The organism is Chryseobacterium sp. PMSZPI, from assembly GCF_002835665.1.
GTDB lineage: Bacteria > Bacteroidota > Bacteroidia > Flavobacteriales > Weeksellaceae > Chryseobacterium.
In genome coordinates, this window is the sequence record NZ_PIZV01000070.1 from 1 (window position 1) to 115,343 (window position 115,343).

85 protein-coding genes and 1 pseudogene (1 of these 86 running past the window's edge) are annotated in these 115,343 nt (G+C 35.2%); 35 read left to right on the forward strand and 51 right to left on the reverse strand.

Annotated elements, in window-relative coordinates:
- Positions 1-440 precede the first annotated feature (440 nt).
- From argH to CW752_RS13780, 8 genes are all read right to left on the reverse strand, one after another.
- Positions 441-1,745, reverse strand: coding sequence for an argininosuccinate lyase (gene argH, locus CW752_RS13745; protein ID WP_101240412.1), 1,305 nt, complete (start codon positions 1,743-1,745; stop codon positions 441-443).
- Positions 1,746-2,009: 264 nt separating this feature from the next.
- Positions 2,010-3,092 (reverse strand): M20 family metallo-hydrolase, encoded by a 1,083-nt coding sequence (locus CW752_RS13750; RefSeq protein WP_101240273.1) that lies wholly within the window; start codon positions 3,090-3,092, stop codon positions 2,010-2,012.
- A complete protein-coding gene (gene argB / locus CW752_RS13755; RefSeq protein ID WP_101240274.1) occupies positions 3,067-3,861 on the reverse strand; it encodes an acetylglutamate kinase in 795 nt (264 codons plus the stop codon). The genes CW752_RS13750 and argB overlap by 26 nt, the downstream gene beginning before the upstream one ends.
- Before the next feature lie 90 nt (positions 3,862-3,951).
- Positions 3,952-4,911 (reverse strand): N-acetylornithine carbamoyltransferase, encoded by a 960-nt coding sequence (locus CW752_RS13760; RefSeq protein WP_101240275.1) that lies wholly within the window; start codon positions 4,909-4,911, stop codon positions 3,952-3,954.
- A 345-nt stretch (positions 4,912-5,256) separates the two neighbouring features.
- A complete protein-coding gene (locus CW752_RS13765) occupies positions 5,257-6,402 on the reverse strand; it encodes an aspartate aminotransferase family protein (RefSeq protein ID WP_101240276.1) in 1,146 nt (381 codons plus the stop codon).
- A gap of 257 nt (positions 6,403-6,659) precedes the next feature.
- The gene (gene argC, locus CW752_RS13770; protein ID WP_101240277.1) at positions 6,660-7,625 is read right to left on the reverse strand and encodes an N-acetyl-gamma-glutamyl-phosphate reductase; all 966 of its coding nucleotides are present in this window, start codon (positions 7,623-7,625) and stop codon (positions 6,660-6,662) included.
- A gap of 53 nt (positions 7,626-7,678) precedes the next feature.
- On the reverse strand, positions 7,679-8,875 hold the full coding sequence (locus CW752_RS13775) for an argininosuccinate synthase (RefSeq protein WP_101240278.1): 1,197 nt from the start codon (positions 8,873-8,875) through the stop codon (positions 7,679-7,681).
- Positions 8,847-9,446 carry a GNAT family N-acetyltransferase gene (locus CW752_RS13780; RefSeq protein WP_228401781.1) on the reverse strand — a complete coding sequence of 200 codons (600 nt, stop codon included), beginning with the start codon at positions 9,444-9,446 and terminating at the stop codon, positions 8,847-8,849. Before CW752_RS13780 ends, CW752_RS13775 begins: the two co-directional genes overlap by 29 nt.
- Before the next feature lie 160 nt (positions 9,447-9,606).
- Between CW752_RS13780 and CW752_RS13785 the strand changes: the two genes are divergently transcribed.
- The 13 genes and pseudogenes from CW752_RS13785 to nhaA all read left to right on the forward strand — a co-directional run bounded on the left by CW752_RS13785 (position 9,607) and on the right by nhaA (position 25,736).
- Positions 9,607-10,023, forward strand: coding sequence for a helix-turn-helix domain-containing protein (locus CW752_RS13785; RefSeq protein ID WP_101240279.1), 417 nt, complete (start codon positions 9,607-9,609; stop codon positions 10,021-10,023).
- A gap of 162 nt (positions 10,024-10,185) precedes the next feature.
- Positions 10,186-11,565, forward strand: a complete 1,380-nt coding sequence (locus tag CW752_RS13790) for a porin (protein WP_101240280.1) — start codon at positions 10,186-10,188, stop codon at positions 11,563-11,565.
- Between the two features lie 378 nt (positions 11,566-11,943).
- Complete coding sequence (locus CW752_RS13795) at positions 11,944-13,524, forward strand: MFS transporter (protein WP_101240281.1); 1,581 nt, start codon at positions 11,944-11,946, stop codon at positions 13,522-13,524.
- A 43-nt stretch (positions 13,525-13,567) separates the two neighbouring features.
- Positions 13,568-13,795, forward strand: a complete 228-nt coding sequence (locus tag CW752_RS13800; RefSeq protein ID WP_027372730.1) for a DUF6814 family protein — start codon at positions 13,568-13,570, stop codon at positions 13,793-13,795.
- 79 nt (positions 13,796-13,874) lie between these two features.
- A complete protein-coding gene (locus CW752_RS13805) occupies positions 13,875-14,183 on the forward strand; it encodes a GIY-YIG nuclease family protein (protein WP_101240282.1) in 309 nt (102 codons plus the stop codon).
- Positions 14,184-14,426: 243 nt separating this feature from the next.
- Positions 14,427-14,621 carry a hypothetical protein gene (locus CW752_RS13810; RefSeq protein WP_101240283.1) on the forward strand — a complete coding sequence of 65 codons (195 nt, stop codon included), beginning with the start codon at positions 14,427-14,429 and terminating at the stop codon, positions 14,619-14,621.
- Positions 14,614-17,316 carry an ATP-binding protein gene (locus CW752_RS13815; RefSeq protein WP_185117641.1) on the forward strand — a complete coding sequence of 901 codons (2,703 nt, stop codon included), beginning with the start codon at positions 14,614-14,616 and terminating at the stop codon, positions 17,314-17,316. Before CW752_RS13810 ends, CW752_RS13815 begins: the two co-directional genes overlap by 8 nt.
- A gap of 9 nt (positions 17,317-17,325) precedes the next feature.
- On the forward strand, positions 17,326-17,685 hold the full coding sequence (locus CW752_RS13820; RefSeq protein WP_101240285.1) for a response regulator transcription factor: 360 nt from the start codon (positions 17,326-17,328) through the stop codon (positions 17,683-17,685).
- Positions 17,686-17,757: 72 nt separating this feature from the next.
- The gene (locus CW752_RS13825) at positions 17,758-19,656 is read left to right on the forward strand and encodes an AMP-binding protein (protein WP_101240286.1); all 1,899 of its coding nucleotides are present in this window, start codon (positions 17,758-17,760) and stop codon (positions 19,654-19,656) included.
- 40 nt (positions 19,657-19,696) lie between these two features.
- Positions 19,697-21,613, forward strand: a pseudogene (gene acs, locus CW752_RS13830) (acetate--CoA ligase); the annotation flags it as partial.
- A gap of 255 nt (positions 21,614-21,868) precedes the next feature.
- The gene (locus CW752_RS13835; protein WP_101240288.1) at positions 21,869-22,234 is read left to right on the forward strand and encodes a hypothetical protein; all 366 of its coding nucleotides are present in this window, start codon (positions 21,869-21,871) and stop codon (positions 22,232-22,234) included.
- 110 nt (positions 22,235-22,344) lie between these two features.
- On the forward strand, positions 22,345-24,555 hold the full coding sequence (locus CW752_RS13840) for a RelA/SpoT family protein (protein WP_101240289.1): 2,211 nt from the start codon (positions 22,345-22,347) through the stop codon (positions 24,553-24,555).
- 2 nt (positions 24,556-24,557) lie between these two features.
- Entirely contained in the window at positions 24,558-25,736 is a 1,179-nt protein-coding gene (nhaA, locus tag CW752_RS13845; protein WP_185117632.1) for a Na+/H+ antiporter NhaA, read from the forward strand.
- Here nhaA and CW752_RS13850 read toward each other — a convergent pair.
- Positions 25,733-26,746 (reverse strand): YihY/virulence factor BrkB family protein, encoded by a 1,014-nt coding sequence (locus tag CW752_RS13850; protein ID WP_101240291.1) that lies wholly within the window; start codon positions 26,744-26,746, stop codon positions 25,733-25,735. The two genes, nhaA and CW752_RS13850, sit on opposite strands and share 4 nt — an antisense overlap.
- Positions 26,747-27,066: 320 nt before the next feature.
- Between CW752_RS13850 and CW752_RS13855 the strand changes: the two genes are divergently transcribed.
- Positions 27,067-27,540 (forward strand): 23S rRNA (pseudouridine(1915)-N(3))-methyltransferase RlmH, encoded by a 474-nt coding sequence (locus CW752_RS13855; RefSeq protein WP_101240292.1) that lies wholly within the window; start codon positions 27,067-27,069, stop codon positions 27,538-27,540.
- Positions 27,541-27,564: 24 nt separating this feature from the next.
- Here CW752_RS13855 and CW752_RS13860 read toward each other — a convergent pair whose 3' ends face one another.
- From CW752_RS13860 to CW752_RS13875, 4 genes are all read right to left on the reverse strand, one after another.
- Positions 27,565-28,026, reverse strand: a complete 462-nt coding sequence (locus CW752_RS13860) for a tRNA (cytidine(34)-2'-O)-methyltransferase (RefSeq protein WP_101240293.1) — start codon at positions 28,024-28,026, stop codon at positions 27,565-27,567.
- A gap of 147 nt (positions 28,027-28,173) precedes the next feature.
- The gene (locus tag CW752_RS13865) at positions 28,174-28,986 is read right to left on the reverse strand and encodes a tetratricopeptide repeat protein (protein ID WP_101240294.1); all 813 of its coding nucleotides are present in this window, start codon (positions 28,984-28,986) and stop codon (positions 28,174-28,176) included.
- On the reverse strand, positions 28,983-29,549 hold the full coding sequence (locus CW752_RS13870) for a phosphatase PAP2 family protein (RefSeq protein ID WP_101240295.1): 567 nt from the start codon (positions 29,547-29,549) through the stop codon (positions 28,983-28,985). The genes CW752_RS13865 and CW752_RS13870 overlap by 4 nt, the downstream gene beginning before the upstream one ends.
- A 1-nt stretch (position 29,550) precedes the next feature.
- Positions 29,551-29,886 carry a twin-arginine translocase TatA/TatE family subunit gene (locus tag CW752_RS13875; protein WP_101240296.1) on the reverse strand — a complete coding sequence of 112 codons (336 nt, stop codon included), beginning with the start codon at positions 29,884-29,886 and terminating at the stop codon, positions 29,551-29,553.
- A 293-nt stretch (positions 29,887-30,179) separates the two neighbouring features.
- Between CW752_RS13875 and CW752_RS13880 the strand changes: the two genes are divergently transcribed.
- The gene (locus CW752_RS13880; protein WP_101240297.1) at positions 30,180-31,142 is read left to right on the forward strand and encodes a hypothetical protein; all 963 of its coding nucleotides are present in this window, start codon (positions 30,180-30,182) and stop codon (positions 31,140-31,142) included.
- 78 nt (positions 31,143-31,220) lie between these two features.
- On the opposite strand, the gene CW752_RS13885 is transcribed toward CW752_RS13880, so the two are convergent.
- The 6 genes from CW752_RS13885 to CW752_RS13910 all read right to left on the reverse strand — a co-directional run bounded on the left by CW752_RS13885 (position 31,221) and on the right by CW752_RS13910 (position 40,988).
- The gene (locus CW752_RS13885) at positions 31,221-32,021 is read right to left on the reverse strand and encodes an arylamine N-acetyltransferase family protein (protein WP_101240298.1); all 801 of its coding nucleotides are present in this window, start codon (positions 32,019-32,021) and stop codon (positions 31,221-31,223) included.
- Positions 32,022-32,063: 42 nt separating this feature from the next.
- Complete coding sequence (locus CW752_RS13890; protein WP_101240299.1) at positions 32,064-33,284, reverse strand: TCR/Tet family MFS transporter; 1,221 nt, start codon at positions 33,282-33,284, stop codon at positions 32,064-32,066.
- 180 nt (positions 33,285-33,464) lie between these two features.
- Complete coding sequence (secD, locus tag CW752_RS13895) at positions 33,465-36,359, reverse strand: protein translocase subunit SecD (protein WP_101240300.1); 2,895 nt, start codon at positions 36,357-36,359, stop codon at positions 33,465-33,467.
- Between the two features lie 513 nt (positions 36,360-36,872).
- A complete protein-coding gene (gene hemN, locus CW752_RS13900) occupies positions 36,873-38,231 on the reverse strand; it encodes an oxygen-independent coproporphyrinogen III oxidase (RefSeq protein WP_101240301.1) in 1,359 nt (452 codons plus the stop codon).
- 175 nt (positions 38,232-38,406) lie between these two features.
- Positions 38,407-39,420: a WD40/YVTN/BNR-like repeat-containing protein gene (locus CW752_RS13905; RefSeq protein WP_101240302.1), complete on the reverse strand. Its 1,014-nt coding sequence runs from the start codon at positions 39,418-39,420 to the stop codon at positions 38,407-38,409.
- Positions 39,421-39,470: 50 nt separating this feature from the next.
- Positions 39,471-40,988, reverse strand: a complete 1,518-nt coding sequence (locus tag CW752_RS13910; RefSeq protein ID WP_101240303.1) for an amino acid permease — start codon at positions 40,986-40,988, stop codon at positions 39,471-39,473.
- A 165-nt stretch (positions 40,989-41,153) separates the two neighbouring features.
- Between CW752_RS13910 and pnuC the strand changes: the two genes are divergently transcribed.
- The 5 genes from pnuC (at position 41,154) to CW752_RS13935 (ending at position 47,047) form a co-directional block, all read left to right on the forward strand.
- A complete protein-coding gene (gene pnuC / locus CW752_RS13915; RefSeq protein ID WP_101240304.1) occupies positions 41,154-41,816 on the forward strand; it encodes a nicotinamide riboside transporter PnuC in 663 nt (220 codons plus the stop codon).
- 4 nt (positions 41,817-41,820) lie between these two features.
- The gene (locus CW752_RS13920; RefSeq protein WP_101240305.1) at positions 41,821-42,465 is read left to right on the forward strand and encodes a hypothetical protein; all 645 of its coding nucleotides are present in this window, start codon (positions 41,821-41,823) and stop codon (positions 42,463-42,465) included.
- 93 nt (positions 42,466-42,558) lie between these two features.
- Entirely contained in the window at positions 42,559-43,326 is a 768-nt protein-coding gene (gene dapF, locus CW752_RS13925; protein ID WP_101240306.1) for a diaminopimelate epimerase, read from the forward strand.
- A gap of 30 nt (positions 43,327-43,356) precedes the next feature.
- The gene (gene mltG / locus CW752_RS13930) at positions 43,357-44,382 is read left to right on the forward strand and encodes an endolytic transglycosylase MltG (RefSeq protein ID WP_101240307.1); all 1,026 of its coding nucleotides are present in this window, start codon (positions 43,357-43,359) and stop codon (positions 44,380-44,382) included.
- A 130-nt stretch (positions 44,383-44,512) separates the two neighbouring features.
- Positions 44,513-47,047 carry a TonB-dependent receptor domain-containing protein gene (locus CW752_RS13935; protein ID WP_101240308.1) on the forward strand — a complete coding sequence of 845 codons (2,535 nt, stop codon included), beginning with the start codon at positions 44,513-44,515 and terminating at the stop codon, positions 47,045-47,047.
- Between the two features lie 46 nt (positions 47,048-47,093).
- On the opposite strand, the gene CW752_RS13940 is transcribed toward CW752_RS13935, so the two are convergent.
- Genes CW752_RS13940 through CW752_RS13955 form a run of 4 tightly spaced genes read right to left on the reverse strand, consistent with a single transcriptional unit; the run spans position 47,094 to position 50,496 of the window.
- The gene (locus CW752_RS13940; RefSeq protein ID WP_101240309.1) at positions 47,094-47,546 is read right to left on the reverse strand and encodes an adenylyltransferase/cytidyltransferase family protein; all 453 of its coding nucleotides are present in this window, start codon (positions 47,544-47,546) and stop codon (positions 47,094-47,096) included.
- A gap of 12 nt (positions 47,547-47,558) precedes the next feature.
- Complete coding sequence (locus CW752_RS13945) at positions 47,559-48,323, reverse strand: methyltransferase domain-containing protein (RefSeq protein WP_101240310.1); 765 nt, start codon at positions 48,321-48,323, stop codon at positions 47,559-47,561.
- Between the two features lie 12 nt (positions 48,324-48,335).
- Positions 48,336-49,358: a UDP-glucose 4-epimerase GalE gene (gene galE, locus CW752_RS13950; RefSeq protein WP_101240311.1), complete on the reverse strand. Its 1,023-nt coding sequence runs from the start codon at positions 49,356-49,358 to the stop codon at positions 48,336-48,338.
- A gap of 13 nt (positions 49,359-49,371) precedes the next feature.
- Entirely contained in the window at positions 49,372-50,496 is a 1,125-nt protein-coding gene (locus tag CW752_RS13955; RefSeq protein ID WP_101240413.1) for a DegT/DnrJ/EryC1/StrS family aminotransferase, read from the reverse strand.
- Positions 50,497-50,583: 87 nt separating this feature from the next.
- Here CW752_RS13955 and CW752_RS13960 point away from each other — a divergent pair, with 87 nt between their 5' ends.
- On the forward strand, positions 50,584-52,188 hold the full coding sequence (locus tag CW752_RS13960; protein WP_101240312.1) for a S8 family peptidase: 1,605 nt from the start codon (positions 50,584-50,586) through the stop codon (positions 52,186-52,188).
- A gap of 188 nt (positions 52,189-52,376) precedes the next feature.
- On the opposite strand, the gene CW752_RS13965 is transcribed toward CW752_RS13960, so the two are convergent.
- Positions 52,377-54,911 (reverse strand): phosphoenolpyruvate carboxylase, encoded by a 2,535-nt coding sequence (locus tag CW752_RS13965; protein ID WP_101240313.1) that lies wholly within the window; start codon positions 54,909-54,911, stop codon positions 52,377-52,379.
- A 182-nt stretch (positions 54,912-55,093) separates the two neighbouring features.
- Between CW752_RS13965 and CW752_RS13970 the strand changes: the two genes are divergently transcribed.
- The 3 genes from CW752_RS13970 to CW752_RS13980 are packed head-to-tail and all read left to right on the forward strand — an operon-like array spanning position 55,094 to position 56,964.
- Positions 55,094-55,660: a Crp/Fnr family transcriptional regulator gene (locus tag CW752_RS13970; RefSeq protein ID WP_101240314.1), complete on the forward strand. Its 567-nt coding sequence runs from the start codon at positions 55,094-55,096 to the stop codon at positions 55,658-55,660.
- 56 nt (positions 55,661-55,716) lie between these two features.
- The gene (gene def / locus CW752_RS13975; RefSeq protein WP_101240315.1) at positions 55,717-56,298 is read left to right on the forward strand and encodes a peptide deformylase; all 582 of its coding nucleotides are present in this window, start codon (positions 55,717-55,719) and stop codon (positions 56,296-56,298) included.
- 60 nt (positions 56,299-56,358) lie between these two features.
- Complete coding sequence (locus tag CW752_RS13980; RefSeq protein ID WP_101240316.1) at positions 56,359-56,964, forward strand: hypothetical protein; 606 nt, start codon at positions 56,359-56,361, stop codon at positions 56,962-56,964.
- A 219-nt stretch (positions 56,965-57,183) separates the two neighbouring features.
- Here CW752_RS13980 and lpdA read toward each other — a convergent pair whose 3' ends face one another.
- Positions 57,184-58,584, reverse strand: a complete 1,401-nt coding sequence (gene lpdA, locus CW752_RS13985) for a dihydrolipoyl dehydrogenase (RefSeq protein ID WP_101240317.1) — start codon at positions 58,582-58,584, stop codon at positions 57,184-57,186.
- 99 nt (positions 58,585-58,683) lie between these two features.
- Between lpdA and CW752_RS13990 the strand changes: the two genes are divergently transcribed.
- The 4 genes from CW752_RS13990 to CW752_RS14005 all read left to right on the forward strand — a co-directional run bounded on the left by CW752_RS13990 (position 58,684) and on the right by CW752_RS14005 (position 61,918).
- Positions 58,684-59,088 (forward strand): winged helix-turn-helix transcriptional regulator, encoded by a 405-nt coding sequence (locus CW752_RS13990; RefSeq protein WP_101240318.1) that lies wholly within the window; start codon positions 58,684-58,686, stop codon positions 59,086-59,088.
- A gap of 127 nt (positions 59,089-59,215) precedes the next feature.
- Positions 59,216-60,379: an iron-containing alcohol dehydrogenase gene (locus CW752_RS13995; RefSeq protein WP_101240319.1), complete on the forward strand. Its 1,164-nt coding sequence runs from the start codon at positions 59,216-59,218 to the stop codon at positions 60,377-60,379.
- Between the two features lie 358 nt (positions 60,380-60,737).
- Positions 60,738-61,199 carry a lipocalin family protein gene (locus tag CW752_RS14000; RefSeq protein ID WP_101240320.1) on the forward strand — a complete coding sequence of 154 codons (462 nt, stop codon included), beginning with the start codon at positions 60,738-60,740 and terminating at the stop codon, positions 61,197-61,199.
- Between the two features lie 62 nt (positions 61,200-61,261).
- Complete coding sequence (locus CW752_RS14005; protein WP_101240321.1) at positions 61,262-61,918, forward strand: GDSL-type esterase/lipase family protein; 657 nt, start codon at positions 61,262-61,264, stop codon at positions 61,916-61,918.
- Between the two features lie 296 nt (positions 61,919-62,214).
- On the opposite strand, the gene CW752_RS14010 is transcribed toward CW752_RS14005, so the two are convergent.
- Together CW752_RS14010 and CW752_RS14015 are read right to left on the reverse strand one after the other, a co-directional pair.
- Positions 62,215-63,567, reverse strand: a complete 1,353-nt coding sequence (locus CW752_RS14010) for a DEAD/DEAH box helicase (protein ID WP_101240322.1) — start codon at positions 63,565-63,567, stop codon at positions 62,215-62,217.
- A 130-nt stretch (positions 63,568-63,697) separates the two neighbouring features.
- The gene (locus CW752_RS14015; RefSeq protein WP_101240323.1) at positions 63,698-65,347 is read right to left on the reverse strand and encodes an ABC1 kinase family protein; all 1,650 of its coding nucleotides are present in this window, start codon (positions 65,345-65,347) and stop codon (positions 63,698-63,700) included.
- Positions 65,348-65,592: 245 nt separating this feature from the next.
- Between CW752_RS14015 and CW752_RS16945 the strand changes: the two genes are divergently transcribed.
- Positions 65,593-65,760: a hypothetical protein gene (locus CW752_RS16945; RefSeq protein WP_185117633.1), complete on the forward strand. Its 168-nt coding sequence runs from the start codon at positions 65,593-65,595 to the stop codon at positions 65,758-65,760.
- A 180-nt stretch (positions 65,761-65,940) separates the two neighbouring features.
- Positions 65,941-66,588 carry a hypothetical protein gene (locus tag CW752_RS14020; protein ID WP_101240324.1) on the forward strand — a complete coding sequence of 216 codons (648 nt, stop codon included), beginning with the start codon at positions 65,941-65,943 and terminating at the stop codon, positions 66,586-66,588.
- Positions 66,589-66,738: 150 nt separating this feature from the next.
- Here the strand turns inward: CW752_RS14020 and CW752_RS14025 are convergent, their stop codons facing one another.
- Positions 66,739-68,247 carry a carbon-nitrogen hydrolase family protein gene (locus CW752_RS14025; protein ID WP_101240325.1) on the reverse strand — a complete coding sequence of 503 codons (1,509 nt, stop codon included), beginning with the start codon at positions 68,245-68,247 and terminating at the stop codon, positions 66,739-66,741.
- A 394-nt stretch (positions 68,248-68,641) separates the two neighbouring features.
- Between CW752_RS14025 and CW752_RS14030 the strand changes: the two genes are divergently transcribed.
- Entirely contained in the window at positions 68,642-69,103 is a 462-nt protein-coding gene (locus CW752_RS14030) for a hypothetical protein (RefSeq protein ID WP_101240326.1), read from the forward strand.
- Positions 69,104-69,374: 271 nt separating this feature from the next.
- Here CW752_RS14030 and guaA read toward each other — a convergent pair whose 3' ends face one another.
- The 12 genes from guaA to CW752_RS14090 all read right to left on the reverse strand — a co-directional run bounded on the left by guaA (position 69,375) and on the right by CW752_RS14090 (position 84,464).
- Entirely contained in the window at positions 69,375-70,904 is a 1,530-nt protein-coding gene (gene guaA / locus CW752_RS14035) for a glutamine-hydrolyzing GMP synthase (protein WP_101240327.1), read from the reverse strand.
- 160 nt (positions 70,905-71,064) lie between these two features.
- Positions 71,065-72,303, reverse strand: coding sequence for a phosphoribosylamine--glycine ligase (gene purD, locus CW752_RS14040; protein WP_101240328.1), 1,239 nt, complete (start codon positions 72,301-72,303; stop codon positions 71,065-71,067).
- 144 nt (positions 72,304-72,447) lie between these two features.
- Positions 72,448-73,965 carry a bifunctional phosphoribosylaminoimidazolecarboxamide formyltransferase/IMP cyclohydrolase gene (gene purH, locus CW752_RS14045; RefSeq protein ID WP_101240329.1) on the reverse strand — a complete coding sequence of 506 codons (1,518 nt, stop codon included), beginning with the start codon at positions 73,963-73,965 and terminating at the stop codon, positions 72,448-72,450.
- A gap of 174 nt (positions 73,966-74,139) precedes the next feature.
- Positions 74,140-74,706, reverse strand: coding sequence for a phosphoribosylglycinamide formyltransferase (gene purN / locus CW752_RS14050; RefSeq protein ID WP_101240330.1), 567 nt, complete (start codon positions 74,704-74,706; stop codon positions 74,140-74,142).
- 75 nt (positions 74,707-74,781) lie between these two features.
- Positions 74,782-75,774 (reverse strand): phosphoribosylformylglycinamidine cyclo-ligase, encoded by a 993-nt coding sequence (purM, locus tag CW752_RS14055; RefSeq protein WP_101240331.1) that lies wholly within the window; start codon positions 75,772-75,774, stop codon positions 74,782-74,784.
- Between the two features lie 279 nt (positions 75,775-76,053).
- Positions 76,054-76,605, reverse strand: coding sequence for an NADPH-dependent FMN reductase (locus CW752_RS14060; RefSeq protein WP_101240332.1), 552 nt, complete (start codon positions 76,603-76,605; stop codon positions 76,054-76,056).
- Positions 76,606-76,700: 95 nt separating this feature from the next.
- Entirely contained in the window at positions 76,701-77,429 is a 729-nt protein-coding gene (locus tag CW752_RS14065) for a pirin family protein (protein ID WP_101240333.1), read from the reverse strand.
- Between the two features lie 318 nt (positions 77,430-77,747).
- Positions 77,748-78,914: an MFS transporter gene (locus tag CW752_RS14070; RefSeq protein ID WP_101240334.1), complete on the reverse strand. Its 1,167-nt coding sequence runs from the start codon at positions 78,912-78,914 to the stop codon at positions 77,748-77,750.
- Positions 78,915-78,918: 4 nt separating this feature from the next.
- Positions 78,919-80,448, reverse strand: coding sequence for a GMC oxidoreductase (locus CW752_RS14075; RefSeq protein ID WP_101240335.1), 1,530 nt, complete (start codon positions 80,446-80,448; stop codon positions 78,919-78,921).
- A gap of 226 nt (positions 80,449-80,674) precedes the next feature.
- Positions 80,675-82,060: an MFS transporter gene (locus tag CW752_RS14080; protein ID WP_101240336.1), complete on the reverse strand. Its 1,386-nt coding sequence runs from the start codon at positions 82,058-82,060 to the stop codon at positions 80,675-80,677.
- Positions 82,061-82,073: 13 nt separating this feature from the next.
- Complete coding sequence (locus tag CW752_RS14085; protein WP_101240337.1) at positions 82,074-82,592, reverse strand: nuclear transport factor 2 family protein; 519 nt, start codon at positions 82,590-82,592, stop codon at positions 82,074-82,076.
- Positions 82,593-82,604: 12 nt separating this feature from the next.
- A complete protein-coding gene (locus CW752_RS14090) occupies positions 82,605-84,464 on the reverse strand; it encodes a glycoside hydrolase family 13 protein (RefSeq protein WP_101240338.1) in 1,860 nt (619 codons plus the stop codon).
- Positions 84,465-84,863: 399 nt separating this feature from the next.
- Here CW752_RS14090 and CW752_RS14095 point away from each other — a divergent pair, with 399 nt between their 5' ends.
- Complete coding sequence (locus CW752_RS14095) at positions 84,864-85,841, forward strand: sterol desaturase family protein (RefSeq protein ID WP_101240339.1); 978 nt, start codon at positions 84,864-84,866, stop codon at positions 85,839-85,841.
- 126 nt (positions 85,842-85,967) lie between these two features.
- Here CW752_RS14095 and CW752_RS14100 read toward each other — a convergent pair whose 3' ends face one another.
- From CW752_RS14100 to CW752_RS14130, 7 genes are all read right to left on the reverse strand, one after another.
- Positions 85,968-86,450 (reverse strand): hypothetical protein, encoded by a 483-nt coding sequence (locus tag CW752_RS14100; protein ID WP_133121693.1) that lies wholly within the window; start codon positions 86,448-86,450, stop codon positions 85,968-85,970.
- 31 nt (positions 86,451-86,481) lie between these two features.
- Positions 86,482-87,288, reverse strand: coding sequence for a tetratricopeptide repeat protein (locus CW752_RS14105; RefSeq protein WP_101240341.1), 807 nt, complete (start codon positions 87,286-87,288; stop codon positions 86,482-86,484).
- A 95-nt stretch (positions 87,289-87,383) separates the two neighbouring features.
- Positions 87,384-97,742, reverse strand: coding sequence for an RHS repeat-associated core domain-containing protein (locus CW752_RS14110; protein ID WP_101240342.1), 10,359 nt, complete (start codon positions 97,740-97,742; stop codon positions 87,384-87,386).
- Between the two features lie 14 nt (positions 97,743-97,756).
- Positions 97,757-99,133, reverse strand: coding sequence for a T9SS type A sorting domain-containing protein (locus CW752_RS14115; protein WP_101240343.1), 1,377 nt, complete (start codon positions 99,131-99,133; stop codon positions 97,757-97,759).
- A 227-nt stretch (positions 99,134-99,360) separates the two neighbouring features.
- On the reverse strand, positions 99,361-101,517 hold the full coding sequence (locus CW752_RS14120) for a glycoside hydrolase family 97 protein (RefSeq protein WP_101240344.1): 2,157 nt from the start codon (positions 101,515-101,517) through the stop codon (positions 99,361-99,363).
- Positions 101,518-101,594: 77 nt separating this feature from the next.
- Positions 101,595-103,199, reverse strand: coding sequence for a RagB/SusD family nutrient uptake outer membrane protein (locus CW752_RS14125; protein WP_101240345.1), 1,605 nt, complete (start codon positions 103,197-103,199; stop codon positions 101,595-101,597).
- 12 nt (positions 103,200-103,211) lie between these two features.
- On the reverse strand, positions 103,212-105,971 hold the full coding sequence (locus tag CW752_RS14130) for a SusC/RagA family TonB-linked outer membrane protein (RefSeq protein ID WP_101240346.1): 2,760 nt from the start codon (positions 105,969-105,971) through the stop codon (positions 103,212-103,214).
- A gap of 335 nt (positions 105,972-106,306) precedes the next feature.
- On the opposite strand from CW752_RS14130, the gene metG reads away from it, so the two are divergent.
- Entirely contained in the window at positions 106,307-108,343 is a 2,037-nt protein-coding gene (gene metG, locus CW752_RS14135) for a methionine--tRNA ligase (protein ID WP_101240347.1), read from the forward strand.
- A gap of 422 nt (positions 108,344-108,765) precedes the next feature.
- Positions 108,766-109,443, forward strand: coding sequence for a hypothetical protein (locus CW752_RS14140; protein ID WP_101240348.1), 678 nt, complete (start codon positions 108,766-108,768; stop codon positions 109,441-109,443).
- A 282-nt stretch (positions 109,444-109,725) separates the two neighbouring features.
- On the opposite strand, the gene CW752_RS14145 is transcribed toward CW752_RS14140, so the two are convergent.
- Genes CW752_RS14145 through CW752_RS16950 form a run of 4 tightly spaced genes read right to left on the reverse strand, consistent with a single transcriptional unit; the run spans position 109,726 to position 115,141 of the window.
- Positions 109,726-110,577 carry a thiopeptide-type bacteriocin biosynthesis protein gene (locus tag CW752_RS14145; RefSeq protein ID WP_228401783.1) on the reverse strand — a complete coding sequence of 284 codons (852 nt, stop codon included), beginning with the start codon at positions 110,575-110,577 and terminating at the stop codon, positions 109,726-109,728.
- A 2-nt stretch (positions 110,578-110,579) separates the two neighbouring features.
- Positions 110,580-112,793, reverse strand: coding sequence for a lantibiotic dehydratase family protein (locus CW752_RS14150; protein ID WP_101240350.1), 2,214 nt, complete (start codon positions 112,791-112,793; stop codon positions 110,580-110,582).
- Positions 112,793-114,967 carry a prolyl oligopeptidase family serine peptidase gene (locus CW752_RS14155; protein ID WP_101240351.1) on the reverse strand — a complete coding sequence of 725 codons (2,175 nt, stop codon included), beginning with the start codon at positions 114,965-114,967 and terminating at the stop codon, positions 112,793-112,795. Before CW752_RS14155 ends, CW752_RS14150 begins: the two co-directional genes overlap by 1 nt.
- Positions 114,968-114,970: 3 nt before the next feature.
- Entirely contained in the window at positions 114,971-115,141 is a 171-nt protein-coding gene (locus CW752_RS16950) for a hypothetical protein (protein WP_185117634.1), read from the reverse strand.
- 164 nt (positions 115,142-115,305) lie between these two features.
- Here CW752_RS16950 and CW752_RS14160 point away from each other — a divergent pair, with 164 nt between their 5' ends.
- On the forward strand, positions 115,306-115,343 hold the 5' end (the start) of the coding sequence (locus CW752_RS14160) for a helix-turn-helix domain-containing protein (protein ID WP_133121694.1). 1,723 nt of this gene lie beyond the right edge of the window; only the first 38 of its 1,761 coding nucleotides appear in the window; it begins with the start codon at positions 115,306-115,308; its stop codon lies beyond the right edge, outside the window.

A 115,343-nucleotide genomic window follows, 5' to 3' on the forward strand; every position in this document is an offset into this window, starting at 1 on the left:
AATCTTCGCAGTGGTAAAAAGAGAGGAACCTTTTGTAAATTTAACAAGATATAATTTGCACATGTCTTAGAATACACGAATAAAAAAGGTTTTGTTATTTTATGTGTCTATGTTGTTTAAAAATTATAGACTTACAAATGTTGGGGGACACAAAGGACGCAAAAGATTTTATATGCTTTATGTTTTAAGGCGCAAAGATTTTATCTCCGATAAAATTGTAGCAGTATATTAATCTCAATTTCCAACTTGAGTCAGTATTAAAAATCAACCATTGAAGTCAAAGAGCGGAATAAAATCCAACCATTAAGATACCTTAAGCCGTTAAGATTTATTAAGATTAAGGATTTATTTCACAACGAAAAAGACAGCGGGCTAAAAAAAACTTTTTAAGCTTCTACTGATCCGGCTCAAGTATTTCTATAATCTTAATGGTTTAGATTCTAACCCAATAATTTATTTTTCAGTTTATTAAACTGATATTCTATTTTATCCAGGCAAAGATTCCCTAAACTTCCCTGATGGGTATAATCAAGATCTCCGGGTTCAAACTCAAATTCATTGTTTTCGATCTCCTGCCCTACTTTTACATAAGCGTCACGGAACGAACTTCCATTTTTCACTTCTTGATTAATCTTCTCTACACTGAAAAGATATTTATATTTTTCATCCTCAAGAATTCCATCTTTAACCTGGATATTCGGTAAAGTATAGCTTACAATTTCCAGACATTCTTTTAACGAGTCGATGGCAGGGAAAAGAATTTCTTTGGTTAACTGTACGTCTCTGTGATATCCTGAAGGAAGATTATTTGTCAACAAAATAAGCTCATTCGGTAATGCCTGGATTCTGTTGCATCGTGCACGAACCAGCTCAAAAATATCAGGATTTTTCTTATGAGGCATTATGCTGCTGCCCGTGGTAAATTCTTTCGGGAAACTGATGAAGTCAAAATTCTGATTTAAATACAGACAGACATCATACGCAAATTTAGCCAGCGTTCCTGCCAAAGTCGCCATTGCCATCGAAAGTAATTTCTCAGATTTTCCACGCGTCATCTGAGCATATACCGAATTATAATTCATCGACTGGAAACCTAAGTTGTATGTCGTGCTTTCACGATTAATTGGGAAAGAGGAACCGTAACCTGCCGCCGAACCTAATGGGTTTTTGTTGATGATATTCTTCGTTGAAAACAACATTTCAACATCGTCTAACAAAGCTTCTGCATAGGCTCCAAACCACAATCCGAAAGACGAAGGCATGGCAATCTGCAGATGGGTATACCCAGGAAGCAGAACATTTTTATGCTGATCTGCCAATTTGATTAAAATCTGGAAAAACTCATCTGTCAATGCTGTTATTTCACGGATCTCATCCAGAAGATACAATTTAATATCCAATAAAACCTGATCGTTTCTTGATCTTGCGGTATGAATTTTCTTTCCTGTATCTCCCAATTCTTCAATGAGAATCGCTTCTATCTGAGAATGGATATCCTCAGCTTCTTTATCAATTTCAAAACTACCATCTTCAATTTTATCAAGGATTGTATTTAAGACATATAACATTTGCCCGGATTCTTCCTGAGAAATAATCCCTGTTTCTGCCAACATTTTACAATGGGCCATTGAACCTTTAACATCATATTTCGCTAAACGTTCGTCGAAGTCAAGATCTTTTCCTACGGTAAAGTTGTTGACTAATATATTGGTGGCAAGGTCATCCTTCTGCCATATTTTTTTCATAACATATGATTTATTAATTGGTTTTGACATGCCCAGCAAAGCATCCTTATTATTAACTATAAAAAACATTTCCTTATTTAAAGTCTTCATTTCTAATGGTAATTTTTGCATAAATCTTTATTAAAAACATCAACTTTGCTGCCTGCTGAGCGTAGTCAAAACATATTTTATATTGTCGGAAGCCTGAAGCTGGATGCTGGATGCTGGAAGTTAATAATAAACCGCAATAACTTCCCTTCTTCCTTCTTCCAGCCTTCTTCCTTTTTATAACACTTTTTCTAAAATCCGGATATAGATTTCTATCCCTTCCTCTATTTCATTGATATAGATGAATTCATCCGCCGTGTGAGAGCGCCTACTGTCTCCGGGCCCCATTTTCACCGATGTACATGGAATAATGGCCTGATCTGAGGATGTTGGCGAACCATAGGTTGTCCTTCCGATTTCAAGACCTGCTTTTACAAACGGGTGATCCATTTCAATTTTTGAGGAATTCAGCCTGAAAGACCTCGCCGTAAGGGTAGATTTCATTTGAGACTGAATGATTTCAAAAGCTTCCTGATTGGAATACTCATCCGTTACCCTTACATCCAATGTGAAGTTACACGATTCCGGAACAACGTTATGTTGTACTCCTGCATGAATTCCTGACAGCGTAATTTTAACTTCGCCCAGATATTCCGAAACTTTTGGAAATTTAAAGTTTAAAATATTCTGCAAATCCTGCATACATTTCACAATCGAATTGTCATCATTAGGATGAGCGGCATGAGAAGGAGTACCTTTCATTTCTCCATCAATCACCAAAAGACCTTTTTCAGCAATCGCTAGATTCATCTGCGTGGGTTCTCCTACAATAGCGAGTTCTACGTTGGGTAGCTGCGGAAATAAAGCTTCGATTCCATCAAATCCTGAGATCTCCTCCTCTGCCGTCAAAGCAATAACTAAATTATATTGTAAATCTTCTTTATGATAAAAATGTAAAAAAACCTGCGCCATAGAAACGAGAGAAGCTCCTGCATCATTACTTCCCAGTCCGTACAATTTCCCATCCTTTTCTACAGGTACAAACGGATCAAGTGTGTAGGCTTTATTAGGCTTTACCGTATCATGATGGGTGTTTAATAAAACAGACGGTTTGAATACGTCAAAGTTTTTATTCACTGCCCATATATTATTTTTAAAGCGCTTAGTCGGAATCTGATGTTTTTTAAAAAAGTTCTCAATTTCTACCGACGTATTGAATTCATCTTTACTGAATGAAGGAATCTCAATCAAATTTTTAAGCAATCCGACCGCATTATTCAATAATTCTTCTTTATTATAAACAGATTTCAGTTCCTGCATGATGATTCTCTATATGGTTTTTTAATTCTGTTTCTTTAATCAGAAACACTTTATCTACATTATTTTTTATCGCTCCGAGAGCGTTTTCAAGTTTAGGCAAAATCCCTTTGTGAAGTTTTCCTTCTTCCTTTAATACGGTAAATTCTTCTTCAGAAACCGTTTTGATTAACGATTCAGGGTCATTCACGTCTTCCAGCACTCCTTCCTTATCAAAGCAGTACAATAATTCCACTTCATATTTTTCAGACAATGCCTGCGCCATTACAGAGGCAATTGTATCGGCATTGGTATTGAAAAGATTTCCTTTTTTATCATGTGTAATCGCTGAGAATACAGGAATAAGATCCAGTTTAATCAATTTTGAAAGCAGCTTTCTATTCACACTTTTTTTATTGATATCTCCTACAAATCCGAAATCAATTTCAGGATGTTCTCTTTTTTTTGCCTTGATCAGATTTCCGTCTGCACCTGAAAACCCAATGGCATTGCATTTTTTCTGTTGAAGCTTTTCTACAATCTTTTTATTGATTCCCCCGGCATAAACCATTGTTACAATATCCAATGTTTCCTTATCTGTAATCCTCCTTCCATTGATCATCTTCTGCTCGATTCCCAGCTTATCAGCCAAAGTCGTCGCTAACTTTCCTCCGCCGTGCACAAGAATCTTTTTTTCTTTGATATCGGAAAACTGATCTAAAAACTGATCCAGTAATCGTTCATCATCAATGAGCGCTCCGCCTATTTTTATGATGTATATTTTCTGTTTCATTTTTATTTTATATTAGAACTGATAGGAATAGATTCCTATCTTGGGTTAAATCGTCCCTTTGGGACTCATTTTTGCTATCCTTGTCAAGGTTTAGAACCTTGACAAGGATAGCAAAATTTCACTGAAGACGGCTTGCGCTGAGAAAATACGATTCTTTGCCTGTTGATAAATAATTGAATTTTCTCCATCCATTACTTCATCGCTTAATTCAACATTACGACGAACCGGCAGGCAATGCATTACTTTTGCACTATTCGTGTTCGCCAGTTTTTCGTTGGTCAGCATCCAGTCTCCTTTTACTTCAGGCATCGCGGCATAGTCGTCAAAAGATGACCAGTTTTTAACATAAACAAAATCCGCATCTTTTAAGGCTTCATCCTGATCATGAATCACTTTTGTATCTTTTGTAAAAGCAGGATCCAGGTCATACCCTTCCGGATTGGCAATCACCAGCTCAACATCCATCTCCTGCATCCATTCTGCAAAAGAATTTCCTACGGCATGGGCAATCGGTTTGATGTGCGGCGCCCAGGTAAGAACTACTTTTGGCTTGTGATCTTTTTTCCAGTTTTCCGTAATGGTAATACAGTCTGCTAAACTCTGAAGCGGGTGACGTGTTGCTGATTCCAGGGAAATAACAGGTACTTTCGCATGTTTTTCAAACTGGCTCAGAATACTTTCATTCACATCATCTTCTTTACCCTTCATTCCTGCGAAACAACGTACAGCAATAATATCGCAATATTGATTCAAAACTTCAATGGCATCTTTGATATGTTCTACCGTATCCCCGTTCATTACTGCTCCGTCAGCAAATTCAAGATTCCAGGCTTCCTGGGCTGCATTTAACGTTAAAACATTTAACCCTAGGTTTTGAGCTGCAATCTGACTGCTTAAACGGGTTCTTAAACTTGAATTTAAAAATACAAGTCCGATGGTTTTTCCCTTTCCTTTTTCTGTTTCAGAAAGTGGGTTTGCTTTAATTTCTAAAGCTTTTTTTATGATTTCCTGTAAGTTTTCAACATCACTTACAGTTGTGAATTTTTTCATTTTAAAATTGATTTTAAAGATTTTGTTTACCCATTAATTGCTAATTCAACCACAAAAGGCACAAAAGTTTTTATTCAAACGCTTTAGAACACTTAAGTAAGTTTACAATGAAACTGTATATAAAGTTCATATAAGAAGAAAATCAAAAATTTTCAAAAACTTAAGTGTATTCCTTAACCATTTAGTAGTTTCTTAAAATCACTTAAATGTTTAAACTCTTTTGTGGCTTTTGTGGTTAAAAAATTTTGAAAGCTAGTTACCCTGTTTAGATTCCTACGGAATGACAAGTATTGCGTTAGAGATTTATGCTTCCTTTCTCATTTTGTACTTAACCTTCTTAGTCTTTTAATCTTTAATGCTCTCCAACACCATTTTTAAAGCATTGATGAAAAGATCCGTTTCCTCTTTTTTGATATTCAATGCCGGAAGAATCCTTAAAACACTCTTATCATTGGAGTTCCCGGTGAAGATATGATGATCAAACAGCAAGCTTTTCCTTACTTCTGAACAATCTCTATCGAGTTCTATCCCAATCATCAATCCTTTCCTTCGGATTGATTTAATATGTGGTAAATCTTTAATTTCGTTTTCAATGTACTCGCCCATTCGTTGAGCATTTTCGATAAGATTTTCATCCTTCATTACATCCAACACAGCAATTGAAGCGGCACATGCCAGGTGATTCCCTCCGAATGTAGTCCCCAGTAAGCCATTGCTAGCCTCAAATTTCGGATGAATCAAAACACCACCAACAGGGAAACCATTCCCCATACCTTTTGCTGTTGTAATAATATCCGGTTCAATTCCGAATTCCTGATGTGCAAAGAAATATCCGCTTCTTCCGTACCCTGATTGTACCTCATCCAGAATCAAAACCGTGTTATATTTTTCACACAGATCTTTGATTTTTGATAAAAATTCCGGTGTTGGAATCATAATTCCACCTACACCCTGAATTCCTTCGATGATTACGGAAGAAATTTTATTTCCGTGGAGTTCGAAAGTCTTTTCAAGCTGCTCAATATCATTCCATTCCGATTTGATAAATCTTTCTGAGAAATTGACAGGGGCAACAATTTTTGGATTATCCGTTACTGAAACCGCCGCAGAAGTTCTTCCGTGAAATGAACCTGAGAAATACAATACTTTGTTCTTTCCATTATGAAAAGAAGCCAGTTTCAATGCATTTTCATTAGCTTCGGCTCCTGAATTACACAAGAAAAGATTGTAATCTTCATATCCTGACAGTTTTCCAAGCTTTTCTGCGAGTTCCGTCTGCAATTCATTCTGAACGGAGTTGGAGTAGAAAGAAATTTTTTCCAACTGCTCTTTCAGCTTAGTCTGATAATGCGGGTGGTTATGCCCGATAGAGATTACCGCATGACCTCCGTAAAAGTCAAGGTACTGTTCTCCTTTATCGTCCCAAAGGAAAGATCCCTGAGCTTTAACCGGGTTTATATTGAATAATGGATATACGTTGAATAAATTCATTTTTTTGTTTTTTTATTATTCTTTTGTCTTAAAACAAAAGAAACAAAAGTTCAAGACCTGGAAACTTCCGCTAAAAATTAGTTCTATTCACTAAAAATTCTAAAACTTGTGCGAATTCGAAATTAGTTCTTCGATTCTGTATTTATCTCGCACTTCGAACAGTAGAATTTTCTTAACGTTCATAGAATTAATTTTCTTAACGCTCCATTTTCCTAAGTCAGATTTGATTTAAAATTCAAAATTGGTTGATTAACCTTTTAAAATGCTATCGGTTTTAAGTGTAATCCGGCATTTTCTTCCCAGCCCATTGCGATATTCATATTCTGTACCGCCTGTCCTGAAGCACCTTTTAACAAATTGTCAATCGCTGAATGAATAACGGCAACATTTCCACTCTTTTCGATCTGAATCACACAGCGATTCGTATTGACAACCTGCTTTAAATCAACCGCCCTCGGACTTACCGTCACGAAAGGCTTCCCTGCATAAAAATCCTGATACAATTGTTCTATTTCCTCCAATTTCATTTCCGTCTTCATGGTGGAACTTGTAAAAATCCCTCTTGCAAAATCTCCTCTCCATGGAACAAAGTTCAGGCTTACTTCTTTATTATTATATGAAATCAACTGTTGTAAAATCTCATCCACATGCTGGTGGGTCAAGGTTTTATAGGCTGATATATTATCATTTCTCCAGGTAAAATGCGTCGTGGCCTGTAAAGACTGTCCGGCACCTGTGGAACCTGTAATTCCTGTGGTAAAAACCTCGTTCAACAGTCCTTTTTCCGCTAACGGCAGTAATGCCAACTGAATTGCCGTCGCAAAACATCCAGGATTGGCAATACTCTTCGAGCCTACCAATTGTTTTTTATGTATTTCCGGCAATCCGTAGATAAAATTTCTGTTTTCAAAATTTCCATCGAGACGGAAATCATTTCCAAGGTCAATGACCAAAGTTTCATCCTTAACTGGATTTTGTGTTAACCAATTTTGACTTTCCTTATGGGGAAGACAAAGGAAAAGAATATCAACCTCTTCTGTCTGATTGGTTAATACCTGATCACAAACCGTCGTTAAATCCGGGTACAAATCCGATATTCTTGTTCCCGAATTCGAACGACTATATAAAAAACTCAATGTCACATAAGGATGGAAAGCCAGTATACGAATCAACTCGCTTCCTGTATAACCATTGGCACCAACTATTCCTATTGTTTTCTTCATGCTTTAATCTGATAGGACAGCATCCTATCTTGTATTAAATCGTTCCTTCGGAACTAATTGATATTTTGGTTAATCTGGTGATATATATTCAAAGAATTGCTTACAATCTTGGTATATCCTTTTACATCTTCTCCCGTCCATGCTCTGTTGGCTTCTCCATAGCTTCCGAATTGATCAGACATCAAATCGTGATCAGATTCAATTCCATTTAAAACAAATCGATATGGATGAAGGGTTACAAATACTTTTCCGCTTACGGTTTTCTGAGAATCCGTTAAGAAAGACTCGATATTTCTCATTACAGGATCCAGGAAAAGTGCTTCATGCAGCCAGTTTCCGTACCAGTCAGACAACTGGGACTTCATCATTTGCTGATATTTTGAAAGCGTATGTTTTTCCAATAAATGGTGTGCTTTGATAATAACCGAAGCAGCCGCAGCTTCAAACCCTACTCTTCCTTTAATTCCCACAATGGTATCTCCAACGTGAATATCGCGACCAATTCCGTAAGCAGAAGCTAACTCTTCAATTTTTTGAATGGCATATACAGAGTGTTCAAAACATTCACCGTTCACAGCAATCACTTCTCCGTTTTTAAATTCAACTTCAAGCTCTGAAGGCTGAGTTTCTTTTATCTGAGAAGGAAAAGCTTCTTCCGGAAGATAATTTCTTGAGGTTAAAGTTTCCTTTCCTCCTACAGAAGTTCCCCAAAGACCTTTATTGACTGAATATTGAGCTTTATGGAATTCCATTTCATAGCCATGGCTTTTCAAAAACTCAATCTCCTCTTCACGGGACAAAGCCATGTCACGGATTGGCGTAATAATCTCTACATCAGGACACATCACCTGAAAAATCAGATCAAAACGAACCTGGTCATTTCCGGCACCTGTACTTCCGTGGGCAATAGCATCTGCATTCACCTCCATCGCATATTTTGCAATTTCCTGAGCCTGAATCGTACGTTCAGCACTTACAGAAAGAGGATAGGTATTATTTTTCAATACATTCCCGAAAATCAAATACTTCACACATGAATTATAATAATCCTCCTGAGCGTCCACGCACCTGTATTCCTTTACCCCAAGATTTAAAGCTTTTCTTTCCAACTCTTTTTCTTCTTCTTTCGAAAAACCTCCGGTATTTACAGTAACTGCGTACACATCATACCCTAGTGTTTCACTAAGATATTTAGCACAATAGGAAGTATCCAAACCTCCGCTAAACGCTAAGATGACTTTCTTGTTCATTGTTATATTTAATTTCTGGTTGCTTATGGGCAACACCGTTTACTTTATTATTATCAGGAACGAAAAGCATTGCTGTACAAAGACAGTTTTTACGCTCCTTCATCATTAAAATTTCATAATTCACACAGTTCTTACAACCGTTCCAAAACTCTTCATCCTGAGTCAGCTCAGAATAAATAACCGGCTTATATCCTAAATCACTGTTGATTTTCATTACCGCAAGACCTGTTGTTAACCCGAACACTTTTGCTTCCGGGTATTTTTCTCTAGATAACTGGAAAACTTTATGCTTGATCTGAGTCGCTACTCCCCCGTTCCTGAATTTCGGAGATACAATCAGTCCCGAATTGGCTACAAACTTCCCATGTGACCAGGTCTCTATATAACAGAAGCCTACCCACTCTCCGTTTTCAGTGGCCACCACAGCATTGCCCTCTGAAATCTTTTTACTCAAATATTCGATAGAACGTTTTGCGATCCCCGTTCCTCTACGCTGTGCAGAATCATACATTTCCTGCTGTATTTCACTCACATACATTAGATGTTCGCATGAGGAAATTTCTATTTCCATTTATTTATCTAAATTTTTTGGCAAATTTAAAATATATTTTCTTTTAAATGCAAATAAAAAAGATATTTTTTTTGTTTTAAAAAATTACACAGGTAAAATTATCTTTGCGCAAAAATGTATATTTGCTAATTTATTATATATTTGCTAAAATACTATAGTTATGGAAAATACATGTCCTAAATGCAACAGTAACAAAGTGGTAAAAAGCGGGATCATTAACGAAAAGCAACGCTTTCACTGCAAAAACTGCAACTATTATTTTACCGTAAAAAAACTGGGAAAACAGATTGATGATTACTATGTCACTAAAGCATTACAGCTTTACCTGGAAGGCTTAAGCTATCGTGAAATCGAGAGAATTATCGGCGTTTCTCATGTCACCATCAGCTCATGGATCAAAAAATATAACATTACGAGACCACCCCATTCTGAATTTCACCCTGTCTATAAAATCCTCAAACAAAATGAACTTATCGAGTATATTGCTCAAGAAGAAAATATTAAAAACTCCGGGATCATCATTACTCAATTTGCAGACAAGTACATGCTGATTAAATGGGAAAGGTTTAAGAAATAGACAAATAGAGAATAGACGGATAGATAATAGACTTCACAAAAAGTTTTTCTATTTTTTTCTATATACCTATAGTATTACCATTAATATATATTAAATTTTCGTAAATAAATTATTAATTACAATTTGGCTTTCACAAAAAAGAACGCCAAAAATTGATAATTTATGAAGAAATTACTTACATTTATTGGAGTGGCTCTAATCAGCGGATCCTTATATTCGCAAGGTTCTCCAGATTATGGCAGCGGATTAAAAATTAACCTTAATCCTGCCGGAGATAAATTTATCAGATTTATTCTCTGGGATCAACTTTGGTTACGAAACACCTCTATGAATCCCGGAAGTATGGTAGGAGGTGAGCCTACAGACAACTCCTGGAGCATCGGGAACAGACGATTACGCGCTCTGACCTATGCACAGATCTCCAAAAGATATATGATTCTACTTCATTTTGGGATCAACAACCAAACTTTTATCAATGGCGGAGCAACAGGAACCACAGGCACCGGAGGATACGGAAACGGAAAGAAAACTCAATTGTTTTTTCATGATGCCTGGAACGAATATGCAGTTATTTTACCTGGAGAAGCCGGAAAATTCAGTTTATCTTTAGGAGCAGGACTTCATTACTACATGGGACTTTCCCGTATGACCATGGCTTCAACACTGAATTTCCTTACCATCGACTCGCCTGTTTTCTCATGGCCCCTTATCGATAATTCCGACCAGTTTGCAAGACAGCTTGGAATGTTTGCCAAAGGAAAATACGGAAAACTTGAATATCGTTTTAGCTTAAACAAGCCATTTGCCACAGATCTCACCCCTGTTAATGTCACCGATCCTTCAAAAGCTGTTGCGGTAGACAACAACGGAAACCCGAGCTTTTCAAAGGCAGGATATGTTGAATATCAATTCCTTGACGAAGAATCCAACACACTTCCTTTCAAGGTAGGATCGTATCTGGGAACTAAAAAAGTGTTTAATGTAGGAGCCGGATTCTATCATCAGGCAGACGGTACTAGAACATCCGTGAATTCAAGTATTGAAAAACATGACATCACCCTTTTCGCTGTAGATGCATTCGCAGACATTCCGCTCGGAGAAGCAAAAAATAAAATGGCAGTTTCCGCTTACGCCGGATATTACAACTATAATTTCGGTCCAAAATATATCAGAAATCTTGGAACTATGAACATCGCAGCTTCTGATCCTAATTTTATCGGTAACAAAGCTATTGCAGGGGCCGGAAATCTACAACCTACTATCGGAACAGGTAATGTTATCTACGCACAGGCCGGTTTGCTATTGCCAAGTCAGGCTGAAAAACCAAAAATCAGAATACAACCTTTTGCAGCGTATACCCATAAAAGCTTCGAGGCTTTTGATAAATCATCTTCTCAATTCGATGTAGGTGCGAACTGGTTTATTGATGGGCACCATGCAAAAATCACAACCCAATATTCAACAAGGCCGGTTTATACAAGCCCTACAGAAAGTCCTTCTTCAAAAGGAGAATTTATTGTACAGTTCCAGATTTATTTATAAAACAATTTAAACCATTAAGAAAGTGAAGATTTTAAGAGAAGTTAAGCTTCATCAAAGATGAAAAATAAGCGTGCAGCTAAAAACAGTGTAAGCTATCATCTTAATTATCCTTAACTACTTAAAGAATCTTAATGGTTTGAAAAAATAAACAAGTATTTATTTATAAAACAATTTGAACCATTAAGAAAGTGAAGATTTTAAGAGAAGTTAAGCTTCATCAAAGATGAAAAATAAACATGCAGCTTAAAAAGCGTAAGCTACCACCTTAATTATCCTTAACAACTTAAAGAGCCTTAATGGTTTAAAAATAAATTTCAAATTCTCAACAATTTCGGATGAATTAAATATCATTTTCCACTAACCTCAAAATCAATCAATATGAGCGAAAATCACCACGAAAGCTACGAAAATATGACCGACCGACAGAAAAACCGCACCATCTGGGGCGTTATTACTGCCTCTTCACTCGGCACCCTAATCGAATGGTACGACTTCTATATTTTTGGAAGCCTGGCTGTTGTTCTGGCCACTAAGTTTTTCCCGGCAGACAATCCCACGGCAGCGTTTTTATCTACATTAGCCACTTTTGCCGCAGGATTTGTGGTAAGACCATTTGGGGCTTTATTTTTTGGAAGACTCGGAGATATTATCGGGAGAAAATACACCTTCCTGGTTACTTTATTAATTATGGGGTTTTCTACATTTCTGATCGGATGCATTCCCAGTTATGAAACCATAGGCTTTATGGCTCCGGTTTTAGTTCTTATTTTAAGACTTTTACAAGGATTAGCACTTGGAGGCGAGTATGGAGGTGCAGCCACTTATGTTGCCGAATATGCCCAACCTCATCGAAGAGGATACTGGACGTCATGGATTCAGACTACCGCAACCGCAGGGCTTTTCATTTCACTGATCGTTATTTTAATTACCAAAACCACTCTCTCCGCTGAAGAATTTGATACCTGGGGATGGAGAGTTCCTTTCTGGATTTCTATTTTAATGGTTGCCGTTTCTTACATCATCAGAAAAAACATGAAGGAATCTCCTCTTTTTGCGAAAGCTAAAAGTGAGGGAAAAACTTCAAAAAATCCTTTAAAAGAAAGCTTCGGAAATAAATACAATTTTAAATTCGTTCTTCTGGCACTCTTTGGAGCAGCGATGGGACAAGGAGTCATCTGGTACACAGGACAGTTCTATGCAATGAGCTTCCTTCAAAAAGTAATGAATGTAGAATCTGCTCAGGTAGATTCCCTGATGGCTACGGCCTTATTTTTAGGAACACCGTTCTTCGTATTTTTCGGCTGGCTGTCTGATAAAATTGGTCGAAAAGCAGTAATGATGACAGGTATGCTGATTGCCATCCTCGCCTACAGACCCATTTATGACAGCATGTTCAAAAGCGTTACCCTCGAAAGTAAAACGATAGCCGCTAACGGAATCACCGAAAAAAGAACAGCAAAAATTCATAAAGATATTGCGACTGACAGCCTGATTACCTTCCATAAAGAGACTTTGTATACCGACGGAACATTAATCAAGAAAGACAGCATCACCCATTGGTCTCCTACCGGACCTGTTATGAAAGATGGAAAAGCGGAAGAACCAAAGGTTTCACAAAGCTTAAAATTAAGTGATGACACCAAATGGTATCTTATCTTTTTAGTATTTATTCAGGTGATTTTTGTAACCATGGTTTATGGCCCTATTGCGGCGTTCCTGGTGGAAATGTTCCCGGTAAGAATCCGCTACACCTCAATGTCTTTACCGTATCATATTGGAAACGGGGTATTTGGAGGACTTCTTCCGGCAGTAGCTACTTATCTTGTCACCACAGGAAAAGATGCAGGTCACGCCACTTGGTATCTTGAGGGACTTTGGTATCCAATCGGAGTGGCTACGGTATGTCTGATCATCGGATTGTTTTATCTTAAAAATAAGAACAATAATCTTCATGATTAAACACTGAATCAATCAAATTTTTATTAATTTTAAAACTACTAAAATGAACGGACTAAAAAAAATATTAGGTATTCTCTGGATTGCCATCGCGGTGGTGGTAGGATATTTTGGAATTACAGTACTGGGAATCCCAAAGATTTCTTCAGGAAAACAGGAGGATCTGGTTTTCGGGATTATCATCCTGTTTGTGTTGATGCCAATTATCTCAGGCGGATTAGCTGTTTTTGGTTATTATGCCTTAACGGGAGAGTATTCTGACGACAAAATATAATATTAATAAGATGAACGAAGCTGTCTGAAAAGTGTCACACTGAGTGAAACGCACTGCAACGAAGAATCTAAAAATCAATATGAAAACATTAGGAACTCATAATTATTATGTTTATATACTGACCAATAAGGTAAAAACAGTATTGTACACAGGAGTTACTAATAATTTGAAAAGCAGATTATATTGGCACAAAAACCCTGAGGCTATTGAAAAAAGCTTCACATCAAAATATAAATGCTTTTATTTAATTTATTTTGAATATTTTGATAACATTGAAATAGCAATAGCCAGAGAGAAACAAATAAAAGGTTGGACCAGAGAAAAAAAAGAGAATTTGATTAAAGAATTCAATCCTAATTGGAAATTTCTTAATGAAAATATAGAATGAGATTCTTCACTACACTGCGTTTCGTTCAGAATGACACAGAACCCTAATGGGAAAATAAAACAAAAAGATTAAATATTGTAGTCTGTCATTCTGAACGAAATAAAATGGAGTGAAGAATCTCAAATAACTAATTTTCAATAAGATTATTTCTTCGTCAAAAGCCTAATGAAATGGTTTAAAGAAGGCATGACAAAAATCAAATAAATTGACTTTTCGGGCAATCTCGTTTATCAATTATCACTTATGAAAAAGAGACACGAACAAAAACTGATTATTCTGAGCATTGGATTAATGATTGCTTTCAGTATTCCCATCTCACTTCTTTTCAACAGCGAAAAGGAAGTTTTCGGGTATCCGATGATTTTAATCTATCTGTTTGTGGTCTGGATGATTTCTATTCTGATTTCATTTGCCATTGTAAAAAAGTATGATGAATAGTTTTGCATTGTTTTTTGTGGTCTTGTTTTACCTGGCACTTCTTTTCTTAGTTGCGCACCTGGCGGAAAAGAAAAGAAGCAAGCTTTGGATCAACAACCCTTATATTTACGCTCTATCACTGGCTGTATACTGCACAGCATGGACATACTATGGAAGTATCGGCGTAGCTGCAACGAGCGGACTTAATTACCTACCTATTTACATTGGCCCCATCATGATTATTCCTGCATGGATTTACATTAATACGAGAATCGTAAGAATTTCCAGGGTTAATAAAATAAGCAGTCTGGCAGATTTCATCTCGTTACGGTATGGAAACAGCAGGAGCCTGAGTGCTATCATTACGATCGTTTGTCTTCTGGCTATCGTTCCTTATATCGGACTTCAGATCAAAGCAATTTCCGAAACTTTTCACCTCGTAACAGAAACTGCCATGTCCCAGGATATCCTGACCGACAATGCCACATTCGTAGTTGTGCTGATTGCTTTATTCTCGTCGTATTACGGAACACGATATGTAGATGCTTCGGAAAAACGATTAGGAATCATCTCAGCGATTGCTCTGGAAAGTTTTTTAAAGTTATTCTTTATTATCATCCTTGGCTTTTTTGTAATTTATTACGTATTCGATGGGTTTTCGGATATTTATCAAAAAGCCAGTCAGTTTGAAGATTTTAAAGAAAAAAACACTTTCAACGGAATTGAAGGTGCGATGAACTGGATGGTCTTATGCATGATTTCCGCAACGGCGATCTGCATCCTTCCCAGACAGTTTCATACAGCAATTGTTGAGAACAGACAGGAAAAGCACATCAAAACAGCCATCTGGTTTTTCCCGCTTTACCTATTGATATTTACAGTATTCATTTTTCCGATTGCCTGGGGCGGAAGGTTGATTTTTGATGGCCAGAAGGTCAATCCGGAATTCTACTCTATTTTAATTCCACAACATTTTGACAACACTTTAATTACCGTTTTTGTTTTCCTTGGAGGATTAAGCTCCTGTATTTCAATGATTATTATTTCAGCGATTACTTTATCCATTATGCTTTCCAACAACCTGATTATTCCTTACGGTTTACTTGGCAAGTTTAAATCCGAAAGCGAGGAACAAAATACCAGAAACATTACCAATATCCGGAAATTCAGCATTTTCGCCCTGATCATTATGGCTTTTGTTTTCTATAAATATTTTATTTTAAAAACATCACTGGATTCCGTAGGCCTGATCTCTTTTGTGATCATCGGACAGTTAGCTCCTGCATTTTTTGGTGCCTTATTCTGGAGACGTGGAAGTTATAAAGGAGCTGTTATCGGGTTAGCTACCGGATTGGTCATTTGTTATTTCGGATTAATTATTCCGCAGTATTATTTCTCTTACAACCAGGAAGTCAAGGGAATTTTAAGAGATATGTATGATGGTTTTGAGTTTTTCGCCATTCCTTATCTCGGTAGGATTCCACAGATTTTCTTCTGGTCTCTTTTGGTAAACACAGGTTTATTCACCATTATTTCAGTAAGCACCAAAGGAAATTACAGGGAACGGAATTTTGCCGAACTCTATGTAGACATCGACAAATACATTCAAAATCACGAAAACGCATTTATCTGGAGAGGAACGGCTTATGTTTCGGATATTAAAAATATCCTTGAACGATTTTTGGGTAAAAATAAAACAGAACAAGCGCTTCGAATTTTCAATTTAAAATATAATATTGACTCCCAAACCGAAACGGCAGATTCCCGGTTTATTAAGTTCTCAGAAAACCTTCTGGCAGGACGAATCGGTACTGCTTCAGCCAAGATCTTAATTGAAGGTGTTACGAAAGAAGATAAAATATCTTTAAAGGAAGTATTAAATATCCTTGAAGAATCTCAGGAAAACATCAGTTTAAATAAAAAACTTACCGAACAGTCCGAAGAACTACAGAAGCTTTCGGATGACCTGCGAACCGCCAATGAAAGTCTGATCGTTAAAGACCGTCAGAAAGATGACTTCCTGGATTCAGTCGCTCACGAATTAAGAACTCCTATCACTGCCATCCGCTCTGCGGGGGAAATCTTAGCAGATGATGATGACATTCCTTTTGAAATCAAACAGGAATTTTTAAATAATATTATTACAGAGTCTGACCGGTTAAGCGAAATCATCAACGATATCCTGTATCTGGATAAGCTGCAACACGGAGAGATATCTTTACATATCCAGGAAAACAATATTATTGAAACATATAAAAAAGCAGTAAACCCACTCCTCCATCTGATCCAACAAAAAGATCTTCATTTAAGTGAGGTTAATCTTTTAAATCAGTTTATATTTGAATATGATGAAGCAAGGATGATTCAGCTATTCCAGAATATTTGGGGTAATGCTTTAAAATTTACAGACGAGCAAGGCACCATACAAACCAAATTATTTGAAAAAGACGGGCAAGTCATCATTAGTATTTTCAATACAGGAAAACATATTCCCGAGGAAGATCTGGAAATGATTTTTGATAAATTTTATCAATCCAAAAATCAAAATATTTTAAAACCTACAGGAAGCGGACTGGGGTTGGCTATTTCTAAAAAAATAGTACAAGCTCACGGTGGAAGCATCAAAGCCGAAAACAGCGGACTGGGAGTAACCTTCACCATAAGCATTCCTAAAAAAACTATAAAAGAGATAAAAGATGAAGTTGAACACCATTAAAACCCATATATGAGAAAGATAATCATTGCCGATGATGAACATAAAATATTAATGTCCCTCGAATACAGTTTTAAGAAAAATGGCTATGACGTTTATATTGCACGGGACGGAACAGAAGTCCTTGATTTTTTAAAAACCATGGTTCCGGATGTCATTCTTCTCGATATCATGATGCCTAATCTCGATGGTTACAGCACTTTGGACATCATTAAGCAGGATGAAAAACTAAAAGACACAAAGGTTATTTTCCTGAGCGCTAAAAACAATCCGCGAGATATTGAAAAAGGAATGGAAATGGGAGCCGATGCGTACGTAACGAAGCCCTACTCGATTAAGAAGCTGATGCAGCAGATTGAGGAGATGTTCTAGCCTGACCTTGTCAAGGTTTAAAACCTTGACAAGGTCAGGCAAAAAAAAACCACCAAACACACGACAATTGATATGAATACCGATATTTTATTTAAACAAAGTATAGAAGATAAGGAAGCTTTCTGGAAGGAACAAGCTGAAGCAATACAATGGTTTCAGTTTCCGAAACAGATTCTTTCAACAGATCAGAATAATTACCCTGAGTGGTTCTCCGACGGGCAGCTTAATATGTGTTATTTGTGCATAGATAAACACATTGAAGACGGTTTTGGAGATCAGACGGCAATTGTTTATGACTCTCCCGTAACCCATCAAAAGAAAACGTATACTTTCAAACAAGCTCAGGAAGAAATTTCAAAGCTTGCGGGAGGCCTTTCTTCATTAGGATTACAAAAAGGAGACACTGCTGTTATCTATATGCCAATGATTCCCCAGACGCTTTTTGCCATGCTGGCCTGCGCAAGGATTGGTGTGATTCACAATGTCGTTTTTGGAGGCTTTGCACCGCACGAATTGGTCGTAAGAATTGATGACTGCAAACCAAAAGTTCTGATTACCGCTACTGCCGGTGTAGAGATTGCCAAAAGAATCCCATATCTTCCACTGGTAGAGAAAGCCATAGAACTCGCACAGGATAAAGTTGATCATATCGTGGTATACAACCGAAAACTAACAGACAATCAGGACGAAATGTTCGATGGACTGATTGATTACGAAGAATTGGTTCAAAAATCAGAGCCGGTTGATTGTGTATCGGTTGAATCTACCCATCCGCTTTATTTGCTTTACACTTCAGGAACAACAGGAAAACCTAAGGGAATTGTTCGGGATACCGGAGGCTATGCCACAGCCATGAAATTTTCCATGAAATATGTCTATGGTGTTGAACCCGGAGAAACATACTGGGCGGCATCAGATTTTGGTTGGGCAGTGGGACACAGCTTCTCTGTTTATGGACCATTAATCAATAGAAATACAACGATTATTTTTGAAGGCAAACCGATCATGACTCCTGACGCGGGAACATTCTGGAGAATTATTTCAGAATACAAAGTTTCTGTGATGTTTACTGCACCTACGGCCATCAGAGCCATAAAAAAAGAAGATCCAAACGGAGAACTGGTAAAAAAATATGATCTCACCCATTTCAGAAAGCAATTTCTTGCCGGTGAAAGATGCGATGTAGCGACTTTAGACTGGTTTGCAGAGCACATCGGAGTTCCTGCCATTGACCACTGGTGGCAGACCGAATCAGGTTGGCCTATGCTGGGATTGCTGACTTCCGGTGAAGATTACCATATTAAGAGAGCTTCTGCGGGAAAACCTATTCCCGGATATGATATCAAAATATTTGACGAAAACGGCTTAGAGCTCGATCCACACCATGAAGGATATCTGGTTATAAAACTTCCGCTTCCTCCTGGAGCAATGTTGGGAATCTGGAAAGATGATGAGCGTTTCCAAAGCAGCTATCTTTCTCAGTATAATGGATATTATTTTTCGGGAGACGGCGCCATACAGGATGAAGATGGCTATATTTTCATTACGGGAAGAGTTGATGATGTCATTAATGTGGCCGGACACAGACTTTCTACCTCAGAAATGGAAGAAATTGTTTCGTCGCATCCTGATGTGGCTGAATGTGCAGTAGTGGGAATTGATGATGATTTAAAAGGTCAGATTCCTTTTGCTGCCGTTGTTTTAAAAAACGGATCAACTGTTTCTGAAGAAAAAGTTGAAAAGGATATCATCCGGATGGTTCGTGAAAAGATTGGTGCTGTTGCATTTTTAAAAAATGCCATGATTGTCAAACGTTTACCCAAAACCCGTTCAGGAAAGATTTTAAGAAAGCTTATCCGAACCTTATTGGATGGAAAAGAATTCCAGATTCCATCAACGATTGATGATGAAAAAATCATTGAGGAAATTCAGGAAAAAATCAGGGAATATAGAGGTAAAACCGGAAATTAAACATAAATTTAAAATATAAAACAATTCAAATTTCAAAAACGAAAGGGATATGAGAAATTACTTAATAGAAGACTTACCACATTATTTTGAAGAATATAAGAAGTCTATCAAAAATCCTAAAAAATTCTGGGATAAGGTAGCCGATCAAAACTTTGTGTGGTATCAGAGATGGAGCAAGGTTGTTAAGTACGATATGAATGAAGCCAAAATCACATGGTTTAAAAATGCCAAACTTAACATTACTAAAAACTGTATTGACAGACACCTTTCTGTAAGAGGAGATAAAACTGCTATTATCTGGGAACCGAATGATCCGAAAGAAGAAGCACAACATATTTCCTATAACGAACTCTATACCCGTGTCAATAAAACCGCCAACGTTCTCAGTGACATGGGAATTCAAAAAGGGGACAGGGTATGCATCTACCTTCCTATGATTCCTGAACTGGCTATTACGATGCTGGCCTGTGCTAAATTGGGAGCAGTTCATTCTGTAATTTTTGCAGGATTTTCAGCTGCTGCCGTGGCTTCAAGAGTAAATGACTGCGAAGCTAAAATGGTCATTACCTCGGACGGAAGTTATAGAGGCAATAAAGTCCTGGATTTAAAGACTATCGTGGATGAAGCCTTAGAAAAGACCCCAACGGTTGAAAAGGTGCTTGTAGTGAAAAGAACCCATAATGAAATCAAAATGAAAGAAGGCCGCGATTACTGGATGGCCGACTTATACGATAAAGCTTCCCCGGATTTTGTAACGGTTATCATGGACTCCGAAGATCCTCTTTTCATTCTGTATACTTCAGGTTCTACAGGAAAACCAAAAGGAATGCTTCATACCTCTGCCGGTTATATGGTTTATACCGCATATACTTTTAAAAATGTCTTTAATTATAAGGAAAATGATATTTATTGGTGTACCGCTGACATCGGTTGGATTACGGGCCATTCCTATATTCTTTACGGACCTTTATTGAATGGTGCCACTACGGTTATTTTCGAAGGAGTTCCCACCTACCCGGAACCGGATCGTTTCTGGGAAGTCATTGAAAAACATAAAATCACACAATTTTATACCGCTCCTACCGCCATTCGTTCACTGGCAAAAGAAAGTACAGAATGGGTAGACAAGCATGATTTAAGTTCTTTAAAAGTAATAGGATCCGTGGGTGAACCCATCAATGATGAAGCATGGCATTGGTTTAACGACCATGTAGGTAAGAAAAAATGTCCTATTGTAGATACGTGGTGGCAAACAGAAACAGGAGGAATTATGATTTCACCACTTCCTTTTGTTACTCCTACAAAACCCACCTATGCCACCCTGCCTCTACCGGGAATTCAACCGGTTTTGATGGATGATAAACGTAATGAAATTACAGGAAACCAGGTGACAGGAAATCTTTGTATTCGTTTTCCATGGCCGGGGATCGCAAGAACCATCTGGGGTGACCACCAAAGATATAAAGAAACTTACTTCACTGCTTTTCCGGGAAAATACTTTACCGGTGACGGTGCTTTAAGAGATGAAGTGGGTTATTACAGAATTACAGGACGTGTAGATGATGTGATTATCGTTTCCGGGCACAATTTAGGAACGGCTCCTATCGAAGACAGCATCAATCAGCATCCTGCCGTTGCGGAATCTGCGATTGTAGGTTATCCGCACGACATCAAAGGAAACGGGTTATATGGCTACGTAACCCTTAAAGAAACCGGAGAAAGCCGAGATAAGGAAAATCTTAAGAAAGAAATCAACCAGCTGATTGCTGATCAGATCGGACCGATTGCCAAACTGGATAAGATACAATTTGTTTCAGGACTTCCTAAAACACGTTCTGGAAAGATTATGCGTAGAATCTTGAGAAAAATTGCAGAAGGTGATTTCAGTAACTTTGGAGATATCTCTACTCTTTTAAATCCTGAAATCGTAGAAGAAATTAAGAACGAAAGAATTTAATGTAAACAAATAGGAAGCCCTGGAGTCACTACCAGGGCTTTTATTTTTATCTCACATCGAAAAATCCCGAGCTTTCAATCATCACATTCAATAATTGTAAAAAAAATTACTACAATCATTATAAATCAAACGTTTGTTTAGTATAGCTTCAATCAATTGTCATTTATGTTATGATCAGAATGTTAATTAACAATTTTTATTAAATAAATAGAAAAATAATCATTAACTTTAGTCATAACTTTAAACCAATTAACTATGTCAAATATACTAGCGGGGCTATTTGAGCACCACAGCGATTACAAGAAACTTGAGAGCGATCTGGAGAATTCAGGGTTTGAAAATTCAGATTATATCGTATATCTTAATAGTAATTCCAACAATTCTCAATATCTGGCAAGTGTTACCGTAAAAGACAATAGCCAGGTTGAGAGTGCCCGGAATATTTTCAATCAAAATGCGGCTTTAAAAACGTATTTATTTGAAGGGATGAGTATGGAAGAAACCAATTATGACACTATTAAAAAATACATTGATGCAAGGAACAGGGCTGAAATCCATAATAGTCCTGATATCAAAATTAAAACGTCAAGTGACGGAATGAATTCAGAAGTAAAATTTTAAAAAGGCATAGAATCTAATAACCAAGGGATCCGCAGACATTCTGCGGATTTTTTGTATTTGAAAAAACTAAAAAATTTCGTATTTTCGTCTAAATATAGGCATTTGCACAAATGAGTTACGATTTAGAACAAGAGAATAAAGAAATCCTTTCCAGATATAAGGACCTGATTTCTAACACATACAGAACTTTGGATGAGGAAAATAACAAACTTATCCGGAAGGCATTCGATATAGCGCTGGACGCTCATAAGGACCAAAGGAGAAAATCCGGAGAACCTTACATTTACCATCCTATTGCTGTTGCTAAAATTGTAGCAACCGAAATTGGTTTGGGGGCAACTTCTATTGCCTGTGCGCTTCTGCATGATGTGATCGAAGATTCTGACTATACTTATGAAGATCTGAAAAAAATATTTGGGGAGAAGATCGCCGGTATCGTGAACGGATTGACTAAAATATCCATCATGAACCATCAGAATATTTCTGTACAATCTGAAAATTACAGGAAACTGTTGCTGACGTTGTCAGAAGATTTCAGGGTAATTTTGATCAAAATTGCGGATCGTCTTCATAATATGAGGACTTTAGAAAGTATGGCTCCGGACAAGCAAAAGAAAATTGCTTCGGAAACCGTTTACATCTATGCTCCGATGGCGCACCGTTTGGGATTGTATAATATCAAATCCGAGCTTGAAGATCTTTCATTAAAATACAATAATCCTGAGATTTATAACGAAATCACGGAAAAATTAGAATTGGCTAAAGAAAGCCGTGAAAGGTATATAGAGGAATTTAAAAAAGAAGTTTCCGAAAGGCTTCATGAAGAAGGATTAAATTTTAAAATTAAAGGCCGGGCCAAAGCAATTTCTTCTATCTACAGAAAGATGCTTAAACAAGGGGTTTCTTTTGAAGAGGTCTTTGATAATTATGCCATCAGAATTATTTATAAATCTGATGCTAAAAATGAAAAATTCCTTGCGTGGAAAATCTATTCTATCGTTACGGATGTTTACCACAGTAACCCGTCAAGGATGAGAGACTGGATCACACAGCCTCGTTCAACAGGATATGAGAGTCTCCACTTAACAGTTTTAGGTCCGGATAGAAAATGGATTGAGGTTCAAATCCGTTCAGAACGAATGGATGAGATTGCCGAAAAAGGGGTGGCTGCTCATTATAAATATAAAGAAGGTTACAAGCAAAGTTCCGATGACCGAAATTTTGAAAAATGGGTCACAGAAATTCGTGACGTTCTCGAACAGCAGCAAGATCTTTCTACATCTGAACTTTTAGATAATATTAAGCTTAATTTATATTCAAAAGAAGTCTTTGTATTTACTCCGAAAGGAGAAATTAAAATCTTACCAACTAATGCCACTGCTTTAGATTTTGCTTTTTCCGTTCACTCTGATCTGGGAATGAAATGTTTAGGTGCTAAGATCAATGGTAAACTGGTTCCGATTTCTTATATTCTCCAAAACGGAGATCAGGTAGATATTCTTTCTTCTCAAAACCAGAAGCCTAAATCAGACTGGCTGGAATTTGTCGTGACTTCAAAGGCAAAATCCAAAATCAAAAGTTATCTGAACTCTCAGAAAAATCAACTGGTAGAAGAGGGAAAAGAAATCCTGCAAAGAAAATTGCGTCATGCCAAAATCAATTTTAATGACGAAGAAATTAATAAACTTCAGAAGTTCTTTAATTTAAAATCATCCCAAGAACTCTTCCTTAAGTTCCAAAGCAACGAACTCGATGTCAGCAGCTTAAGAAAATACATCGAAAGTAAAAACGTATTCAACAACCTGCTTTCAAGGTTCAGAAAATCTCCTACGAAAAGTCAACATTTTGAGGAGCCGAAGGAGGAAAACCTTGATATGATCGTTTTTGGAAAAGATGAAGAAAAACTGAATTACAGCTATGCAAAATGCTGTACAGTAATTCCCGGAGATAAAATTTTCGGATTCATCACGATTTCCGATGGGATTAAAGTACATAGCGACAACTGTCCGAATGCAATCAACCTAAGAGCTCAATACGATTATCGTGTTATTCCTGCAAAATGGGTAAATGCAGAAAGTTTCAAAAACAGAGTTAAAATCGAAATTGAAGGACTTGACAGAATGGGAATGATTAACGATATCACGACAGTAATCAGTGGAAGTATGGGAATGGATATGAAAAGCATGTCTATTGAGTCTAATAATGGCGTTTTCACAGGAAATATCACACTTGAAGTGAAAAATAAAGGACAATTGGAAGAAACCTTTAAAAAACTAAAAAGTATCAACGGTGTTTCAAGAGTGAGACGACTACAATCTTAATTATGAATTTATCTCTTTATTTTAAAAAATTTTTCAACAACAGCCAGGCCTCAGGAATCATTCTTATTTTCTGTGTGCTTATTTCATTACTTATTGCCAACTCATCTCTGGCAGAGAACTTTCAGCATTTTCTGGACAAAGAAGTTGGAACTCATCTTTTCGGCCTTGAATACCCTGTAAGCATTTGGATCAACGACGGGTTAATGGCTATATTTTTCCTTTTGGTAGGCCTTGAAATCAAAAGGGAACTTGTTGAGGGCGAGCTTTCATCCTTTAAAAACGCTTCATTGCCAATTTTTGCAGCGGTAGGCGGAATGCTTGTTCCTGCAGTTATTTATACATTTTTCAATTCCGGAACGGAATATAGTAACGGTTGGGGAATTCCAATGGCTACGGATATCGCTTTTTCCCTTGCTATTATTTCAATGCTGGGAAAGAAAATACCTAATTCGATTAAGATATTTCTTGCTGCACTTGCTATTGTAGATGACCTTGGAGCTATTCTCGTGATTGCCATTTTCTATACCGATCAGATTCATTGGACTTATCTCTTATTATCTTTCGGAGTGACTGCACTACTCTTTCTCCTTAATTTTTTAAAGGTTACCAAAATTATCTTTTATATTATTCCCGGAATATTTTTATGGTATTTCCTGCACCATTCGGGAATTCATGCAACTATTGCAGGTGTTCTACTGGCATTCTCAATTCCTACCAATGAGTCTAATGTAGAAATCTCTCCTTTAGAAAAACTGGAGCACAAATTGCATATTCCGGTTAGCTTCCTGATCATGCCCATCTTTGCCTTAACGAATACTAATATTACTTTTTCCAGCCAGATGGTTGAAGGAGTTACCAGTACACTTGGATTGGGAATTATCTGTGGGTTGATTTTAGGAAAATTGGTTGGAATTAATTTATTTTCTTTCATCGCTATTAAATTAAAGCTTAGCTCACTACCTCAAAACAGCAACTGGATTCAAATGATAGGGGTAGGTTTGCTTGCAGGGATTGGATTTACTATGTCTATTTTCATAGCATTGTTATCTTTTAAAAATGAAATTCACATTCAGAATGAAGCCAAGTTTGCGATCTTAATAGCTTCTTTTACGGCTGCTATTTTAGGATTCACAATTCTTAGCTTAAGTTCTAAAGAAAATACGGAACCGGAGGAGGATTAATTTCCTTTTCCGTTTTCCAACTTTCTCCTATGCTCTTCGTCATGATCAAAATCCGGTTCTGTAACCTGACCGTGATATTGTAGCGTTTCTTTCTGTATTTCATCAGACAGCAACTTCTCAATCCTTAACTTTCTGATAGCCATATTCAGTTCATTTCCGAACAGGAGAAGGTATACGTTGATATTCACCCACACCATCAACAGAATCATACTCCCGATGGATCCATAAAGCACGTTATAGCGGGCAATATCTTTTACATAAATCGCAAAAATATAGGTTGTCAGAACAAACAGGATCGTTGTTAAAACAGCCCCTGGAACAGCCTGTCTAAACCTTGTAATTTTAACGGTTCCCAACCAATAAAATAAAGTCAGCAAAATAAAATAGAAAAGCGGAAAAGAGACAAATCCGATAATTCTGGAAAGGTTATTAACCAACCATGAAATATCATAAGACGGGGTGAAAGGCTTGATTACAACCTCTGCATAATATACTCCAAAAAGTGCCAAAAACACGATAGTAATAAAGCCTATCGTAATAAAAAAGGAAAGAATAAATTCTTTAACATCACTAAGCTTTTCATCTGAATTTTCATTAAAACCATTGATCAAAGAAAATGTTCCATTAGTCGCAAAAAGAAGAGCTAATACAATGGTCAGATTGCTGATTCCTTTCATATTGGGAACAATATTAGCCTCAATATAACCGCGTATATCCCCTTCCATATTGGAGGGAAATACATTATGCATCAATACTTCAAAAATATAAAACTGCAACTTAGCATAATGCGGCATATAAGGCAATACAGAAAGCAAAAAGAGAATGAAAGGAAATAAACTCATGGTAAAACTCCAGGAAATTGCAGCTGCTTTTCTGCCTATTTTACCTTTAAAAATCCCGGAGATATAGATTTGAAACATCTGCCAAAGCGATATTCCCAAAACAGGAATATGAATGCTATCAAAAAACTCTTGAATCTTTAAAATAAATTTAGGAACCTTTACACTCATCGATCTGTTTGTCTTTATACAAAGGTAGGGGAATTAAATTAAATAAGGAAAAGATTGAGGGCGATAGGTGGCGGAGATTAGGGAAAATACACTGTAAAATATTGGTGAAGGTTTATTAAAGTCAATAGTGAGTTTTGCTTCGTCAGTAAATGGTGAATGTTGATGGAGAACCAAGAGCCCAAAGTCAAGATAATGACAGTCCAAACAGAACCAGCAACAAAAACCTTAAACCTTAAACTTTAAACAACCTGCAACATTCGCCTCAAAACTTTGAACTTTAGCTTTTGAAGCCCTATCTTTGCCACCTGAAATTTCTTACAATGCGAATCAGTTTACTTTGTATCGGCAAAACAGACGATAAGGAAATAACTTCTTTAATTAATTATTATATTAACCGCCTACCCAAGCATTGGAATTTTGAAATCATTGAGATTCCTGATGTTAAAAACGCTAAAAATCTTTCTCCTGATCTTTTAAAAAAAGAAGAGGCAAAATTATTTTTAAATCATATTGATAAAAATGATCTGGTTGTAATCCTTGACGAAAAAGGGAAACAATTTACCAGTAGGGAGTTTTCTCAAAAAATTGATACCTGGATGAATTCTTCTGTTAAAAAAGCACACCTTTTAATTGGAGGAGCATATGGCTTTTCGGATGAAATCTATAGTAGAGCAAATGAAAAGATGTCTTTATCTAAGATGACATTTACTCACCAGATGATCAGATTATTCATTATTGAACAGCTTTACCGGGCAGATCAAATCCTACAGGGAAAACCATATCATAACGATTAAAATTGGAAAAAATAATTCCCTTTATTACTCTGATAGTTTTAGATCGATCTGTCTTTTGGCCTCTCCTATTACAAAAGCCACGGAATTGGCAATATTAAAGCTTCTTATTAGCTTTGACATTGGAATTGTTAAATGATTATCAAAACGGTCCAGAACTTCTTTGCTTAAACCAACACTTTCCTTTCCGAAAACGAGCCAATCACCATCTTGAAAATCATTTTTCAAATATGACTTTTCAGCATGTGAGCTCATTAAGAAAACACGGGATACATCAGGAATACTTTGTATCCATTCTTCAACGTTCGCATATTCGGCAACATCAAGATGAACCCAATAATCCAAACCGGAACGTTTCAGATTCTTATCATTGATCACAAATCCAAAAGGATGAATCAGGTGTAATTTACTTTCGGTTCCTACGCATAATCGTCCGATATTGCCGGTATTATTAGGTATTTCAGGTTCTACAAGAACAATATTTAACATCTATATTTCTTTTCAGGTTTAAAGTTAATCCCGAACAAGGGTATAACTTTAGAATAAACCTCATTTATATATTATGAAAATTCTTTCCCTATACAATTTTGAATACTGATTGGTATACGGAAGGAAAATCCTATAGGTAATCATTAACTATTTTTTTGTGCATTTAGCATAATACTCTGCTAAAATAGCTTTTTCATATCCTAACGCTACTGCTTTATCAAGATTCTCACAAGCTTCTTTTGGCTTTGCGGTATCAAATAAGACTAAAGCCTTTGTAACATAAGATTGTGAAAACTTGGGATCAATAGCAATTGCTTTATTAACATCTGCAACAGCTTCCTTGTACTTTTTCATTTTCAAAAACACATCTCCGCGGCCATTATACAGTAATGATTCCGGTTTTTCGGCAATCAGTTGATTATAATCTTTTAAAGCACCTTCAAGATCTCCATTATTTTTTTTCAGATTAGCTAAGCCGGTTTTGGCAAAAACATTATCCGGAGCAAAAGTCAGAATCTGGTTAAGATCTTTAATCGCCAAATCTTTTTTGCCCTGACTATCATAAATTTTAGAACGTGTAAGATAGAATTCGGGATTTTTATCGTCTATCTGAAGACCTTTTTCAATATACTCTAATGCTTTTGCTTTATTGCCTTTCTGACTATGCAATGAGGCAAGATTCGCATATACTGATGCTGACATAGGATTGCTTTTTAAAGCAGATTCATATGACTTGAAAGCCAAACCTGTTTTTCCCAGCCTTCGCTGAGCTGTTCCAAGGTTGTTATAATATTCGGATTGAAATTTTTGAATTTGTTCTTTCTCCGCCAACTTTGAGTATTGCTCTTCAGCACATTTATAGTCAGCTTTTTTAAAACAATCTTCTGCCAGTTTTTTATCCTGAGCATACGTAGTGAAAGAAAAACAAATGGAAGCTAAAAGTAATAAAGGTTTTTTCATGGGGTTATGTTTTGTTTATTGATTACTTTTTTGGCAAGTGCTCCAAATATCACTCCCAATAAAGAACCAGCAAACGCCCCCACCAAAACATCTATCGGGAAATGCACTCCTAAATAAATTCGGCTGTAGGAAACCACTATAGCCCATACAAATATAGTGTATGGGAACCACTTAAGTTTATTTTTTAACAAAATACTTAAAAAAGCAGCTAAAAAGAAGGTATTAGAAGCATGAGCAGAATAAAATCCAAACTGTCCACCACACTTCACAATTCTCATAGCATGTTCCAAAGTTGGATCATGACATGGTCTCAACCTGGCTACTCCATATTTAAATACGCTGGCAAGCTGATCAGAAACCGTTGCCCCAATCGCTAAAAATATAAGAATAAAAACTAAAGACTTTAGTTTAAAATTTTTATATAGAAAATAAAGGAATATAATATACAGGGGGACCCATATCCAGGTGCTGGAAATCAACATCCATAGCTGATCGAAAGCAGGATCTCCCAAATTATTAAGATATAAAAATACCTTTTTATCTTCCAGAACAATCTCCTCCATATTATCTGCTTACAGGGCCTTCGTGAGTTTCGTCTTCAGAAGGTTTCAGTTTTGGAGGTTCATTGGATGAAGTAGGTTCTGTTAAAATATCTTTCTTGATATCATTCACCGGATTGAAATCTTTGGCAGCATCTTTTACCTTTTCAATTTCACGTTTGATTTCAGAAACAGGATTATCTGTCTCCTTCATGATTTCTGTTTTGATATCTTCCACTGCCCCACGCATTTTTCTAACACCTGCGCCTAAGTCACGTGCTATCTGAGGAAGTTTATCCGGTCCGAATAATACAACGATTGCAATGGCAATCAACGCCATTTCTCCAATGCTTAATTCCATGCTGTAAAATTACGAAAGATTATACATTTTTCTGCTGTAAACTAAAATTTTAAACAAATTTTAAGATTTAATAATTCAAAGTTTAAGGTCATACTACCATCCCGGTTTCAATATCTCCATTTCTTTTACCTTTAGAATCAGGACAATTATCAATATTAAAGAGAAATATGTTTCTGAGTCTACAGCCTACTTATTACATTTTAATTATTTATTAACAAACAATTAATTCAAAATATTGAGAATAATTTAATAATTTATTATATTTACTATACACAATCTAAATAATTTTATATATGAAAAAATTAGCAACTACTTTCAAAATTTTGGTGGTGCTATCCATCGTAACGCTCAACAGTTGCCGTGACGCCAACAATGAAATTAACCAACAGGAGGCTATTCAAGCTAAAGTCTCAGCTGCTGATCTTAAAAAAGAAATCATCCCTTCTTCACAAACTGTACCCGCAGCAGTACAAAATCAATTGGATGAATCTAAGAAAAACCTTGAAAAGTATTTAAAAAGTGATTTACAGATCGAGGGAATTAATGTACTCGGAAAAATATCAACACAGCGAGGCCTTGAAATTTCCCAAAATTTAGTAGCTGATAAGGATCAGTTTATTGCCACAGGAAATATTATGGATGCATCTTCCATAAAAATCGGAAAAATTAGTGATTTATATTCAGGAGACGATTTAACTACAGCTCAAAAAGGATTGAAAGAAACCATCACTGAAGAGTTAAAAATGAATACCAATGTTATGGAAATAACCTGGAATAATAAAAGTGGAAAGTTCACCACATTATGTTTTTACAACGACTCCGGAATCATCTGGGATAATGTCTTTGGAGGTCTTGTCATGATGGATACAAGAGGAAATGTTGAAACATCCAATGATTCTACAGCAAGAACAAATTCCACAGCAAGAGTTGCTTCCAGCTGGTCAAAACAATGGTGGACACTGAACTGGCTTTGGGGATCTAAAAGAGGAGAAACCGGATACCAGATTACCATTTATTATTCAGGTTCCAGTGTTTCAAATGCTGATGTAAACGATTGGGGGTATATGAATTTAGGAAGTGCAAAAAGCGAAAGTAAAATCTTAAGAAGAACAGGAGCTTACGGGCAATGTCAGTATGCATTGGGCCTTTGTACTCCAACCGGTTCTTTAAGCTTCGATGCCAGCAAATTCTCTGTATCCTTTTCAGGATTGGGAAGCAATATTGTGAGCAATGGAACGAAATCATTATATCCTTAATTTTTCATATCGAATTAAAGAGAAAGGGAAGCTTTATGAGCTTCCCTTTTCTTTTGTATTTTAATCTAAACCGAATGATCAATCTCCGATTTCCTTCTTCAGAATTTCAATAGCATTTTCTTTCAGTCCAAAAATATCCTGAAGTACTTCGAACAACTGCGCATTATTTTCTACAGAAACAGATTCCTTTATACCATCATTCCATCGTATATTCAAAATATGATCGTTATAGGTATAGCGGGCTTTTTCATCTACTTTTGAGAAAACAAGGTTCTTTTTAAAATTCGATTCAGGAAAATTTGATAAATACCAGTTGGCCATTTCCAAATCAGCCATCTCTACTTGTTCTAAAGCAAAACGATATATGGGCAGCCATTTTTCTTTCCAGGTCCAAAGAATATATGTTCCGTTTTTATGAGAAATTTTAAATAATCCATTTGGAGTCTCCTGTGAGTCCTCTATATTTAAAAGCAAAGGTGCAGTAAGGGTTACGATTCCAAAACCACAGTCTATAAGATATTTCTCACCTTGTATATCGACTGTCAACAGTAGATGTGTTCTTGAAGCACTGCTATTTTCGTCTCTCTTCCAGACTACTCTCCCCAACTGCAATTCAACACTGAATCCAATAGAATTCAAAACCTCTCTTAAAAGTAAGTTTTGCTCATAGCAATAGCCTCCTCTGGATTCCAATACCAGTTTAGTAAAGATATCATCTAATTTTAGAGACGGAACCTTTCCTGTATATGAATCAATATTCTCAAAAGGAATATATTTAGGATGTAACTGATGAATCTTTTTCAGCACTTCCATACTTGCTTCAATACCTCCGGAATAATGGATTCTTTCTAAATATTTTTCAACTTCTGATTGTTCCATCACTCATTTTTTTTCGATTATAAAGGATTCTATCTTTTAAAATTATATTGAATCTTTTTTCTTAAAAGCAGAATATGTTATCACCACGCTAATGGACATCAGTACAAATGCTAAGAAAAACGGTGCCCCTGAAAATTTAAACGGCGCTTCATCATGGGTGAAAAAGTAAAACAGATTCGTCATCATAGGAGGTCCAATAATTGAAGTAGCACTCATCAAACTTGTTAAAGCTCCTTGAAGCTCCCCTTGTTCATTGGATGGAACACTTTTCGTAATAACAGATTGCAGAGCCGGACCGCAAATACCCCCTAGGCAATACGGAACCAAAAACACAAACATCATCCATCCCTCTGACGCGAAGGCAAACAATAACATTCCTACAGCATATAAAGCTAATCCATAATAAATACTCTTCTGTTCACCTAATCTTGGAGTTGTCCATCTGATTAAACCGCCTTGCACAAGTCCTACCAACAAACCTACGACTCCTAATGAAATCCCCACCATTCTTTCCGTCCAATTGAATTTATACATGGTAAAGAAACTCCAGTTACTTTGTACAGCATGACCTGCGATATAAATTAAAATCAATGAAACAATCAGTCCTGAAATCTCCGGATGTTTTCCTAAAAATTTAAATGACCCGATAGGATTTGCTCGCTTCCAATCGAACGCTCTTCTTTTATCCTTATCCAAACTTTCAGGAAGGATAAAATAACCGTAAAGAAAATTAAGAATACACAGACCAGCAGCTGCATAAAAAGGTACTCGGGCTCCATAATGTCCCAGAACTCCGCCAAGAACCGGGCCTATGATAAAACCAAGGCCAAATGCAGCTCCAATTAATCCGAAGTTTTTTGCTCTGTCCTCATCGGTAGAAATATCTGCAATATAGGCACTGGCAGTTGTTATACTCGCCCCTGTAATCCCTGCAATGATTCTCCCTAGGAACAGCCACCAAATAGATGGAGCCAACGCTAAGAAAACATAATCTACAGCAAATCCGAAAAGTGAGATCAAAATAATGGGTCTTCGCCCATATTTGTCACTAAGGTTTCCTACCAATGGTGAAAAAATAAATTGTGTAAAGGCATAAGCAAATCCAAGCCAGCCCCCGTACTTTGCAGCCTCGCTGATGTCTGCATGAATCAATTCTTCTATCAATTTAGGGACAACAGGAATAATGATACCCCATCCCGTAATATCAATTAATAAAGTAATGAATATAAAGCCAATGGCTGCTTTCTTTTTTGAGTTTTCCATGATAATGCAAAATTAATCAAATACTAAAAATAATGGTTCTAAATTATGAATAGTTAATATGAACAGTGAAAAGTGACTTATTATTCAAAATTAAACGCTCTTTCCCTGTCGTTATTTGTTTTTTTAATAAAAAAGGCCGTTTCTTTTGAAACGGCCTTTACTAATTTATTGTAGTTTGTATTACTTTGAAGCAAGTACTTCTTTATCAGAAGTGGTCTTTCCATGTACCCCTTCTTCTTTTCCTTTCTTAAGGAAATCGTAAGCAATTGCAGATGCAATAAAAATAGATGAGTAAGTACCGAATCCAATACCGATTAACATCGCAAACATGAATCCTCTCAAGTTATCACCACCGAAGATGAAGATCGCAAGGATCACCAGGATCGTAGTGAATGAAGTATTGAATGTTCTACCCAATGTACTTGAAATAGAGTCATCGAATAATCCAGCCAATGTTAAAGATTTTTTCTCTCTCAGGTATTCTCTAATTCTGTCGAAGATAATTACGGTATCATTGATAGAGTAACCTAATACCGTAAGAATTGCAGCAATGAAATCCTGGTTGATTTCCATATTGAACGGCATATATTTGTGTAGCAATGAATACGTACCCAAAATAATAATCGCATCGTGGAACAACGCTGCTACAGCACCTAAAGAGAACTGCCACTTTCTAAATCTGAATAAGATGTAGATAAAGATACCAGCTAATGCAGCAACTACAGCAAGAATACCGTGCGTCTGAATATCGTCAGCCACAGTAGGACCTACTTTTTCAGATGAGATAATACCTGCATGATCTTTGTCTGCGGATTTAAAATCCTTTAAAGTAAGGTTAGCAGGAAGATTTCCTTTTAATCCTTGGTATAATTTTTCTTCAATAGTCTGGTCAGCCTTTAATGATTCATCTCCGATCAGGTAATCTGTAGAGATTTTAAGCTGATTTGCATTTCCGAAAGTTTTAGCTTCTACAGATGAGTTTTTACCATCTTCAGTTTTGAATAACTTCACCAGGTTTTCTTCAACCTCGTTAGCATTTACAGGTTTTTCAAATCTTACGATATAATTTCTACCTCCTGTAAAATCGATACCATATTTGAATCCGTGAGTAAACATAGATACAAGACAAATCACTGTTAAAACAGCAGAAATGATGTAAGCATATTTTCTCTTACCAATAAAGTCGATCCAAGTATTTCTGAATAAGTTTTTCGTTGGCGGAGTCCACACAGAAAGATGTTTACCTTTGTTCAGTCTGCTGAAAATCATTACTCTTGAAAGCAATACTGAAGTAAACAACGTCATAATAATACCGATCATCAACGTCAAAGCAAAACCTTTGATAGGTCCTGTTCCGAAGAAGAACAATACAACCGCAGTTAATAACGTAGTTGAGTGACCATCGATAATTGCACTTAATGCATGTTTGAAACCGTCTTTATAAGCTTCTAAAATACTCTTACCTGCAAATAATTCTTCTTTCGTTCTTTCATAGATAATTACGTTTGTATCTACCGCCATCGCCATCGTCAATACGATACCTGCGATACCAGGAAGTGTAAGCGTAAAGTCTCCGGAATCCATAATCCCGAAAATATAGAAAAGGTTAATTACCATCGCGATTACAGCGTACACTCCGGCACCACCGTAATAGAAAATGATATAAACAATAATGATTAAGAATGCAATAGCAAATGAAATCATACCGGCGTTGATAGATTCCTGTCCTAAAGACGGACCTACCTGAGTAGCCTGAACTACTTTCGCTCCTGCAGGTAATTTACCGGCACCTAGAACATCTACTAATTCTTTAGCTTCTTCCTGAGAGAAGTTACCAGAGATTTGAGTTCTACCGTTAGGAATAGCATTTACAACATTCGGCGCTGTATATACTCTACCGTCAAGTGTTACTGCAACCGGTTTTCCTACGTTTTTCTCTGTTAAAGTCTTCCATTCTTTAGCTCCTTTAGAATCCATTTGCATATCTACTACTACTCTTCCAAGTTCGTCGTAGCTAATGTTTGCAGATTCTACAGCACCGTCTACCGGAGCTTTTTGATTGATGTTACTTCTGATTGCATACAGTACCAAATCATCAGGACTTGTAGCTTCAGGCTTGTAACCCCACATAAACTGTGTATATTTAATGTTAGCCGGACGTGCCGCGATTCCAACTTTGCTGTTTAAAATTTTATTTACAGCAGCTGTATCGGAAAGCTTTACGTTAGCTACTCCATTACTTCTTAATTTCTCAAGCTGTAAAAGTTTCATGAAGTTCACATTTTTTGCAACTCCCATTGAATCTCCTTTTGCAGCAACCATAGTTGTCAAAGTTTGGAAATAAGGTGCAATTTCAGGAACCTGTTGTACTTCCCAGAATTGAAGTTTTGCAGAAGTTTGAAGCATTTTCTTTACCTTGTCGATATCCTTCATACCAGGCATCTCCACAGAAATTCTTGCTGTACCAGGTACTCTCTGAACGTTTGGCTGGATAGCTCCCAACTTATCAATTCTCGTTCTGATTACCTCGAAAGCTGTTCCTACAGAAAGATCAATTCTTCTTTTTACAATACTTTTAACCTGCTCATCAGTAGTATTATACTTGATTTCTGTCAGGTTAGTATTTCCGAAAAGTTCCGGATCTGCAAGCTTAAGGTTGGTTCCTTTTGCTTTGTTTACCGCATCGAACTGTTCGAAGAAGTTGTCGATGTAAGATTTTGTTGAGTTTTTCTGAGCTTCATCGGTCTTGTTTAAAGCTTCGATAAGAACAGGATTGGTAGAATAATTGGTAAGATCGTTTACCAAATCTCTCTGATTGATCTCCAATAAAACATTGATCCCTCCTTTCAAGTCGAGACCCAATTTCATTTCCTTGTCTTTAGCTTTAGAATAATAAAGCTTTGTATAGCCCAGATTAAGAGTATCTTCCTTGATTCGTTTGATCTCTTTCTCGTTTCCTTTCGCAGCTTCAATCTGCGATTCAATTTTGCTGGCGTACCAGGTTGGTAATAGCTCGTTTAAGCAGATCAACCCCAGGACAATAGCAACAATTGTAATAAGTCCTTTTCCTTGCATTTTGTTATAACTACGTTAAATTTAGTCGGCAAATATAATCATTTTCTTGTATTTTATGAATTTTTAACAACAGAAATGGTTTATTTTCAGATATATTGGCATTCTGATCTCGATTTAAGATTTAACAATTTTTTCATGCTATTGTAATGAAGTTTTCAATATTTAACATATATAAAATTCCCCTGTATTTTTCAACATATTAACTATCAAAACATTATGGAAAAATCATTTTATACAACTCATATTTCTCCTTCCTTAATTCTTAATTTTCAAAGTATTAATTTAAAGGAATTTGTTACCTGACTTACAGCTCAGGTCATGATTACAAATACTAATGACAGCAAGCTTTTCGTAGTGCAACAAAAACAAAATTCTCAAATTATTCAACCTAATGGGAATATTAATACGATAGATTTAAAAAATGAAGAATAAAATTGTCTACGATGACAAAAAGAAAATTTCCAATACTATCATTTCCAAAAATAAAAAGCGGCTCAAATTGAACCGCTTTTGTTATATCGTCATAGAGAAGATTCTCGTTTCTGGTTTATTTCTCATCATCCTGAGATCAAAAACCATAGCTACATTTCTCGTAAAAGCTCTTCCAGCTTCTGTAATTTTAATCTCATGGCCGCTGATTTCAACCAGACCATCATTTTCCATCTCTTTCAGCATGTCTAATGCGTTTTCAAGCTCAGGGAAAGAATTCGTATTATTAAAAGTAGTTTCAAGCTGACACATCAGATTCAGAATATGTCTTCTCACAATCAAATCTTCTTCATTCAAAACATGTCCTTTTACTACAGGAATTTTCCCTTCTTCAACAATCGTCTGATACTCTTCCACCGTTTTTACATTCTGTGCAAAAGCATACCATGAATCTGAAATAGCAGACATTCCAAGGCCTACCATCAATTGAGTATTACTTGAGGTATATCCCATAAAGTTTCGGTGAAGTTTTTTATGGATTAAAGACTGATACAAATCATCATGCTCCAACGCAAAATGATCCATTCCTACCTCGATGTACCCGAGATCCTGAAGTAATTTTTTCCCGTCTTCGTATAAACGGCGTTTTTCTTCTCCGCTCGGAAGGTCATTTTCATCAAATCCTCTTTGTCCAACACCTTTTATCCATGGAACATGCGCGTAAGAATAGAATGCCAATCGATCCGGTTTCAGTTCCATTGTTTTTCGAATGGTATACTCCATCGCTTCCCAACTCTGGTGAGGAAGCCCAAATACCAGGTCATGACTGATTCCTCTATATCCTATTTCTTTAGCCCATTCCGTTACGTTTTTCACATTTTCAAAAGGCTGAATTCTGTTGATTGCCTTCTGTACTTTAGGATCATAATCCTGAACCCCAAAACTTACTCTTCTAAAGCCTAGATCATATAAAGTCTGAAGATGTTCTTTAGTCGTATTGTTTGGGTGTCCTTCAAAAGAAAATTCCGGATGCTCTGCAATATCTACGGTTTCAAATATACCTTCCAACAAAGTTTTTAAATTCTGAGGAGAAAAAAATGTAGGAGTACCTCCACCCAAGTGCAACTCTTTCAACTTTGGTCTTTCATTGAAAAGTTCAAGATAAAGTTTCCACTCTTTTAAAACACTTTCCAAATAAGGAATTTCAACGCTGTGCTGCTTGGTAATTCGCTTATGACACGCACAGAATGTACACAACGCTTCACAGAAAGGTAAGTGAATATAAATGGAAATTCCCTCCTCTGCATTCGTTTCATGAAAAGACCTGATTACACTATCTTTCCATTTCTCAGGAGAAAATGTAGTTTCATCCCAATAAGGAACAGTTGGATAAGAGGTGTAACGTGGTCCGGGAATATTATACTTATCTATTAAAGAGTTCATTTTGAAAATTAAAATTTTGTAGTGCCAAATTTAACATAACTAAAATTCAGCACTACAAAATTAACCATTACTAATGAATTTTAACCTATGAATTATATTAGGTTCTATTTTATAATGAGTCTAAATACGGATCATCAATGTTTTATCGAATAGTGATAAATTCTATTTCTTTTATTTAAAATTTTAATTTCATTACGGCAATTCTATCTTTTCCTGCCAAAGCAATCTTATTTCCGTCTATCCATTCACAAACGAAAAACCCTTTTTCATCGGAAATTTTCTTCCAGGTTTTACCAAAATCTGAAGAATAACTAATATGCTGATCTCCCACAGCAATCATTTCTTTTCCTTTCGAACCCGGTTTAATCTTTACACAGGTCATATACCCTGCATTTTGTCCAGATGCCTGAACTTTCCAGGTTTTTCCTGCATCATCTGTGGTTGCTATATTATTCACATTGGCATCTTGTCTGGTAAAATCGCCACCTACAGCAACGCCAAACCGATCATCATAAAAATCGATGGAATATATCCCTTGAGAAGATTCTCCCTGAACAAACGGTGTATTAAAAACCTCCAGCTTTTCATTTTTTAAGTTTAGCCTTATAATTCTTGAAGCTTTTCCGCCTGTTGCTATCCACATATAATCTTTTGAAGATGAAATATTGGTATTGCTTGCTGCGAAAGCGGCTTCTCCTTCATTCAATTTTAAATTATTTTTGTATTGACTCCAGTTTCCGTTCTTATAGACAGCCAGTTTCAACATCTGATCTTTGTCTGCATCACTGAAAGTGTAAGCAAGTTTATCATTCACGAAATGCAAAGCATCATAAAATGCAGTTTTTACAGTATCAATGAAAACAACCTGAGTACCGAGATCTTTTTTATCAATTTTAAAGAAATAAGCAGGACTTTCAATATTAATAGCATAAAAAGAATTTTTATTCTGTGCTAGAGTTCTGAATTGAAGTTTTTTTTGAGAAAGAGGAATCTGTTTTTGATTTTTATAATCATTAAGATCAACAAATCCAAACATAGAGTCTGTACCCGTATACCAAACTTTATTGTCATATAGCTCCAACGCTCTAATGCTTATTTTATCATTAAAAATCGTTTCAATATTTTCTACTTGCTGAGAAAATACACACATTCCTATGGAAAGGAACAGAATGGAAAAAATCTTTTTCATATTAATAAATTTATATACAAAAAAAACCGCCGAAGCGGTTTATATAATGATTAGTTTATATCTTTATATTTCTCAGGATTGTTAAGTTTACTATTTCTTTTTCCATAAACAAAATAAACAATACCTCCTAATAACAACCAGGCTCCGGAAAGCTCTTTTGCATGGTTACTTAGGTTATAAATTAAGTATAAGTTAATAATCACTCCTAATGCAACTACTACTTTATAAGCAGGAACTTTGAAAGGTCTGATCAAGTTAGGTTCTTTCTTTCTCATTACCCAAACAGCGATACAAACCAAAGTAAACGCAAACAGAGTTCCAAAGCTTGTCATATCTGCAAGTGTGGAAATTGGCGTCAACGCAGCAATAAGTGCAACTACAATTCCTAATAAAATAATTCCTTTGTAAGGTGTTTTTGTTTTTGGGTGAAGTTCTCCAAAGAATTGAGGAATTAATCCATCCTTGGCCATTCCGATAAAGATTCTGGATTGCCCCATCATCATTACCATTACTACAGAAATTAATCCTACTGTTGCTGCAATCGTTACAATATTACTTGCCCAGTGCTTTCCTGCAATTTCAAAAGCATAAGCTACAGGTGCCTTAATTGCATCTGGATATTTTCCTTCAGGATTAAAATCCGAATAATGCATCATTCCTGTTAATACAAGAGACACGCAAATATATAATGCAGTACAAATCAATAAAGAAGCGATAATGGCAAAAGGTACATCTTTCTTAGGATTAATAGCTTCTCCTGCTTGCGTAGAAACAGCATCAAAACCAATATAAGCAAAGAAAATAGCAGCTGCCCCTGAAATAATTCCCTGGATACCATATGCCGAGACCATATCTCCTTCAGAGTTTTTAATCTTTATCTGATCAGGGATAAAAGGTTTCCAATTCTTAACACCATCTACAGCGTTGTACAGATCACTATTAGAGAAAATAATATATACTCCCGCTATAATTACAAAGATAACGGCAGAGGTTTTCATCAGAACAATCAGATTATTTGCTCCTGCAGCTTCTTTAGTTCCTTTTACCAATAATGCTGTAATCAACAAAACCAAGATAAATGCGGGAAGGTTCATCGAAAATCCTTCTCCTGTATAACTCGCAGGATCAGATGTAAGATACGCCGGGAGATGAACTCCAAAAATTTTCAAAAATTTGTTAAAATATCCTGACCAACTCACAGAAACCGCCATACTTGCCATAGCGTACTCCAGAATGAGACACCAGCCCATTGCCCAGGCAAAAATTTCTCCCACTGTTCCATATGCATAGGCATAAGCAGAACCTTCAACAGGTATAATAGATGCAAATTCTGCGTAACATAATGCAGCAAAAACACAGGCAATACCTGCTATAATGAAAGAAATTGCAAGCGCCGGCCCTGCATGATAATAGGCTCCGGTTCCTGTAAGAACAAAGATTCCACCACCAATGATAGCACCTACTCCAATTGCTGTTAAACTCCATTTTCCAAGGACTTTTTTCAGCTCACTTTTCTTCATATCTGCCTCATAGGCACTTAGTGGCTTCTTAACCCAAATTTTAGACATGTTTTTTTATTTATTAAGGATTTACGAAAATATAAAAAATTTAGAAACTCTCCCATTTATCGGCAAACTTTCGTCACATATTTTACATTAAAGTCTTCAAAAGCACAAACAACCCATTATAAAATTCATTTTAAAAAGTCCTATTTTTTATTTATTTTTGATCCCATGAATCTATACAATCTTTTTGTAAAGCCTTATGAAAGCTATGATTATTTGCAAATTATACTTGAAGCATCCGGTGCTATTTTCGGAACTTTAAGCGTATATTTTTCCATTAAGAAAAATATATGGGTCTATCCTAGCGGTATTATTTCAACCCTCATTTATGTATATATTCTTTTCAATTTCGGTCTACTGGGAGATTGCTTAATCAATGTATATTATACAATAATGAGTATTTATGGATGGATTCTGTGGGCAAAGAACTCTGAAGACCATGTACATGTGGACGTTACCTGGGCCTCCAGAAAAGAATGGATCTATGCGAGTATTCTTTTCATCTTAAGTCTGGCGTTTGTAACATTTATTTATTATTGTAAGCCTTATATTGATAATCTGGAAAGTTCTTATCTTGGATTGTATCATCTTGATTGGGCAAATTGGATGGATATTTTTACCACTTCCATATTTTTAGTAGGAATGTGGTTTATGGCCAAACAGCGCATTGAGAACTGGATTTTCTGGATTATCGGAGATTTAATTTGTATCCCTATGATGATTTTTAAGGGACTTGGTATCACTTCGGTTCAATATTTGGTATTTACTATAATGGCTATCTTAGGATACCTTAATTGGAAAAAAAGTTTTAAAGAAAAAAAAGTACAATAAAGTCATGAAAAATTTATTAAAAATAGCACTCAGTATTTTTGCTATTAGTAGTTTAACATCTTGTTTGGCATATTCAGACGGATACGGGTATAATAGCGGTTATGGTGACCCATATTATAATAATGGATATTATTATGCTCCTTCCGGATATTATGGTAGTGGTGGTTATTGGGGTAACGACGGCTATTATTATAGAAACAATGTTAATTATTACTATGATAATGGAGTTCCTTATTACTACTACAACTATAACAATTCAAGAAGAAAAGTATACGTAGAAAGAAGATCCGAATCTTCAAGACCAAACAACGGATTTAGAGGTGAGCCTTATTATGATCGTAATACCAATAACGGGTATAGAAACGATCAAGGAAACAGAAACCAGAACAGTAATAGTGGGTTCAGAAATCAAAGTGGAAGCTATCAGAATAATCAAGGAAACCAGAATCAAAGCAGTGGCGGATTTAGAAACCAAAACAGCGGATACCAGGCTCCTCAGAGAAATACGAACAGCGGCGGATTCAGAAGCTCTGAAAGTATAAGCAGACCGGAACCTTCAAGTGGTGGTGGATTTAGAGGCAGTTCGAGCGGTTCAAGCAGCTCAAGCAGCTCAAGCGGTTCAGAAAGACAGAACGGCGGATTTAGATAAAACGATTATAAATAAGGAAACGAACAGCTAACGCTGTTCGTTTTTCATTTTAAATATATTAATTTTGTTTCTTTATTTTAGACAAAAGACAATATGGAATTTTTTAAATATCAAGGAACTGGAAATGATTTTGTAATGGTTGATAATCGTGATCTCCAGTTTCCGAAAGACAAAAGTATCATTGAAAAATTGTGTGACAGACGTTTTGGAATTGGTGCTGACGGGCTTATTCTCTTAGAAAATGACCCTGATTATGATTTTAAAATGGTTTACTACAATTCTGATGGTGGCGAAAGTACTATGTGTGGAAACGGAGGGAGATGTCTTGTAGCATTTGCTTTCTTTCTTGACATTTTTGAAGATAAATGTAAGTTCATTGCCATAGATGGTGAACATGAGGCTGAAATTCACAATGGAATCATTAAATTGAAAATGATTAATGTAGATACTATTTCCCATGACGGAAACGATTTCGTTCTTAATACCGGATCTCCTCATTATGTAAAATATGTAGAACATTTGGAAGACTTCAACGTATATACTGAAGGACATGGCATCAGAAATTCAGAAAATTATAAAGAAAAAGGGATCAATGTCAACTTTGTGGAAAAAAATGCTGCTGATGAAATTTTTGTAAGAACCTATGAAAGAGGCGTTGAGGATGAAACTTATAGTTGTGGAACCGGAGTTACGGCTTCTGCTTTAACTTTTCTACAAAAAGACAATCTAACCTCTGTAAAAGTTAAAACCTTAGGTGGAAATCTTAAAGTATATGCTGAAAAAAATGGAAATTCTTTCCGGAATATCTGGCTTGAAGGTCCTGCTAAGCAAGTTTTTAGAGGTAAAGTAGATATTTTTTAAAAACAAAAACTTTTAATCAATAGTAAAAGAATGAAAAAAGCTATTCTCATTATCATTTTGCTGGCTGTTGCCATTGCAGGATTTTTTGGATTGAGATTTTATAATAAATATTACGGAAACAATGTAGAAAAAGAAGGTTATGTGCTGATTCCTCATAAAGCAGGGTTTCAACAAATCATGGATTCTATTGCCCCGTATGTTAAAAACAAAGAATCTTTTGAAGCCGTAGCCAAGGACAAAGGTCTTGACATCAATTTTAAAGCAGGACGTTATCATATCCAAAACGGTACAGGGAATACAGATCTGGTTAATATGATCAAAGCAGGAAATCAGACGGCTAATTCTTTCAGAATCGGAGATTTTGGTGATATATACCAAATGATTGGTAAAGTAACCAAAAAAACCGAGCTGGATTCTTTACATTTTGTGAATGACCTGAATGGAGTTGCACAGGAAAAAGGATATAAAGATGCTGAAGATTTAAAAAAATATTTCTTCATTGATACTTATAATTTTTTCTGGACAGTAAGTCCTAGAGAGTTCTTCAAAAAATTTGACGATCAATATAATGATTTCTGGACTAGTGAAAGAAAAAATAAAGAACAACAATCCGGTCTGACGAGAGATCAGATTTATGCTCTGGCTTCTATTGTATATAAAGAGTCCGGAGGAAAAAAAGATGAAATGAGAACGATTGCAGGATTATATTTAAACCGTTACAGAAAAGGAATGAAGCTTCAATCTGATCCTACGGTAATCTATGCCATCAATAAGCAGACTAATTTCAAAGAACCTATTAAAAGGGTATTATATAAGCATCTGTCTACACCATCACCTTACAATACGTATGCTAATGCAGGTATTCCCCCGGGGCCTATCTGTATCGTGGATAAAAATTCGGTAGACGCTGTTTTAAATGCAGAAAACAATAATTATATATTTATGTGTGCTGATCCTGCAAGATTTGGATATCATAAATTCACAGCAAGTGCTGAGGAACACGCTGTGAATGCAAAGGCCTATCAGCAATGGCTTAATTCAAAAAATATAAAATAGGCTTAACAAGCACTTAAGAATTTATACAGTTAAAAAACAAATAAACCATAATATCTTTATAATCAAGATCATCTGAAATTTAAAGATATTAAGGCTATCTCTTTACGATTTTATACAAAAAAAATAACCTATGAGTAAGACAGAAATTGTCAGTATTTTTACCAAAAAAACTTTAGGGCTTACCTTAGTACTTTCGGCAGCGGCAATGGCCTTTGCACAAGAAAAGGCGGGAGTTTCAGGCATGATTGTCAATAAAAAAAATCTACCTGTGCCTTATGCGTCTGTAACTTTCACCAATAAAGCCAACAAATCATTAAGTGACGCTGTATTGACTGATGAAAAAGGTCAATACAAATTACAGCTTGCTCCCGGAGACTATGACATTACAGTAGAAGCCATCGATTACAAGAAAAGTATTATTAATAAAAATATTACCGGTCCAGGAAATATTGGGGCATTATCTATAGAGCCGGAAGCATCAAGTACTCTGGACGGAAAAACTCAGGAGCTACAAGGAGTGGTTATTACAGCTTCAGCAACCAAGCCTTATAAGGTAGAGCTTGATAAAAAAACATATGATCCGTCGCAGGATATTGTCAGCAAAGGAGGAAATCTCCAGGATGTTTTAACGAATGTACCTTCGGTTTCTGTGGATACGGATGGAACCGTTTCTATGAGAGGAAATTCTAATGTAAAGTTTTTAATCAACGGTAAGCCATCTTCTCTTCTTGGAATTGATGATGGGGCTAATGCTTTACAAAGTATTCCTGCGGATCAGATTGAAAGAATTGAGGTAATTACCAATCCTTCTTCGAAATTTGAGGCAAGTGGTACTGCCGGTATTTTGAATATTATTTTAAAGAAGAATAAAAAAACAGGTTTTAATGGAAGTGTAACCGGAACGTTGGGCTATCTTCCACAAACTTCACTTAATACAAATTTAAGTTGGAGAAAAGGCAAATTCACCTGGTTTTTAAATGGTGGCGGAGGCTACAGAGAATCTAAGAATACCAGTAGAACCGATGCCTGGTTCAACAGTGGAATCAATAAAGAAACTCATAATGAATCTATCAGCAAAAGTAAAAATGATAATTACAATACATCTGCTGGTCTGACTTACGATATTTCCGATAAAACATCGGTTAATGCATCAGGTACAGTAAGAACTTTTGATAGCGACAACAAAGGAAATATAAATTATTTTGACTATCCTTTCACCGGAGGAAGTATTTTCAGACTGAGAGCAAGTAATGGAACCGGAAATAACCTTGCATTTCAAGGAGATTTTGGATTAGATCATAAATTTGATGATAATGGTCAGAATCTATCACTATCCTTAAGTTTACAGAGAAACCGCTCAAATAATGATAGTAATATTTATGATACTAGAGAAGATATTTTCCAGCTTCAGGATCTTGTCAATCAAAATACAGTTAATAAATCAATTATTGCTAAAGCAGATTATGAACTTCCAATTGGTGAGAATTCTAAAATTGAAGCAGGTTACAGACTAGACTCTAACATTAATGATTACAGCAACCAGGTAATGCAAAGCACAGTATTGAGTCCTGCTTTGGCTTATCTTGATAAGTATACCTACAATGCAAACTATAAAGAAATGTTTAATGCATTCTATGTTCAGTTTAAAAGTAAAATAGGCAAATTAGGATATCAAATTGGTCTAAGAGATGAATTGTCAAAAGTTGATGTAGATTATCTGAACCGTGAAGGAGCAGCTGTAAATAAATCTAAAAACTATAATAATCTTTTTCCTAGCGTATTCTTGAGTTATGAAATTGCAAAAGACAATCAATTTTTAATTAATTATTCAAGAAGAATTGACCGTCCTCGTTCTTTCTTTTTGATTCCTAATCCTAATTACAGTGATAATCAGAATATTTTTGATGGAAATATCGATTTAAATCCTTCTTATGTAGATTCTTACGAAATTGGATACAGTATCTCTAAAAAGAATTTTACAATCAATCCTACTTTATATTACAGACATTCGACTGATGATGTAAAAATGCTTGTATACGATCAAGATGTTACTTCTAAAGATGCCAGTGGTGTACCACAAACTTTGACGACTTTCCATACGAAGCCTATCAACCTTGGAAATGATGATCGTTATGGTTTAGATCTTAATTTCAATTGGGATGCTACGAAATGGCTTAAATTTTTAGGAAACGTAGATTTATTCGGATATAAGACTACAGGAGTTTATTTTGACCCTACCATTATGAATGAGCCAACTTCTTTTGAGGGAAAAGGTTTCTCTACAAGAGCAAGGCTTACCTCCACATTTAAAATTGACAAAACTTTTAGTTTTCAGTTACAAGGTTTTTACAGAGGAGGACAAAAAACACAGAGCATAGATAGAAAAGATATGTATGCCTTAAGCTTAGGTGCATCCAAAACTATATGGAAAGGAAATGGTACTATAAGCTTTAATATTCAGGACATCTTTAATACAAGATCTATGAGATCTACCGCATATGGTCCTAATTACACAAGAGACAATTATATGCAGTGGCAACCGAGACAGTTTGCCCTATCTCTCACATACAGATTCAAACAGGGTGAAAAAATAGACCAACCTAAAAAGAAAAAAGATATTAATTCTAACGCAGCTGGTGACGACCAACAAGGTGGTCCAATGTAATATAAAAAAAATCCCGAAAATTTCTTTTCGGGATTTTTTTATCCTATTATTTTACGGGTTCTTTCTTTACAATTTTTTCTTTTTCTGCTTCATAAATTCTACGTCTTAGGTCGCTTGTAGAAAATCTGTGATCTCTTTTATTATAAAAGATTTCAATCCCTTTTTCTTCACAATATTTCTTTCCTGTAAAATCTTTATCCAGATAATCATCTCCAATAATTCTTACATCGATTACGAAGGATTTTAAAATATCCAACAGGTCTTCTTCTGTGTAATAAGGAATGATTTCATCAACAGCATTTACAGCTTTCAACTGAATATATCGTTCAACAATCGTTTGGCTTGGTTTATTTTTACCTGGACGATCATGGGAAGGGTCAATCTGTAACCCAACTATTAGATAGTCGCAAACTGTTTTTGCTTCTTCCAGCATTTTAATATGTCCTGCGTGTAATAAGTCAAATGAGGAAAATGTAATACCTATTCTTTGTGTCTTCATATTAATTTAAAATTAAAATTTCGCTGAGATAAATGTTCTTTTAAATGGATAAAAGACAGGTGACTCAGGAAATGTGTTTTGTAATTCTTGTTTATAATCGTTTTTAAATTGTTCTTTCATATCATCCGGAAGTTTTTCAACATATGGTAACATAGCAGTTCCTGAAGCCCAAGTAAATATTGCATCTGCATTTTCCAGAATATGAGGGAATACTTTTTCATAAACGGTAATTTCTCTACCCTTATTATCAAATAGTATTTGGGCATAGTCTTCTATTTTTAAAACGGTATACTCTCTTTCCCAAGAGTTATAAGCTGTCTTATAAGGCTCCGTCCCGGCAATCTTTCTAAGCAATTGGTGTACTACATATTCATGATTGGATGGAATCTGCACCGCTAACTGTCCTCCTTCTTTAATTTTACTGATAATTCTGGGAAAAAGCTCTTTATGATGATTACACCATTGTATAGCAGCATTAGAAATAATAAGATCATATCGATCTCCTAGGTGGAGTTGCTCTTCAATACTTCTTTTTTCAAAAGTTAATCTGCTTGTTTTAAAACGAATTGCTTTTTCAAGCATTTCTTCAGAGGAATCTATCCCCAGAACCTTAGAATCTTCCAGATAGTCCAAAAGCTTGGAAGTGAGCTCTCCTGTTCCACATCCTAAATCAATAACAGACAAACCTGTTTTTGATTCAACAAGCTTCAATAACTCAAAGAAAGGAGCTGAGCGCTCTTCTTTAAACTGATCGTATACTTCAGGATTCCAAGCCATTATTAAATATGTTTATGAATTTCTGGAATTTAAATATTTCTGCCATTCCCAAGTTGTTCTTAGGGATTCTTCCAAAGAAGTTTCAGATTTCCATCCAAGTTCTTTTTCTGCTTTGGCAGGATTTGCGTATGCGATGGTAATATCACCTTCTCTCCTATCACAGATTTGATAAGGAACATGTACACCATTCGCTCTTTCAAAAGCTTTTACAACCTCTAAAACCGATGATCCTTTTCCAGTTCCCAGATTGTAAATATCAATCATAGTTTCTTCAGACTTGTTTTCCATCAGTTTTTTTAAAGCAGCAACATGTGCTTTCGCTAGATCAACAACATAAATGTAGTCACGAACTGCCGTTCCGTCTTCTGTTGGATAGTCATCACCCCAAATACTTAACTTTTCACGAACCCCTGCTGCAGTTTGCGTAACATAAGGCACTAAATTATTAGGAATTCCAATTGGTAGCTCTCCAATTATTGCAGACGGGTGAGCACCAATGGGATTGAAATATCTTAATAATGTTATTTTTCGGTGATAGGCTTTTGCAAAATCAATCAGGATTTCCTCTCCCATTTGTTTTGTCTTACCATAAACACTTTCAGGCATTTTCAGGGGAGTATTTTCATCAATTGGCATAGAATCAGCTTGTCCATATACAGTACAAGATGAGCTAAAAATAAAGTTTGATATTCCTCTTGTTTTAAATTCCTGAAGAATATTAATTAATGAAAATAAATTATTTTCATAATAATCTACCGGAATAACCTGACTCTCTCCTACTGCTTTAGAAGCTGCAAAATTAATACACCCATCAATTTGATGAGCATCAAAAACCTGATTGAGAAGTTCTTTTCTTTTAAGGTCAAAAGGATAAAAAATCGGCTTTTTACCTGTAATCTCCTCGATATTATTTAAAATAAATTTTTCTGAATTAGATAGATCATCTACAATAACAACTTCAAAGCCGTTATTGATAAGTTCTACTACGGTATGAGAACCAATATACCCAAGTCCCCCTGTAACAAGTATTGCCATTTTTATTTTTTAATTAAGCCATAAACTCAAGTACAGCATCCGTAATATATTTCAACTGTTCTTCGTCTAATTCGGTATGCATTGGTAAGGAGATTACCTGATCCAAAAGCTTGTCTGTATTCACAAAATCAGCATCATTGCTTTCCTGAAAATAAGCTTTTTGCTTTCTTAATGCTACTGGATAATAAATCATTGCCGGAATTTCTTTTTCCGTAAGGAATTTCTGAAGTTCATTACGTTTCCCATTAAGAATTCTTAGTGTATACTGGTGGAATACATGGGTTGAATTTCCGGATCTTACCGGAGTCAAAATATTTGGATTTCCTGCAAAAGCTTCATCATAATAATCAGCTGCTTTTCTTCTTGCTTCATTATAAGAATCCAGGTGAGGAAGCTTTTTTCTCAGAACCGCTGCCTGAATGCTATCCAATCGTGAATTCACTCCTACCTCATCATGATAATATCTTTCATACATTCCGTGGTTTACAATTCCTCTTAAACGGTGCGCTAATTCATCGTTATTGGTAAAAATAGCACCACCATCACCGTAACATCCCAAATTTTTTGAAGGGAAGAAAGAAGTTGTTCCTACGGTAGACATTGTTCCTGCATATTTCACAGCTCCATCGGAGAATGTATATTCAGCACCAATTGCCTGGGCATTGTCTTCAATAACATATAAATTATGTTCTTCAGCAATTTTTAGGATTTCTTCCATATTAGCACACTGCCCAAACAAATGTACAGGAATAATTGCTTTTGTTCTTGGCGTAATCGCTTTTTTGACCTGTTCTGTTGAAATCGTGAAAGTATCATAATCAACATCTACCAAAACAGATTTTAATTTAAGTAGATGGATAACCTCTACTGTTGCTGCAAAAGTAAAATCGGCAGTAATAACCTCATCTCCTTCTTTCAGATCTAATGCCATCAGAGCTATCTGTAATGCGTCTGTTCCATTAGCACATGGAATCACATGTTTCACGTCTAAATAAGACTCCAATTCATTCTGGAAAGACTTTACTTCAGGACCGTTGATAAAAGCCGCAGAATCCATTACATTTAAAACCGCATTGTCTACATCATTCTTTATTTTGTAATACTGACTTTGCAAGTCAACCATCTGAATTTTTTTCATAAATAAATATTTCTGTAAAAATAAGGAATTTAAAATCCTATCAAAAATTTTATTGATTTTGTTTTTATCTTTATACAAAATAATACTATGAAAAAACTTTTACTCTTTTGTCTCTTAACAGGTTACTTCAGTTCGTCTGCGCAGACAAAGCTGGTTTTTGTTTATTTCACGGATAAACCTAATAAAGCCGCCTTTTACGCGAATCCACTTTCGGAGCTCACTCAAAAATCACTTAACAGGCGTACGACGTTGGGAATTCCACTTAATGACCAGGATGCTCCTATTGAACCGTCTTATTTACAGAATCTTCAGAATCTTGGGTTTACGGTAACAGATTATTCCAAATGGTTGAATGGTGCAGCAGTAAAGGCTACTCCTGCTCAAATAACACTCTTACAAGCACAACCTTTTGTACAATCGGTCGAAAGTTTTGCAAGGAATAGTTCAACAGGACCTACTATTAAACCTGTTAATAAATGGAAAGATAATACAAGTTTTCAGAAAATACAGACTTCCTTCAATTACGGTTCGGGTACTGCACAGATTGATCAGGTCAACATAAAGCCTCTCCATTTGGCAGGTTATACCGGTACAGGAATCTCTATTGCCGTTATTGATGCCGGATTTCCAACAGTGAATACAGGTTCTGCTTTTTCCAGATTATGGGCTAATAACCAAATAAAAGCCAGCTATGATTTTGTCACCAAGAATAATGATGTTTACAATACAACCTTAAGCACCCATGGAACAGCAATTTTAGGGATCATTGGCGGATATTTGGAAAATATTTTTGTGGGAGCGGCTCCAGATGCAGATTTTTATCTTTACCGAAGTGAAAATGCCACCGTTGAAATTCCGGAAGAAGAAATGTATTGGATTGAAGCTGCGGAAGAAGCCGACAGAAAGGGTGTAGAAATTATTACGTCCTCTCTCGGATATAATGTCTTTGACGATCCTCAATATAATTATACTTACGCTGATATGAACGGAAGTACTTCTTTTATTGCCAGAGGTGCGGGAATAGCTACTGAAAAAGGGATTTTTGTTCTCGCTGCCACAGGAAACTCGGGGCAGCAGCCATGGCATTATCTTTTAACTCCTGCCGACAACGCTAAAGTATTCAGTATTGGAGCAGTTGACGCTGCCGGTAATTCTTCAGATTTTTCATCTTATGGCCCTAATTCTCTTGGTATCATAAAACCTGATGGAAGTACCCAAGGAACTTCCACAACAACAGTTTATGATGGATCCACACTCATTGTAAATGGTACCTCTATCGCAACTCCTATTGCAGCGGGTGGTGTGGCATGTTTCATTCAGGCATTTCCAACAATGAGCAGGGAACAGGTGAGAACAAAATTAAGACAATCTGCTTCTCTTTATCCTAATTATACAGACCAAATGGGGTATGGCATTCTTAATTTCGGAAATATGTACAATTCCGTTTTAAGTACTTCAGAACATGTAAAAAAAGAAAAATTCTCCTTATTCCCGAATCCTGTTAAAAATATATTGAATATTATTTCTGCATATGAAGTAAAATCACTTGAAGTTTATGATAATTTGGGAAGACTCATCAGAAAGAATAATGATCAGAAAATGGTAAACGTTGAAGATTTTTCCAGGGGAATTTATTATCTGAAAATTCAGACGAAGGATAAAATCTATTATGAGAAATTTATTAAAGAATAAGGACTTTCTCGCACAGATTAAACTGACTAAGCAGATTTTTATTTTAACCACAGATAATGATATCACAATTTTTAAGTTTCGGCTAAAGCCGATGGATTGATTCATTATAAAAAAAACGGGCTAAAGCCCGTTTCTATTGATATAATTTATTGTATTATTAGAAATACCATTGATTTACCAGGATAATTTTATGCAGAATTTCTACTTGCATTAATGTTTCCAAACAATGATCTGGTCACCAGTTTTTCATAAGCTTCTTTGTTTCCTTCTCCTTTCTGGATCTTCATCAACGCATACTGCTGAATACTAAGCAATGGTAATACGATCTTCTCACGAATTTTTACGGATTTTCTAGACAACGGATCTTCTTCCTGAAGCATTTTAAATCCGGTTAATTCCAGCATAATATTTTTTGAAAGTTCATATTCGTCAAACAATACATTCCAGAATACACCAAATTTCGGATTGTTTTTGATATAATATGTCAAAGGAAAATAAGATTTATTCATACTCATCATAGAGTTTAATACTAATGTCTTAAAGAAGTCGGATCCTTTATACAATTCTCTTACTTCTTCGAGCCTGCCTTGTTCTTTCATCTGTTGCATAGCATAACCGAAACCAAAGAATCCGGGAACATTTTGTTTTAACTGTGACCATGATCCTACAAATGGAATGGCTCTCAAATCTTCAAATTTCAGCTCACTTCCATTTCCTCTTTTAGATGGACGGCTCCCAATATTGGTTTTACCATAATATTCAAGAGTACTCATCTCTTGAAGGTAAGGAACAAACATTGGATGTGCCTTTAAATCTGAATATTTTTTATAACTGATTTCCGCCAGTTCAACAAGTAATGTTCTTTCTTTTTCTGTAAGCTCTTTTTTAGCATTTTTAAATACGTCATTTTCAACTCCGGCTGTCAGAAGTTGTTCAAAGTTATATTTTGCCTGCTCTTTATTTCCAAAAATACTGGTAATTGTTTGCCCCTGAATGGTTAATTCAATTTTATTATTGGCAATGGTTTTTCCCTGAGAAGCGTAAAAATCATGTGTTTTACCTCCACCTCTGGCAGGCGGTCCTCCTCTACCATCGAAAAATACGACTTTGATATCATTTTGCTCAGAAAGCTTTGTCAAAACTTCTTTGGCTTTATAAATTTCCCAATTGGCTTTAAGATATCCTCCATCTTTTGTTCCATCGGAAAAGCCCAACATGATAGTCTGTTGATTTCCTCTTCTCTCCAGGTGCTTTTTGTAAACAGGATGTTGGTATAATTCATTCATCACATTCTCGGCGTTAGCCAGACCTTCCATAGTTTCAAAAAGCGGAACAATATCCATATTGATATCGTCCTCTTTGTATCCGCAAACCTTAAAAAATGCATAAACATTCATTACATCTTTTACAGCGTCGGAATTGGAAATAATATAACGGTTCATTCCTCTCAATCCGTTCAGGTTTTGAATTTTTGAAACTTGGGAAACCGTCAATAATGTATCTTTTACAATATCTTCAAAATCATTAGGATCAACTTTACCTGATGTTTCGATCAGCTTATTGAATTTCTGCTCAGCATCAGCCTCATCTTCTCCATATACTTTTGCAACAACCTCATCAATTACTTTCTGATGGATTCTGCTGTCCTGGCGAATATCTAAAGTAGCAAAATGAGTTCCGAAGATCTTGACACGATCTCTGAAATTAATCAACAGATCTAAAAACAAGGAATTATGCTCATTAATCAATATTTTTTCCGCTTCATCAGCTTTTTTCAGGATGTTTTCTGCTGTAATAGTTTTGTCATCAAAAATTGCTGCATATAAGTCTTCACTCAATTGCGTTAAAACTTCGGAAACCCCTCTGAAGCTTAATCGTCTTCTGATGAATTTCAAATGACTGTAATAGGACTTCAGAATGGCAGAACGAAGCTCTTCTGCTACTCTTTTCGTAACGTCTGCTGTTACAAAAGGATTGCCATCTCTATCTCCTCCCGGCCAGAAACCTAGCTGGATAATATCTTCATGTAAGTGGAAATGCCCGTTTCCAAAAGTCTTTTTAATCTTCGTAAACAACTCGCCAATGGTATCATAATACACATATCTCAAATATGAAATGATACTCAATGCTTCATCAATAGGAGTTGGTTTTTCTTTATTCACGAAAGGAGTTTTGCCTAACTGCTGTAAAAGCATATCGATTTGCGTCACGGAATCACTGGTAATTGCTCCCCTTAAATCCTGAATAATCCTTTGTACTGAACTTGGATAAAATTGAGTCGGGTGTGCTGTAAAAACTACCTTTACACTAAAATCTTTTAATTTTTCGCGTACTTTTTCAATTTTATGATCCTGATAAGAACGTTCAAAAAGGTTGGTTACTGTTCCATTATCACTTTCTGAGTGAAGATTGGGAAAAGCAGCATCTTCAATACTGTCAAATAAAACCACCTGTCTTTCTATATACTGGATGATTTTAAAAAGTAACTCCAGTTTCTGATCCTCGGTTTGAAGATCGGTATGGTTTTTAAAGAATTCTTCAACAATATCCTCAGGGGTTTTCCCAGCTTCATAGCCTGTTCTGCTTTCTTCATAAAGAAACGGAAGCAGCATTCCGATATTTGTCATTTTATCATAAGGCAGGCTCATAAATAACGAATTGTAGATCTGGAATTTATTCTCCACGATCTGCCTGAATTTTTCTGCGCGTTGGTCGTGTATCATAGTAACAAATGTAGGTGATTTTGGAATTAATTTAATTGACAAATGACAAAAAGAAGCTGTACTAAATATATTATTTTCTCCATAAACATTTCGTAACTTTGGGCTTCCAATTAATTTTTAAATATAGCTAATAATACAGTTAATACTGCTGATGTTGTATTAAAAATTATTCAAAATTTGTTATGGGTTACATCAGAGCATACTACGAACAGATCGTCAAACTACAGGAATCGGAATGGGCATTTATAGCAGGACATTTCCACAGAAAAGTGTATGATAAAAATGAAATCATTACTCAACAAGGAGATACCGAAAACTACTTATCTTTTGTAGAATCCGGATTGGTAAGATTTTATATTCCCGATGATGAGTATGGCTATACTTTCAGTTTTGGTTTTGAAAAAGAATTTACCTGCGCCTACGATTCTTTCCTTACCCAAACTCCTTCTGAATATGAAATGCAGGCATTAACGGAGACTGTAGTATGGCAAATTTCTTATGATGACCTACAAAAAGTTTATGATCAAACTCATGCGGGAAACCATCTGGGACGTTTTGCTTCTGAAAAACTATTTTTAGCCAAAAATAAAAGAGAACTTTCTTTGCTGAAACTTACAGCTAAGGAGCGTTATTTAAAATTATTTACGGAACAACCCGAACTCCTGCAGCGTGTGCCTTTGAAGTATATCGCTTCTTACATTGGAATTACTCCTCAAGCTTTAAGTAGAATCCGTAAACAGATTTATTAACATAGGTTCATTGTATATCTTTTCTGTTCTGCTGAACTTTGCAGGAAAATACCGCAATGAAACTTTCTATCTTAGCATATGGGAGCCCCATTTTAAAACAAAAATGTATCCCAATACATTCAAATACCCAGGAAATACAGAAGCTGACAACAGATATGTGGGAAACCATGAAAAATGCCAGCGGATGCGGTTTGGCTTCTTCTCAAATAGGAAAACCTCTACAGCTTTTTATCGTTGATAGTCAAGTTATTTTTGAAAATATGGATATGGAAGATCAGATCCTTTATTTTGAAAAAAATGATCGAGGAATACAAGAAACTTTTATCAATGCTAAAATCATTGGTTCTTCAGAAGAAACCTGGGAAGATTATGAAGGATGTTTGAGCATTCCGGGCCTTTCACAAAAGGTAAAACGTCCTTGGAAAATCACCATTGAATATATGGATAAAGATTTCACCCAACACATCAAAACATTTTCAGGAATGACGGCAAGAGTCATTCAACATGAATATGATCATACTCAAGGTATTTTATATACTGATCATTTGAAGCCATTAACAAAAAAGCTTATAGAATCAAAATTGAAAAAGATTATTAATGGAAGTGTGACAACCGGATATTCTATGAAATTTCTATAAGCGTTTAGAGTATTGATCAAACATCTTTATTTTTGTAAATTTGCCTTAAAGCACTTTCTTATGAAATCCATCATCGCGTTTTCCTTAATTATCTCCAACCTGTTTATGGCACAGATCAAGGTTCCCGATGATTACAAAAAAATTCCGGATATCCTGGATACTGTTGATTATTTGTACCCGTTTATTGTACCGGATAAAGAATATGAGTATTGGAGGGTGTTAACTAATGACACCGATCCTGACAAAGCAATCGTCTACGAAAGTCAGGCACCGGATTTTATGACAATTAATGATCCAGCTCCTGAACAAGGCTTCTTTCAAAAATGTATTGGCAATAACTGCTTCTCATACATCCTGGCTTGTAAAAAAGACAGATCCATATATTTTTCTAATGAGCAACAGTTAAGGGATTTTATTGGAACCATTGATAATCTTCCTGAAGCTATTCTAATCGCAAAAACCTATGGTTATTCTATAGATACCAATAACCGATTTACCGGTTCTTATAAAATTGAAAATCAACACATTTCCCTATATGCTTTTAAAGCTAAAGGCTGCCCTGTAACTAAAGAGTCTTTTTTAATTAAAATCAATAGAAAAACCGGAAAATTAGAGGCTAAGAGTAATGGAATCTATTCAAAAAGTGAAGATTGCTCTACTCTATAATACATCAAAATGCACTAATGAATTATTTTGTCGGAAAAACATCTCGTTAATTTTGGTTTGAAAACCTATAGGTTTTACTGAATATAGAGATTTTCAACAGGCATTCTTATATTTTTTGCCACGAATGCTCGAATTATTTTATTAGTGCATTCGTGGCAATATAAAACATTAGTTAAAACACCTTACACACTCGTGTTTCACCAGCCAATATCATCTTTATCAAATATTAATAGCACCTTGTCCTGATGCGATCAAATACGCTTCTTTCAATGTTTCAGAATAGGTCGGATGCGCATAGGAAATTCGGAACATATCTTCTGCAGTTACTTCATATTCCTGTGCAATAACTCCTTGTGCAATTAAATCGGCGGCCCTTGCTCCAATGACATGGACTCCTAAAACTTCACCATATCTGGGATCAACCAAGACTTTGGCAAACCCATCCGTATCCATAGATGCTCTGGCTCTCGCACTAGCCGAAAACGGGAATTTACCTACATTAAAAGGAATATTATTCTTTGTCAAATATTCTTCTGTATATCCTACAGAAGCTACTTCGGGCCACGTATATACTACAGAAGGAATACGATTATAATGAATATGGTGCTTTTGGCCATTGATAGTTTCCACTACAAAAACACCTTCCTCTTCGGCTTTATGGGCTAACATTGCTCCACCAATAACGTCCCCAACGGCATATATATTTGAAACGGCAGTCTGGTTATTTTCATTAACTTTAATAAATCCACGATCGTCAAGTTGTACATCTGTATTTTCCAACCCCAACCCTTTTACATAAGGGCTTCTTCCAACTGCTACCAAAACATAATCGGCTTCCACTGTTTCTTCTGCTCCATTTTTGTCTTTAAAAAACACCTGAGCCGAAGAGCCTGTATTTTGTGTTTTATATACTGAATGGTTCAACCGAATATCAACTCCTTCTTTCTTTAGAATTTTCTGAAGATTTTTTCCTAATTCATGATCCATTGTTGCAATGAGATAATCTGCGTATTCAAGGATGGTAACTTTTGTACCGATACGGTTGAATATTGATGCCATTTCTACTCCAATTACTCCGCCTCCTATAATCACCATTGATTCAGGTTTTTGTTCTAAAGATAAAGCTTCAGTAGAAGTAATAATTCTTTGCTTATCGATTGTCACTCCCGGAATCGTTGAAGGTTTTGATCCTGAGGCAATGATATAGTTTTGAGCGGTCACTTCAATGGTTTCAGTATCATTGGTTACTCTTATTGTCATATTGTTGACGAAACTGGCTGTCCCTTTTAAACGAGTAATTTTATTTTTACTCATCAAAAAGTTAAGCCCATCTGTATTTTTTGAAACCACTTCTGCTTTTCTTTTATACATTTGGGAAAAGTCCAGCTCAATATGTTCCAGCTTAATTCCATGCTCCTTAAATTGATGATGAGCATCTGAATAATGATGAGTACTATCCAACAATGCCTTTGTCGGTATACATCCTACGTTGGTACAGGTTCCTCCCAATGTATCATACTTTTCAATAATTAGTGTTTTATATCCAAGTTGAGCACTTCTTATTGCTGCCACATATCCACCGGGTCCGGATCCTATTACGGCTATATCATAATATTCCATTTGATTTATTAATTTTTTATGATTAATTTTACTTGCAAAATAAAAGCAAATCTAAAATAATCACTTTTAATTTGCAAGTATTATTTCAATATTAACATTATGAGTAAAAAAAGGTCAGACTGTCCTATCAGTTGTTCTCTGGAAATATGGGGGGATAAATGGTCACTATTAATCATCCGTGATCTGATGCTTAAAAAAGAATGTACCTATGGAGAACTGCAAAAAGCTGATGAAAAAATAGCGTCCAATATTCTTGCAACCAGACTTCAACATCTTCTTGAAAACGGAATCATTGACAAAAAAAATCATCCTGATAATAAATTGAAAATCATCTATTATCTTACCCCAAAAGGCATTGATCTGGTTCCCATAATTGTTGAAATTAATCTTTGGGGCGATCGATACCTGACCATTCCTGAGGACAGGAAAAAATTGCTTGAAGATATCAAAAAAGATAAGGAAGGTTTTATAAAAAGGGCAAAATCCTATCTTTCTGAGAGTTAAAAATTCATCTACAATCTTTGTTATTATAATAGCTTTTATTAAACTAAGTCATAGCAATTTTAGAATTTCATTAACTCAATTTTTCTTTTTCATTCCGTACATTTGAATTAAAATAAATTTAAGAACAATGCTTAATTTCGAGTTTAAAAATCCAACTAAAATACTTTTCGGAAAGGGAGAAATCGCTAAAATTTCTAACGAGATTCCTAAAGATGCAAAAATATTGATGATTTATGGTGGTGGAAGTATCAAAAACAATGGCGTTTATGATCAGGTAAAAACAGCTTTAAAAGGTCATGATCTCTATGAATTTGGAGGTGTTCCGGCTAATCCGGAATACGAGGTATTGATTGATGCCATCAACTTCATTAAAGAAAAAAATATCACTTATCTTCTTGCTGTAGGTGGCGGTTCAGTTATTGACGGAACAAAATTTATTTCTGCGGCAGTCAATTACAATGGTGAACCTTGGGATATTCTGAGAAAGCAGGTCAGAACGTTTGAAGGGGAAGGAATGCCTTTTGGTAGTATTTTAACGTTGCCTGCTACAGGATCTGAAATGAACTCAGGATATGTAATTTCCAGAAGAGAAACTAACGAAAAATTATCGTCGGGAGGTCCGGGGCTTTTTCCTCAGTTTTCGGTTTTAGATCCTGAAGTAATCAGGTCTATTCCTAAAAACCAAATTGTAAATGGGCTTACAGACGCTTATACCCATGTTTTGGAACAGTATATGACAGCGCCTTCTTCTGCTGATCTTCAGGAAAGAATCGCAGAAAGTATTCTAATCAGTCTTCAGGAAACAGCGCCTAAAGTATTGGCTGATGACTTTAATTATGATGCTGCAGGCAACTTTATGTGGTGTTGTACAATGGCATTGAATGGTCTTATCCAGAAAGGAGTGATTACAGATTGGGCTGTACATGCAATGGGCCACGAATTAACGGCTTATTTTGGTATTGATCATGCAAGAACGCTGGCTATCATTGCTCCTTCTCATTATCGCTATAATTTTAATGATAAAAAAGGTAAACTGGCTCAATATGCTGAAAGAGTTTGGGGAATCAAAGATGGCAGTGTTGAAGAAAAAGCAGAACTGGGAATCCAAAAACTGGAAGAATTCTTCCACAGTTTGCACATCAAAACCAAGCTTTCAGAATATACGGAAGATTATAAAGGAACTGCTGAAAGAGTGGAGAAAGCATTTACAGAGAGAAACTGGATGGGCCTTGGAGAATATAAAAAATTAACACCTCAGGATGCTTCTAAAATTGTAGAAATGAGCTACTAGAAAATACAGGTTTTAGGCTGAGAGATCTTTGATTATAGGTTTTGGCTAAAGCCGAATGAATATGAATTTTATAATGGGGCGGGCTTCCTTCGTCTACGCTCAGGATCATAACCCGCCCCTATTGATATTGATATATCCATATGAATAGTAGTTTAATAACATTATCTTTTATCTTTTATCTTTTATCTTTTATCTTTTATCTTAATAAATCTCCCATTATTTAGAACCACCTCTGTCTAGCATTTCACACAACCTTTCAAGAATTACCTTATTTACAAACATTTGTTTGAAAAATCACGATTTCATTATTAATATTTCAAATTTATTTATATTTTAGCATATTCTTAAATTTGTGAAAATGAAAAAACAACTACTTTTATTTGCCTTTTCTGCATTGGCACTTACTTCTTGTAAAGATGATGATCTTCAAGCTTACGAAATGGATATGATGAAAGGAGACTGGAAAGAAGTTAAGACCGAAATCATTTCCGGAAAAGATAATAAAACAGTAATTAAGTCCTTTCCTACAGTGGGATGTGCTACCAAAAATACACTTTTCTTCAGAACAGATTTTTATGTAAGTTATACAGCTTATACAGGAACAGGAGCAGATTGCCAGATGAATGGGAAAAGTGAAGGAAAATACACTTATGATCAGGAATCTAAAACACTGGGAATCAAGTTTGATAATGAAGAAAATATCGATTACAGAGTAGATATATTAACTAACAGAGATCTAAGATTAGCACAAAAATCCGGTAATCTTGATATGGATGGGGATAAAATTCCGGATATTACCTATATTACTTATAAAAGATAAAGTACAACTCTCGTCAATCGAGAGTTTTTTATTACTTTTATCTCAAATTTAAACCTGAATTCATGAAGAAGATTCTAACAGCTTTTCTATTGCTGTGCTTTACCATTGCCTTTTCGCAGGAGAAAAAACCAATGTTCTGGCAAGACATTCAAAACTTTAAAAAAGAAGATCAACAAAACCCACCTCCTAAAAATGCAATCCTGTTGATAGGAAGTTCTTCTTTTACGAAATGGATGGATGTTTCCGACTATTTCCCCGGAAAAACGATTATCAACAGAGGTTTCGGGGGATCGAGATTAACTGACCTTAATTATTTTGCAGATGATCTTCTGTCTCCTTATCAGCCTAAACAAATCATTATTTATTGCGGAGATAATGATTTTGCCGACAATCATGCATTGAAAGCTCAAAAAGTGGTTAACCGCTACAAAGCATTCTACAAAAAAATACGTGAGAGATTTCCCAATATTGAGGTAGATTATATTTCCATAAAATATTCTCCAAGCAGAGAGCAACTTTGGCCTCAAATGAAAGAAGCTAACGAAAAGATTGCTGCGTTTATGAAAAAACAGCCTCATTCGCAATTTATCGATATCACCAAAGCAATGGAGGACGCCAATGGCAGTGTAAGAAAAGATATTTTTCTGGACGATATGCTTCACTTAACTCCGGAAGGTTATAAAATCTGGGCACAGGTGATGACTCCTTACATGAAATAAAAGAAAACGAAGATAATTAGAGCCTGTTGAAATTTTTAAGAATTTTATTTTATGAATCTATTTGCCAATTTTTATGGACGAATACGTTTTACCATTAAGGTTCTTAAGATTTTTAGAATATTAAGTTTGGGCTTCGCTTTAAGAGGCGTCTTGCTTATAAAAAATCTTTGATTTTTTCTTAATTAAACTCAACAACTTAATTTATCTTAATGGTTCAAATAAATTTTTAATAAAATTTAAAAAGAATCTTCATCTTATTAAAAAAACGATTCCTGATATGGGAATCGTTTTTTATTTTATTTCTTTCTCTTCGATTTAGACTTAGCTTTTTGCTGTGCTCTGTTGGCTCCAAACTTCTTAGGTGCCTTTCTTTTCGATGGTCCACCCCAGTTTTCTTTGGTATTTTTGGCTTTCTTTTCGTGGAAAGCTCCTCCACCTTCGTTTAGTTTAACCTGTACAGGATTTTTCATTACCACTTCATCTTTTTCTGAAGCAATTTTATTAGGATTAATTTTCACTTCTCCAGGAAAATCATTGAACTGCAATTCTTTATCCATCAACAATTCAATATCAAGAAGTAAAGGTTCTTCTTTTTTAGTAACAAAAATAATAGTTTTACCTTCTTTATCCGCTCTACCTGTTCTACCGATTCTGTGAATGTACTGTTCAGGGATATCCGGTGTCTCGAAGTTGATAACATGAGTAATATTAGAAATATCAAGACCTCTGGCCATTACATCTGTAGTAATTAATCCTCGGATTTCTTCATTCTCAAATCTTTTCATAGCCTTAAGCCTGTAGTTTTGAGACTTATTGGAGTGAATTACATCAAACTGTTCCGGGAAAAGTTCATCAATTTTGGTAAAAAGAAGGTCAGCGTGTTTTTTATTATTATTAAAAATCAACACTTTAGACATATCTGCATTGGTTTTCAGTAAATGCTCAAGTAAATTAATCTTAGTATTGAAGTTTTCAACTTTGTAGGCGCTCTGTTCAATTTTTTCAAGAGGTGTTCCTGATTTTGCCAATGAAATTTCCAATGGATTAGCAAAGTATTCGTCCAGCATTTCATCTACAGCTTCCGTCATGGTTGCAGAGAAAAGGATATTTTGTCTCTTCTCTTTCATCATTTCAAAAATATGAGTCAATTGTGGTCTGAAACCTAAATTTAGCATTTCGTCAAATTCATCAATGATCAGTTTCTGAACTTCTTTTAAGGAAATAGCATTATCAATGGCAAGATCCATCACTCTTCCGGGAGTCCCTACCAAAATATCGCAACCATCGTTGAATAATAATTTTTGGGTATTGATATTTTTTCCACCATATATTCCGATCACTCTCGCAGTAATATTCTCTGTCAGTTTTTCAAGAATTTCAGCTACCTGTACCACCAATTCTCTAGTAGGAACAAGTACCAAAACTGTTGGGTTTCCGGTTTTACTGTATTTCCATGTTTTCAGAACTGGTAAAAGGTAAGCTAATGTTTTTCCGGTTCCGGTTTGTGCAATACCCATTACATCTCTTCCGGAAAGAATAGGCTTTAAGCTTTTCTCCTGAATTGGAGTAGGCTCAAATAATTCCAGATCCGCTAAAACATCAAGAATTTTAACCGGCAGGTCAAAATCTGCAAAAGTGAGTTTTTCCATTTTGCAAAGATAGGTATTAATATGTACAATGTAAAATGTTCGTTAAAAGGTAATGCATTAGACAGGAGACTTGGGAATCCGAGTTGCAATATTTAGACTCATTTTTCAATCCTAATCTTTACATTTATCTTTATTTTCTCGTTACCCGTAGTAAAAGTATTAGCACCAAAATAATGGAAAAAGTAAACCCTAAAACAGCGATCAAGGATAATTCTCCAATCTTTGGACCTGATTCTGATGTAAAAACAATAGATGTTGCAATAATATTGGCTCCTAAAACCATCGCTAGAATCAAATTGGTAACACTTGATTTTATCAACTGATTGGTCTTTTCTATGTTTTTAATTTCACTTGAAACGGTAAATTTATTTTCATCTAATTTCTGAAGAACGGAACGAAGCTCTCGGGGAATCTCATCTACATTATCCGTAAAATTCATCATTCTGTCCATACCAGTTTTTAGAAGATTTTTTGGACTGATTTTTTTAGTAAAAATTTTCTTTGTGTAGGGATGAAGACTTTTTACGATATCTAAATCGGGATTAATATTTCTACCAACTCCTTCTATCAGACTGATTCCTTTAAACAACAAATAGAAATAATCGGGCATATAAAGCCTGTTATCTTTTAAGATATCCTTCATTTTATTGATAATTACCTGGACATTAATATCTTGTAAAGATGAGCTGTGAACAAAATTCAGAATATCCTCTACATCGCCCTCAAATCTTCTTTCATCAGGAATTTCATAGCTTACCGCCATTTTCTTTAGATAACGTACTATTTTGTGAGGATTTTTAGCCACAAAACTTACAATAAGATTTTCAAGGATTTCCTTATCGTTAGGTTGTATTTTTCCAACTGCACCAAAATCAATAAAAACGATTCTGCCATCTTTTTTCACCAGGATATTTCCTGCATGTGGATCAGCATGAAAGAATCCGTAATCTAAAATTTGAGATACAAAAAGTCTTAATCCGACTTCTGAAACCTTGACAGGATCAATCTCATTAGCCAAAAGAACAGTTTTATCTGTTACCTTAATTCCATCAATAAATTCCATACAAAGAATATTGTTGTTGGAAAATTCTTCGTATACTTTTGGAACGTAGGTTTCTTTATTATTCTTAAAATTGAGACGGAATTGCTGGATATTATTTTTCTCATTAATTAGAGAAACTTCTTCTAATAAAGATTTTTCGAAAGTGGAAATGGCCTGTTTCAGATTAAGCTTATCTCCTATTTCGGAATAGGCTGACAAAAGTTTTTCTAAATCTTTAATCAATAGCAAATCATCTTCAATAACGGACTGCACGTCAGGTTTTCTAAGTTTCAGAATTACCGGACTTCCATCTTTTAATATGGCTTTATAGACTTGTGCAATAGAAGCTGTAGCCAAAGGTTCTTTTTGAATCTCAAGAAAATGGTCTTTAATAGAAATATCGAATTCATTTTCCAATGCTTCCTGTACATCCATATCTACCGTTTCTACTTTATCTTGTAGCTTCTGCAATTCCCGAATCATTTCCGGTGGGAGTAAATCTTCTCTATTACTAAATGTTTGTCCGAGCTTTACAAAAGTAGGTCCGAGTTCTTCCAAAGCAAGTCGTATTCTTTCATAGACTGTTCCTTTTGAAATAACCTCCTCAGAACCGGCTGAAACAATTTCCTGTTTATTTCCTCCATTCATTCTCGCCAGCAGATCTTTGAAGCCGTATTTACTTAACACAGAAATCAGTCTTGCAGATCTTTTCAATTTTCTTTGTTGCTTGTCAAACATAGTGTACTAATAATAGGTGCAATGTACTCCAAAAAGTATTCCTATTATTATTTTTATACTGAATGTTTTTTAGTAAAAAAAGTATTCTGAAGATAAAAAATTAAAAACATTAACACATAATCAACCTTTTATCTTATTAAAACTAATCATAATAATAAAATTCAAGCAATAGTGACAATACTTAATATAATTTTCTATATTTACAGGGTACAAATTTTAAAACAAACCAATAAAAGTATTTCAACATGAAAAATTTACGCAACAACAAACTTTCAAGAGAACAATTAAAAGGTATTTCAGGAAATGGTATCATCATCGGTGGTACTTGTTCATACGAATGCTGCCCTACTGACGGAAGACCAAGATGTCCAAAAATGATCTGTCCTGCGGTAGTATGTCCTCAATATTTATAAGATTAAATTGAGTATTGCCTGAACAGGCTATATTGAATCCGAAGAGCTATTTCTTCGGATTTTTTTATTTCCAACAATGGAGAATTTAGAACAATAAAAAAAGATTTTCAGATAATAGAGCGCTTTTTAAACTGTTATACATTTGGATGAGAAACATTAATATAAAAAATATCACAAATCATGTTACAAAAAATTATTTCAGCCTGCTGTATTATAGCATTCATGGCCGGTTCATTATTCAAAGCGCAAATAGCTTCTGCAAATACAATTTCAGAAAATATGACTGCTAATCTGGATTATTTAAATCTTACTGATAATCAAAAAAACAAAGTATTGTACATTAACAAGGTTGCTGCAGATTCTCTTAATGCCCTTGATAAAAAAATAGGAAATAACTCTAATATTCTAAATAATAAAGCCATTACAAGTGAATTGGTAAGCATCATGGTGCAACGTGACGCTTCTCTAAGAAAAATCCTTACTCCTGAGCAGGAAGGACAATTTGAGAAGAACAGGATCAAAGAACTTGCCAGCTTCAGAACTTTGGTAATGATTCCTTTATTAGATCTTACGGATCAGCAGGTTCCACAGGTGTATGATATCAATTTTAAAAGTGTTCAGGCCATGCAAAACGATTTAGATAAACGCAATAAAAGTAATAGAGCCACAAACGAACAAGATGCCCGTCGTATTATCACAAATCAGTTTAAAAATGTAGATAAAGATTTTGAAGCTATATTAAGCCCATCACAAATAACTATTTATAAAAATAACGAACAAATGCTGATTGATGCGGTTAGAAATGATAAAAAAGTAGCCACAAAATAATACATTTTTTATTCATCATATTTATTCCCAAACTAAGTCTTTCTTCACGGGGTACCATTCTTTTTTTGGTAGCCCGTTTTTATGGATATTTACTTTGAGAAAAAAATATCTTAACAAAAACGGGATTTCCTTTAATCTATATTGATAGCTCTACTTAAGATAAGTATCATAGAGGTCTTTTCTTCTGTCTTTCATGACCTGTACAGAGCCATTATGATGAAGGTCCTTCAATAGATTCAAATCGACATCTACAATTAATGTCATCTCTGTATTGGGGGTAGCTTCTCCTTTAATAGCATTTGATGGAAAGGCAAAATCGGAAGGAGTAAACACAGCTGCTTGTCCAAACTGAATGTCCATATTATTTACTTTCGGAAGGTTACCTACACAGCCTGCAATAGCTACATAACATTCGTTTTCTATTGCTCTGGCGGCAGCACAGTGGCGTACCCTCATATATGCATTCTGAGTATCTGTAAGATATGGAACAAATAAAATTTTCATTCCTTGATCGGCCAAGATTCTTGGTAATTCCGGAAATTCGACGTCATAACAGATAACAAGTCCGATTTTTCCGCAATCGGTATCGAAAACTTTTATTTCGTTCCCTCCTTTCATTCCATAATACCTCTTTTCGTTCGGGGTAATATGAATTTTTCTGTACTCATCCTTACGCCCGTCACGATGAAGAAGATAGCTCACATTGTACAAATCATTATTATCACTATCAAAAACAGGCATACTTCCGGAAATAATATTCACGTTGTAACTGATCGCCAGTTCTGAGATTTTATTTTTGATCTGTTCGGTAAGCTTAGCCAGTTCTATCATACTGTCTCTTTCGGAAAGATTATTGAAAGGAGCCAGCAAAGGCGTGTTGAATAGCTCCGGAAAAAGCACAAAATCAGATTTATAATCCCCCATTACGTTTACAAAGAACTCTACCTGCTCATAAAAGGATTCTATGTCTTTGAATGGTCTCATCTGCCATTGTACCAGCCCTAAACGGATGATACTGTCCTGCATCGTATTTGGGTTTTTGCTGTAATAAATATTATTCCATTGCAAAAGAACTGCATTTTCTCTGGAAGCTTCATCTTCAGGAAGATATTTTTTCAGGATTTTTATGGGTAGAAAATTATTGGAAAGCTGAAAAGATAATACGGGATCATATATTTCCTTATCTCTGACTTTACGGATATAATTTCTTGCGGAAAGCTCATGGCTGTACTTATGATAGTTCGGAATTCTACCGCCCAGAATAATAGATTTTAAATTTAATAGTTCACATAATTCTTTTCTGGCATCATACAACCTTCTCCCTAAACGAAGTTCACGAAATTCGGGATCTACAAAAACTTCTATTCCGTATAAAACATTTCCTTTTGAAGTATGTGTATTGAAAGTATAATTCCCTGTGATATCACTGTATGTATGATCATCACCGAATTCTTCATAATTGACAATAATGGAAAGTGCCACTGCTGCCAATTTTCCGTCTACTGTAATGCAGATTTGCCCGTCCGGGAATATTCTCGTTAATTTTTCAATACTTTTTTTAGACCAAATGGATTCTGACATTTGCGGATATGCCCTTTTCATGGTTTCTGCCAGCTCATCATAATCCTGAACTGTCAGGGGTCTTGTTTCTATTTGCATTTGATGTAATTTTATTTAAATTTAGGCAAAAATTATACAAATACCATTTAAAACAATAATCACTTTATTATTTTCTATTTATAGATGAAACCGTACGCAGTAACTTTACTCATGAGCATCTCAATTATTTTTTTTTTAAGAATCTTTTATACAGACTCATCAGTCAATGTTTCACATAATTTAAACCTGTTTTCAGCATCTGAAATAAAACCTCAGGACGCAAAAGGTTTTATTTACTTTTATTTAATAGTTGCGATGTTATTAAATTATGTTATTTTCCATAAACACATCATATTTAAGCTGATATATTGCTTGTTAATTATGATCAATATTATACTGATCGTTTTTTCATTAAAGCAATTTTAGAAGTAAAAGTATTTATCACAGATAATGTATGTTTGAAAACCTTTCTGATCAGAAGAAAATAAATTTATTCTTAATATTTTCTGTCTTATTTCTCATTTTTTTTATTTATCAGATTACAAGACCTGATGATGATGGTGATAAATTTACTATTGCTGATATTAAAGCATCCTTTGATGGAAGAATTATTAAAAAAGTTGATCTAAAGAAAAATATTTTTTCTCATGTTAAAATATCAAGGAAAAATAAATTTGACACATTGGTGTATCTAGGTGAATATGTAGATAGTATAAGTATTGGTGAAAGAATTATTAAACAAAAAAATTCACCTTTCTTTTTTGCTATCAATAAGGAAAGTAATTCCAGAAAATATATTTTCACACTCATTCCCGAACGTATTTATAACAATGATAAATTTCCTAAAGCCTGGAAAGACAACTGTAAAGGAAATTGGAAAGAAGTAGTAATTCATGAAAAGAATCTCAATAATTAATTTAGTAGTATCATTAATTTACTTATTACTATCAATATATTTTCAGACAGAATTTTTCCTTGAGTTCATTCCGGTGATTCTGCTTATTTTAATTATTAATTTTTATATCATTCATCAGCACAATGAAAAGACAATCTTGTATCTTATTAATGGTATAATCCTTCTAATATTGATTTATTTTTTAAGCATTGGAATTATTCTAAGACAGGATTGGTAATAAAAAATCCCACCCAAAACGGGCAGGATTTATATTTAAAATTCAAGTCAAAAATTATTCCCACTCAATCGTTGCAGGTGGTTTGCTTGAAATATCGTAAGCTACTCTGTTGATACCTCTTACTTCGTTGATAATTCTGCTTGAAACAGTATCAAGGAACTCGTAAGGAAGTCTGCTCCATGTTGCTGTCATAAAGTCGATGGTATTTGCGGAACGAACTACAGCTGTGTATTCGTAAGTTCTTTCATCACCCATTACTCCTACAGATTTTACCGGAAGTAATACTACGAATGCCTGAGATACTTTTTCGTAAAGATCGTTTTTGTATAGTTCTTCGATGAAGATATCGTCAGCTTCCTGAAGGATTCTTACTTTCTCAGCATCTACAGCTCCCAATACTCTGATTCCTAATCCAGGACCTGGGAAAGGGTGTCTGTATACCAAATGGTGAGGAATTCCTAATTCTTCTCCTACTCTTCTTACTTCGTCCTTGAAAAGCTCTCTTAACGGCTCTAATAATTCGAATTCCATATCTTCAGGAAGTCCTCCAACGTTGTGGTGCGATTTGATCACAGCAGAAGGTCCGTTTACAGACTGGCTTTCGATAACGTCAGGGTAAATGGTTCCCTGAGCCAAGAATTTAGCGCCTTCAATTTTATGAGATTCTTCATCAAAAACATGGATAAATTCGTTTCCGATGATTTTTCTTTTCGCTTCAGGATCATCTACTCCAGCTAATTTTGAAAGGAATCTTTCTTTAGCATCTACCATTTTAATGTTCATATGGAAATGTTCTCCATATTGATCCATTACTTTCTTGCCTTCATCCTTTCTCAATAATCCAGTATCAACGAAGATACAAGTCAACTGATCACCAATTGCTTTATGGATCAAAACAGCTGCTACAGAAGAGTCTACACCTCCGGAAAGTCCAAGGATTACTTTGTTGTCTCCTACTTTCTCGCGAATTTCTTCAACAGTTCTGTCGATATAATTTGTCAGCTTCCAATTTTTCTCTGAATTACAGATTCCAAATACGAAGTTTTCAAGCATTTTTCCACCTTCTTCAGTGTGAGAAACTTCAGGATGGAACTGAACACAGAATATTTTTTTGTCTTCGTTAGCAATAGAAGCAATTACCCCAGATTTTGCATTCAGCTCAAAACCTGCCGGCAATTCTCCTACTTCGTCAAAGTGGCTCATCCAAACCACAGAGTTTTGAGTTACTCCTTTTAATAAAGAACTTTCTTTAACGATTTCAAGATTTGCTTTACCGTATTCTCCTTTTTCTCCTTTATTTACTTTCCCGCCCAAAAGGTGAGCCGTCATCTGCATTCCGTAGCAAATTCCCAATACAGGAACTCCTTGTTCATATAATTCTTTTTCAACCAGGTGAGCGTTTTCTGCATTTACAGAGCTAGGTCCACCGGAAAGAATGATCCCTTTTGGTTGTTTTGCTAAAATATCTTGTAAAGGTGTATTGTAAGGTAAGATTTCAGAGTATACTCCCATCTCACGGATTCTTCTTCCGATAAGTTGGTTGTACTGGGATCCGAAATCTAAAATAATAATACCGTTGTTCATTTTTTGATGATTGATTTGTTTGAAAGATATCAGATTTCAGACATCAGATTTCAGATTTTCTATCTGAAGTCCAGAGCCTTGCATCTGATATCTTATTTAATATTAACTGTTTTACAAAAAAAGACTTGGAATGGCTCCAAATCTTTTTTCGTGATTTTTATTAAAACTTTCCGATGTCTTCTCTGTAGAAGCCGTAATCGAAATGTACGTGTCCGGCATCTTCGTAAACTTTCTTGCGGGCATCTTCATAAGTAGCTCCTGTAGCGACAACGTTCAAAACTCTACCTCCGTTGGAAACTACTTTATCGCCTTTTCTGATAGCACCAGCGTATAATAATTTACTATGCTTTAATTTGTCCTCTCCTACAATTTCGAAACCTGTTTCGAAGTTTCTAGGATATCCTCCTGAGCACATTACAAGACAAACTGCCTTTTCGTCTTTGAACTTAAGCTCAATATCTTTTCCTTCCATACAATCCTGAATAACGTCTAAAAGATTGTTTTCCATAAGAGCCATCAATACCTGGGTTTCAGGATCACCGAATCTCATGTTATATTCAAGAAGATAAGCTCCGTTTTTCGTCACCATTAATCCGAAGAAAATGATTCCTTTAAATCCGAAACCTTCAGCTTTAAGACCTTTAATAGTAGGTTCTAAAATATTTTTCTCAAAATCAGCATAATGCTCCTGAGTGAATTCCGGGCTTGGTGCTACAGAACCCATTCCTCCTGTATTTGGACCAGAGTCGCCGTTTCCTGCTTTTTTATAGTCTTTAGCAGCAATACAAGGGAAAAGCTTTTCACCATTAGAGAAAGCAATAATAGATGCTTCAAAACCTTGCAAATATTCTTCGATAACTAAACGGATACCAGCATCTCCATAAATTCTTCTGATCATGAAATCATGGATGGTAGCTTCAGCTTCTTCAAGGTTATCACAAATAACAACTCCTTTTCCACCAGCTAAACCACTTGCTTTGATCACTAAAGGGTATTGCTGTATTTTTACATATTCTATAGCTTCATTATATGAATCAAATACTACAGCTTTAGCTGTTTTGATATCATAGGTCTGCATAAATTTCTTAGAGAAAGCTTTACTTCCTTCTAAGCTTGCTACTTTTTGAGTAGGACCGAAAACTTTAAGATCATGTTGCTTAAATTCGTCCTTCAAACCAGCTACTAATGGAGCTTCAGGACCAACAATCGTTAAGTCAACTTTTTCTTTAATAGCGAAATCTCTAAGTTCTTTGATTTCTGATAAATGAACATTTTTCCCTATTACATCGGTAGTAGCATTCCCGTTGGCAAAAAACATTTTAGAAATTCTAGGGTCATTCTGAAGCTTTGCCGCTAAAGCAGATTCTCTACCGCCTTCACCTATGATTAATATTCTCATACTTTATTTATTATCTAGTCTAATTTACAAATATATAATTTTCCAATTAAGAAATTAAGTGATTTAGGAATTATGATCATCGCAGATGCTAATTTTTCAAGTCTTCGAATCGCCTAATTTCTTATTTTTTTTAATTGCATTCAATTAGTGGAAAAAGTGTCTGACACCTGTAAACATCATCGGAATACCATGTTCATTAGCAGCTTCCACACTATCCTGATCTTTTACACTTCCACCTGGCTGAATAATTGCCTTGATACCTTCCTGAGCGCAGAAGTCTACGACATCACGGAAAGGGAAAAATGCATCAGAAGCTAATACTAAGTCTCCTGAGAATTTTTCTTTTGCTCTTTCAATAGCCTGTTGTGTTGCCCAAATTCTGTTGACTTGTCCACCTCCAATTCCGAAAGCCTGGATTCCATTGGAAACTACAATAGCATTTGATTTCACATATTTCACTACTCTCTGAGAGAACAGCAATGCTTTTTTCTGTGCTTCTGTAGGCTGAACTTCAGTCACTACTTTAATATCATCAGAGAAATGCAAATCATTATCCTGAACCAAGATACCACCATCAACTTTCACCCATGTTTTCTTGTCTGAAACCGGGTTTACAATTTTAATGATTCTAAGGTTTTTCTTTTTTCTTAAAACTTCAAGAGCTTCTTCATCAAAGTCCGGAGCCATTACGATCTCCAGGAATGTTTTGTTTAATTCTTCAGCTGTTGCTGCATCGATCTTATAGTTCATAGCAACAATTCCGCCAAAGATAGAAACCGGATCACATTCGAAAGTTTTTTGATACGTTTCCAATGCTGAAGTTCCGATGGCAACGCCACAAGGTGTAGAGTGTTTTACCGCACAACAAGCCATTTCTTCTTTGAATTCCGTTACCACTTTCCAGCAAAGGTCCATATCACGAAGGTTGTTGAAAGAAAGTTCTTTACCTCCCAATTGTTCGAAGTCTTTCATCGCTCCGTTCTCGAAAGTAGAAACGTAGTAAGCAGCTGTCTGGTGAGGGTTTTCTCCGTATCTCAGGTCAGAAACTTTTTTGTAAGAAGCGTTTAAATACGTAGGATATTCTTCATCTAAAAGCATTCTTGAGATAGCCGCATCGTAAGCAGAAGTAAGATTGAATACTTTTCCTGCAAGTTTCTTACGTGTTTCGATATACGTGTCACCATTTTGCTCCATTTCCAGTTTTACTGTTGTATAATCTTCTACATCAGTAATTACCGTTACAGAATCAAAGTTTTTCGCTGCAGAACGAAGCATAGAAGGACCACCAATATCAATAAACTCTACTTTCTCGTGTAAAGAAATGTCTTTGTTTACATTTTCAAAGAAAGGATAAAGGTTTACGATAACCATGTCGATCAAACCAATTCCGTGTTCCTGAACAGTTTTCATGTGTTCTTCGTTGTTTCGAACAGCTAAAAGACCTCCGTGAACTTTCGGGTGTAAAGTTTTCACTCTTCCGTCCAACATTTCTGGGAAATTGGTTACCTCATCAATCTGAATGGGATTTAAACCAGCGTCTTTCAAATGTTTGAACGTTCCTCCTGTGGAGATCAACTCATAATTCTGAGCTTCCAAAAACTGTGCGAATTCAATTAACCCACTTTTGTCAGAAACACTGATTAAAACTCTCTTTTTACTCATTACTTTCAATTTTTACTTTTCACAGTTATTTCAAACTGTATCCGGTTCTTTCACCTCCGGATTACTTTTTATTTTACTTAGATTTTTTTATTTAATGTAACAATGAGATTCTTCGCTATGCTCAGAATGACAATTACAATTATTAGTAAACTGTTACATTGTTATATTGGTACATTATTTATTTCCCAGGACCTTATCGATTGCTAAAGGAAATATTTCATATTCAATCTGGTGAACTTTCTGTGCCAATGTTTCGGGGGTATCATCAGCCGTTACTTCAAAAGATTTTTGAAGAATAGCTTCTCCTTCATCAATACCCGGTGTTACAAAATGTACCGTTGCCCCACTCTCTACTTCTTTGGCTTCAATAACGGCATTGTGAACGTTCATTCCCCACATTCCTTTTCCTCCGAATTTCGGAAGCAATGCAGGATGAATATTGATAATTTTACCATTCCAGTTTTCACAGAACTCAGGTTTTAAAATGGATAGGAATCCTGCCAACACAATAAGATCTGTATCTTGTGGGATTACTTTAGCCAATTCGCTGCTAAAATTCTTTCCTCTTGGAATGAGTATGTTTTTTATATTATGATTTTTTGCTCTTTCCAATCCGAAACACTCTCTATCAGCAACCACCAGACTTACTTTTGCATTCCGGATTTCTCCAGCTTCGATGGTATCAATGATTCTCTGCAAATTGGTTCCTGAACCGGATACGAGTACAACGATGTTCTTCATTATTCAGATGTTAGATATCAGATATCAGATTACAGACTTGAAGTCTGATGTCTGGTGTCTGAAATCTGATGTCATTTAAAATTTCAAATCAATTTTCTCTGCTCCTTCCGTGATTTCCCCGATTTCGTAAGCATCATCCAAAAGGTGTAATACTTTTTCAGCGTGCTCAGCATCTACTACGATTACCATTCCTACACCCATATTGAATGTTCCGTGCATTTCTTCACGTTTCACCCCACCTCTTTTTTCAAGCTCAAGCATCACACTAGGAATTCTGATTTTTGATTCATCAATAGAAGCACAAAGTCCTTCAGGAATAATTCTCGGAACATTCTCATAAAGCCCTCCTCCTGTAATGTGAGCAATACCGCTTACATTTACTTCTTCCAATACTTTATGAATGTCTTTATAATATAATCTTGTAGGCACTAAAAGGGTTTCATATAAAGGTTTTCCTTCAAACTCTTCTTCGAAGTTCGGAAATACTTTTCTTACTAAAGAGAATCCGTTGGAGTGGAATCCTGAGCTTGGCAATGCAATAATTTTATTACCTGTTTTAATTTTAGATCCGTCAATAATCTGGTCTTTTTCTACGATTCCTACACAGAATCCGGCAACATCATAATCTCCGGGCTGGTACATCCCCGGCATTTCAGCTGTTTCTCCACCAATCAATGCGCAGTTGTTGTCCTTACAAGCATTCACCATTCCCAGAACGATCTCTGCTGCGATTTCGGAATCCAGCTTTCCACAAGCCAAATAATCTAAGAAAAACAAAGGTTTTGCACCATGACAAAGGATATCGTTGGCACACATTGCGAAACAGTCGATACCAATAGAATCATATTTTTTGGTATCTAAAGCTACTTTCAGCTTTGTTCCTACTCCATCTGTTCCTGAAACAAGAACGGGATTTTTGTATCCTCCGATTTCATAGAAAGCACCAAAACTTCCCAAATGGTTCAAAACATTGGAATTATGGGTTTCACCGACCGCTTTTTTGATCTTGTCAACCGTTTTGTATCCTTCTTCTTTGTCTACTCCTGCTGATTTGTAAGTGTTGCTCATGTCTGCTTAGATTTTTAGATATTGGATTTCAGATGTCAGATTATTTGTGTCTATTATCTGATGTCTGTTGTCTTCTTATCTTTTATATTTTTACTTTTTATATTCAAATTTAGAAAACAAAAAAGCCGACAATCTTTGCAGATTATCGGCCGTTATTTTATCTCAGAATTTCAGAGCCCACAACTTTCCCTTTATGAGAAAAACATTGTTTATAGGAGGTCTGAATTTTCATCTCTTTTCTTTTTGCAAAAATAGTAATTTTAAATGAATATTCAAATTCTATTTTTCAAGGATAGTTTCGATGGCTGCAATCTTCTTGATTTTCTCTTTTAATTCGCTGTTTTTCTCTTCGTTAGAAATTTTTTGTTCAGCTTTATCAAAGTTATCATTAAAGAAAGGAAGTGAAAAAGTTTCTACCACATTTCCTCCATGGAAAGGGAAACGTTTTGATGCTGCCTCTAAAACTCCGGCTCCTCCTCTACCTCCCGGCGATGTAGACATCAATAACATTGGTACTTCATTCCATACTGTTCTGTCTTTAATTCTCGATACCCAGTCGAACACATTTTTGAATGCTGTAGAGTACGTTCCATTATGCTCTCCTAAAGAAACCAATAGAACGTCTGCGCTATCGATTTTAGCTGCAAAGTCATGTGCTTCCTGAGGAACACCTCCCTCTAATTCTCTTTCATGCTTATAAATTGGCATTTCGAAAGGATTTAAATCGATTACTTCTGCTTCCGCATTTTCAAATAGTGTTGATGCATAAGCCACCAATTGCTTGTTCATTGAAACTTCTGAGTTACTTCCTGCTATTGCTAAGATTTTCATATGTAGTATTTATTTTTTTGTTATATGAAATAGTCAACATTCTTTGATGGCTATTGCATACTATTTTAATTTTTTAAGGATACAAATTTAGTTTTTTATTTAAGATAAGCAGGCAATTCCATCGGTACTTCCATTAATAATATTTCTGTGTCTTCCACTGCTTCAATATTAAAGCTTTGTGTATCCCAGATTCCCAACCCGTCTCTTTCATTCAGAACACGATCACCCACTTTGGCACTTCCTTTTAAAACAAATGCATATACACCGTTTCCTTTTTTATTAAGCATATAGTTTTTGCCATTGCCTTTTTTGAAGTTAGCAATATTAAACCAAGCATCCTGATGAATCCAAACTCCATCATCGTTTTTATTAGGGGATAAAATCTGTTGGAATCCATTGATCTTTTCACCTTCTTTAATGCTTTTCTGATCATATCTTGGTTCAACATCCAATGTTCTAGGAAAAACCCAGATCTGTAGAAATTTTACCTCTTCGTCTTTATTTTTGTTGTATTCGCTGTGCATTACACCGGTTCCGGCACTCATTACCTGAATTTCTCCTTTTCTGATCACCGCAGTAGTTCCCATTGAATCTTTATGTTCCAAGTCACCCTCCAGAGGAATAGAGATAATTTCCATATCTCTGTGTGGGTGTGTTCCGAATCCCATTCCCTGAGAAACGGTATCATCATTCAATACTCTTAAAACTCCAAAGTTCGTTCTATCTCTGTTTTGATAGTTTGCAAAACTAAAAGTATGGTAAGAGTTTAACCAACCATGATTGGCATGGCCTCTTGAATCTGCTTTATGATATACTGTTTTCATTTTCTGTGATTATTTATGGTACAAATGTACGGGATCTAGAGGCAGGAAAATGTTGATGTAGGTTAAGAAAGGAGAATGAGTTAAAATAACCTGAACTCCTCGGGTTAAGGAAATTATAATTTAGGGTATTGGAAGCTGGAAGAGGGAGGCTGGGAGTTACTGTCCCTTCCTATTATCTATACATGGTTACCATAAATGAGTAGCATCACTGTTTAATAAGGATGAAAATACGGAAAAACTGTTCTTTATAACCTGAATAACTTCCTTCTTCAAGCTCCCAGCGTCCATCCTGATTAAAATAGAAAGTTAAAAGTTGAGTCAAAAGGCATCTTTAATGCTGGAGCCTCTTTTAAGATAGAAAAACAAACCACAGATTACTAAGGTAAAAGCGATCAAAACCCACAGAATAGTGGATATGTAACCAGAGAAATGTCCTAAAATATTTGTTACAATACCTATCCCCATTTGGTTGGCAGCCATTAAAAATCCGGAAACAACAACTGAATACGTTGGAAATTCTACAGTTCCCCAGCCGATAGAGCCCGGAAATATACTTCCCATAAAAAAGCCTATCAAAAACATCATCAATAAAAGAATATGAATATTGGGAGCAACCAATAGCAATAGAAGCAAAATACCTACACATAGCGGAGAAACAAGAAAAAAAGAGGATAAGTCCAATTTTTTTGTTAATATTCCAAATAAAAGGCGGTTCAAAGCAATACCTCCCCAAAATAGGGATAATCCTAAACTTGCTTTATTATTATCCAGCCCCTTATTTTTAAGAATAATTCCGCCAAAGCTTCCAAAGGTTCCTTCTATACAACCGTATAAAATAATTGCAGCAAAAAATATCCATAGTTTTCCGGGAATCCGAAAATGCTGAGGAAGCTCGAAAAATGTTCCTTTTTCAATTTTTAAAAATAAAAAGATCATAAACGCAATGCTTACGACTACAAATATAATCCCGGGGACATACATCCAGTTTTTAACATTTCCGATCAAATTCATCATTAAAGGAGAAGTAGACGTCCCCAGTCCCACCAAAAACTGAAGGATTAAAATAGCCGAGGAATTTTCTTTTTCAAATAAACTTGCAGCAAGGGGATTCAATGTTGTAATGGCTAATCCAAATCCGGTTCCTGTAAAAGTGACCAAAATAAGCAATAAGGGAAACAATAATGCTCTTTCAGCAAGAAAAAAATGAAGAAGCCACAGAGTACCTGTAGAGGTAAGCATCAACATAATGCCTATCATCAAAATCATTTTAGGCCCCCATTTATTGACTAAAAACGGAGCTCCCAAACATGAAATAATAATACAAATTACCTGCGGAATGAAAAGATTTCCAAATTGTGAAGGAGAAAGTCCAAATAAAGCCATATCCGTAAAAGCAGTTCCCAATGCCGGAAACACCACAAAGTTGACTCCGGTAAGAAATGCTAATAAGAAAACAACAATAATGACAATTCTCCTAGAATTCATGGCTTTATTTCAAAACATGGTTTTTAAGGTGCTCTCCTACTCGTAATGCCATCGCAATAATGGTAAGCGCCGGATTCACTGCACCACTGGAAACAAAAAATCCGCCATCTACAATGTATAAATTTTCCAGGTCATGTGCTTTACAGTGGGTATCAACTACTGATGTTTTAGGATCCAATCCCATTCTTGTAGTTCCGTTTTGGTGTGCCGGTGAAGCGATATCCATTCCTTTACTGAAATAATAGCCTTTAAACAGGAAGCTTTCAAATTTACCTGATGCTTTTAAAGCTTTAATTAATTCTGTTTTCAGAAACTCGTGCCCTTTTTGATTGTTATCTGTATAGTTGATTTTGATCTGTCCGTTTTCGACCGTTACCCGATTTTCAGGATCCGGTAAGTCTTCAGAGGTGAGCCAAAAGTCAACGGCATGCTTCGCCATCAATTCAAAAGTAAAACCCGGAGCCGGAATAGGACTGTCTGCCTTAATCTGGTTTTCATCTGATTTTCCCAACATTTGTATATGCCCTAAGGGAAATTCATATCCTCGTGCAGCATGATAGAAATCATTGATTCCGAATGTTTTTCCAAATTTAGTAGGATTAGGTTCTGTATATAAAGCAATTAATGCTGTATTTTGATGAAACATATAGTTTCGTCCTACCTGATCTGAAGTATTGGCAAGCCCATTGGGAAATTTCTCATTTTTACTTTGCAATAATATTGCTGCCGAATTGATAGCCCCTGCCGAAAGTACAACAAGATCCGCTGTTAATGTTTTTGTTGCCCCTTCTTGTTCGATTACTACCTCAACTATTTTTTTCCCGGAATTATCCGTATTTAATGCAATCACTTTTGTATTTGTCGTCAATTCAACATTGGGATACTCCAACGCTTTTGACAGGGCACACAGATGGGCATCTCCTTTTCTTTCTGAAGCATCGGGAAAACCATCAAACCGATCTAATGTATATGGAGCATTGGCTGTTGTGTGTGGTTTAAAATTAACACCAACCGGCAATTCAAATGGATGTAAACCGTAGTTCGTTAATTCGTCAAAAATTTCCTGAATTCTTGGCTCGTGAGGTAATGGCGGATTAGGATAAGGCTCGGAATCAAATGGTTCCGTAGGATCTGCCCCTCTTTTTCCATGTACATGAAAGAGCTTTTCAGCTTCGAGATAATAATCTTTTAAATCTTCATATTGGATAGGCCATGCGGGGGATGTACCACCATAATGTTGTATTTCTTTAAAATCATCTTCTCTTAAACGAAATAATGCGGCCCCATAAAACTTGGTATTTCCACCAACATTATAATGCATTCCCGGTCTGAATGTCCTCCCATATTTATCCAGCCAAACATCCGTGGTAGTGTATCTGTTTCTTTGAAAAACTTCTACAGAATCCCAGTTTTCTTTTTCTACCGGAACATAGTCACCTCTTTCTAAAATTAATATTCTTTTTCCGCTATCAGCCAATTTATAGGCCATGGTAGAACCTCCTGCTCCTGTTCCTATGATAATGATATCGTACATTTTTTACAATTTGGTGTATCTAAATTAAAAATAAAAAAGGCAGAAACAGCTTAACAAAATGTTAATTTTCAATTGATTGTATAAGAAGTAAAAAGGCTAAGAAAGCTAAGATGGCTAATTGGATCAATATATAAAGGAAAAGAGGTTATCACCTATATTTGACAATACAAAAACGGAGACAGCCTTTTCTTTCTATTGATATTTTAAATTTGAATTCTATAAATATTTAAAAATGTACCTGCTGAATTTCTTCTTTAATTTCTTTAGGTGTTTCATTTTCTGATTTCACAAATATCATCGTTACTATAGCTCCAATGAGCATACAAACCCCTCCCACTACTATATAATCCATTGCCTGTTTCCCAAAGATACCACTTACAACAGGGCCACCGAATAAACCATTGATAATCTGTGGAATGACAATAAAGAAATTGAATATCCCCATATAAACGCCCATTTTCCTTTGTGGAATTACTTCAATCAGCATGGCATAAGGCATTGCCAAGATACTTGCCCAGGCAAAGCCAAGTCCAATCATTGAAATCCATAGGTGATTGACATCTTTGATAAAATACATTGAAATCAATCCCAATCCCCCGCAAAGTAAGGCTAATGCATGGGTTTGTTTTTTACCTATCCTTTTTGCTATGGGTGTTAATAAAAAGGCAAAGGGAATTGCCCAAAAGTTATACATCCCAAAAAGTTCTCCCGTCAAATCCCCTGCGGTATTGAATGTTTTGGAATGGGTATCTTCCGGAGAAAGGCCAAAATGGTGAGTGGCCAACGCACTGGTGGTAAATACCCACATGGTAAATAGGGCAAACCAGGAAAAAAACTGAACGATTCCCAGTTTTTTCATCTGTGTGGGAATGGCAACAAAATCTTTGAAAATATCTGAAAATTTAGAAGGACTCTTTTCAATTTCTTTTTCTTCTTCAAATTCTTCAAACTCTTGTGGAGAGTATTCCCGGGTAGTAATAATGGTATACAATATAGCTATTAAAAGCAACCCTGCTCCTATGTAAAAAGAATAAATGACATTATCCGCTACAAAACCTTCAGGGGCTTCATTGGATACTCCGAGTTTCGTCAACCACTTGGTCAGATACGAACCAATGACTGCTCCTACTCCAATTAAAATAGTCTGTACCGAAAACCCTATCGTTCCCTGATGTTTGGGCAGCATATCTCCAACCAAAGCTCTAAAAGGTTCCATAGCCACATTAACGGAAGCATCCATCATTGTAAGAAAAATAACGGCTAACAAAAGTGCATTGGCAGCAAACATTTGAGTTACCGAAGCAGCGTTAGGAAGTAACACTAATCCTATGGCACATAAAATAGCACCGATTAAAAAATATGGTTTTCTTCTTCCTAAAGGGCTCCATGTATTATCTCCCATATGCCCAATGATAGGCTGAACGATCAATCCTGTAATTGGAGCAACCAACCAGAACCAGGATAATTCATGAACATCGGCTCCTAAGTTCGCAAGGATCCGGCTTGCATTTCCATTCTGTAATCCAAAAGCCATCTGGATTCCCAGAAATCCCATACTCATATTGATAATCTGAGCAAGCGAAAGTTCCGGTTTTACTTTTTTAGCCCTCATTGTCGCTAGTGTTTTATTTTGTTTTCAACTGCTGTAGAAGAATATCTTCAAGTGCTGTTTTTTCGGCAACCACTTTATCTACCACTTCATTGGGAACGGTCATAGACAATACATATTGTTTTACTTTCCAGCTTCCATTGATGTTTTCTACAACTCCTGAACCTCTGCATATTTTCATTTGTGTATCCAACAGTTCATCGAACCATGCTAGTTTTCCATCTTTACTGAAATAAATATTTCTTTTAAGAGAAGTAAAATTCCAGGTTTTCTTTTTGTCAAAGTGAGGTTTTGCCCAGATCATGAAAGCTTTTTTATCCCAGATTTCAGTAGCATCTGTTCCTATAAAAGTGGACTCATCGGCAAAATAATTGAAATAGGTATTATAATCTGCTTTGGCAGCTGCTACATTAAAAGCGTCAAGCATTGCACTGATTTCGGCTTTTTCTTTTTCAAATCCTTTTTTTGATTGTGCGGAAAGAACAGCCGAACTCCATAAAAAAAGAATCAGTGTGTAGGTTATTACGTTTTTCATATAATTGATAATTTATTTTTCAAGTTCAAGAATTAACGAGGTTTTTGCGGGAACAGCAATATTATTTTGTAGTATCCATTCTTTTCCTGAAATCACTTCTTTTCCTTTTGAATATCCTCTTAATGATTCTTCAAAACGTTTTAAATCTAACGTTTGATCTTTCTCATTGTTGTTTATGATCACCATAACACTTTCTTTTTCATTATATCTGAAGTAGGTAAAGACCCCATCCTGAGGAACAAAACTTTTAGTTTTCCCTGTGTGAATCACTTCTTTACCTTTTCGCCAGTTCAATAGTTTTTCGGTAAACAGAAAGAATTCTTTTTGCTCAGAAGTTTGTGTGGAAGGGTTAAATGCATTTTGCTGATCAGATTTCCAACCTCCGGGAAAATCTCTTCGGATATCAGCATCACCACCTTTATTTTTATCACCCCGCATTCCTATTTCTGATCCGTAATAAATCTGAGGAATGCCACGAACTGTTGAAATCAAGGTAAGGCCCATTTTATATGCTTTAGGATCTGCATTGAAGATTTCATTCCATCTTTCTGTATCGTGATTTTCGAAGAAAACTAAAATATTATTAATATCCGGATATAGGAAATCACTGGTAAATGAATCATAAATTTTTATCAATCCCGTATTCCAGCTTTCTTTTTCGTTCAATGCTTTTGGCATATCTGCAAATAACATAAAATCCATCACGGATGGCAAATTGGAATTGTAACCGGCAGCTTCTCCTGTTTTGGAATTTTTCTGCCATGCAGAGATTTGCCCTGCTGTATATAACCAAGTCTCTCCTACAATATTGAATTTAGGATATTCATCAGTAATGGCTTTCGCCCATTGTGCCATTGCTTCTTTATCATTGTACGGATAAGTGTCTACCCGAAAACCTCCTAACTCTGCATATTCAATCCACCAGATGGCATTTTGGATTAAATATTTTAAAACCAATGGGTTCTTTTGATTGATATCCGGCATCGTTTTGTCGAACCATCCGTCTAAGGCATATTTTTTATCAATTTCTGAGGCATTGGTATCAAATTGTGTGGTTGTTTTATAATTAGATCGTTTAAATCCATTTTCTCCATCCTTAAACCAATGAATCCAATCTTTTGCAGGAAGATCTTTGATCATCCAATGTGAACTTCCCCAGTGATTCGTTACATAATCCATCACCAGTTTCATATTTCTTTTGTTCAGTTCACGGGAAAGGTTTCTGTATTTTTCATTTGTTCCATATCGGGCATCAATTTTATATAAATCGGTTTGGGCATAGCCATGATAGGAATAGACTTTTTCGTTATCCTCATTTACCGGTGTCAGCCACACTGTTGTAGCTCCCAGATTCTGAATATAATCCAGATTGTTGATAATTCCTTTAAGATCTCCACCATGTCTTCCGTTAGGTAAGTTTCGGTTTACTTTTTCCGTTAAATATGGATCGGAGTCATTTTTTTCGTCTCCATTGGCAAAACGATCCGGCATAATCAGGTATATGACATCTTTTGAAGTAAAGGACTCACGATCTGCAGATCCTGAATTTCGTGGTTTTAATTCATAAGTATAACTTCCGAGGCTTTTCTTTCCCTTTTTAACATTAATGGTAAATTTCGGAGTATTGATTTCATTGGTATTAATGGTAATGAAAGCGTAATTAGGATTTTCTAGTTTCTGAATATCTTTAATCTGTATACCATCTGAAAGTGTAATTTCATTGTTGGCAATATCTTTTCCATAGATTAAAATTTGTAACTCCGGATTCTTCATTCCTTTCCACCAGAAAGCGGGCTCCACTCTTTCCAACATTTTTTGGGAAAAAGCAGAAGATGCCAAAGAAAGAGCTAACACGGCATAGATTGTCTTCATATTAGTGTTCAATTTAGCATTAAATTTTTATATACAAACAGTGGATGATTATTTTAGTAAAAGATTAAAGTGATTTTGAAGCCAGGAGCTGGAAGTAATAAAGGCTATAAAGAATAATGATTCATCTTTTTTATTGACCTTGAGCCAAAAATTAATGATGTAATAGGCTATCAGTCATTATAACTGAAAGTAACTTTCAGCTTCCAACCCATTTACCAGGCTTTCTTGCTCAGAACTCAGGTAGTTTTAGCTCAAAATGCATAACGGGTACATTTAATATAAAATTAAGTGTTGTTTCTGCTATTTTATTATCATAATTTTCAATATTCCCATCTTTTACAAAAAATTCATTTATAAAAAGTCTTTTATATAGATTTTATCTTTAGTTTTATAGAAAAAATGTTTGACTTTGGTAATATGTTCAAAACTGAGGGACCGGATGTAGTTTATACCTGGACAATTCCCGTGTTTGCTGCTATTATTTTTATAGAAATGGCTTACAGTCATTTTAATAAAGAGAAGATTTATGAAACCAAAGATGTAGCAACCAATGTCCTTTTTGCTCTTCTCAACTACGGTTTAGATATTATCATGAAAGGATTCTCTTTGTTTGTCATGATGTTTTTCTATCAGCATCGTCTTTTCGACTGGCAGGAAGGAATATGGTACTGGATAGCAGTATTTCTCGCTCAGGACTTTGCTTATTATGTTCATCATTATGTAGATCATCATTCCAGAGTTTTTTGGGCGGTACATATTACTCATCACAATTCTGATTACTTTAATATCAGCACCGGATTCAGAAGCCCTGTGTTTCAGCCATTATACAGATATCTGTTTTTTTCTCCATTAGCTTTTATGGGATTTCATCCGTGGCATATTTTGGTGGCTTACTCTTCCATCCAGATCTATGGTACATTTGTACACACCCAATCGATTAAAAGTATGGGCTTCTTGGAATATATTTTAGTGACTCCATCGCATCATCGTGTACATCATGCCTGTAATATCAAATACCTGGATCGCAATATGGGGATGGGACTGATTATCTGGGACAAGATTTTCGGCACCTTCGAAAAGGAAGACCCTGAAGTTCCTGTTAAATACGGAGTGTATCCAAAAATAAAGTCTAAAGATCCCGCGACTATGCTTTTTTATGAATGGAGGAGAATAGGAAAAGATATCAGACAACCCGGTATTTCTTTTACGACCCGAATAAAATATCTTTTTTATTCACCGGGATGGAGACATGATGGCACCGGAAAAACGGTAAAACAGTACCAAAAAGAATACAAAGAAAGAATGAAAAAAGATACTGTTACTCCTGTAGCCAAGCAAGAAATTTCGGAATCGGAATATCAATATTCGGATAAATAAAATCAAAATTGTATAAAAATAAATTCCCCGGCTCTTTGAGCCGGGGAATTTATTTTTATCTTCATAGTCTTTATAAAAGACCAGGCTGCCGTATAGCAGCCTGATTCTTTTCTTACTTACTATTAATCAAAAAGAATAACCTATTCCCACGCCAAATGAAACTTCAAACTTCTTTTGCGGGTTATCTCTGAATACAATCATCGGATATGCCTGGCATACAAGTCCTGAGTCTAACATCAACCTATATCCAAGACTTACAGAAACATTGGATTCAAACTTTTTATAAACAACATTTGGATTTAGCGATGTGTCAATAAAATCCTCACTAAATAATGCTGTATATCCTACTCCTGCTTGAATAAAGTGTTTTTTACCATATAATGCACTCAAAACCACCGGTAGGGATGTTACTCCTTTAAAGTGCTCTCCGTGTACCTCATATCCCGGACTTCTCCCCACTCCTGTTCTTGCAGAAAAAAGAATCTTACTATCTTCATTGAAGGAAAAAAGTCTTTCATAATTGGCAGAAAAAAGTGCTCTTGAATGCCCAACAAATTCTAATGCTACTACATTTTTTCGTTCTTGAGAAAAGAGTAAGGAAATACTCATACAAAAAGTTAAAAAAAGAATTTTTTTCATACTATTCATTACATTTTGCTTTTTGGATAACATCATCAATCATTGTATTTCCTAATTGCTTACTCCTTAAAAAGTTGCTGCAAGCCTTTTTCTTTTCACCGATTGATAAAAAGACTTCTCCCTGATAATATAATATAAGAGGATCATTGGGGTTGTATTCTAAAGCTTTATTAAAGTCTTTTAATGCTAAATCATATTTTTTCAATAGGGCATAAGCCGTTCCTCTGTTTCCATAACCTTTCTGACTTTTCTTGATACTTAATGATTTATTAAAATCTGCTATGGCTTCAGTATATTTATCCATCCTCATTCTTACATAGCCTCTGTTTAGATATGCATTGTACTCATTGGGAAGATGTTTTACTCCAATATCAGCATCTTTTAAGGCTTCATTAAACAGATCAAGCATAGATTCAGCGCCTGCTCTTTCACTATACAATATATAATCTTTGGGAGTCTTTTTTATTGCAACATTATAACTTTCCAATGCTTTTCTGTACTGACTTGTAGCCGAGTAATATCTGCCATAAAAAACATATACTTTGGCATAGCTGGAGTCAATTTCAAAAGCTTTATCAAAATCTTTTTTAGAATCGACTGCATTTTCCTGATATAAATATGACATTCCTCTGTATAAATAGGAATCTATTACCTTTTCTTTGGCATCTATGGATTTTGTAAAAAGCGATATTGCTTTTTCAAGATGATCGTTACGATATTCCTCAAATCCTAAATTAAAATTAGATTGGCCTAGAACCATCTGAATACCTCCTATACATAGAAGTGTTGCTACTTTTATTTTTCTCATTTTTACCAAAATTATAGTGTATTCCTATTCTCAATTTTCATGATGTAATAGTTTCGTTTTTTATATTAATATATTACTCGGACTAATAAATAAGATCAATTCCTATTATTCCTTCCAAAATTATATCCTAGCCCCAGCCTCAATCCTATAGACCCAATCACTTCAGCAGGATGTGTTTTGATATTCGACGTAACAGGATTGGTTCTCATAATATGGGCCGTAGCTGCGACAAAAACAGAAATCTTTCTGTAAGTAGCGTCTAGTCTGTATATAGCTGAACCACCATATCCTATAATTCCATAATTTGAAACAATCGGCTTAAAATCAAATACTTCACTTGGATTATCAGATCTTGGCATTCCCAGCTCTAATCCTGCTGCAAAAGAGAAGTTCGTCGTTATAGATAATTTACCAGAACTTATGACATTGACATTATTTAGCCCAATACTTGCCTGAAAGGCTGTAGGCGCTTCAAATCCGAATCCATCTTCATTTCTGAATTTTTCTTTAAACCAGGTCGCCCCTATTTGTAAATCCGATCTTTCTCCACCTATTCTAATCTGCATTTGGATAAATGAATTAGGTTCATCAATTTTAGGGAATCCTCCATTATTTGAAGTATCACTATTATAATAGGTTTTTCCACCTAAGATCCCAAGAACAGTGGTAGATCTACTTTCTCCCCAAGGTCCGCCTGAGTCTCCAATTCTGATACTGAATCCTGGGGTTTTAGGCTTATTAAAGTCACATCCGCAATCATTTCTAGGTATTCTGAAGCCTCCTTTCCCCGGATCTTCTCCCTCCATTCCTGTAGGGTCTATAAAATTTACCGGGTTGTTGAATGTATATGCATATGGACTCCAACCAGGATATTTTTCAGTCATCGGGTCTACTCCATACCAAATACTCAGCCTAGGGTTATAATATCTTGCTCCATAATAGTATAGTCCGGTTTCTTCGTCTAATTCTTTGGCATTGAATTTATATGGATTATCATACACTCCGGTCATCTGCTCTGCCATTGTTTCACCGAATGGTAAATTTAAGAAAAACTGAGTTGCTTTCATATTTTCATTGGTAACAAATGTAGCAGTTCCTAAGTGATCTCCATGCAAGTAATACACTCCTTTTTCCTGTTGTGGACCTTTAGCCAATTCTGTTCTCATTTCGCTAAAGTCGATACCTGCTTTTTTCAGATATAATTTTAAATCTGCCCCTTTATCCTGCTCTTTGGACGGGTTTCCTACATCAGAAGTACTCATCTGCTGTCTCATCACAGAAAAATCATAATCCATAATTCGGCTAGCCACCCTCTCAGCACCCAAATAATAATGTTTCGTCAACATATTATTTGAATTTTGTACATGATAGCTGTTAGGATATACCTTATATTCACTTACATAAATGGTTCCTGCATCCATTACCTGTCCGTTCTGGTATAACTGCGCACCTTGTTCGAGATTAGATTTGATCACTCTTTCTCCTTTATCATCATATACATAATATTGGAAAATGCCTTGACTTTCTCTATTTACAGCTTTCAAACGATCCTGTTCATCCCAGAACATATGATCTATCTCTCCATCTTTATCATGATAGGTCACATTACCATTATCATCATATCCAAATTTTTCATATCCTCCATTACTTAGATTTTGGATATTTCTTACTTTATGAGTGTCAGGAACATAATCATAAACATTATCATATGTATTAAGATCGTTTGCAGCTCCATTTTGGCCATGCTGTTGTACTTTTTCTACAATTCCTCCCGCTTTATTATACTTCATTGTCATCTCAAAATTAGAAGAAGTAACAGCAAAAGGAGCGTGAGGATCTCCGTCAAAGTTTCCTCCGGCAGTGGAAATTCTGTTCAAATTGTCATAAGAATAATTAAACATATATTTACCTCCCATCTGATTGTACGGGCCAGCAGAATTTTCAAGCTGTGTAATATTACCAACATAATCGTATGAATAGGCATTTCTCAACAGCTCTGTACCACCAATATCAGTAAGACGATGTCCCTCTAGTTTTCTATCAGCCGGTGTATAAGTAAATTCTGATTTCGTATTGTTTCCAAACTCAATAGAGGCTCTTTGTTCATACTCGTCATATTTAATTCTTTTAACATATTCGTAGCCTTCTCTATTATATATTCGTTTAATATTTCCTCCAAAATCATAGTCATACCACACCTGTTCTCCATCAGCATAGGTAAGATTTACCATTCTGTTCCAGCTATCATATTCAAATTGGGTTTTAAATTGCATCGTCGGAATACCATATCCTGAAACCGTTTTAGTTTCTGCAATAACTTCACCCATATTTCCGTATTCATATTCTTTTTTTCCGGAATTATCGGATTGATAAATAAGTTTACCTGTATTATTTCCAGAACCGGGATCACCATATTTATAAGTTACATTAGATGGATTCTCATTTCCTGATTGTAAATCCGGGAATCTGATTTCGGAAATCCTGTTGTAATTGTAAGTATATGAAATATAATGCTGGGTAGGACTATTGTTATCCATATTAGAAGTAGACATCTTGATAAGATTTCCAACATTATCATACTGGTAATAATTTCTTCCTCGGTCGGGATGATCCACTTGCTTTCTTCTACCGGCAAGATCATAAGAATACAATGTTTTAATTCCTTCAGGATCTGTAGAATTGATAAGCTCTCCAATGGTATTATAATACATTAGTGTGGTCTGTACCTGTCCATTCAGGTAATTATTTACCTGCATTGTTTTTCCTTCTGCTGTTTTAAATGTTTCTACTTTAAGCGGAGTACTTAAATTTTGGAAAACTTCCAACGTACTCTTTAACATATTGTTTTCTATAGAATAGGTCGTAGTAGCCGTATGGAATAGACCGTCTACCGTAACTGCTACTCTATCTTTCACATCGCGTTGTACGGAAGAATAATAATTCGAAATAGCACTCATATTTAATATTTTATTTGAGTGATTTGGATCATTAGGCGCGTACTTATCTTCAGACATCGGATGGTATTTAGAGATTTCTCTTCCAAGAATATCATAAATAGATCTTCCCGATACAGACATTTTCTCTGCTCCATTCATTTCTATATCCTTTTTAGTTTGTACTACTTTCCCCCAACCATCAGCAAAAGTAATTGTTTCTATAGGATTAGACGGATCCTGAGGATTATAGTTCTGAGTTGTAGCTATATAATGATTACTAATGTATCCTATATTAAGGTTAGGTGTAGGGAATACGTTGTAAGAATACTTAACAGTATATGGGGCTCCAACTTCTCTTTCTTTTGGAGCTAATATTTGGGTAATACGCCCTTTATAATCATATTGATACTCGGTAGAATTACCGGAAACATCAGTACTTTGCAGTATCACATCAAATTTCGGATCATATTCTGCAGATGATAAATACCCTAAAACATCCTCTGTACTAGTGACATATTTATGGGTATCACTATCATATTCATACTTTAAACTATAATTTTGGCCATTCGCATCTGTAGGGTATATTACGCCTGTCAGGTTTCCAAAAGAATCATAAGCAAATTTAGTAGTTGCATATTCAGAATTATCAAGCTTTGTAGTTATTTCAGTGATTTGTCCTGTATTAGGGTCAGCATCCGCAAGCCTCTCACGAATCGGATCTGTGGTAGAGAGCGCCGGATATACTCTAATAGCACTTGGAACATTAAGAATGTTATTAGGATTGGCAAAGTCATGGTACTCAATCATTGAATTATATGTAGTAGAAGGGCTGAAATGCATATATCTGATAGGAAGTCCTTTGTCATTATATACTAAACTTTCTGCCACCTGTATACTTCCACCATTTTCAATGTTTTTACTTCTGGTAATCTCGAGTAGTGCTATTGCCATTTTTCTACCTTCTTTCCCTCCTGTATCATAGGTTTCAGAAAGAGGATGGTCCAAATCAATTACGGTATTGTTATTTTTAAATTTATAAAGAGTATAATTATATTCTGTTGATGAATTGAGCGTACTTGTTCCTGTATAAGTTTCAGCTTTTTTCAATTTACCATTTAAGAAATAATTTTTATTATGATAGTAATCTACGTGTGATCTGTATACATTATTACTATACCACATATCATTAGTTGTTACTTTCCCAAATCCAAAAAACTCACGTTCACGACGATCATATTTTCCATCTTCATATTTAAATGTTTTAACGATATCCTTATTATTTGTAGAAGACAAATAAGTTGGAGAAAAAATATCAGGATTTATAATTCTGTATTCTTTCATTACTAATCTTCCATGGGCATCGTTGTAAGTTGGTTTTGTAAATTCATAATCCAGACTAAATACGCTCAATGGAGCTTTATCCTGGAAATTGATCACTTTTTTAAGCTTATTGGTTCTTCCAACGGTTGAATAGTTTACGACAAATCCATCAGTTTTAGAAACGACCAAATCCGGGTAGCCATCTCCGTTCATATCTTTAAAAGTCTTATCTACTTCAGCAATTGAAAGTCCCATGCTTCCAGATACCTGACCTCCTATTTTTAGATAGATCAATGGAATTGGTGGAAATGGCCACCATACAATCGGGAATGTATAATAATATCCTGCTCCTACAGAAATCCCTCCTCTGTATGTTTTAGATTCGTTATTATAATCTACTCCGCCTCCATTTCTGAAAAGTTCAACAGCATCAGCGAATCTATTTCCTAAATTATATTTCACATATGTACTGGAACTTCCAATAATTAAAATATCCGATAATCCGTCACCATTGATATCTTCAAAAGTCGTTTTGGATGAACCTAGCGCTGCCGATGCATTAGCACTTACACTTACCACAAGGCCACTCATCCCTCCGAAGTCAAAACCTCCGCCTAAACCAACTGATCCGACAGGACCGGATGCATACGTCTCTGCGTTTTTATAGCCATAACCATCATCAAGACGATATCCCAAGTTAAGGAAGTATTTCATATTGTTTGAACCTCCTCCGGTTACCCTATCTGCCAGTCCGTCTCCGTTAATATCCATCCAGTAAGATTCTCCTGAATCTTTAGAATCATAGTTTACAGATGCTTGTCCTGACCATGATGCAGAAGTTTCGATACCACTATTCATTCCTACGTTAGGTGTATAAGAATACATGTTGGTATTACTTCTTACTTCTCCATTTCTGGATGAAGCTCCTGTCTGAATAAAGGTTGCAGCTGAGTACTGAGGTGATAATGATTTGGAATAACTATCTGTATTTGCTAAGTAAGCATTTACAAAAGGATTTCGTAAACCACCATGTCCTCCGGTAGAATTGGTTAACTGTATAGCATCTTTGTATACCGCATCAGGATATCCATCTCCATTCATATCCAAAAAGTCCTGTAATGCAATATTACCATCTCCTACTAACACAGAGCTCGCATTCTGAATTCCAAAATTGAATAAACTTCCACTTAGTGTATTTGTTCTCGATTTACTGTAATATTTTTTATTGATAGAAAACATTTTAGTATCCACATTTCCCTGAAGAAGTAATGTATCCGGTAAATCAGGATTCGCGGTCTGCGGATTAAAGAAGCCACTAGCTGCTTCATTGTCTTTGAACGAATCTGCCATTGCATATTGCTCAGGGCCTACACCAATCCACTTTTCAGTATAGGTAATTACTTGATTCTCTCTATCTCCTGTTACTTGTTTATAAACAGTAGGATTCATTACGGTTACCGGTTTAGGCCCGAAGTTAGCCGGATTTTGATAAAATCCTGTATTACTGATTTGTTGAGCAATACATTGTGCTGTTTCATCCTGTGTTGCAAGATTATTACACATCGGGAAATTAAGATTTACCGGTACGCTTACTTCCTGCATGGATGAAAGATTGATCAAACGTCCATAATTATCTGAAGGGGTAGCCGGATTCAGCATAAAACCATCAGCATTTCCACTAGGAACTACATCAGCATATTCATTATAAAGGAACTGGCTCCAGTTATGATAAAACTGCCCTATATTTTCCGATGCAGATGAGTTGATAGAGGTATGCTTGACAGAAGTCCACAATGTATTTCCTCCATAATAAATATCAAAAGGTTTATTCTGGAATAAATTACTATACGCTTTATAAAAGTCATAGTCTGCCTTTGTATTACAATATACCTGGACATTGATTTCATCTACAAATATGCTAACACTAGATAAATCTCCTGTATGAAAAGGTACAGAAGAAATACCATTAACCGTCTGATTAGTCAGCATGTCTACCTCAAGCACATTCCCCGAGTTATTAATCGGAGCAATCATTCTTCTTTTTGCTAATACAGTTCCGTTCTTTTTAATAATATAAGAAAAGCTACCTGTAGGAAGCCCTGAGTTGGCAGGAACGTTTTTATTAATGCTAATTTTATAAGTATAGGTACCAGTTGGAGCTCCTGTCAGCTGTCTGATATTAATCACCGGGCTAAACTCGGTAATAACATTAGATGGATACCCCGCCACAGCAGTATAATTTTGATGATTCCCTGAAGTTGGATAGTAATCTACATTAATCCTGTTCCAATTGTTATCCTTAAAGGAAGTATGGGAATCTGATTCTACTACAAAATTAATAGTTCCAGGAACCTCATTTTGAGCAAAAGGCACTGTTGTCACATTCGCTATACCTGAATTTAACGGAACCGTATCAAACGGAACATCACTTTTAGGATACGTTTTTGAATAGATAACATTTGGAGTAGTAGAATTCGCAGTAGTCTTAACTATTTTAAAGGTAATATCATCCTGTGTATTTGGAAAAGTAATTTTTGGAACTACAATATCTACGTTACCCGGAGTATCAATTGAAATTGGTTTTGTATGATTATTCAAAAAGAAATCATTAGGATATGACATAAAGCTAGGCATATAACCATCCTGATAAAGCTTCCTCATAGTACCTCTTGGAATATTCGAATAGGAAATAACAGGATTTGATAACACTTTAAAACTATAGTTATCATTTTTATGCAATCTTATAAATACTTTATCTCCTGACTGCACATATAATTGATTTGGGCTATTAACAGCTAAATGATCTATATTAGACGGAGGAAGAGATTGTATTTGAGAATAATAGGTATTATAATTAGTAATTAATATATTCTCTAAAGGCATTCCTCTTGTAAATTCTTTTAAAAAGATCCTTGCTGTTTTATCAGGACTTGTTGGATTCTTAATCTCTACTGAGTATTGTGCTTTTGCATTAGGAACATCTTCTACCTGTACATTATCTTGGACAAAAATATATCCATCCATCGGAGCTACCCAGACCTTAACCACATCATTTTTAGAAATCTCCTGCCAGGTTCCTTCTAATGGTGAATTATGTTGTGTCATAGTATCCGCCACAATCACCATATTTTCAGTGTTATCGCTATACTGTGTCATTTCAACATTACCGTTCGTCGGGTTGACTCTACCAAATAATACCTGACCATCCTGAGCCACATCCATAATTCCATCGGAGTTAGCATCCAGGATAAAAGATGAGGTTTCACTTTTACTGGTCGCCCACATCTGTGAAAAATTAAAACCAATGCCAAATACATTTATACCGGCATCATATCCTATGTTCTGGGTTTTAGTTTTGGTAAGTGAGAAGTTACTATTCAGGTACTGAATTTTTCTTTCCGGACCGAAACTGATATTTCCACTGGCAAAATTTCCGGACCGAAGATACAACCCACTGCTTGGTCTCCTATAAATCAAATCAGGAATTCCATCGCCATCAAAATCCATCAATTCCTGTGCTTTTTTAGCCTCAGCCTCAGAGTGACCTAAATTAAAAGAAGCCATCACATGCCCATACGATCTGGTAGGTCCTGGAAGAAGGAAATCCAGTCCTACACCAGGGACTCTTCCGTTGATGCCCCATTCAAAGGTATTATTGGCTGCAATTTTAGAAGGCTTCAGGAAACTTGGCAATATAGGAAAGGCATCACCACCCCCTGCTCCATTGATGTCTACTGAATTTCCAAAATTAACAGGTCCGCTATTGGGATTACTTTTGATATCGTCATAATATTCAAAATCAAACTCCTCTGTTAATAAGTTGCTATATGAATTGTCATGAGAATCATCTGTGTGTCTTACACTGCTTAATAATGTCTTGAAAAACTGTCCTTGTTTATAGGCAAAACTATAAGTTCTTATCAGTTGGCCATCATATTTAACATAGATTTTAGAAAGTGTATAAGGTTCAACCTCTTTCACGCCTCTTTTAGCTGTGATGCTAATATCCTGTCTGCTGATTCTGTTTTCTTTTTCAAATTCAATCGTATAATATTTAAGGTCTTGTCTTGCTGCTTCTGCTTTTGTATACGAAATTTTACTAATATGAAAATATCGCCCACCATTCAGGTTTTCATTTTCAGCAGTAAGCCCTTGTATTGTTAAGTTATCATATTCATATTCAATATAATTCTTAAAAACATCTCGTTCTCTCCATACTCCCCAGTGAACAATATTATTGTCTTTATCTCTTATTACAGTATTCTCTATAACACCGGATTCATTACCTCCATAGTACATTTTTGCTCCATCAATACCGGTAACAACCCATCTATAGTCCTTAGTAGTGGTACCATATCGTTCAATTTTTGAAAAATTATGATTTTTTCTAAGGAAGAATGTTTTTTTATTATTAACTAATAGTGTATCTCTTTTTTGCTTTCTGGTAGTAAATATATCACTGGTCTCACTAATATTATTATGTCTGTGAGGCAGATAATTCCCATCATACACCAACATTTCTCCATTCAATGAATACAATTCTGTTTCTGTTTGTGGATCAAAACTTGGGGCACCCCAACGAACATCAAGACTTATGGATGCTACTCCACTGATATCCCATCCTTCTCCCATCCAACCGTTAGCTTTATTACTATCATAAGAAACGTTGATATTAGGCTGCAATCCTTTTCTTCCCGACGGTATAACGATAGGATATGAAACATTTGCTGATCCTTTTTGATTGGCAGACGGAGGAGAAATAAAGTTTCTTGCCGCAGAAGGATTACCAACTTTCAACCCGCTTATTCCGGTAGGATTAGAAGCATTTAATTGTGGGGATTCCGGTACCGAAATAACTCCATTGATGTAATCCGTATCTCCATCAGTCTCTACAGTTACCATTTTAGTTTCTGTATTAACTATTGACGTGGGATCTGCTACCCATTTTCTTGTAGCATAATTGAAGTAAAAAGCTTTAATTTCTTTAGCAGATCTTACTCCTAACTTCTTCTCATCATAAGGAAATGAGAATTTCACCTTTTTAGTTAAATTTCCTGATTTAGTATCTAAACGATATGCATTGGAATTTACCGTAAGATTTTTAATATCTCCGGAAATAGCAGGATAATCTTTTCTCCTTAATTTTACAATCTCAAGCTGCCCCATTTCTACCACTGAATTCTTCTCGATATGTAAAGTGGCCTCCTCATATTTTTCGTTGTACTCCGAATCTTTTGATACATTTATTGTGAAAGGCGTAAATTTAGTTTCATTTAAAATTTTAAACGATGGAACATTTTGAGAAATCGGATATTGCATTGTTCCTCCAGAAGAAGAAACCGATACAAATCCTCTCTTCTTATCTTCTTCCGACAACTTAATAACCGTTTCAAACTCTCCTTTTGTCGCTACTACCGACTGGCCGTTGATATTCACTGCCTGGGATCCCAAGCGACTATCTGCTCCTTTTACATAAAGCTGATCTTCTGAAAGAAGCGTCGAAATACCGGTTTGAGGATTAAAGTTCTTTTCAAATACAATTTTTACATTTTTAACCCTGTATTTGATCCCGTTTAATGAGGAAGTAAAAAGAATTGTGTTTTTCCCCTGTTGTAACGAAGCTAAACTGATCTCTTCTTTTTGTGAGCTCCATGTATTCCCGGGAATGATAATATCTCCTCCAAATGCAGCATTTTTATTGATAGATCTAGAGACGGATTTATAGGATTCGAGTCCAAAAAGATCATATTCCAAATACGCTGACATATTTTGATTTTTAATCTCCGGAAGCTGTATAGTAAAAAAATTATCTGCAACATCATCCGATTCGTCTTCAGAAAATTCACCAATAACCCCATTTTTCTCTGTTGATTCAAAAACATTGATCGGATTTTTAGCAGAAACAGATGTTATTGTATTGAACTCTTTACCTGGGATATTACTGTTACTTTCAATAGGATCAATACTTCCCGAAAGTTTCTCCAGCATTGGTGTTGGATGATCCGATCGAACAGATAAAAAGGATTCTTTATTATTGTCATCTTGATGATAAATATACTTTTTCATCAACTCGAGTTTGAAAGCTCTTACCTTCTGTCTATCCTCTTTCGTAAAACTGGCAAAAGTAAATACGGAAGCAAAGAATAACAGGGTAAGAAGATACTTTCTTCTCAACCTAGTTTTTAATTTGATTCTCATGGAAATAGTATTAGTTAATCAACAACCACTTTAAAAGCTTTAATTAGTTTTTTATTTTGAGTAAGTACTATCAGATATACCCCTTCTATTTTGAGTGAATTCTGATATACATTTGCTTTTTGATCTATTTTGTCGGTAGAAAGAATTCTTCCGCCTCCGTCGTAAATAGAAATCTCCAAGGCTTCTGTTGGTGGGAATTTTACCGTAAAGGTATTATTCATTTTAACAGGATTCGGATACAGCATATATTGTAAATCTGAAGTAGCATCACCCGGTCCTTTTGTACGAACAGGATCAATAACCTGATCTTTTTCAACAGCCTTTTCCCCAGTAGTATTGGTTGCAAAAGTGAAAATAGCAGATTTTTTGTCTTCAGGAAATGCGACTCCGGAATATTCTATCATATCATCTTTTACTACCCCTGCAATTTTTTGAAAAGATCCATCTTCATTTTTTATCATCAGCCAATAATTCAATTTTGCATTATCCGGATTCATCAGGTTTTTTCCAATCTGCAACACATAACCCTTTTTGGGGATTGTATTCCCAATAAAATTGATCTCCCAATTTCTTTTCAACATTCTTAGGTTATCTTTCTCTTCAAAACTGAGATCTTTATTATCATCAGACCAAATTGCAAACACATAATTATCTAATGGAGAAGCATTTTCGAAATTGGTTCTGGAAATTTTTTCTCGTCCGATACTTACAATTTTATCTTCCTGATTGCTGGATTGTTTTTGATAAAGCTCATTCGCATCATCTCTGCCTATCCCGGTTGGCCTGCTTTTAAAATCTTTATGCTTTTCAGGATCCCATATCACATCTCCTTTGCTATTGAAATATTTTACCCCTTCTAAAGAGATTCCATATTTTATAGAAAGATAGGAATGAATTTTTTCAAGATCATTTTTTTTAAGCTTTCTGGGAACGAAAATAGCCTCGTATAAATTTTTATCATCAAGGCCTATGTTCAGGCTTTCTTTATTGGTATTCGAATTTTGCCTTGGGCCTACGTAAGAAAAAATACTGGGTTTTTTCTTGAGTTCGATAGATTTATCACTGCCCTTATTTTTGAAAGAATTGTTATTCAGCTCTGCAATAATATCCTTATTGTACCATATATTCTCATTTTCATTAGAATTATGTACCACAATCAAAGACTGAGCTTCATTTCTACCATAGGTGATAGGACCTGCAAAATGTTGTCTTATATTGCAATTAAAATTGAGTAAGGTTCTATCATCACATTTTTCTGTATCTCGCGATGATTCGGCCTTTGCTTTTTTCCAGACCTTATTTTTTTGATCCAGAATTTGTGCGTTACCATAAGATATACTCAAGTAAAATATCAGGCAACAACACATCTTTAAACGGTGTTGGTTTCTCATGTTTTATTTAGGTTATTAGTTTTTAATAATAAGCCAAATTAATAAAAATCACGAAACAACAATAACAAAATATTAAAAAAAGTTAAAATATATTGAAAATATCAATAAAAAAACATGATTAAGTAACATTTATAACATTTTTCAAATATTAGAGATTTATTATAAAAACAAAAAAACCGGCCTATTGATCTAGCAATGGCCGGGTATAAAAAGATATTACTTTTTAATTATTTTACTGGTTTAATAGAAATTGCGAATCCACCACTTCTTACCATTTTGAAATTAATTTTTGACTTGCTGGTAATCTCTTTTTTGTAAATGTTATAGCTTTGAGGATTATCTATATAGTCCGCATCTTTTCCATCTTCATAGATCGTTGCTTCATATTTTTTACCTTTATCCAGGAATGAAAAATCTACCGTATACTCTCGTTTGTTTTCGTCCGTAATTCCTCCTACAAACCAGTTTTCAGTACCTTTTGCTTTTCTGGCAGTAATTACATAATCTCCCGGCTCTGCGGATAAGATTTTTGTATCATCCCAATCTGCAGCTACATCTTTGATAAACTGGAAAGCATCCATATGCTTTTTGTAGTTCTCAGGAAGATCTGCTGCCATTTGAAGAGGCATATACATCGTTACATATAATGCAAGCTGCTTAGCTAAAGTAGTTTTTACAAAACGTGTATCACCAGGGAAATAATAGTCTAATTTCGTTTGGAAAATCCCCGGTGTATAATCCATTGAACCTCCCATCCATCTTGTAAACGGAAGTACCGTCTGATGATCCGGTTTATTTCCACCAAATGCTTCGTATTCTGTTCCACGAGCTGCCTCTGCAGAAATATAGTTTGGATAAGTACGGCTTTCTCCTGTAGGACGTACGGATTCGTGAGAATTAATCATGATTTTATAGTCGTTGGCTTTTTCAGCAATTCTATAATAATGGTTAATTGTCCATTGAGAATAATGGTGCTCTCCTCTAGGAATAATATCACCTACATAGCCTGTTTTCACCGCATCATAACCATATTTATTCATGGTCTGGAAAGCTTTATCTGCCCATCTTTCATAGTTGGTTGCAGAACCTGAGGTTTCATGGTGCATGATTAGCTTAATTCCTTTTGAATGCGCATATTCATTCAACATTTTGATATCAAAATCCGGGTAAGGAGTAACGAAATCAAAGACAAATTCTTTAGAGTTTCCAAACCAGTCTTCCCAACCGATATTCCAACCTTCGATCAACAGACCCTGAAATCCGTTTTCAGCTGCAAAATCAATATATTCTTTTACTTTTGTATTGTTTGCTGCGTGTTTTCCGTTCGGACTAAGCTTTGTGAAATCGGTTACCCCCAAATGAACATTTTCAGCTGTAGAATAAGCCCATTGTGATTTTCCAATAATCATTTCCCACCATACACCCATATATTTTGTAGGGTGAATATAAGAAGTATCAGTATATTTCGTAGGTTCATTAAGATTAAAAATCATTTTAGAATCTATTACCTCTTCTGCTTTCGGAGCCACGATAATGGTTCTCCAAGGAGTGACTGATGGAGTCTGGATATAACCTTTTGCACCTTGTCTGTCAGCTGTTAAATGCGTTTTGAATTTAAAATTCTGCGCATCAACCTCAAGATGTGAAGCCGGATAGTCCAATACTGCTGCTTCAGCAACGTTGATATATAAAGGAGCTTTACCTTCTTTTTTTAGCATTAATGGAGATTGAACTGCATTTTTCACCAAAGTCTGAGTAACATTAGCGTCATATGCTTTATCCCATCTTGCAGGAATTTCAGAAATTTTAGTTTCCTGATACTGATATTCCTGAGAATCATAATCTGCTACGATCCACCAAGCTTTCATATCTGTAGGGAAATCGATTTCAGAATCTTCTTCTCTGATGACAAAATAATTGAGATTTTTCTGTTGTGGGAATTCATATCTAAATCCTAACCCATCATTGAACAATCTGAACTTCACGACAATACTCCTATCTGTAGAAGCCTGATTCAGTGTTACCGCCAATTCATTGTAGTGATTGATATAGTTTTTCTTTTCTCCTAAAACCGGTTGCCAGGTTTCATTTTTAGAGTCTCTTTTTTCATCCACTTTGGCAAAACCGCTATTCAAATCGAATTTTGCATCTTCCGGTTTAGCAATTTCAGAAGCGAACTTGACTGCTCTGTCTTTAAATAATCTTAATCCTAGTTTAGAATCTTCAACCACTACTGCTCCATTATATTTCAGGTTATAGTAGGGTACTCCTTCTTTCAATTGGAAGTTCATTTCAAACTTTCCATCCGGAGATTTTAAGGATTGTGCTTTTACGCCTGCAAACATCATTGAGAGCAAAAGGGCTCCCACTGTAATTTTCTTCATAATGACTATTTATTAACTTTAATAAAAGAAAACACTGCTTAGAGCAGTGCTTTACTCTTTATAAATTTTATATTGTATTAATACCCCGGATTTTGTACCAGGTTAGGATTAGCAATAAGATCTCTTGTCGGAATCGGGAAAAGGTTTCTATAACTTTCCACCGCTTTTCCGTCTTTCACATTTCCTTTCCATGGCCACAAATAAGCTCCTGTTGTGTATTTCCCAAATCTGATAAGGTCTGACCTTCTTGTCATTTCCCACGATAATTCTCTTGCTCTTTCATCCAGGATAAAATCCAGGTTAATAGAAGCAATATTACCACTTGTATTTCCATAAGCTCGCTCTCTAAGTTGGTTAATATAGCCAATTGCAGTAGCCTGATTTCCACCAGCACCTCCTCTAAGAACAGCTTCCGCATACATGAGATAAATGTCCGCTAAACGATATAACGGAATATCAGCTTCCACCCAGTTATTGTGAGCACCGGGAGATCCATTACTTTTAATATTTTTATACTTTATAAATGCATATCCATCAGTAAAAGAAGCAAGATCATTAATTTCCAGATTCTGTCCCTGAGTAAAGAATCTTCCTCTTTTATCACTACCGTTAGCCGGGAATAATCCTACAAATGATTTAGTGGCTCTCAGACCATACCAACCACCATTGATTCCGTAATCTGCCGCTTTCATATCACCTCCAACAGCAGCGTGTACCATATAGGTAGTACCACCGTTAGTTTGAGTATTGATCCCGTCAAAATTTACACTTAAAATCTGTTCAGGATTACTAATGTTGTTATCTGCTAAAAACAGGTCTTCATATTTTGGTTTTAAAGAATATCCTGCACCAATAATTTTATTACAATAAGTGATACAATCCGTATTTCTTTGGGTTCCTGTATATACTTCAGCATTAAGATATAACCTTGCCAACAGAGCCCAAGCAGCTGCTTTATCAGCCCTTCCATATTCATTGGTTCGAGGATCTTTTAACTGATCTACGATAGCTAAAAGCTCGGATTCAATATAATTAAATAAGGCTTTTCTTTCTATTCTTGCAGGCGGGATTGTTACTGCCGGAGAATAAGATTCATCCACAAAAGGAACATTCCCAAACATATCTATAGCATGCAAATAAGACTGAGCTCTTAGAAAACGAGCTTCTGCCCTCATTAATTTCGCCTGAGTAAGGTTGTCGCCGGTAATATTGTTTGTGCCAAGCTTTTCATCTGTAACATTTCTCAAAAATTCATTACAGTAAGCAATTTCAGTATATACTCTATAATACATTGCTGCAATAAATTCATTGGAGGCATCCCAGGTCATCTTATGCATCGTATGCAGGTTTCCGTCATTCCAGCCAATCACAGCTTCATCTGTAGTTACTACGTTAAGAGTATACAATAACCTTGTATATTGAGAAAAACCACCATTAATTCCATTGATATCACTATCAGGCTGGTCTCCATCACCGCTAATCTGTCCCCCCATAGCAAGACCTCCATAGAGTTTTGCCAATACATTTTTGTAGTTGGAGAAGTCTTTGTATATATTGTTACCAATTTGATCTGTGATAGGTTCTCTTTCCAAATCCTTCAAACAAGAGGTTGCTGTTGTTAAAAGAAATGCAGCTGAAATTGGTAATACTATATTTTTAAGTTTGATCTTATTAAGTCTCATCTTACTTCTTATTTAAAATTGAAAGTTAAAGCCTATAGAGTAAATTCTAGGCATCTGATAATATCCATTGTCTATCCCGCCATATACTTCAGGATCCAAACCTGAATATTTAGAGATTACAAAAACATTTTGTGCCATGCCATATACTTTCAGGTTGCTTCCTTTTGAGAAAATTTCCCCGAAATTATATCCGATATTAATATTATCCAATCTGAAAAAGGATGCATTTTCTACATAAATATCGGATCTGTATTGGAAGTCCGAGAACTTATAATCTGCTGCCGAAGAGAATACATTCTGTAGATATTCGTTAGTGGAAGCAGACTTCAAAGAACTGTTGGATGCGGCATTATTATATACATAATTACCTAATACAGCTCTTGCACTTAATGCAAAATCCCAGTTTTTATGCGATAATTTGGTGGAAAAACCTAAAATAGCATCCGGTGTGGTAGATTTGTAATAATACATATCTTTTGTATTGATTACACCATCTCCGTTTCTATCTACATAACCACCGTTGATAGGATTTCCATTGGCATCATATGCCTGCTGATAAACCCAGAACGAATTAGGTGCGTATCCTACAGCATGAGCCTGAATTCTGTTTCCTGAACCTCCTTCGATTCCTCCCACTTCCATATTAAAGGATTCTCCTCCTCTGTCTTTCAATTTCGTAATGATCGGTTTGTAGTGAGTTGCGTTAAAGCTTAGTTCCCATGTTGTATTTTCATTTTTAACAGGTATTACGGTGATACTTCCTTCAATCCCTTCGTTCTTCATATCACCAATATTCTGCCAGCTTGCGTTACTTAAACCTCCCGCAGGTTCATCTGCAAATACCAACAAATCTTTGGTGTCTTTTCTAAAAAGGTCGATAGATCCTGTTACTCTGTTTTTAGCAAAACCAAAATCCAATCCTATATTTTTGGTAACCGTAGTTTCCCATGTAAGGTTCGGATTGAAGTTAGCCGGACGGAACATATAATAATACTCGTTACCAAACTGATAATAAGCTCCCGGATTACTTGGGTTATAAGCACCAAGTGCCGGATAATTATTTGGTTTATTACCATTTATTCCCAACGCAGGTAATTCCTGTTGACCTGTTTTCCCCCATCCTGCTCTCAGTTTTAAGGTGCTAATCGCTGAAATGTTTTTAATGAAACTTTCTTCATTAAGTTTCCAGGCCAAAGATACTCCCGGAAATACTCCCCATACATTATCTCTTGTCAGGTTATAGAATCTTGAAGAACCGTCTCTACGGATAGATCCGGAAATAACGTATTTATTGGCAATGGTAAAGATGGCTCTACCATAGAAAGAAATTAATGTATTTCGGCTTTCAAAATCAACATCTTTTGTGTTATTACCAATTCCTCTGTAGGTAATAGCACCCGGAATTATAATATTGAAATCCTGATATGAATATCCTGCTGTAAGATCTACTCCTGTATTAATAGCAGAAATATTTTTGGTGTAATTAAAATAAGTTTCCAACAACTTATTTTTCTTTTCCATAGAATAGAAGTTCTCACTTCCTTTATCTTCGTAGCCTATTCTATATCTCGCGTCTTTTACTTTATGACCGTCACTTTTGGTATAATCATATCCTGCATTCACATTAAAATGTAAATCCGGAAGAAAATGAAACTTATAATCCAATTGAATATTTCCCAGACCTCTGGTCACAGAAGAAACATCTCTTAAACCATCTATCATTCCCAGTGGATTTGAAGTGGCATTCACGTTATAACCGTTAGGAGAGTTTGCATCCAGCCATTCATAATAACCTCCGTATTTAGAGTTTCCTGAATATACAGGTTGTGTAGGATCAAAATAAGTAGCAGCTTTTATCACTCCACCATCAACAAATCTATTGTCTGTAAAAGTACCTTTTGCGTTTACATTCACTGATAAATGGTTGTCAAAGAACTTTGGATTCAAATTCAATCCCACAGAAGTTCTTCTGAATGAATTTGATCTTACAATACCATTCTGTTCGTTATATCCGATCGATAGACGATAAGGCAGTGCTTTAATTCCTCCTGAGAAAGCAACATTATTATCTGTTCCCCAAGCCGTTTGATAAATAAGATCCTGCCAATTGGTATTCGCCATTCCAAGTTTCTTTCTGTAGTTTTCAGATGCGTTTGCATTCACAAAACTTCTGAACTCGTCTGCATTGAGTACATCTACATTTCCCATTTTCGTAGAAAGTGAAGTTACGGTAGAGAAATTAACCTTGAATCTTCCGGCACTTCCTTTTTTGGTAGTAATCAAAATAACTCCGTTAGAAGCCCTGTTTCCATAGATTGCAGTGGCTGAAGCATCTTTTAATATATCAAATGTTTCAATATCATTAGGGTTGATTAATGACAATGGATCTGATACTCCATTTACTCCTACAAAATCCTGAGGCACCCCATCAATAACGATTAAAGGTGAGTTTTCTCCTCCTAGAGAAGATGTTCCCCTGATTCGGATTTTAGTACCGGATCCCGGAGCTCCACTGTTATTCGTAATCTGCACTCCGGGTGTTTTACCTTGGATCAGCTGCCCGGCAGAAGTAGCCCCACCATTGAAGTCTTTTGCCGTTACAGATGTAATAGAACCTGTAAGATCAGATTTTTTCTGTTTCCCATACCCGATCAATACAACCTCATCAATTTTCTTCTCCTTGGTAGTAGAATCCTTTGTTTGCGCATGCATTATTGTACTGGCCAATAAAAAAGCGGGCGCAACTTTTAATACCGTTGTAAAATTCTTCACAATCTTATTTTTAATATAGTTTCGTTTTGTTCATTTTTTCTGACATGAAGCCAGTTTCGCAATTTATAAAAAAAATAGAATTATTATAATTTTAATATAAATTAAGATAAAATTATGTATATTACGAAACCTATTAAGGTTAAATATTTAAAGTTCAATCACTTGTTGTATACTATGCGAAACATACTATATATTTGCCTTTAACATAAAGTTAAACAAATGTTTAACTTTATTTCATGTTAAGCCTATAAAAATTCATTATAAATCATAATAACTCCACAAATAGCGGTATTCAAGAGATAATCCTTATCTTTGCAGTCAAAACTTTACTATAAATGTCAAACAGAAAGATGATTACGGCAGCTTTGCCTTATGCAAACGGTCCGGTTCATATAGGACATTTGGCAGGTGTTTATATTCCTGCGGATGTTTACGCAAGATTTCAGAGAAGATTAGGAAAAGATGTAGCATTTATCTGTGGTTCGGATGAACATGGGATTCCTATTACCATAAGAGCAAAAAAAGAAGGAGTAACTCCTCAGGATATCGTTGATAAATATCACGGAATCATTAAAAAATCTTTTTCCGACTTAGGAATTTCATTCGATGAATATTCAAGAACAACCTCTAAGAACCATTATGAAACCAGCCAGGATTTTTTCAAGGTTTTATATGAAAAAGGAAAATTTACGGAAGAAGTTTCTGAACAATATTTTGATGAACAAGCTGGAGAGTTCCTTGCTGACCGATATATTGTAGGAACTTGCCCAAACTGTGGTAACGAAAATGCTTATGGGGATCAATGTGAGAAGTGTGGTTCTACCCTATCTCCTTCAGAATTGATCAATCCAAAATCGATGCTAAGTGGAAATGTTCCTATTCTTAAAGAAACAAAAAACTGGTATCTTTCTTTAAACGAGTACGAAGATTTCTTGAATGAATGGATTATTGAAGGTCACAAAGATGATTGGAAACCTAATGTTTACGGACAAGTTAAATCTTGGCTTAATGATGGGTTGAAACCACGTGCCATGACCAGAGATTTGAACTGGGGAGTTCCAGTTCCACTTCCAAATGCAGAAGGAAAAGTTCTTTATGTATGGTTTGATGCCCCGATCGGATATATTTCTTTTACGAAAGAATGGGCAGAGAAGAACGGAAAAAACTGGAAAGATTACTGGCAAAGTGAAGACAGTGACCTGGTACACTTTATCGGAAAAGATAATATTGTATTCCACTGTATTATTTTCCCATCGATGATGAAAGCGCACGGAGACTATATCATGCCTAAAAATGTTCCTGCATTTGAATTTCTGAACCTTGAAAATGATAAGATCTCAACCTCAAGAAACTGGGCAGTATGGGCACATGAATATGTTGAGGACTTCCCGGGTCAACAGGATGTTTTAAGATATGCTCTTCTTTCTTCCGCTCCGGAAACCAAAGATAACAACTTTACATGGAAGGATTTCCAGACGAAGAATAATTCTGAGTTGGTAAATAAATTTGGAAACTTTATCAATAGAGTTATCTCTTTTACAAATAAAAACTTCGAAGGGAAAGTTCCAAACGGTACTTTAGATGAAGAAAGTAGAACAGCTATCAAAACTGCAATAGATAAGGTTAGTAATCATTTAGAAAAATATGAATTCAGAAATGCTTTGAATTCATTTATGGAACTTGTTGATTATGGGAATTTATATCTACAGAATGCAGCACCTTGGAACTCAATAAAAACTAATCCAGCTGAAGCTGGACAGACAATGTTTGTTGGTGCTCAAATAGCTGCGGTTGTTGCTCAATTATGTGAACCTTTTATGCCATTCTCTGCTGAGAAGCTATTTGAATATTTTAATATTGAGAAAAAGAATTGGTTTGATTTACAAAATTCTGAAATACAAATTGAAGCAGGGCACAAAATTGAAAATGCTCCGTTGCTATTTAACAAGATTGAAGACAACGTTATTGAAGCACAGATTCAAAAACTGGAAGATACAAAACAAAACAATAAAAAAACAAACCCTAACGCAAACCCTATGAAAGAAGAGATCACTTTTGATGATTTTACTAAAATAGACCTTAGAACAGCAACGATTTTAGAAGCTGAAAAAGTTGAAAAAGCAGATAAATTATTAAAACTTACTGTAGATACAGGAGTAGATGTAAGAACTGTTGTTTCAGGAATTGCAGAAAGCTTCACCCCTGAAGAAGTTATTGGTAAGCAAGTAATGATTTTATTAAATCTTGCACCAAGAAAAATCAGAGGAATTGAATCTCAGGGAATGTTATTATTAACGACTAAACCAGACGGAAAATTATCTTTCGTAACACCGGACGACAACAATGTTGAAAACGGTATTGAGATTGGATAATGACATTATTTTCCCAATTAAATAAAATGGCTGCTTCTTAGGAAGTGGCCATTTCTTTTGGAAATAAAACAATGCTATTTGTGAAAACATTGGTATCTTAAGCATCTTCCTTCCCCAATTATAAAACATTTATCATCATCTTTGTTATCCCTCAAGGATTCAGACAGCAATATTCACAGTCCTGTTATTTAATCTAAAGTATGATAAGAATTATGCAAATAGCCTGTCAGCCGTCGAGATCCTTTCAGGACGACAACTATCCGGCAATATCAAAAGTATTCATGAAAATATAAGCTAAATCTGTGTTAAAGTTATAAGTATATAAAATACCATTACAATATCATTCGATAGAGAAGTTTAGCCAATTCTACTAATATTACATTCTACAATCACTTTTTATTCTATATTTGCCCGCATAATTTATGGTAAGCAAAAACGTATTAAGGAAACTCTCCGACTCAGAATTAGAAAAATATTTAAAAGAAGGTAATCGGTTTGTTCCGGAGGCTGTTCAAATGGCTTTTGAAATTCTGGAAGAAAGAGGACGTATATTCGCAGAACAGGAAAAAACAGCTATTCAACAATTAATTCAACGTAAAGAAGAGGCCGAAGAAACAAAACTAACAGAAGAGCGGGAACTCTGGAAAGATCATATTACAGAAGATCCTGAAGCTGTCAAGCTGTATTCGCGAACGACGATTTTTATAAGCAGTATTTTATTCAGCATCATTCCGGGAGCCATATTACTCTCTCTGAATTTAATAAAATTAAAGAAATATTTTGCAGCCATCCTTACGTTATTATTTGGCACCTTGTTTTTCTTTGTTCAAAGGTTTGTGCTTTTATCCGGTTTTAATATCGATACCTCATCAAGATACAGCCCCGGAATCGGTATTATCGCTATCGGTGCTTTAAGCCTTATTGTTATCTGGGTAGTTGCCATTCCGAAGAAACTTCCATATAGAGCGGCTTCTTATATTTTCCCAATTATTTTATGCTTAGGGACTACCCTGCTTATATTCATATATTTTCAGGAATGGTTTGCTTATTTTCCATTGACAAAAATTATCTATATGTTCAGATATTATTCAGGAAGATGATATGATATGATATGATATGATATAAGATAATATTATATAACCCGTTGTGCATTTTGATATTAAATGTCAGTTCAGAATAAAACAGTTTTGAAGTCGGGAGCTGGAAGCTGGGAGTAATGAAGGTTATAAAGAATAGCGATTCATATTTTTCATCGATCTTGAGGCAAAAATTAATGATATAATACACTGTTGGTCTTTACAACTGAAAGTAACTTCCAGCTTCCAACCCATTTACCATAAAAATTGGATATTATTGAAATCATGATAAAATAGTTACTCTTATTACTTTGTAGATTTTTGATAAAGATACATTTTATAATATCTCTGCAAATAATCATAAATCACCATTTCAAATATTCTTTGGTTAGAAACAAAAAGCCTATTGATATTCATATGAAAAATACTTTGGAAAAAATCCTGCAAAGGCATTCCCAAGGATTTATTTTCATGATGATGGATTATATTTTGTAAAACCAAACTGTTTTCCTCAATATTGGAAATAATACAATTTCTCTCATCAGAAAATTCGTTGGTTTCAAGAAATTTCTGATATTTTGGTTTAAACTCCCGATACTTTTTATCTAATTGAGAATTGAGCTTTTTATCTGCATTAAACTCTTGCTTAAAAGCATCATTGAAATCTTTAATCCAATCTAGTTTTTCCTGAATAGAGAGGTGAATTTTATTCAAAATTGCATCAATGCAAAAAAGAGAAAAAATGATTTTTTCTTCATCATCATAATGTAGACATTGTAAAGTGAACTCACTGTTTTTCCAAAATAAGTTTTCAGCTTCTTCAATGGTATTCGCACCATAGCGTTCAATTTCTCTATTATAAGTATCGAATATAATATTTGAAACTTCTCCGCTTTCTATATATTCTTGTAAAACATCATTAATCCTATCGAATATTTTGCTATAATCGCAAGTATTATTTAGCCTAAACCTTATCCTCAAATGAGGTTTAGGATCATAGTAACGAATAAAAAACCATTTTAAAATAAAACCATTTTCTTGAAAAAATTCTATCAAAGGTTGTACTCCTTCTTCTAAAATAAGATCAGCAGTCTTTACACCTGTATAGATTTTAAGGTAAAGCCATTCACTTCCCAGACTCAATTTTCTTTTTACCATCATTAAGATTTTACTTTATGCATTGGGAAGATAAATTCACGTTTAAAATCATCATTTTCATTACAGAAGAACTCTTCTATAATGATTGATTTTTCATTTTTTACAGCTTGAATAAAAAGTCCAGCCATATCATAATTCTCCAGATTCATGGTTAAAGTATTATCAAACTTTACCCATTGAACCCATACAGGGATTTTTCTTTTGTTTCTCCAATTTCTTAGTTTTAGTAAAAAATCCTCTTTGTCTGAATTTAGTAAATCCAAAGAAGAAATATCTTTTTCAAGAATCTTCCACCTAGCTTTTGAAAGAATAATAGTATCATATTCTACTCTTGGCAGAAATGCATAAATATGCTCTAATCCACCCCAACTAAAATAAAGCCCAGATCTGGTATCTTGAGAATATAGATCACACAAAAAATGATAAACGGGGAGAGTATTTGTATAATAATTATGAGCATTTGTAAGGTAAGGCTTTATTTCTTTGTTCAGCTTTTTTGAACGCAAAACAATCCTGTCATTTCTTAAGGAAATATACAAATCCTCTACAGGGATTTGATTTTCGGTAGGCAAAAGTGATTGAGCTAAATAAGGGATTTCAAATTGCCTCAAAGTCGGTCTTCTGATTACATTTCCTATTCTTGCTTCAGGTAAATGAATTATCTCTGCCAAAATCTCTTCAGAATTGAGTTCTTGTTCTTTTTGCGTAATAATTTTTGTCAGATTATGAACTTCCGATTTTTCTGAACAAAATCGCCCCAAAAGGTTAGCTGCACTACTTCCGGTGCTGCTATTAAGGAATAATTTTTCCTGATTATTATCCGAAATTATTTCTGTCATTAAGGAAATCGTATCCGGTAAATTATTCCATTTCTCTTCAAGATCTTTAAAATCTTCGTCAGATAATTTAATACTGTATTGATTATCCAATAAAGCTTCCTGCACTTTTTCATTAAGAATTTGATGAACAGAAGTAAGTTCAATATTCTTGTTTTGATTCTTTTGTGAAACCGGAAGTGGTAAATCTTCTAAATAAGGATGAATACCTTTTGCAGAAACATTTTGTTTATAGCCAATACCAACCTCTCTATCGAGAACATATAGCAATGGTAATTCCTGTGCTTCAAATCTTTCGCTAAAAGCCTTTTTAAATTTTGAAAACTCACTTTCCCTTTGATTCAAAGTGATTTTGTTTAAAAGGCTTATTCCCTTTTTTAAATGTCTTTTCCATTCAAGTGGCAAATAAACCAAAGATTTATTATAAAGATCAGTCTGGAAGAGATACTTTGGTTCATAATCTATTGCAAAGGACTTTATTAATTTTTCGATTTCAACATACCTGGAGATTGGATTACTAATGTTTTGGTCCAATTCATTCAGTTTATTTTTTATTAAAATTAAAATTTCGGCTTCGCTTTTTATTTCTCTTCTGCCTAAAATAGTAATAATAGTATCCAAGAAATCGTTTCCTGAAACGCTAGGCTCTAATTCACTTACCAATACCTGATTATTGATGAGCTCTTCCACAAATTCTATGGCTTCGTCTTGTGTGATTTCTTCATCAATCAAAATTTCTACAATTTGCTGTATCGTTTTTCCTTCCTTTGAAAAATCCAATATTTGCTGTAATTCCTCAGAAAGTGGGGCTAAAGAAATAATATATTCCCTTTTTCCATGGGTATACTGGTATTCTATATAGCGGATCCTGCTTCCTACTTTATAAATACTGTTATTAGGGCAAAATAAAAGTTTGTTTCTTATTTCCGGTTGTTGCACAAAATGTTGGACTAAGGAAACAAGAAAGTACATATCCAATCTGGTATCCCGAATTTTGTTGTTAGTTACAGACTGTAGGCTGCTAATTATTGATTTGTCATGCTGAGCAGAGTCGAAACATCCCAATCCAACCGATGAAAATAAGCCGAATGGAGTACATCGTGTACTTATCCGACTATAATATTTTAAGATGGTTTGCTTTAGTTTTTGATCTTCTTTTTTGGAAAACTCTTTTTTCGAATCAATCCATTTATTAATCTCTCTATGCAAAGCTGGTGAAGCCAGATAAATTGCCTCCAAGAAAACGGAATCACTACAAATTTGTTTTAATGCAGCATCAGAAATATCGGATCCTCCCAATTGGTCCTGAAATTTTTTGCATGAAAATAAAGGAGTACGTACAACATACTCATTAAAGAATTGATAAGGAAAACGTGACATTATTTTTTTGTGCTTTGTTTTGGTTGGTAATCAGGATGTCCAAGTTGCCAGAACGCAAAAGCAAAAATATCTGATAGGTTTGCATGTCCATGGGCAACAGTTGTATTACTCCCATGCCCTCCTTCATAATCTATTTGAAGTAATATCTGATTTTTTGAAGCATCATCAGCCATCAACTTAGCAGCAAATTTTACAGGCTCCCAGGTTGGTACCCTTGGGTCATTTATACCACCTGTTATGAATGTAGCAGGGTATTTTGTTCCTTTTTTAATATGATTATAGGCATCCATCTCCAATAAAGCCTTAAATTCTTTAGAATCTTTTAATGTTCCATATTCATCTGTATTACTTCCAATGGCAAGTACATCTCTTAATGTATTGGTAGTTGGCACTTCCAAAATTGCAGCTTTAAATAAATCTGGTCTTTCCGTCATTGCCCTACCTACTGTAATTCCTCCTGCACTTGCTCCCCAAATTGCTATTTTTTCTTTTGAAGTAATTTTTTTATTTATCAAATATTCTGTACAGTCAATTAAATCTTTCCAAGAATTAGGTTTTGTTTCTTTGTAGCCTCCCAAACGCCATTTCTCACCTTTCTCTCCTCCTCCTCTTACATGGGCTATTCCCATTACTCCTCCTTGATTTACCCATAATAGATAAATACGAGAAAAGAACGGACTTCGTGAATATCCATATGCTCCATATGAATCAATTAACATTGGATTACTCCCATTCCGCTTTATATTTTTATTGTAGATCAGAGATAATGGTATTTCTTCTCCATCTTTTGCCTTTACAATAACTTCTTCAACCACTATATCTTTAAATTCCGGATATTCTGTAATTGGAGTTATATTTTCAGCAAGAAAAGAATTTGTATTTAAATTATATTTAAAACGCTGTTCTTCATTCGCCCATCCGGAACAGCTTATCCAGATGTCTGAAAAATCTTTCCCTTTTGCTTGTAAATTTATATTTCCTGAAGGGAAAGGTAGTTTGATAGGAATGCTTTTTCCCTCTTTATATAAGTATAATTTCGCTTCAACTCCGTTTTTTGTAGTTGTGTAATAAATACCATCTTTAGTGAATCTATATTGCCCTATCACCTCATCATTTCTTTCCGGAATAAGAATTTCAGGCTTTTTAAAATTTGGAGCTATTATATTAGTTTTGCAAAGTGTGTAATTTTGAGTGTTATACTGAGATAAAAAATACAAATCATTATCTACCAGCTGTAAAGATCTAACTTTATCTTCTTTAGTATAGAGAGGTTTCCATGTTTTTTTATCTTCCAATAAATCTTGTTTAGGAATTATAAATGTTTGCCTGTAATAATTATTATCAAGTAACATTCCTACATAATATTGATCATTAGAATCTAAAATAATAGGGGGCTTTTTTTCATCTAGTTTTAGATCTGGATTATTTTTAGCAGAAAAAATATCTGTCAACTCTTTTGGGTTTGTCCCTATTTTGTATAAAATAACTTGTGTATTTTTATAGAAATCCTGAGATTTAGGATTATTTACCGGAAAGTAAGTATAGAAAAAACGTAAATTATCATTCAACCACTTTATCCCTCCTACATTTGCGGGCATTGTATTGGTTATTAATTCAGGATGAATATATTTGTTCTTCACATCCATAATAATAACGTCTGCCAACTCTTTTCCTTTTTCAACCATTGCAATGGCTACCCTATCTCCAACTGAATTCGGGCTAATATAATTAATTACAAATTCATGATTTTGTTCATTGTTTTTATAATTAGTAGGGTCATAAAGCAACTCTTCTTTTCCTAAAAATCCCTCTCTATAATAGAGTTTTGCTACTTTTTCATTTCCCTTTTTCTTTAAATAGAAATATTTATCATTATTAGTTATATTTAAATTCGATACAGAATATCCCTGTCTTGTATCAAACTCCAGCCTTTTTTCTAAATAAAATTTTCTTTTAGGAATCTGGTTAAGGAGAGAGTTAGTATAATCTGTTTGAGTCTTCATCCATTCTTTTGTTGAAGAGTCTTCTAAGTTCTCCAAATTTCTGTACTCATCTACTATCTGAGTCCCAAAATACTCTTCTTTGATAGGGATAGATGGTGCTGGATTATTTTTTTGAGCATTCACAGGGAGCACGTAAAAAATACTAATAATGATAAATATTAATTGCTTCATTTCTTAGTTTCTCACTGATACAGTATTTTGAGGTATTAATGTTATTGGCTCATCACTTCCATCATTTATAAGCTGATTATTTCCTCCTCCACTAATTGTTTTCATTTCGTTAATTTTCATTATTTGTAATTTTTTTAACGACAATTTCTTTTCTGATTTAATATTCTTTTTCATTATACAATTATATTAAAAATTCAATAGCAAAAGAAATAATATTTTTTTAAAATGCAATAAAAACACTCTATGAATTTATAAATACATAATAATCAAAATTACACCAACAAACTAACATACAGTAAGTTAAAACAATTTATATTAATTTTCTTATTAAATTCAATTTGATAAATAAAAATGTAAATTTGCTGAGTATTTATAA

What these genes read in the sequence shown, in the direction of transcription:
- CW752_RS13805 (WP_101240282.1), top strand. Translation starts at nt 13,875, where the DNA reads ATGAAAACATTAGGAACTCATAATTATTATGTTTATATACTGACCAAT.
- CW752_RS13910 (WP_101240303.1), bottom strand. Translation starts at nt 40,988, where the DNA reads ATGTCTAAAATTTGGGTTAAGAAGCCACTAAGTGCCTATGAGGCAGAT.
- CW752_RS14000 (WP_101240320.1), top strand. Translation starts at nt 60,738, where the DNA reads ATGAAAAAACAACTACTTTTATTTGCCTTTTCTGCATTGGCACTTACT.
- CW752_RS14075 (WP_101240335.1), bottom strand. Translation starts at nt 80,448, where the DNA reads ATGTACGATATCATTATCATAGGAACAGGAGCAGGAGGTTCTACCATG.
- CW752_RS14090 (WP_101240338.1), bottom strand. Translation starts at nt 84,464, where the DNA reads ATGAAGACAATCTATGCCGTGTTAGCTCTTTCTTTGGCATCTTCTGCT.
- CW752_RS14110 (WP_101240342.1), bottom strand. Translation starts at nt 97,742, where the DNA reads ATGAGAATCAAATTAAAAACTAGGTTGAGAAGAAAGTATCTTCTTACC.
- argC (WP_101240277.1), bottom strand. Translation starts at nt 7,625, where the DNA reads ATGAAGAAAACAATAGGAATAGTTGGTGCCAATGGTTATACAGGAAGC.
- CW752_RS14125 (WP_101240345.1), bottom strand. Translation starts at nt 103,199, where the DNA reads ATGAGACTTAATAAGATCAAACTTAAAAATATAGTATTACCAATTTCA.
- CW752_RS13865 (WP_101240294.1), bottom strand. Translation starts at nt 28,986, where the DNA reads ATGAAAAAACCTTTATTACTTTTAGCTTCCATTTGTTTTTCTTTCACT.
- CW752_RS14100 (WP_133121693.1), bottom strand. Translation starts at nt 86,450, where the DNA reads ATGAGTATTTCCTTACTCTTTTCTCAAGAACGAAAAAATGTAGTAGCA.
- mltG (WP_101240307.1), top strand. Translation starts at nt 43,357, where the DNA reads ATGAAAAAAGCTATTCTCATTATCATTTTGCTGGCTGTTGCCATTGCA.
- CW752_RS13965 (WP_101240313.1), bottom strand. Translation starts at nt 54,911, where the DNA reads ATGATACACGACCAACGCGCAGAAAAATTCAGGCAGATCGTGGAGAAT.
- metG (WP_101240347.1), top strand. Translation starts at nt 106,307, where the DNA reads ATGTCAAACAGAAAGATGATTACGGCAGCTTTGCCTTATGCAAACGGT.
- CW752_RS13960 (WP_101240312.1), top strand. Translation starts at nt 50,584, where the DNA reads ATGAAAAAACTTTTACTCTTTTGTCTCTTAACAGGTTACTTCAGTTCG.
- lpdA (WP_101240317.1), bottom strand. Translation starts at nt 58,584, where the DNA reads ATGGAATATTATGATATAGCCGTAATAGGATCCGGACCCGGTGGATAT.
- CW752_RS13820 (WP_101240285.1), top strand. Translation starts at nt 17,326, where the DNA reads ATGAGAAAGATAATCATTGCCGATGATGAACATAAAATATTAATGTCC.
- CW752_RS13855 (WP_101240292.1), top strand. Translation starts at nt 27,067, where the DNA reads ATGCGAATCAGTTTACTTTGTATCGGCAAAACAGACGATAAGGAAATA.
- CW752_RS14005 (WP_101240321.1), top strand. Translation starts at nt 61,262, where the DNA reads ATGAAGAAGATTCTAACAGCTTTTCTATTGCTGTGCTTTACCATTGCC.
- CW752_RS13870 (WP_101240295.1), bottom strand. Translation starts at nt 29,549, where the DNA reads ATGGAGGAGATTGTTCTGGAAGATAAAAAGGTATTTTTATATCTTAAT.
- CW752_RS13760 (WP_101240275.1), bottom strand. Translation starts at nt 4,911, where the DNA reads ATGAAAAAATTCACAACTGTAAGTGATGTTGAAAACTTACAGGAAATC.
- CW752_RS13840 (WP_101240289.1), top strand. Translation starts at nt 22,345, where the DNA reads ATGAGTTACGATTTAGAACAAGAGAATAAAGAAATCCTTTCCAGATAT.
- CW752_RS14010 (WP_101240322.1), bottom strand. Translation starts at nt 63,567, where the DNA reads ATGGAAAAACTCACTTTTGCAGATTTTGACCTGCCGGTTAAAATTCTT.
- CW752_RS14105 (WP_101240341.1), bottom strand. Translation starts at nt 87,288, where the DNA reads ATGAGAAAAATAAAAGTAGCAACACTTCTATGTATAGGAGGTATTCAG.
- CW752_RS14015 (WP_101240323.1), bottom strand. Translation starts at nt 65,347, where the DNA reads ATGTTTGACAAGCAACAAAGAAAATTGAAAAGATCTGCAAGACTGATT.
- CW752_RS13810 (WP_101240283.1), top strand. Translation starts at nt 14,427, where the DNA reads ATGAAAAAGAGACACGAACAAAAACTGATTATTCTGAGCATTGGATTA.
- CW752_RS14155 (WP_101240351.1), bottom strand. Translation starts at nt 114,967, where the DNA reads ATGAAGCAATTAATATTTATCATTATTAGTATTTTTTACGTGCTCCCT.
- CW752_RS16945 (WP_185117633.1), top strand. Translation starts at nt 65,593, where the DNA reads ATGAAAAATTTACGCAACAACAAACTTTCAAGAGAACAATTAAAAGGT.
- CW752_RS16950 (WP_185117634.1), bottom strand. Translation starts at nt 115,141, where the DNA reads ATGAAAAAGAATATTAAATCAGAAAAGAAATTGTCGTTAAAAAAATTA.
- CW752_RS14070 (WP_101240334.1), bottom strand. Translation starts at nt 78,914, where the DNA reads ATGAATTCTAGGAGAATTGTCATTATTGTTGTTTTCTTATTAGCATTT.
- CW752_RS13935 (WP_101240308.1), top strand. Translation starts at nt 44,513, where the DNA reads ATGAGTAAGACAGAAATTGTCAGTATTTTTACCAAAAAAACTTTAGGG.
- CW752_RS13825 (WP_101240286.1), top strand. Translation starts at nt 17,758, where the DNA reads ATGAATACCGATATTTTATTTAAACAAAGTATAGAAGATAAGGAAGCT.
- nhaA (WP_185117632.1), top strand. Translation starts at nt 24,558, where the DNA reads ATGAATTTATCTCTTTATTTTAAAAAATTTTTCAACAACAGCCAGGCC.
- CW752_RS13790 (WP_101240280.1), top strand. Translation starts at nt 10,186, where the DNA reads ATGAAGAAATTACTTACATTTATTGGAGTGGCTCTAATCAGCGGATCC.
- CW752_RS14095 (WP_101240339.1), top strand. Translation starts at nt 84,864, where the DNA reads ATGTTTGACTTTGGTAATATGTTCAAAACTGAGGGACCGGATGTAGTT.
- CW752_RS13995 (WP_101240319.1), top strand. Translation starts at nt 59,216, where the DNA reads ATGCTTAATTTCGAGTTTAAAAATCCAACTAAAATACTTTTCGGAAAG.
- CW752_RS13800 (WP_027372730.1), top strand. Translation starts at nt 13,568, where the DNA reads ATGAACGGACTAAAAAAAATATTAGGTATTCTCTGGATTGCCATCGCG.
- argH (WP_101240412.1), bottom strand. Translation starts at nt 1,745, where the DNA reads ATGAAAAAAATATGGCAGAAGGATGACCTTGCCACCAATATATTAGTC.
- CW752_RS13860 (WP_101240293.1), bottom strand. Translation starts at nt 28,026, where the DNA reads ATGTTAAATATTGTTCTTGTAGAACCTGAAATACCTAATAATACCGGC.
- purM (WP_101240331.1), bottom strand. Translation starts at nt 75,774, where the DNA reads ATGAGCAACACTTACAAATCAGCAGGAGTAGACAAAGAAGAAGGATAC.
- CW752_RS14145 (WP_228401783.1), bottom strand. Translation starts at nt 110,577, where the DNA reads ATGGTAAAAAGAAAATTGAGTCTGGGAAGTGAATGGCTTTACCTTAAA.
- CW752_RS14140 (WP_101240348.1), top strand. Translation starts at nt 108,766, where the DNA reads ATGGTAAGCAAAAACGTATTAAGGAAACTCTCCGACTCAGAATTAGAA.
- CW752_RS14080 (WP_101240336.1), bottom strand. Translation starts at nt 82,060, where the DNA reads ATGAGGGCTAAAAAAGTAAAACCGGAACTTTCGCTTGCTCAGATTATC.
- CW752_RS13850 (WP_101240291.1), bottom strand. Translation starts at nt 26,746, where the DNA reads ATGAGTGTAAAGGTTCCTAAATTTATTTTAAAGATTCAAGAGTTTTTT.
- guaA (WP_101240327.1), bottom strand. Translation starts at nt 70,904, where the DNA reads ATGAACAACGGTATTATTATTTTAGATTTCGGATCCCAGTACAACCAA.
- CW752_RS14085 (WP_101240337.1), bottom strand. Translation starts at nt 82,592, where the DNA reads ATGAAAAACGTAATAACCTACACACTGATTCTTTTTTTATGGAGTTCG.
- CW752_RS13885 (WP_101240298.1), bottom strand. Translation starts at nt 32,021, where the DNA reads ATGGAACAATCAGAAGTTGAAAAATATTTAGAAAGAATCCATTATTCC.
- CW752_RS13980 (WP_101240316.1), top strand. Translation starts at nt 56,359, where the DNA reads ATGAAATCCATCATCGCGTTTTCCTTAATTATCTCCAACCTGTTTATG.
- CW752_RS13795 (WP_101240281.1), top strand. Translation starts at nt 11,944, where the DNA reads ATGAGCGAAAATCACCACGAAAGCTACGAAAATATGACCGACCGACAG.
- galE (WP_101240311.1), bottom strand. Translation starts at nt 49,358, where the DNA reads ATGGCAATACTTGTTACAGGGGGACTTGGGTATATTGGTTCTCATACC.
- dapF (WP_101240306.1), top strand. Translation starts at nt 42,559, where the DNA reads ATGGAATTTTTTAAATATCAAGGAACTGGAAATGATTTTGTAATGGTT.
- CW752_RS13940 (WP_101240309.1), bottom strand. Translation starts at nt 47,546, where the DNA reads ATGAAGACACAAAGAATAGGTATTACATTTTCCTCATTTGACTTATTA.
- CW752_RS13890 (WP_101240299.1), bottom strand. Translation starts at nt 33,284, where the DNA reads ATGGAAAACTCAAAAAAGAAAGCAGCCATTGGCTTTATATTCATTACT.
- CW752_RS13775 (WP_101240278.1), bottom strand. Translation starts at nt 8,875, where the DNA reads ATGAACAAGAAAGTCATCTTAGCGTTTAGCGGAGGTTTGGATACTTCC.
- purD (WP_101240328.1), bottom strand. Translation starts at nt 72,303, where the DNA reads ATGAGAATATTAATCATAGGTGAAGGCGGTAGAGAATCTGCTTTAGCG.
- CW752_RS13815 (WP_185117641.1), top strand. Translation starts at nt 14,614, where the DNA reads ATGAATAGTTTTGCATTGTTTTTTGTGGTCTTGTTTTACCTGGCACTT.
- CW752_RS13765 (WP_101240276.1), bottom strand. Translation starts at nt 6,402, where the DNA reads ATGAATTTATTCAACGTATATCCATTATTCAATATAAACCCGGTTAAA.
- CW752_RS14065 (WP_101240333.1), bottom strand. Translation starts at nt 77,429, where the DNA reads ATGAAAACAGTATATCATAAAGCAGATTCAAGAGGCCATGCCAATCAT.
- purN (WP_101240330.1), bottom strand. Translation starts at nt 74,706, where the DNA reads ATGAAGAACATCGTTGTACTCGTATCCGGTTCAGGAACCAATTTGCAG.
- CW752_RS13780 (WP_228401781.1), bottom strand. Translation starts at nt 9,446, where the DNA reads ATGGAAATAGAAATTTCCTCATGCGAACATCTAATGTATGTGAGTGAA.
- CW752_RS13955 (WP_101240413.1), bottom strand. Translation starts at nt 50,496, where the DNA reads ATGAAAAAAATTCAGATGGTTGACTTGCAAAGTCAGTATTACAAAATA.
- purH (WP_101240329.1), bottom strand. Translation starts at nt 73,965, where the DNA reads ATGAGTAAAAAGAGAGTTTTAATCAGTGTTTCTGACAAAAGTGGGTTA.
- CW752_RS14120 (WP_101240344.1), bottom strand. Translation starts at nt 101,517, where the DNA reads ATGAAGAAAATTACAGTGGGAGCCCTTTTGCTCTCAATGATGTTTGCA.
- CW752_RS13990 (WP_101240318.1), top strand. Translation starts at nt 58,684, where the DNA reads ATGAGTAAAAAAAGGTCAGACTGTCCTATCAGTTGTTCTCTGGAAATA.
- CW752_RS13880 (WP_101240297.1), top strand. Translation starts at nt 30,180, where the DNA reads ATGAAAAAATTAGCAACTACTTTCAAAATTTTGGTGGTGCTATCCATC.
- hemN (WP_101240301.1), bottom strand. Translation starts at nt 38,231, where the DNA reads ATGAACTCTTTAATAGATAAGTATAATATTCCCGGACCACGTTACACC.
- CW752_RS14030 (WP_101240326.1), top strand. Translation starts at nt 68,642, where the DNA reads ATGTTTGAAAACCTTTCTGATCAGAAGAAAATAAATTTATTCTTAATA.
- argB (WP_101240274.1), bottom strand. Translation starts at nt 3,861, where the DNA reads ATGAAACAGAAAATATACATCATAAAAATAGGCGGAGCGCTCATTGAT.
- CW752_RS13945 (WP_101240310.1), bottom strand. Translation starts at nt 48,323, where the DNA reads ATGGCTTGGAATCCTGAAGTATACGATCAGTTTAAAGAAGAGCGCTCA.
- CW752_RS13970 (WP_101240314.1), top strand. Translation starts at nt 55,094, where the DNA reads ATGGGTTACATCAGAGCATACTACGAACAGATCGTCAAACTACAGGAA.
- CW752_RS14115 (WP_101240343.1), bottom strand. Translation starts at nt 99,133, where the DNA reads ATGAGAAACCAACACCGTTTAAAGATGTGTTGTTGCCTGATATTTTAC.
- CW752_RS13835 (WP_101240288.1), top strand. Translation starts at nt 21,869, where the DNA reads ATGTCAAATATACTAGCGGGGCTATTTGAGCACCACAGCGATTACAAG.
- CW752_RS13905 (WP_101240302.1), bottom strand. Translation starts at nt 39,420, where the DNA reads ATGAAAAAGATTTTTTCCATTCTGTTCCTTTCCATAGGAATGTGTGTA.
- CW752_RS14025 (WP_101240325.1), bottom strand. Translation starts at nt 68,247, where the DNA reads ATGCAAATAGAAACAAGACCCCTGACAGTTCAGGATTATGATGAGCTG.
- pnuC (WP_101240304.1), top strand. Translation starts at nt 41,154, where the DNA reads ATGAATCTATACAATCTTTTTGTAAAGCCTTATGAAAGCTATGATTAT.
- CW752_RS13750 (WP_101240273.1), bottom strand. Translation starts at nt 3,092, where the DNA reads ATGCAGGAACTGAAATCTGTTTATAATAAAGAAGAATTATTGAATAAT.
- CW752_RS14060 (WP_101240332.1), bottom strand. Translation starts at nt 76,605, where the DNA reads ATGAAAATCTTAGCAATAGCAGGAAGTAACTCAGAAGTTTCAATGAAC.
- secD (WP_101240300.1), bottom strand. Translation starts at nt 36,359, where the DNA reads ATGCAAGGAAAAGGACTTATTACAATTGTTGCTATTGTCCTGGGGTTG.
- CW752_RS13920 (WP_101240305.1), top strand. Translation starts at nt 41,821, where the DNA reads ATGAAAAATTTATTAAAAATAGCACTCAGTATTTTTGCTATTAGTAGT.
- def (WP_101240315.1), top strand. Translation starts at nt 55,717, where the DNA reads ATGAAACTTTCTATCTTAGCATATGGGAGCCCCATTTTAAAACAAAAA.
- CW752_RS14150 (WP_101240350.1), bottom strand. Translation starts at nt 112,793, where the DNA reads ATGTCACGTTTTCCTTATCAATTCTTTAATGAGTATGTTGTACGTACT.
- CW752_RS13785 (WP_101240279.1), top strand. Translation starts at nt 9,607, where the DNA reads ATGGAAAATACATGTCCTAAATGCAACAGTAACAAAGTGGTAAAAAGC.
- CW752_RS13875 (WP_101240296.1), bottom strand. Translation starts at nt 29,886, where the DNA reads ATGGAATTAAGCATTGGAGAAATGGCGTTGATTGCCATTGCAATCGTT.
- CW752_RS14020 (WP_101240324.1), top strand. Translation starts at nt 65,941, where the DNA reads ATGTTACAAAAAATTATTTCAGCCTGCTGTATTATAGCATTCATGGCC.